The organism is Amycolatopsis sp. NPDC114505 (assembly GCF_055633615.1).
The window spans coordinates 1992836-2104186 of sequence record NZ_JBVKDV010000002.1 but is presented as its reverse complement, the minus strand read 5'-3'; the positions used below and the strand labels follow the sequence as shown (position 1 = coordinate 2104186).

At 72.7% G+C, this 111351-nt stretch carries 105 protein-coding genes (1 of these 105 running past the window's edge); 48 read left to right on the top strand and 57 right to left on the bottom strand.

Features of this window, described 5'->3' with window-relative positions; translation table 11 throughout:
* Positions 1-65: the beginning of a class I SAM-dependent methyltransferase gene (locus ACZ7OU_RS27805; protein WP_470257369.1), read on the bottom strand. 541 nt of this gene lie to the left of the window's left edge; 65 of the gene's 606 nt are visible here — the first part of the coding sequence; the start codon lies at positions 63-65; its stop codon lies off the left edge, out of view.
* 65 nt (positions 66-130) lie between these two features.
* Here ACZ7OU_RS27805 and ACZ7OU_RS27800 point away from each other — a divergent pair, with 65 nt between their 5' ends.
* From ACZ7OU_RS27800 to ACZ7OU_RS27770, 7 genes are all read left to right on the top strand, one after another.
* Positions 131-712 (top strand): helix-turn-helix domain-containing protein, encoded by a 582-nt coding sequence (locus ACZ7OU_RS27800; protein WP_470257368.1) that lies wholly within the window; start codon positions 131-133, stop codon positions 710-712.
* Between the two features lie 90 nt (positions 713-802).
* The gene (locus ACZ7OU_RS27795) at positions 803-1633 is read left to right on the top strand and encodes a DUF4097 family beta strand repeat-containing protein (RefSeq protein ID WP_470257367.1); all 831 of its coding nucleotides are present in this window, start codon (positions 803-805) and stop codon (positions 1631-1633) included.
* Between the two features lie 115 nt (positions 1634-1748).
* The gene (locus ACZ7OU_RS27790) at positions 1749-2654 is read left to right on the top strand and encodes an ABC transporter ATP-binding protein (protein WP_470257366.1); all 906 of its coding nucleotides are present in this window, start codon (positions 1749-1751) and stop codon (positions 2652-2654) included.
* Positions 2651-3412, top strand: a complete 762-nt coding sequence (locus ACZ7OU_RS27785; protein ID WP_470257365.1) for an ABC transporter permease — start codon at positions 2651-2653, stop codon at positions 3410-3412. Before ACZ7OU_RS27790 ends, ACZ7OU_RS27785 begins: the two co-directional genes overlap by 4 nt.
* Positions 3412-4476, top strand: a complete 1065-nt coding sequence (locus ACZ7OU_RS27780) for a streptophobe family protein (RefSeq protein ID WP_470257364.1) — start codon at positions 3412-3414, stop codon at positions 4474-4476. The genes ACZ7OU_RS27785 and ACZ7OU_RS27780 overlap by 1 nt, the downstream gene beginning before the upstream one ends.
* Positions 4446-5156 (top strand): response regulator transcription factor, encoded by a 711-nt coding sequence (locus tag ACZ7OU_RS27775; protein ID WP_470257363.1) that lies wholly within the window; start codon positions 4446-4448, stop codon positions 5154-5156. Before ACZ7OU_RS27780 ends, ACZ7OU_RS27775 begins: the two co-directional genes overlap by 31 nt.
* A complete protein-coding gene (locus tag ACZ7OU_RS27770; protein ID WP_470257362.1) occupies positions 5153-6589 on the top strand; it encodes a sensor histidine kinase in 1437 nt (478 codons plus the stop codon). The genes ACZ7OU_RS27775 and ACZ7OU_RS27770 overlap by 4 nt, the downstream gene beginning before the upstream one ends.
* A gap of 328 nt (positions 6590-6917) precedes the next feature.
* Here ACZ7OU_RS27770 and ACZ7OU_RS27765 read toward each other — a convergent pair whose 3' ends face one another.
* From ACZ7OU_RS27765 to ACZ7OU_RS27755, 3 genes are all read right to left on the bottom strand, one after another.
* On the bottom strand, positions 6918-8825 hold the full coding sequence (locus ACZ7OU_RS27765) for a potassium transporter Kup (protein ID WP_470257361.1): 1908 nt from the start codon (positions 8823-8825) through the stop codon (positions 6918-6920).
* A 105-nt stretch (positions 8826-8930) separates the two neighbouring features.
* Positions 8931-9143 carry a DUF5808 domain-containing protein gene (locus ACZ7OU_RS27760; RefSeq protein WP_470257360.1) on the bottom strand — a complete coding sequence of 71 codons (213 nt, stop codon included), beginning with the start codon at positions 9141-9143 and terminating at the stop codon, positions 8931-8933.
* 39 nt (positions 9144-9182) lie between these two features.
* The gene (locus tag ACZ7OU_RS27755; RefSeq protein ID WP_470257359.1) at positions 9183-9494 is read right to left on the bottom strand and encodes a helix-turn-helix transcriptional regulator; all 312 of its coding nucleotides are present in this window, start codon (positions 9492-9494) and stop codon (positions 9183-9185) included.
* A gap of 185 nt (positions 9495-9679) precedes the next feature.
* Here ACZ7OU_RS27755 and ACZ7OU_RS27750 point away from each other — a divergent pair, with 185 nt between their 5' ends.
* Positions 9680-10612 (top strand): TerC family protein, encoded by a 933-nt coding sequence (locus ACZ7OU_RS27750; RefSeq protein ID WP_470257358.1) that lies wholly within the window; start codon positions 9680-9682, stop codon positions 10610-10612.
* A gap of 256 nt (positions 10613-10868) precedes the next feature.
* On the opposite strand, the gene ACZ7OU_RS27745 is transcribed toward ACZ7OU_RS27750, so the two are convergent.
* On the bottom strand, positions 10869-13001 hold the full coding sequence (locus ACZ7OU_RS27745; protein ID WP_470257357.1) for a N,N-dimethylformamidase beta subunit family domain-containing protein: 2133 nt from the start codon (positions 12999-13001) through the stop codon (positions 10869-10871).
* A gap of 144 nt (positions 13002-13145) precedes the next feature.
* Positions 13146-14597 (bottom strand): aromatic amino acid ammonia-lyase, encoded by a 1452-nt coding sequence (locus ACZ7OU_RS27740; protein ID WP_470257356.1) that lies wholly within the window; start codon positions 14595-14597, stop codon positions 13146-13148.
* A 90-nt stretch (positions 14598-14687) separates the two neighbouring features.
* Between ACZ7OU_RS27740 and ACZ7OU_RS27735 the strand changes: the two genes are divergently transcribed.
* Together ACZ7OU_RS27735 and ACZ7OU_RS27730 are read left to right on the top strand one after the other, a co-directional pair.
* Positions 14688-15512 carry a MurR/RpiR family transcriptional regulator gene (locus ACZ7OU_RS27735; protein ID WP_470257355.1) on the top strand — a complete coding sequence of 275 codons (825 nt, stop codon included), beginning with the start codon at positions 14688-14690 and terminating at the stop codon, positions 15510-15512.
* Positions 15478-16812: an MFS transporter gene (locus tag ACZ7OU_RS27730; protein WP_470257354.1), complete on the top strand. Its 1335-nt coding sequence runs from the start codon at positions 15478-15480 to the stop codon at positions 16810-16812. The genes ACZ7OU_RS27735 and ACZ7OU_RS27730 overlap by 35 nt, the downstream gene beginning before the upstream one ends.
* 38 nt (positions 16813-16850) lie before the next feature.
* Here the strand turns inward: ACZ7OU_RS27730 and ACZ7OU_RS27725 are convergent, their stop codons facing one another.
* Positions 16851-18068, bottom strand: a complete 1218-nt coding sequence (locus ACZ7OU_RS27725) for an oxygenase MpaB family protein (RefSeq protein ID WP_470257353.1) — start codon at positions 18066-18068, stop codon at positions 16851-16853.
* A gap of 129 nt (positions 18069-18197) precedes the next feature.
* Between ACZ7OU_RS27725 and ACZ7OU_RS27720 the strand changes: the two genes are divergently transcribed.
* Both ACZ7OU_RS27720 and ACZ7OU_RS27715 read left to right on the top strand, forming a co-directional pair.
* Positions 18198-18860, top strand: coding sequence for a TetR/AcrR family transcriptional regulator (locus tag ACZ7OU_RS27720; protein ID WP_470257352.1), 663 nt, complete (start codon positions 18198-18200; stop codon positions 18858-18860).
* 28 nt (positions 18861-18888) lie between these two features.
* Positions 18889-19995, top strand: a complete 1107-nt coding sequence (locus tag ACZ7OU_RS27715; RefSeq protein ID WP_470257351.1) for an acyl-CoA dehydrogenase family protein — start codon at positions 18889-18891, stop codon at positions 19993-19995.
* Here ACZ7OU_RS27715 and ACZ7OU_RS27710 read toward each other — a convergent pair.
* The gene (locus tag ACZ7OU_RS27710; RefSeq protein WP_470257350.1) at positions 19992-20459 is read right to left on the bottom strand and encodes a MarR family winged helix-turn-helix transcriptional regulator; all 468 of its coding nucleotides are present in this window, start codon (positions 20457-20459) and stop codon (positions 19992-19994) included. The genes ACZ7OU_RS27715 and ACZ7OU_RS27710 overlap by 4 nt on opposite strands.
* A 67-nt stretch (positions 20460-20526) precedes the next feature.
* Between ACZ7OU_RS27710 and ACZ7OU_RS27705 the strand changes: the two genes are divergently transcribed.
* From ACZ7OU_RS27705 to ACZ7OU_RS27695, 3 genes are read left to right on the top strand one after another with little or no spacing between them, the layout of a single operon-like run.
* A complete protein-coding gene (locus tag ACZ7OU_RS27705; RefSeq protein WP_470257349.1) occupies positions 20527-21564 on the top strand; it encodes an LLM class flavin-dependent oxidoreductase in 1038 nt (345 codons plus the stop codon).
* The gene (locus tag ACZ7OU_RS27700) at positions 21557-22594 is read left to right on the top strand and encodes an LLM class flavin-dependent oxidoreductase (protein ID WP_470257348.1); all 1038 of its coding nucleotides are present in this window, start codon (positions 21557-21559) and stop codon (positions 22592-22594) included. The genes ACZ7OU_RS27705 and ACZ7OU_RS27700 overlap by 8 nt, the downstream gene beginning before the upstream one ends.
* Positions 22591-23229, top strand: a complete 639-nt coding sequence (locus tag ACZ7OU_RS27695) for an NADPH-dependent F420 reductase (protein ID WP_470257347.1) — start codon at positions 22591-22593, stop codon at positions 23227-23229. Before ACZ7OU_RS27700 ends, ACZ7OU_RS27695 begins: the two co-directional genes overlap by 4 nt.
* A 200-nt stretch (positions 23230-23429) precedes the next feature.
* Here the strand turns inward: ACZ7OU_RS27695 and ACZ7OU_RS27690 are convergent, their stop codons facing one another.
* Complete coding sequence (locus ACZ7OU_RS27690) at positions 23430-24791, bottom strand: MFS transporter (RefSeq protein WP_470257346.1); 1362 nt, start codon at positions 24789-24791, stop codon at positions 23430-23432.
* Between the two features lie 93 nt (positions 24792-24884).
* Here ACZ7OU_RS27690 and ACZ7OU_RS27685 point away from each other — a divergent pair, with 93 nt between their 5' ends.
* The 3 genes from ACZ7OU_RS27685 to ACZ7OU_RS27675 all read left to right on the top strand — a co-directional run bounded on the left by ACZ7OU_RS27685 (position 24885) and on the right by ACZ7OU_RS27675 (position 26775).
* Positions 24885-25403: a winged helix-turn-helix transcriptional regulator gene (locus ACZ7OU_RS27685; RefSeq protein ID WP_470257345.1), complete on the top strand. Its 519-nt coding sequence runs from the start codon at positions 24885-24887 to the stop codon at positions 25401-25403.
* Between the two features lie 68 nt (positions 25404-25471).
* A complete protein-coding gene (locus ACZ7OU_RS27680; protein ID WP_470257344.1) occupies positions 25472-26029 on the top strand; it encodes a TetR/AcrR family transcriptional regulator in 558 nt (185 codons plus the stop codon).
* 11 nt (positions 26030-26040) lie between these two features.
* Complete coding sequence (locus ACZ7OU_RS27675) at positions 26041-26775, top strand: cupin domain-containing protein (protein WP_470257343.1); 735 nt, start codon at positions 26041-26043, stop codon at positions 26773-26775.
* Here ACZ7OU_RS27675 and ACZ7OU_RS27670 read toward each other — a convergent pair.
* A complete protein-coding gene (locus ACZ7OU_RS27670; RefSeq protein ID WP_470257342.1) occupies positions 26772-27653 on the bottom strand; it encodes an SDR family oxidoreductase in 882 nt (293 codons plus the stop codon). The genes ACZ7OU_RS27675 and ACZ7OU_RS27670 overlap by 4 nt on opposite strands.
* Positions 27654-27774: 121 nt before the next feature.
* On the opposite strand from ACZ7OU_RS27670, the gene ACZ7OU_RS27665 reads away from it, so the two are divergent.
* Positions 27775-28344, top strand: coding sequence for a TetR/AcrR family transcriptional regulator (locus ACZ7OU_RS27665; RefSeq protein ID WP_470257341.1), 570 nt, complete (start codon positions 27775-27777; stop codon positions 28342-28344).
* Positions 28341-29108 carry an SDR family NAD(P)-dependent oxidoreductase gene (locus tag ACZ7OU_RS27660; RefSeq protein ID WP_470257340.1) on the top strand — a complete coding sequence of 256 codons (768 nt, stop codon included), beginning with the start codon at positions 28341-28343 and terminating at the stop codon, positions 29106-29108. The genes ACZ7OU_RS27665 and ACZ7OU_RS27660 overlap by 4 nt, the downstream gene beginning before the upstream one ends.
* Before the next feature lie 4 nt (positions 29109-29112).
* On the opposite strand, the gene ACZ7OU_RS27655 is transcribed toward ACZ7OU_RS27660, so the two are convergent.
* Positions 29113-29790: a QcrA and Rieske domain-containing protein gene (locus ACZ7OU_RS27655; protein WP_470257339.1), complete on the bottom strand. Its 678-nt coding sequence runs from the start codon at positions 29788-29790 to the stop codon at positions 29113-29115.
* The gene (locus ACZ7OU_RS27650) at positions 29787-30374 is read right to left on the bottom strand and encodes an RNA polymerase sigma factor (RefSeq protein WP_470257338.1); all 588 of its coding nucleotides are present in this window, start codon (positions 30372-30374) and stop codon (positions 29787-29789) included. Before ACZ7OU_RS27650 ends, ACZ7OU_RS27655 begins: the two co-directional genes overlap by 4 nt.
* 115 nt (positions 30375-30489) lie before the next feature.
* Here ACZ7OU_RS27650 and ACZ7OU_RS27645 point away from each other — a divergent pair, with 115 nt between their 5' ends.
* On the top strand, positions 30490-31767 hold the full coding sequence (locus ACZ7OU_RS27645) for a vanadium-dependent haloperoxidase (RefSeq protein ID WP_470257337.1): 1278 nt from the start codon (positions 30490-30492) through the stop codon (positions 31765-31767).
* Between the two features lie 21 nt (positions 31768-31788).
* Here ACZ7OU_RS27645 and ACZ7OU_RS27640 read toward each other — a convergent pair whose 3' ends face one another.
* A complete protein-coding gene (locus ACZ7OU_RS27640; protein WP_470237175.1) occupies positions 31789-32292 on the bottom strand; it encodes a MarR family winged helix-turn-helix transcriptional regulator in 504 nt (167 codons plus the stop codon).
* 62 nt (positions 32293-32354) lie between these two features.
* On the opposite strand from ACZ7OU_RS27640, the gene ACZ7OU_RS27635 reads away from it, so the two are divergent.
* Positions 32355-32780: a DUF6069 family protein gene (locus ACZ7OU_RS27635; RefSeq protein ID WP_470257336.1), complete on the top strand. Its 426-nt coding sequence runs from the start codon at positions 32355-32357 to the stop codon at positions 32778-32780.
* Between the two features lie 10 nt (positions 32781-32790).
* Positions 32791-33357 carry a hypothetical protein gene (locus ACZ7OU_RS27630; protein WP_470257335.1) on the top strand — a complete coding sequence of 189 codons (567 nt, stop codon included), beginning with the start codon at positions 32791-32793 and terminating at the stop codon, positions 33355-33357.
* A gap of 204 nt (positions 33358-33561) precedes the next feature.
* On the opposite strand, the gene ACZ7OU_RS27625 is transcribed toward ACZ7OU_RS27630, so the two are convergent.
* Positions 33562-34602 (bottom strand): amidohydrolase family protein, encoded by a 1041-nt coding sequence (locus ACZ7OU_RS27625; RefSeq protein ID WP_470257334.1) that lies wholly within the window; start codon positions 34600-34602, stop codon positions 33562-33564.
* Complete coding sequence (locus ACZ7OU_RS27620; RefSeq protein WP_470237179.1) at positions 34599-35288, bottom strand: GntR family transcriptional regulator; 690 nt, start codon at positions 35286-35288, stop codon at positions 34599-34601. Before ACZ7OU_RS27620 ends, ACZ7OU_RS27625 begins: the two co-directional genes overlap by 4 nt.
* A gap of 109 nt (positions 35289-35397) precedes the next feature.
* Between ACZ7OU_RS27620 and ACZ7OU_RS27615 the strand changes: the two genes are divergently transcribed.
* The 4 genes from ACZ7OU_RS27615 to ACZ7OU_RS27600 are packed head-to-tail and all read left to right on the top strand — an operon-like array spanning position 35398 to position 38926.
* Positions 35398-36240 (top strand): fumarylacetoacetate hydrolase family protein, encoded by an 843-nt coding sequence (locus ACZ7OU_RS27615; protein ID WP_470257333.1) that lies wholly within the window; start codon positions 35398-35400, stop codon positions 36238-36240.
* Positions 36237-36770 carry a flavin reductase family protein gene (locus tag ACZ7OU_RS27610; protein WP_470237181.1) on the top strand — a complete coding sequence of 178 codons (534 nt, stop codon included), beginning with the start codon at positions 36237-36239 and terminating at the stop codon, positions 36768-36770. The genes ACZ7OU_RS27615 and ACZ7OU_RS27610 overlap by 4 nt, the downstream gene beginning before the upstream one ends.
* 25 nt (positions 36771-36795) lie before the next feature.
* Positions 36796-37989 carry an acyl-CoA dehydrogenase family protein gene (locus ACZ7OU_RS27605; protein WP_470257332.1) on the top strand — a complete coding sequence of 398 codons (1194 nt, stop codon included), beginning with the start codon at positions 36796-36798 and terminating at the stop codon, positions 37987-37989.
* A 16-nt stretch (positions 37990-38005) separates the two neighbouring features.
* On the top strand, positions 38006-38926 hold the full coding sequence (locus ACZ7OU_RS27600; RefSeq protein WP_470257331.1) for a VOC family protein: 921 nt from the start codon (positions 38006-38008) through the stop codon (positions 38924-38926).
* A 97-nt stretch (positions 38927-39023) separates the two neighbouring features.
* Here ACZ7OU_RS27600 and ACZ7OU_RS27595 read toward each other — a convergent pair whose 3' ends face one another.
* A complete protein-coding gene (locus ACZ7OU_RS27595; protein ID WP_470257330.1) occupies positions 39024-40130 on the bottom strand; it encodes an FAD-dependent oxidoreductase in 1107 nt (368 codons plus the stop codon).
* A gap of 69 nt (positions 40131-40199) precedes the next feature.
* On the opposite strand from ACZ7OU_RS27595, the gene ACZ7OU_RS27590 reads away from it, so the two are divergent.
* Positions 40200-40874, top strand: a complete 675-nt coding sequence (locus ACZ7OU_RS27590; protein WP_470257329.1) for a TetR/AcrR family transcriptional regulator — start codon at positions 40200-40202, stop codon at positions 40872-40874.
* 86 nt (positions 40875-40960) lie between these two features.
* Positions 40961-42592 (top strand): CotH kinase family protein, encoded by a 1632-nt coding sequence (locus tag ACZ7OU_RS27585; RefSeq protein ID WP_470257328.1) that lies wholly within the window; start codon positions 40961-40963, stop codon positions 42590-42592.
* Here the strand turns inward: ACZ7OU_RS27585 and ACZ7OU_RS27580 are convergent.
* Together ACZ7OU_RS27580 and ACZ7OU_RS27575 are read right to left on the bottom strand one after the other, a co-directional pair.
* The gene (locus ACZ7OU_RS27580) at positions 42585-43472 is read right to left on the bottom strand and encodes a hypothetical protein (RefSeq protein WP_470257327.1); all 888 of its coding nucleotides are present in this window, start codon (positions 43470-43472) and stop codon (positions 42585-42587) included. The genes ACZ7OU_RS27585 and ACZ7OU_RS27580 overlap by 8 nt on opposite strands.
* Positions 43473-43524: 52 nt before the next feature.
* Positions 43525-44244: a TetR family transcriptional regulator gene (locus ACZ7OU_RS27575; RefSeq protein WP_470257326.1), complete on the bottom strand. Its 720-nt coding sequence runs from the start codon at positions 44242-44244 to the stop codon at positions 43525-43527.
* A gap of 88 nt (positions 44245-44332) precedes the next feature.
* On the opposite strand from ACZ7OU_RS27575, the gene ACZ7OU_RS27570 reads away from it, so the two are divergent.
* The 3 genes from ACZ7OU_RS27570 to ACZ7OU_RS27560 all read left to right on the top strand — a co-directional run bounded on the left by ACZ7OU_RS27570 (position 44333) and on the right by ACZ7OU_RS27560 (position 46656).
* Positions 44333-44800, top strand: coding sequence for a glycogen operon protein GlgX (locus ACZ7OU_RS27570; RefSeq protein ID WP_470237189.1), 468 nt, complete (start codon positions 44333-44335; stop codon positions 44798-44800).
* A 56-nt stretch (positions 44801-44856) separates the two neighbouring features.
* Complete coding sequence (locus tag ACZ7OU_RS27565; protein ID WP_470257325.1) at positions 44857-45804, top strand: GNAT family N-acetyltransferase; 948 nt, start codon at positions 44857-44859, stop codon at positions 45802-45804.
* Between the two features lie 159 nt (positions 45805-45963).
* On the top strand, positions 45964-46656 hold the full coding sequence (locus ACZ7OU_RS27560; protein WP_470257324.1) for a signal peptidase II: 693 nt from the start codon (positions 45964-45966) through the stop codon (positions 46654-46656).
* A 2-nt stretch (positions 46657-46658) separates the two neighbouring features.
* Here the strand turns inward: ACZ7OU_RS27560 and ACZ7OU_RS27555 are convergent, their stop codons facing one another.
* Both ACZ7OU_RS27555 and ACZ7OU_RS27550 read right to left on the bottom strand, forming a co-directional pair.
* Complete coding sequence (locus ACZ7OU_RS27555; RefSeq protein ID WP_470257323.1) at positions 46659-47597, bottom strand: anti-sigma factor RsbA family regulatory protein; 939 nt, start codon at positions 47595-47597, stop codon at positions 46659-46661.
* A gap of 238 nt (positions 47598-47835) precedes the next feature.
* Entirely contained in the window at positions 47836-48429 is a 594-nt protein-coding gene (locus ACZ7OU_RS27550; protein WP_470257322.1) for a TetR/AcrR family transcriptional regulator, read from the bottom strand.
* Between the two features lie 107 nt (positions 48430-48536).
* Between ACZ7OU_RS27550 and ACZ7OU_RS27545 the strand changes: the two genes are divergently transcribed.
* From ACZ7OU_RS27545 to ACZ7OU_RS27535, 3 genes are read left to right on the top strand one after another with little or no spacing between them, the layout of a single operon-like run.
* Positions 48537-49805 carry an alpha/beta fold hydrolase gene (locus tag ACZ7OU_RS27545; RefSeq protein WP_470257321.1) on the top strand — a complete coding sequence of 423 codons (1269 nt, stop codon included), beginning with the start codon at positions 48537-48539 and terminating at the stop codon, positions 49803-49805.
* Between the two features lie 11 nt (positions 49806-49816).
* Positions 49817-51190, top strand: coding sequence for an MDR family MFS transporter (locus ACZ7OU_RS27540; RefSeq protein WP_470257320.1), 1374 nt, complete (start codon positions 49817-49819; stop codon positions 51188-51190).
* Between the two features lie 25 nt (positions 51191-51215).
* The gene (locus ACZ7OU_RS27535; protein WP_470257319.1) at positions 51216-51806 is read left to right on the top strand and encodes a hypothetical protein; all 591 of its coding nucleotides are present in this window, start codon (positions 51216-51218) and stop codon (positions 51804-51806) included.
* On the opposite strand, the gene ACZ7OU_RS27530 is transcribed toward ACZ7OU_RS27535, so the two are convergent.
* From ACZ7OU_RS27530 to ACZ7OU_RS27515, 4 genes are read right to left on the bottom strand one after another with little or no spacing between them, the layout of a single operon-like run.
* Positions 51803-52255, bottom strand: coding sequence for a mycothiol transferase (locus tag ACZ7OU_RS27530; RefSeq protein ID WP_470257318.1), 453 nt, complete (start codon positions 52253-52255; stop codon positions 51803-51805). The two genes, ACZ7OU_RS27535 and ACZ7OU_RS27530, sit on opposite strands and share 4 nt — an antisense overlap.
* A 4-nt stretch (positions 52256-52259) precedes the next feature.
* Positions 52260-52868 (bottom strand): DUF5947 family protein, encoded by a 609-nt coding sequence (locus tag ACZ7OU_RS27525; RefSeq protein WP_470257317.1) that lies wholly within the window; start codon positions 52866-52868, stop codon positions 52260-52262.
* Positions 52865-53323: a NifU family protein gene (locus tag ACZ7OU_RS27520; protein WP_470237199.1), complete on the bottom strand. Its 459-nt coding sequence runs from the start codon at positions 53321-53323 to the stop codon at positions 52865-52867. Before ACZ7OU_RS27520 ends, ACZ7OU_RS27525 begins: the two co-directional genes overlap by 4 nt.
* Complete coding sequence (locus ACZ7OU_RS27515; RefSeq protein WP_470237200.1) at positions 53320-54321, bottom strand: NADH-quinone oxidoreductase subunit B family protein; 1002 nt, start codon at positions 54319-54321, stop codon at positions 53320-53322. The genes ACZ7OU_RS27520 and ACZ7OU_RS27515 overlap by 4 nt, the downstream gene beginning before the upstream one ends.
* Here ACZ7OU_RS27515 and ACZ7OU_RS27510 point away from each other — a divergent pair.
* Positions 54308-55009: a helix-turn-helix domain-containing protein gene (locus ACZ7OU_RS27510; protein WP_470257316.1), complete on the top strand. Its 702-nt coding sequence runs from the start codon at positions 54308-54310 to the stop codon at positions 55007-55009. The genes ACZ7OU_RS27515 and ACZ7OU_RS27510 overlap by 14 nt on opposite strands.
* Before the next feature lie 3 nt (positions 55010-55012).
* Entirely contained in the window at positions 55013-55204 is a 192-nt protein-coding gene (locus ACZ7OU_RS27505) for a transposase (RefSeq protein WP_470257315.1), read from the top strand.
* Positions 55205-55304: 100 nt separating this feature from the next.
* On the opposite strand, the gene ACZ7OU_RS27500 is transcribed toward ACZ7OU_RS27505, so the two are convergent.
* The 5 genes from ACZ7OU_RS27500 to ACZ7OU_RS27480 form a co-directional block, all read right to left on the bottom strand.
* Complete coding sequence (locus tag ACZ7OU_RS27500) at positions 55305-56258, bottom strand: anti-sigma factor RsbA family regulatory protein (protein ID WP_470257314.1); 954 nt, start codon at positions 56256-56258, stop codon at positions 55305-55307.
* 473 nt (positions 56259-56731) lie between these two features.
* Positions 56732-57400, bottom strand: coding sequence for a hypothetical protein (locus ACZ7OU_RS27495; protein ID WP_470257313.1), 669 nt, complete (start codon positions 57398-57400; stop codon positions 56732-56734).
* A gap of 20 nt (positions 57401-57420) precedes the next feature.
* A complete protein-coding gene (locus ACZ7OU_RS27490; protein WP_196425446.1) occupies positions 57421-57786 on the bottom strand; it encodes a hypothetical protein in 366 nt (121 codons plus the stop codon).
* A gap of 33 nt (positions 57787-57819) precedes the next feature.
* On the bottom strand, positions 57820-58335 hold the full coding sequence (locus ACZ7OU_RS27485) for a roadblock/LC7 domain-containing protein (RefSeq protein WP_470237203.1): 516 nt from the start codon (positions 58333-58335) through the stop codon (positions 57820-57822).
* A gap of 211 nt (positions 58336-58546) precedes the next feature.
* Positions 58547-58789, bottom strand: a complete 243-nt coding sequence (locus ACZ7OU_RS27480; protein WP_470257664.1) for a cation:dicarboxylate symporter family transporter — start codon at positions 58787-58789, stop codon at positions 58547-58549.
* 151 nt (positions 58790-58940) lie between these two features.
* On the opposite strand from ACZ7OU_RS27480, the gene ACZ7OU_RS27475 reads away from it, so the two are divergent.
* A complete protein-coding gene (locus ACZ7OU_RS27475) occupies positions 58941-59375 on the top strand; it encodes a hypothetical protein (RefSeq protein WP_470257312.1) in 435 nt (144 codons plus the stop codon).
* Between the two features lie 91 nt (positions 59376-59466).
* On the opposite strand, the gene ACZ7OU_RS27470 is transcribed toward ACZ7OU_RS27475, so the two are convergent.
* The 6 genes from ACZ7OU_RS27470 to ACZ7OU_RS27445 form a co-directional block, all read right to left on the bottom strand.
* On the bottom strand, positions 59467-59943 hold the full coding sequence (locus tag ACZ7OU_RS27470; RefSeq protein WP_470237205.1) for a (2Fe-2S)-binding protein: 477 nt from the start codon (positions 59941-59943) through the stop codon (positions 59467-59469).
* A gap of 10 nt (positions 59944-59953) precedes the next feature.
* Positions 59954-62230 carry a molybdopterin cofactor-binding domain-containing protein gene (locus ACZ7OU_RS27465; RefSeq protein WP_470257311.1) on the bottom strand — a complete coding sequence of 759 codons (2277 nt, stop codon included), beginning with the start codon at positions 62228-62230 and terminating at the stop codon, positions 59954-59956.
* A gap of 203 nt (positions 62231-62433) precedes the next feature.
* Positions 62434-63645, bottom strand: coding sequence for a PucR family transcriptional regulator (locus ACZ7OU_RS27460; RefSeq protein WP_470257310.1), 1212 nt, complete (start codon positions 63643-63645; stop codon positions 62434-62436).
* Positions 63646-63707: 62 nt separating this feature from the next.
* Positions 63708-65513, bottom strand: coding sequence for a rhamnogalacturonan lyase (locus tag ACZ7OU_RS27455; RefSeq protein ID WP_470257309.1), 1806 nt, complete (start codon positions 65511-65513; stop codon positions 63708-63710).
* Positions 65514-65542: 29 nt separating this feature from the next.
* Positions 65543-67696 (bottom strand): cellulase family glycosylhydrolase, encoded by a 2154-nt coding sequence (locus ACZ7OU_RS27450; RefSeq protein ID WP_470257308.1) that lies wholly within the window; start codon positions 67694-67696, stop codon positions 65543-65545.
* A gap of 257 nt (positions 67697-67953) precedes the next feature.
* Positions 67954-69030, bottom strand: a complete 1077-nt coding sequence (locus tag ACZ7OU_RS27445; protein ID WP_470257307.1) for an ArsR/SmtB family transcription factor — start codon at positions 69028-69030, stop codon at positions 67954-67956.
* A gap of 105 nt (positions 69031-69135) precedes the next feature.
* Between ACZ7OU_RS27445 and ACZ7OU_RS27440 the strand changes: the two genes are divergently transcribed.
* The 6 genes from ACZ7OU_RS27440 to ACZ7OU_RS27415 all read left to right on the top strand — a co-directional run bounded on the left by ACZ7OU_RS27440 (position 69136) and on the right by ACZ7OU_RS27415 (position 75315).
* On the top strand, positions 69136-69885 hold the full coding sequence (locus ACZ7OU_RS27440) for an amino acid ABC transporter permease (protein WP_470257306.1): 750 nt from the start codon (positions 69136-69138) through the stop codon (positions 69883-69885).
* Positions 69885-70613 (top strand): amino acid ABC transporter ATP-binding protein, encoded by a 729-nt coding sequence (locus ACZ7OU_RS27435; RefSeq protein WP_470257305.1) that lies wholly within the window; start codon positions 69885-69887, stop codon positions 70611-70613. Before ACZ7OU_RS27440 ends, ACZ7OU_RS27435 begins: the two co-directional genes overlap by 1 nt.
* 21 nt (positions 70614-70634) lie before the next feature.
* A complete protein-coding gene (locus ACZ7OU_RS27430) occupies positions 70635-71456 on the top strand; it encodes an ABC transporter substrate-binding protein (RefSeq protein WP_470257304.1) in 822 nt (273 codons plus the stop codon).
* Positions 71456-73288 (top strand): CocE/NonD family hydrolase, encoded by a 1833-nt coding sequence (locus ACZ7OU_RS27425; RefSeq protein ID WP_470237214.1) that lies wholly within the window; start codon positions 71456-71458, stop codon positions 73286-73288. The genes ACZ7OU_RS27430 and ACZ7OU_RS27425 overlap by 1 nt, the downstream gene beginning before the upstream one ends.
* Before the next feature lie 126 nt (positions 73289-73414).
* Positions 73415-74392 carry an esterase-like activity of phytase family protein gene (locus tag ACZ7OU_RS27420; RefSeq protein WP_470257303.1) on the top strand — a complete coding sequence of 326 codons (978 nt, stop codon included), beginning with the start codon at positions 73415-73417 and terminating at the stop codon, positions 74390-74392.
* 110 nt (positions 74393-74502) lie between these two features.
* A complete protein-coding gene (locus tag ACZ7OU_RS27415; RefSeq protein WP_470237216.1) occupies positions 74503-75315 on the top strand; it encodes a SigB/SigF/SigG family RNA polymerase sigma factor in 813 nt (270 codons plus the stop codon).
* 6 nt (positions 75316-75321) lie between these two features.
* Here the strand turns inward: ACZ7OU_RS27415 and ACZ7OU_RS27410 are convergent, their stop codons facing one another.
* Complete coding sequence (locus ACZ7OU_RS27410) at positions 75322-81669, bottom strand: SDR family NAD(P)-dependent oxidoreductase (protein WP_470257302.1); 6348 nt, start codon at positions 81667-81669, stop codon at positions 75322-75324.
* A 118-nt stretch (positions 81670-81787) separates the two neighbouring features.
* Here ACZ7OU_RS27410 and ACZ7OU_RS27405 point away from each other — a divergent pair, with 118 nt between their 5' ends.
* Together ACZ7OU_RS27405 and ACZ7OU_RS27400 are read left to right on the top strand one after the other, a co-directional pair.
* Positions 81788-85372, top strand: coding sequence for a phage tail protein (locus ACZ7OU_RS27405; protein WP_470257301.1), 3585 nt, complete (start codon positions 81788-81790; stop codon positions 85370-85372).
* Positions 85372-86112, top strand: coding sequence for a hypothetical protein (locus tag ACZ7OU_RS27400; RefSeq protein ID WP_470257300.1), 741 nt, complete (start codon positions 85372-85374; stop codon positions 86110-86112). The genes ACZ7OU_RS27405 and ACZ7OU_RS27400 overlap by 1 nt, the downstream gene beginning before the upstream one ends.
* 10 nt (positions 86113-86122) lie before the next feature.
* On the opposite strand, the gene ACZ7OU_RS27395 is transcribed toward ACZ7OU_RS27400, so the two are convergent.
* From ACZ7OU_RS27395 to ACZ7OU_RS27295, 21 genes are read right to left on the bottom strand one after another with little or no spacing between them, the layout of a single operon-like run.
* A complete protein-coding gene (locus ACZ7OU_RS27395) occupies positions 86123-86419 on the bottom strand; it encodes a hypothetical protein (protein WP_470257299.1) in 297 nt (98 codons plus the stop codon).
* Entirely contained in the window at positions 86412-88478 is a 2067-nt protein-coding gene (locus ACZ7OU_RS27390) for an ATP-binding protein (protein WP_470257298.1), read from the bottom strand. The genes ACZ7OU_RS27395 and ACZ7OU_RS27390 overlap by 8 nt, the downstream gene beginning before the upstream one ends.
* Before the next feature lies 1 nt (position 88479).
* Complete coding sequence (locus tag ACZ7OU_RS27385) at positions 88480-90144, bottom strand: hypothetical protein (RefSeq protein WP_470257297.1); 1665 nt, start codon at positions 90142-90144, stop codon at positions 88480-88482.
* A complete protein-coding gene (locus ACZ7OU_RS27380; protein ID WP_470257296.1) occupies positions 90141-90650 on the bottom strand; it encodes a hypothetical protein in 510 nt (169 codons plus the stop codon). Before ACZ7OU_RS27380 ends, ACZ7OU_RS27385 begins: the two co-directional genes overlap by 4 nt.
* Positions 90651-90652: 2 nt before the next feature.
* Positions 90653-91780, bottom strand: a complete 1128-nt coding sequence (locus ACZ7OU_RS27375; RefSeq protein WP_470237224.1) for a hypothetical protein — start codon at positions 91778-91780, stop codon at positions 90653-90655.
* A complete protein-coding gene (locus tag ACZ7OU_RS27370) occupies positions 91777-93786 on the bottom strand; it encodes a hypothetical protein (RefSeq protein WP_470257295.1) in 2010 nt (669 codons plus the stop codon). The genes ACZ7OU_RS27375 and ACZ7OU_RS27370 overlap by 4 nt, the downstream gene beginning before the upstream one ends.
* The gene (locus ACZ7OU_RS27365; RefSeq protein ID WP_470257294.1) at positions 93783-95003 is read right to left on the bottom strand and encodes a hypothetical protein; all 1221 of its coding nucleotides are present in this window, start codon (positions 95001-95003) and stop codon (positions 93783-93785) included. The genes ACZ7OU_RS27370 and ACZ7OU_RS27365 overlap by 4 nt, the downstream gene beginning before the upstream one ends.
* Before the next feature lie 15 nt (positions 95004-95018).
* Positions 95019-96944, bottom strand: a complete 1926-nt coding sequence (locus ACZ7OU_RS27360) for a phage tail protein (protein WP_470257293.1) — start codon at positions 96942-96944, stop codon at positions 95019-95021.
* The gene (locus ACZ7OU_RS27355; protein WP_470257292.1) at positions 96941-98980 is read right to left on the bottom strand and encodes a putative baseplate assembly protein; all 2040 of its coding nucleotides are present in this window, start codon (positions 98978-98980) and stop codon (positions 96941-96943) included. The genes ACZ7OU_RS27360 and ACZ7OU_RS27355 overlap by 4 nt, the downstream gene beginning before the upstream one ends.
* On the bottom strand, positions 98977-100872 hold the full coding sequence (locus tag ACZ7OU_RS27350; RefSeq protein WP_470257291.1) for a baseplate J/gp47 family protein: 1896 nt from the start codon (positions 100870-100872) through the stop codon (positions 98977-98979). The genes ACZ7OU_RS27355 and ACZ7OU_RS27350 overlap by 4 nt, the downstream gene beginning before the upstream one ends.
* Entirely contained in the window at positions 100869-101273 is a 405-nt protein-coding gene (locus ACZ7OU_RS27345) for a GPW/gp25 family protein (RefSeq protein WP_470257290.1), read from the bottom strand. The genes ACZ7OU_RS27350 and ACZ7OU_RS27345 overlap by 4 nt, the downstream gene beginning before the upstream one ends.
* Positions 101270-101902, bottom strand: a complete 633-nt coding sequence (locus ACZ7OU_RS27340) for a phage baseplate assembly protein V (protein ID WP_470257289.1) — start codon at positions 101900-101902, stop codon at positions 101270-101272. Before ACZ7OU_RS27340 ends, ACZ7OU_RS27345 begins: the two co-directional genes overlap by 4 nt.
* The gene (locus tag ACZ7OU_RS27335; RefSeq protein WP_470237232.1) at positions 101899-103092 is read right to left on the bottom strand and encodes a phage late control D family protein; all 1194 of its coding nucleotides are present in this window, start codon (positions 103090-103092) and stop codon (positions 101899-101901) included. The genes ACZ7OU_RS27340 and ACZ7OU_RS27335 overlap by 4 nt, the downstream gene beginning before the upstream one ends.
* Before the next feature lie 13 nt (positions 103093-103105).
* Positions 103106-103774 (bottom strand): CIS tube protein, encoded by a 669-nt coding sequence (locus tag ACZ7OU_RS27330; RefSeq protein ID WP_470257288.1) that lies wholly within the window; start codon positions 103772-103774, stop codon positions 103106-103108.
* Positions 103771-103959 (bottom strand): putative phage tail protein, encoded by a 189-nt coding sequence (locus tag ACZ7OU_RS27325; RefSeq protein WP_470237234.1) that lies wholly within the window; start codon positions 103957-103959, stop codon positions 103771-103773. The genes ACZ7OU_RS27330 and ACZ7OU_RS27325 overlap by 4 nt, the downstream gene beginning before the upstream one ends.
* Before the next feature lie 25 nt (positions 103960-103984).
* The gene (locus tag ACZ7OU_RS27320; RefSeq protein WP_470257287.1) at positions 103985-104485 is read right to left on the bottom strand and encodes a phage tail protein; all 501 of its coding nucleotides are present in this window, start codon (positions 104483-104485) and stop codon (positions 103985-103987) included.
* Complete coding sequence (locus tag ACZ7OU_RS27315) at positions 104482-105954, bottom strand: phage tail sheath family protein (RefSeq protein ID WP_470257286.1); 1473 nt, start codon at positions 105952-105954, stop codon at positions 104482-104484. The genes ACZ7OU_RS27320 and ACZ7OU_RS27315 overlap by 4 nt, the downstream gene beginning before the upstream one ends.
* Before the next feature lie 10 nt (positions 105955-105964).
* Entirely contained in the window at positions 105965-106423 is a 459-nt protein-coding gene (locus tag ACZ7OU_RS27310) for a phage tail protein (protein WP_470237237.1), read from the bottom strand.
* A gap of 16 nt (positions 106424-106439) precedes the next feature.
* Entirely contained in the window at positions 106440-108728 is a 2289-nt protein-coding gene (locus ACZ7OU_RS27305; RefSeq protein ID WP_470257285.1) for a phage tail sheath family protein, read from the bottom strand.
* A gap of 3 nt (positions 108729-108731) precedes the next feature.
* Positions 108732-109472 carry a carboxypeptidase regulatory-like domain-containing protein gene (locus tag ACZ7OU_RS27300; RefSeq protein WP_470257284.1) on the bottom strand — a complete coding sequence of 247 codons (741 nt, stop codon included), beginning with the start codon at positions 109470-109472 and terminating at the stop codon, positions 108732-108734.
* Positions 109469-110041, bottom strand: a complete 573-nt coding sequence (locus ACZ7OU_RS27295; RefSeq protein WP_470237240.1) for a Pvc16 family protein — start codon at positions 110039-110041, stop codon at positions 109469-109471. Before ACZ7OU_RS27295 ends, ACZ7OU_RS27300 begins: the two co-directional genes overlap by 4 nt.
* Before the next feature lie 209 nt (positions 110042-110250).
* Here ACZ7OU_RS27295 and ACZ7OU_RS27290 point away from each other — a divergent pair, with 209 nt between their 5' ends.
* Complete coding sequence (locus ACZ7OU_RS27290; RefSeq protein ID WP_470257283.1) at positions 110251-110427, top strand: hypothetical protein; 177 nt, start codon at positions 110251-110253, stop codon at positions 110425-110427.
* 111 nt (positions 110428-110538) lie between these two features.
* Positions 110539-111264, top strand: coding sequence for an AfsR/SARP family transcriptional regulator (locus ACZ7OU_RS27285; RefSeq protein ID WP_470257282.1), 726 nt, complete (start codon positions 110539-110541; stop codon positions 111262-111264).
* The last annotated feature ends 87 nt before the right edge of the window (positions 111265-111351 follow it).

Genomic DNA, 111351 nt, shown 5'->3' with positions numbered 1-111351 from the left:
ACGTTCGCGGCGGGATCGGCTCGCGGGGTCGCGTGGTGGGCGTCCCAGAACTCGGTGGTGGTCATGGGCCCACCGTGCCGTGGCCGTGCCGAGGTGGCACGGTTTCTTGCGGTTTCGGCAAGATGGCCGGGTGACCGACGACTTCGAAGACTTCCTGCACGCCGTCGGCCCGCGGCTGCGGGCCCTGCGCCGCGCCCGCGGGCTGACGCTGGCCGAGGTCGCCGGCACCACCGGGGTGTCGGAAAGCACGCTGTCCCGCCTGGAAAGCGGGCAGCGGCGGGCCAGCCTGGAGCTGCTGCTGCCGCTGGCCCGCGCCTACCGCGTCCCGCTCGACGACCTCGTCGGCGCACCGCGCACCGGCGACCCGCGCGTCCACCTCACCCCGCTGCACCGCCACGGCATGACGTTCGTGCCGCTGTCACGGCGGCCGGGCGGCATGCAGGCGTACAAGATGATCATCCCGAGCGGCGAGCCGCTCGAACCGGACCACCAGACCCACGACGGTCACGAGTGGCTCTACGTGCTGCACGGCCGGCTGCGGCTGGTCCTCGGCGAGCACGATCTGGTGCTGCCCACCGGCGAGGCCGCGGAGTTCGACACGACGCTGCCCCACTGGCTCGGCAGTGCCGACGGGAAGGCCGTCGAGCTGCTCATCCTCTTCGGACAGCACGGCGAACGGGCGCACCTGCGTGCCCGCGCCGCCCGTGACTGAGCGGGTGTCCGGCCGGTGTCAGCCCGGTGTCAGGTCACCCCGCGAAGGTGGTCTCAACACCGGAAGCCACCCACCGCAAGGGGAACCACGATGACCGTCTTCACCACGCCCGAGCCGATCACCGCCTGGGTCACCACCGCCGGCGCCCGCGTCCGGATCGCCGCGAGCGAACGTCCGGACACCGTGGTGCGGGTCGAACCCGTCACCGGCGCGAGCGAGTCGGACGTGAAGGTGGCCGAGCAGACCGAAGTCGCCTTCGCCGGCGGCGAGCTCACGGTCAAGACGAACAAGCCGGGCGCCCGGACCGGGTCGGTCGCCATCACGATCGAGCTGCCGGCCGGGTCGGCGCTGGTCCTGGAGACGGCCTGGACCGACGTGCACGCCGACGGCCCGCTCGGTGCCTGCGAGCTGGACGTCGCGTCGGGCCGGCTGGAGCTCGGCCACGTCGGCTCCCTGCGCGGCCGCCTCTCGGCCGGCGACGTCGCGATCGAGCACGTCGCCGGGACCGCCGAACTCGACGGCGGCACGGCCGGCGTCCGGCTCGGCGAGGTCGGCGGACCGCTGCGGTACGTGGGCTCGAGCGGGCAGGTGTGGGTCGGCCACGCCCGCTCCGACGTCGACCTCAGCGGCTCCGGCGGGAGCTTCACGGTCGACCGCGCCGACGGCGGCGTCTTCGCCGAGGCGGCGCGCTGCCCGATCCGGATCGGGCGCCTGACGAGCGGTCCGGCGGACCTCACGAACGCCGCCGGCGGCATCGAGATCGGCATCGCCGCGGGCGCCACCGCGTCGGTGGACGCGGACAGCACGAAGGGAACGGTGCGCAACTCCCTGCCGGAGCACGCGGGCGAGTCCGCGGACCCGGTCAAGGTCCACGCCCGCACCCGCCTCGGCGACATCGTCATCCACCCCGCGGACGCCTGAGCGGGATCGATTTCCGGAGAACGCCGCGGCCGGCACCCCGTCCGGCCGCGGATTTCCCAGGGTTCTCCCAGAACCTCCCAGGAACCGGCCAGGACGGCGGGCCAGGCTCGCCGCCATGACGACCATCGAGATCCGCGGCCTGACCAAGCGATACGGCCCCGACACCGTCGTGGACGACCTGACGTTCACCGTCGAACCCGGGCAGGTCACCGGGTTCCTCGGCCCGAACGGGGCCGGCAAGTCCACGACCATGAAGATGATCCTCGGCCTGGCCGCGCCCACGCGGGGTTCCGTCACCGTCGGCGGCCGCCGTTACCGCGACCTTCCCGTGCCGCTGACCGAGGTCGGCGCCCTGCTCGACGCGGGCGCCGTCCACGGTGGCCGGAAGGCGCAGGACCACCTGCTGGCCCTCGCGGTGAGCAACGGGCTCCCCCGCCGCCGGGTCGGCGAGGTGCTCGCCCGGACCGGGCTGGACAGCGTGGCGGGCAAGCGCGCCGGCGGGTTCTCCCTCGGCATGCGCCAGCGCCTCGGCATCGCGGCGGCGCTGCTCGGCGACCCGCGGGTGCTGATCTTCGACGAGCCGGTCAACGGGCTCGACCCCGAAGGCATCCGGTGGATCCGCGACTTCATGCGCTCGCTGGCCCGCGAGGGCCGCTCCGTGCTGGTGTCCAGCCACCTCATGAGCGAGATGGCGCAGACCGCCGACCACCTGGTCGTCATCGGCCGGGGCCGGCTCGTCGCCGACACCGCGGTGAGCGAGCTCGTCCGCGGCGAAGGCACCGTCCTCGTCCGGACGCCCGATCCTGGCTTCACACGCCTGCTCACCACCGCCGGGGCCACCGTGCGCGAAGGCGCCGAGGCCGCGCTGGTCGTCTCCGGCATGACGAGCACGGACATCGGCAAGCTCGCCGCCTACCACGGGATCCCGCTCGCCGAGCTGACCCCGCAGCGCGTCTCGCTCGAAGACGCCTTCATGGAGCTGACCAAGGACAGCGTCGAGTACGAAGGAGCGAGCGCGTGACTTTCGCCCACTCGGTCCGCGCGGAGTGGATCAAGCTCCGCAGCTTGCGCTCGACCTGGTACACCCTGGCGTGCCTCTTCGCGGTCGGCCTCGGCATCACGGCACTGGCCATGAACGCCGCCGGGAAGACCTACGCCGAGGACCCGCAGGCCTGGGACCCCACCAACCGCAGCCTCACGTCGTACATCGTCGCGCAGCTGATCATCGGGGTGCTGGGCATCCTGGTCGTCACGTCCGAGCACGCGACCGGGCTGATGCAGACGTCGCTGATCGCCACGCCCCGCCGGCACCGGCTGCTGGCGGCCAAGGTGGTGGTGGCCGTCGCCGTCGCCGTGGTGGCGGGCCAGGTGCTGATGTTCGGCGCGTTCGTCCTCGGCCAGACGGTCCTGGCCGCGCAGTCCCTGCCGCACGCGGGGTTCGGCGATCCCGGGGTGCTCTCCGCGGTGACGGGCGGCGGGCTCTACCTCGCGGCGATCGCGTTGCTCGCGGTCGGGCTCGGCACGCTCATGCGGGCCACCGCGGGCGCGCTCGCCACCCTCGTCGGGATCGTCTTCCTGGTGCCCGCCCTCGCCGGCCTCTTCCCGGCGTGGCTGCGCGAGCTCTTCTTCTACTGGCCCACGCTGGGCGCGTCCGCGGTCTTCAAGACGGTCCCCGACCCGGACTTCCCGCATCCCTGGCTGAACCTGGGCGGGATGTGCCTCGGCGTCGCCGCGGTGCTGGCGGCCGCGTTCGTGGTCTTCCGGCGCCGGGACGTCTGATGCGGGAGGTGTCCCGGGGCTTGGTCGCCGCCGTCGCCGCGCTGCTGACCATGGCGGGCGTGGCGGCGGCCGGCCTGGCCCTGCTCGGTGCCGGCCGGTTCACCACGGCGGTCGTCGCGCTGGCCGTCGGCGGCACGGTGGACGTCGAGGCGGTGCCGGCGGGCGGGCTCCCGGTGGCCGTGCACGGCGGCCTGCGGGCGGTTCCGCTCGGCGTTTCCCTCGCGGGCGCGGTGGTCCTGGGGTGGCTGCTGCTGCGCCGCGGCGAGGAGGGCCTGCTCGTCCGCGGTGCCGCGGCGGCGGTGTCCTTTGTGGCCGGTGTGGCCGGAATCGCTTTTCTGACAACGGGAAAGCTGCCGGAAGCCACCGGCGGACTGCGAGGCTGTGTTTCCGCCGGACCCCGGGTTCCGTTGTCCGGCCACCTGGAGGCCGGGTTCGCCGTCGCCGTCGGCCCGGCGGTGCTGGGTGCCGCGGTCTGGGCGCTCGTGGTCGTCGGCGTTTGCCGGCTCATCACGCGGTTTCCCGCTGTCGCGAAGGGTTTTCGCGCGGTCCGGTGGCCGGCGGCCGGGCTCGTGGTGGTGTGCCTGGCCGCCGCCTGGACGTTCGGTGGTGCCGCGGCCGCCGGCGGGGTGCTGCTCGCCCTCCCCCAGCTGGCGACCGGCGCCGCGCTGCTGGGGCTCGGCGTGCCGTGGACGGTGGACCCCACGCTCCCCTGCGTGCCGGCGCCCGGGTACTTCACGCCCGGGCTCTGGGTGTCCGGCGCGCTCCTGCTGGCCTCCGTCCTCGTCCTGGTCCTCCGCCGCGGTCGCCCGCTGCGCCAGGCGGCGGCCGTCAGCGCGGTCGCGGGTGGCGTGGCGGTGGTCATGACACTGCTCTCGCGCGTTTCGGCCGACGTCTCGGTGTCGGCGTTCGGCTTCTCGGTGCCGGTCCTGGACGTGCGGCTCACCGCGAACCCGCTGCTCGCGCTCGCCGCCGGCGCACTCGCCGGGTTCGCCGTCAGCCTGCTCGCCGGCGCGATCTCCGTATCCTCGCGGGCATGGAAAACCTCGCGGGCACGGAACCGATGAGCGCCGAACGGCTGCTGGTGGTCGACGACGAAGCCACCGTCCGCGAGCTGCTCTCCGCCGCGCTCCGGTTCGCCGGGTTCCGGGTGACGTCCGCGGCGACGGCGGGCGAAGCCGTCGCCGCGGCCACCGCGGAGCCGCCCGACCTGGTGCTGCTGGACGTCATGCTGCCGGACATGGACGGCTTCGAGGTGGTACGGCGGCTGCGCGAGCGGCACCAGCCGGTGCCCGTCCTGTTCCTCACCGCGCGGGACGGGCAGGCCGACAAGGTCACCGGCCTCTCGCTGGGCGCCGACGACTACGTCACGAAGCCGTTCGACCTCGCGGAGCTGATCGCGCGGATCCGCGCGATCCTCCGCCGGACCGCGGGGCACCCGGCCGACATGCTGGCGGTCGGCACGCTCACCCTCGACGCCGAAGGCCATCAGGTGACGCGCGCGGGGCGGCCGGTCCGCGTGTCCGCCACCGAGTTCCGGCTGCTGCGCTACCTGATGGAGAACGCCGGCCGGGTGGTGTCCAAGGCGCAGATCCTCGACCGCGTGTGGCGCGACGACTTCGGCGGCGACGCCAGCATCGTCGACACCTACATCTCCTACCTGCGCCGGAAAGTGGACACCGAGGAGCCCAAGCTCATCCACACCGTGCACGGCGTCGGCTACGTGCTGCGGGAGCGCCGGCGGTGAGGCGGCTGTCGCTGCGGGCCCGGCTGCTGCTGCTCACCGCGGGCCTCCTGCTGGCCGGCCTGACCCTCGTCAGCGCGCTGGTTTCCGACCAGCTCGAGCGCTTCCAGCTCGACCGGCTCGACGGCCAGCTGCGCTCGATGACCGAGCTCATCTCGCTCGCGGCGGGGCCGCCGCCGGCCGCGAGCCCCGTCGTGCGGCCGGACCTGATCGACCCCGCGCTCGACCTGTTCGGCACCCCGTACGTCGTCTACCTCGACGCGGGTGGCGGAGTGGCGGGCGGCCTGCACTCCTCGCGGGTGGCCGGCGCGACGCTGCCGCCGCTCGACGCGTTGCGCACGGTCCCCCACGACGGGACGGCCGTCGACCTGGACGCCGCCGACGGGTCGGAACGCTGGCGGGCCGTCGCGCGGCCGGCCGTCCGCTGGGGCGGGACGGTCGTTTCGGCCGCCCCGCTCGCCGGCGCCGACGCCACGATCACCCAGCTGCGCGTGAGCAGCCTGGTCACCGGCGCGGGGTTGCTCGTCGTGCTGACCGCGGCCGGCTGGTTCGCCCTCGGCCGCGGTCTGCGGCCGCTGCGCCGGATCGAGCACACGGCGGCCGCGATCGCCGGCGGCGACCTCACCCGGCGCGTGCCGGTCCTCGCACCGCCCGGCACGGAGATCGGGCACCTGGCGGCGTCGCTCAACACGATGCTCGGGCAGCTGGAGGAGGCCTTCGCCGACCGGGCGGCGTCCGAGGCGCGGATGCGCACGTTCGTCGCGGACGTCAGCCACGAGCTGCGCACGCCGCTGTTCGGCATCAAGGGATCGACGGAGCTCTACCGCATGGGGGCGCTGCCCGGAGCGTCCGATGTGGACGAAGCGATGCACCGCATCGACCGCGAAGCCACCCGGCTCACGGCGCTCACCGAGGACCTCCTGCTGCTCGCCCAGCTCGACGAGGCCCCCGAGGAACAGCTCGACCGCGCCCCGATGGACCTGCGCACCCTGGCCGGCGACGCCCGCCACGACCTCCGGGCGCTGGATCCCTCTCGCGAGGTTTCCCTGACCGGGCCGGGCGGAGTCGGAACACCGGGCCCGGCCCCGGTCGACGCGGACGAAGCCCGGCTGCGCCAGGTGGTCACGAACCTGGTCGGCAACGCGGCGGCGCACACCCCACCGGGCACCCCGGTCCGCATCGGCGTGGGCACGGCGGAGGGCCGCGCGGTGCTCGAGGTGGTCGACGAGGGCCCGGGGATGACGGCCGAGCAGGCGGAGAAGGTGTTCAACCGCTTCTACCGGGCCGACCGATCCCGCACCCGAACGGGCGGCGCGGACGCGGGCCTGGGGCTGTCGATCGCGCGGTCCCTGTCCCGCGCCCACGGCGGCGACGTCGAACTGGAGACGGCCCTCGGCGAAGGCGCCTGCTTCCGGCTGGCGTTGCCATTGCTCTAGACGTCGACGTGGGAGCCCGTGCACGGTCGAGGTCGGCAGACCGAGCCGGCCACCGATCTGGCCAGTGCCGCCAGCGCCGTATCGGCGAGCCCCACGTCGCGGCCGTCCTGGTGGCGACCAGCCCTGCGAGTCGCCGTCGCGACCGGCCGTCACCGATCACCGCTACACGTCGACGTGGGAGCCCATGCACGGTCGAGGTCGGCAGACCGAGCCGGCCACCGATCTGGCCAGTGCCGCCAGCGCCGTATCGGCGAGCCCCACGTCGCAGCGGTCCTGGTCGCGACCAGCCCTGCGAGTCGCCACCAGGACCGGCCGTCGCCGGTCACCGCTACACGTCGACGTGGGAGCCCATGATCACCGTGCGGTCCCGGGGCAGGCCGAAGTACTCCGCCGCGTCCGCTGTGATGTACGACGTCGCGATGAACAGGCGCTTGCGCCAGGCCGCCATCGTCGGCTCGGGGCCGCGCTGGAGCTCGATCTTGGACAGGAAGTACGACGCCTCGTCCAGCCGCAGGCGGCCTTCGGTCTGCGCCGGGTCGAGCAGGGCCAGCGCGCCCGGGACGTCCGGGGTCTCCATGTAGCCGTACCGCGCCGTGACGAACACGATGCCGTCGTGGGCGTGCCCGAGGTCCGCGACGCTCACCCGTTCCTCGGCCGGCATCCGTGGTACCGGCTCGGTCTCCAGCGACAGGATCACGACCTGCTCGTGCCGGACGTGGTTGTGCTCGGCGTTCGCGCGCAGGGCCAGCGGGGCGGTCCGGCCGCCGCGGTTGAGGAACACCGCCGTGCCCGGGACCCGCTGCACCGGGGTTTCGTGCAGTTCCTCGATGAACTCCGGCAGCGGGCCCTCGCGACGTTCGCGCTCGGCCGTGACGATCCGGCGGCCGCGCTGCCACGTCGTCATGATCGTGAACGCCGTGAGGCCGATCAGCAGCGGCAGCCACGCGCCGTGCACGAGCTTGGTCAGGTTGGCCGCGACGAACAGCAGGTCCACGGTCAGCAGGACGGCCGCGCCGGCGCCGAGCAGCCAGCCCGGCGTCCCCCACCGCGTCCGCGCGACGTAGAAGAACAGCAGCGTCGTGATGGTGATCGTGCCGGTCACCGCCATGCCGAACGCGAACGCCAGCGCCGTCGAGCTGCGGAACGCGAAAACCAGCGTCAGCACCGAAACCAGGAGCAGCCAGTTGATCCACGGGACGTAGATCTGGCCCCGCTCGGTCTCCGACGTGTGCGCGATCCGCAGCCGGGGCAGGTACCCGAGCTGGGCGGCCTGCGCGGCGACCGAGTACGCGCCGGTGATGACCGCCTGCGACGCGATCACCGTCGCCGCCGTCGCCAGCACCACCATCGGCAGCCGTCCCCAGCTCGGCACGAGCAGGAAGAACGGGCTGCTGATGTTCGCCGGGTCCTCGAGGATCAGGGCGCCCTGCCCGAGGTAGCTGAGCACGCAGGCGGGCAGCACCAGGAACAGCCAGCCCCGGGTGATCGCGCGCCGGCCGAAGTGACCCATGTCGGCGTACAGCGCTTCGGCGCCGGTCACCGAAAGCACGATCGCCGCCAGCGCGAAGAACGCGATGCCGAAGTGCCCGGCCATGAACCCGATCGCGTACGTCGGCGAGAGCGCCTTCAGGATCTCCGGGTGCCCGGCGATCCCGGCGATCCCGCACGCGCCGACCACCCCGAACCACGCGATCATGACGGGCCCGAACGCCCGCCCGACCGCCGCGGTGCCGCGCCGCTGCACCAGGAACAGCCCGATGATGATCACGGCGGTGATCGGCACGATCCAGGCGTCGAGGTCGTCCGAGACGAGCTTGAGGCCCTCGACCGCGGACAGCACCGAGATCGCCGGGGTGATCATGCTGTCGCCGAAGAACAGGGCGGCGCCGAAGATGCCGAGCCCGGCCAGCACCAGCGCGGTCCGGCGCCCGCTCGGCTCGCGCACGCGCCGCAGCTGGGTGATGAGGGCCATGATGCCGCCCTCGCCGTCGTTGTCGGCGCGCATGGCCAGCAGCACGTAGGTGACGGTCACGATGATCATCACCGACCAGAAGATCAGCGACACCACGCCGAACACGTTGTCCGCGCTCACCGGGACCGGATGCGGGTCGCTGGGGCTGAACACCGTCTGCAGCGTGTAGATCGGGCTGGTGCCGATGTCCCCGAACACGACGCCGAGCGCGCCGATCACCAGGCCCAGGCGGACGGTGTCCGCCGTGGTGGTCTTCCCGTTCACGTGCTCCTCCTCGGCGCCGGGCACGCCGGACCCTACTGGCCCGCTCCGGCCGGACGCCGGTTTTCGCGCCGGGGCGCGGAGGAGTTCACGCGAATTTACGGAATCCTAGCGCCGCTTCGCACGCAGGTAGCGCCGCGGATGGACGACCCAGTAGAAGTTCAGGTCGTACCCCCAGCCGAAGGCCTTCGGGGTCCAGAGCCGCCGGTCGCCGGGGTTCCAGACGCGGGCCCGCAACCGGCCCGCCGTGGGCGGCCGCCAGTCGTACGGGACGCCGGCCGCGTGTCCCTGGGGCTCGAGCGGCTCTTCCGTTCCGGCCATCGTCATCACCTTCCCCGACCAGGGTGTACCCGCGGGTGATCAGCGGTCAACCGGCGGTCGGCCGTTCGCCTGGTGACGCTCCGGGCCCAGGGCCTCGACCAGCTCCGCCACCCGGTGGTGGGCCTCCAGCGGGTGACGCAGGCGGCTTTCCGGGTGGATCGTGTAGTGGTTGCGCCGGCCGACGCGCTCGCGCTCGACGTAGCCGTCCGCGATCAGGTCCGCGAGGATCAGCTGGACGCCACGCTCGGTGATGCCGACGCGCTCGGCGATGTCGTGCAGCTTGTGGTCCGGGTCCTCCGCCAGGCACAGCAGAACGTGCGCGTGGTTGCTCAGGAACGTCCAGCCGGCCATGCGGGCAGCATAGCCGTCCACACTTGACAGACGAAGCACAGTTCGTCATTCTGGAGGAGACGGAGGGGAGTACCCGCCCGGTCCGGCATCGTCAATCCGGCTGCCACTGCGCAGACCCGGTGCCGGCACCACCTTCGGGTGGTCGGGGAGACCTCCGGTTCGCGACCGAACCGGAGGAGTGTGCTGTGACCGTCCCCATCTGGGCCTGGGCCGCCGTGCTGGGCGTCATCCTGCTGATGCTGGCCGTCGACCTCTTCGCCCACCGCAAGGCGCACGTCGTCGGCGTCCGCGAAGCCCTGACCTGGTCGGGTGTGTGGGTCGCGCTGGGTGTCGCGTTCGGCGCCGTCGTGTGGTGGGTCTGGGGCGCGGAGCTCGCGGGCCAGTACTTCGCCGGCTACGTGATCGAGAAGTCCCTGGCCGTCGACAACGTCTTCGTGTTCGCGATCATCTTCGGCTACTTCGCCGTGCCCCGCGAACACCAGCACCGCATCCTGTTCTACGGCGTCATCGGCGCACTGGTCTTCCGGGCGGTGTTCATCGCGGCCGGCTCGGCGCTGCTGGCGAGCTTCGCCTGGATCCTCTACGTGTTCGGCGCTTTCCTTGTCCTGACGGGCATCCGGATGGCGCTGCACCGCTCGGAGACGGTGGACTACGAGCGGAACGTCGTCCTGCGCGCGTTCCGCCGGCTCGTCCCGTCGACGGATGTCCACCACGGCAAGAAGTTCCTCGTCCGCGAGGCGGGCCGCTGGGTGGCGACGCCGCTGCTGGCGGTGCTGGTGCTGATCGAGGTGACCGACGTCGTCTTCGCGGTCGACTCGATCCCGGCGATCTTCGCCGTGACGCAGGAACCGTTCCTGGTGTTCACCTCGAACGCGTTCGCCATCCTCGGCCTGCGCGCCCTGTACTTCCTGCTCGCCGACCTCATGCACCGCTTCGTCTACCTCAAGCTCGGCCTGGCGCTGGTCCTGGTCTGGGTCGGCGCGAAGATGCTGCTGCTGGAGATCTGGAAGATCCCGACAGCGCTTTCGCTGGGCGTGGTCGGCCTGATCCTCGCGACGGCGGTGGTCGCGAGCCTGCTCAAGACCCGCACCGCCGCCGTCGGCCCGCCGCCGACCTAAGGGATGTCTCGTAACACGGTGTCGGGCTGTCTGGTCCAGTGGTTGATCCTGTCGGTGTGGTGCAGGTGATCACAGCGTCGCAGCCCCTCCGGCATCGCCGAGACTCACCGCAAGGTCCGTGCCCGCGTCGAGCACGTCCTGCCCGGATGAAGAACTTCAAGATCCTTCGCGACTACCGCCGCGCCGCCGCCGTCGGCCCGCCGCCGACCTAGCGGGCGGCCGGGGTGGTCCGGCGAGCCGGACCACCCCGCGCCGGTCACGCGCCCGGTGCCGGCCGGGCCACCGCCCGGGCGAAGACGTTCCGCAGCAGCTGCTGCACCGCCGGGTCCACCCGGATCGCGCCGTTGAACGTCAGCGATGACGTGCTGAACACGAAGCCGCCGCCCGGGAGTTCCTTGCAGACCATGGCCGCGCCCGCCCGGTCGGTCGGGTTCGTGCCCTGCGCGATGACCGCGGACGGCGGCACTTCGCCGTCGAAGCCCTGGAGCGTGTCGAACTCCCACGCGCTCGCCGCGCCGTTGCGGCCGTCCGCGCCGAACTCGTCGCCCACCGACAGGCCCGTGCCGGCCAGGAACGGGTGGTCGTGCAGCACCTCGTACGGCGCGAACGTCATCCAGCCCTCGTACTCGAAGTTGACGCCGAGCAGCTGCGACTCCGGCAGGTCGTAGTGGTCGAGGAACAGGTCGCGGCTGCCGTCGGCGGCGCGGAACGTCAGCTTGGTGCCGTCGGTGTTGAACTCGGCCCGCTCGTAGATCTGGTTGCCGCCCATGGCGATGACGCTGCCGCCCGCCGCGATGTAGTTCGCCAGGTTGGTGCGCATGGTCATCGAGAAGTACTCGGGGTGCGCGCCGAGCACGATCGCGCTGTACGACGGGAGCCAGCCGCCGGTGTGCAGGTCGCGGTCGGTGTAGCAGTCGAACCCGATCTGCTCGCCGCTGAGCCACCGCAGCAGTTCCAGGTCGCTCCACAGCTCGTTGTCGTACTGCCCCTTCGGCGCGATCAGCCAGTCGTAGCTGGGCCGCAGGAACGAGATCACGCGCCGGACGCCGGGCTGGCCTTCGGAGTACTGGTCGTGCCCGCCCCAGCCGTTGTAGGCGTGGTAGGTGTTGGTCGGCAGGACCACCGCGATCTTCTGCGCGGGTGCCGCCGGCCGCACCACGAACGGGATGTGCTGGACCCGGCCGAACGGCCCGGTGAACCGGGCCGAGTACACCCCGGACGGCCAGCCGGCGGGGATGGCGACGCCGTAGCGCTCGGCCCAGCCGCACCCGGCCGAGCGGTAGTTCGACGGCAGCGCCTGGATCCCGCCGGTGACGGTCGTCGTGCCGGTGACGGCCGTGGGCGTGTCCCCGCCGGGCACCACGCGCACGAGCTGCGCGGTGACCGAGCCGAACGCCGTCGACAGCGCGATGGACACCCGGCCGCCGGCGGGCACGCTCTGCCGCTGCGCGTACCCCTGCAGGCCGGCGCTGCGCTCGATGGTGAAGCCCTGGCCGACCAGCTGGCCGGTCGAGTTGTTGATCCACTGCGCCCCGCCGTCGATGTCGACGGTCTGGAAGTTGGTCATCCGCAGCTCGATGAGGTCGCCGTCGTCACCCGGCACGGTCGAGTGGTCGATCCGGACGAGGTAGATGGCGCCGTTGGCGACGCCGGTGAACAGGTCCCGGCGGATGAGCTCGAACCAGTCGCTGTCGCCGATCACGATGGGCGACCCGTCGTTCGCCCAGCCCTCGCCGTCGCGGTAGCGGAACCAGGTGAGCGCGCCGGTGCCGCCGACGGCGTAGATGACGTTCCCCGTGTCGGCGAACAGGTAACGCGCGACGTTGAACCCGCCGCCGAGCGCCTCGGGCGTCTCGAAGGTGCCGTTGATCCGCCGCGACCGGTGGAGGACGCCGTCGGCGTCGACGCACCAGATGACCCCGCCCGGGCCGCCGAAGATCCGCGGGTAGGCGTCGAACCCGGTCCCGACGACGACGCCGGTGCCGCCGTTGGCCCAGGAGCCCGCGCCGGTCTCCAGGTCGGTGACGATCCGCTGGTAGTACAGCACGGTCCCGTCTCCGCGAACGCCGTAGAGGACGCCGCCGGTGTCGCCGAGCACCGTGACGAAGTCCTGCCACCCGGAGCCGATCTGCACCCCGAAGCCGCCGCCGGCCCAGTCGAACGCGGCGGTGGACCAGCCCTTGTGCCGGAACCAGTACAGCGCCCCGTCCGCCTGGACGCCGTAGAGGATGCCGTCGCCGCCGCCGACGAACCGGCTCCACCGCTGGTGCGGGTCGGCCGCCGAGACCGCCGCCGCGGCGGCCGCCGGCATTTCGTTCGCCCGTCGGTAGCCTTCGGGCACTTCGGCTTCGCTGATCGGAAGTTCTTCACGACCGGTGATGAATCCCATGCTCACCCCCACGCTTTCGGCGTACGCCCCTCGCGGACGCCTACCTCTCAAGCGCACGAGAGGCCGTGGAGGTTTACACGATCGGGTGACGACTACCCGATAAGCGCAACCGTGGGTGGCGATCTGCGCCGGTAGTCGCAATTGTCAGAGCACGGCGAGGCGGTCCAGCAAGCGCTCGGACTGCTTGATCTCCGCGCTGAGCGGGTGGTCCTCCGGGATGTGCGACAGGCCCCCGTCGGCGAGCCGGAACGCTTCCCGCAGCGGGGTGTCCGGCAGCGGCGCGCCGGACAGCCGCAGCGCGCGCACCGCGCCGAGCAGCTCGCACGCCAGCACCGTCCGGTACGCGGCGGTGGCGGCGACCGTGCTGCGGACGGCGTGCGTGGAGAAGCTCGCGTGGTCCTCCAGTCCGCGGGAGATCACGGCCGTGCCGAGGGTGACCGGCGAGGCCGCGTGCCGCAGCGTGCCCAGCGCGTCGTGCGCGACGTACTCCAGGATCATGATCCCCGAGCTGCCCGCCGGCCCCTCGGCGAGGAACGGCGGCAGCCCGCTCAGGTCGGGCTCCACCAGGTCGCCGAGGCGCGCGGTGGACAGCTCCGCGACGTGGTGCAGGGCCGCGCGCAGCTGGTCGAACGCCAGCGCGACGTACGCGGTGGAGAACTGGCCGTGGTGGTAGGCCTGCTCGGTCTCGACGTCGATCAGCGGGTTCTCCGCGGCGGCGTTGATGTCGATGGCCAGGACGCGTTCGACGGCGGCCGCGGCGTCCAGCGCCGGGCCCTGCACCTGCGGGAACGCGCGCAGCCCGAACGGGTCCTGCAGCCGGCGACCCTCCGGCAGGTCGCCGGCGGCGGTGAGCAGGCGGCGCAGTTCTGCCGCGCACCGGACGGCGCCCGGGTGCGGGCGGGCGGCGTGGACGCGTTCCGAGTACGCCTCGGCCGAGCCGCCGAGCGCGCAGAACGTCAGCGCCGTGACGACGTGGCTCGCGGCGAGCAGCCGGCTCAGGTCGTGCCAGGCGAGCACGGCCTCGCCGAGGGTGGCGGCGTTGCTGGAGATGAACGCGAGCGCGTCGCCCGGGCTGATCGCGACCGGGTCGAGGTCGCCCGCCGCCCACGGCAGCTCCCCCGCCAGGGTCAGGGCGATCTCCGCGAGCTGGGCGAGGTCGCCGGTGCCGATGGCGCCGCGCGAGTGGACGTGCGGGAGCGCGCCGACGCGCAACGCCGTCTGCAGCACCTCCAGCAGCCGCGGGTGCACCCCGCTGCCGCCGGCGGCGAGCTGGTTGAGGCGAATGGCCATCACCGCGCGCACGGCGTCGTCGGGCAGCGGCTCGCCGGTCCCGCCCGCGTGGCTGCGCAGCAGGCGCAGGCCGTGGTGGTCGGCCGACTCCGGGTCGACGACGGTGTGCCGGTTGGCGCCGACCCCGGTCGTGCGGCCGTACACCGCGCGCTTGGCGCCCAGCTCCACGGCCAGCTGGTAGCCCGCCTCCGCCCGCTTCACCGCGTCGGCGCCGAGCTCCGTCGACGCGCTGCGCCGGGCCACGCGCACCACGTCGGCGCACCGGAGGCCGGTCCCGCTGATCTCGATGCGGTTGGTGTCGGTCATCGCCACCTTCCCTAACAAGCGCTCTTGACAAGTTTTCATTCATTCCTAAGGTGACATGAAACTACTCATTCACACAAGGACGGAGGCCCGGTGTCCCGGTCGCTGCACGAGCTGCTCACCGCCCACCGGCTGACCCCGGCGCAGCGGCGCATCGCCAGCTACCTCGCCGACCACGCGGCCGAGGCCGTGGCGCTCACCAGCGCCGAGCTCGCCGAGTACGCGCAGGTCAGCCAGCCGTCGGTCACCCGGTTCGTCGCGTTGCTCGGTTTCGACGGCTATGCCGGGTTCCGCCGCTACCTGCGCGAAGCCGCGGCCGAGCCCGAGCCGGAGTGCGGTGGCAACAAGTTCCAGGACGCCATCGACGCCGATCTCCGCAACCTCGGCGCGTTGCGGGCGCAGCTGGCCGACGACACCCGGCTGCGGACGCTCGCGGCGGGGCTCATGGAGTCCGTCCCGCTCGTGGTGACGGGCTACCGCGTCTCGTCGGCGCAGGCAGCCTCCTTCGCTTACCTGGCCACGAAGATCCACCCGGACGTCCGGCTGCTGACCGACTCCGGCAGCGTCTTCGGCGACTCCCTGCGCCACGCCCACCGGTGCGGCGCCCGGACGCTGGTCCTGGTCGCGCTCCCCCGCTACCCGCGGGAAAGCGCCGCCGCGCTCGAGCAGGCCCGCGCGCTGGGCCTGCGCACCCTGCTGATCACGGACCGGCCCGTCACGGCGCTCACCCCCCTCGCCGACGACGTGCTGAGCGCGGGTGTCGCGTCGGAGTTCGTGTTCGACTCCCACGCCGCGGTCGTCTCGCTGACCGTGGCGCTGGTCGAGGCGATGGCCGACGCGGCCGGCGCCACGGCCCGGCAACGACTGGAAGGCTTCGAAGACTATGCCGCAGAGCACGACCTCTTCCTCCCCGAGTGAAGCGGTCACGGCCTTTGACGACGTCCCCCTCAACCGGTTCCACCTGCGCATCACGGCGCTGACGTTCTGCGCCAACTACTCCGACGGCTACGAGCTGGGCATCATCAGCATCGCCCTGCCGGTGATCGCCTCCTCGCTCGGTTTCGGCGCGGTGTGGGAAGGACTGCTCGGCGCGTCGGCGCTGATCGGGATCTTCCTCGGCAGCGTGCTCGTCGGCTGGGCGGCGGACAAGATCGGCCGCCAGCGACTGTACACAGTGGACTTCCTGCTGATCGCCGTCGCGTCGGCCGCGGAGTTCTTCGTCCAGGATCCCGTGCAGCTGTTCATCCTGCGGCTTTTGATCGGGATAGGCATCGGCGCCGACTACGCGCTGGGGCCGACGCTCGTCGCGGAGTTCGTCCCCCGCAAGTACCGCGGCGGGCTGCTGGCTTCCCTGACGGTGCTGTGGACCGTGGGTTACGTCGCGGCGTTCTTCCTGGGCAACTACCTGGTCTCCCTGGGCGGCGACTCGTGGCGCTGGCTGCTCGCGACGAGCTGCGTCCCGGCGATCGCCGTGGTGCTGCTGCGCATCGGCGTCCCGGAGTCGCCGCGCTGGCTGCTCACGCAGGGCCGGCTCGACCAGGCCCGCGCGGTGGTGCGCCGGCTGCGCGGCGACGAAGCCGCGTTCGAGCGGCTGGTGGCCACCCACCGCCCGGAGCGGCGGGCGCGCTACCGCGAGCTGTTCGGCAAGCGGTACCGGCGCGCCACGGCGTTCGGCGCGATCTTCTACAACGCGCAGGTGATCCCGTACTTCGCGATCTACACGTTCCTGCCGCTGGTGCTGCTCAAGATCGGCATCGGCGAGGAGGACACGACCAGCGACGGGGTCCTGAACCTGTTCCTGCTGCTGGGCAGCTTCGGCGGCCTGTGGCTGGTGGCGAAGATGACCCGCCGCGGCCTGACGATCTGGTCGTTCGTGGTGCTGATCGCGACGATGGCCCCGATGGCGCTCTGGCCGGACGCCCCGACGGCGCTGCTGTTCCCGCTGTTCCTGGTCTTCACGTTCACCATGTCGGCGGCGGTCAACCTCGACCAGGTGTACCCGCCGGAGCTGTTCCCCACGGACCTGCGCAGTTCGGGCGTGGGGCTGCTGAACGGGTTGAGCCGCGTGGGCTCGGCGATCGGCACGTTCCTGCTCCCGCTGGCACTGGACGGGATCGGCTTCTCCCCGACGATGCTGATCCTGACGCTGGTCCTCGTCGTGGGGCTCGTGGTGTCGGTGAAGTGGGCCCCGGAGACGAAGAACTCCATGCTGGACTGACGAACCCGGGGCCGCCCGGAAGCGGCGGCCCCGGGCGGTCAGGACGGGCGGTTCGCGTCGGGGATCTCGATGCTGATCGGGTTCCCCTCGGACAGGAACAGCAGCGTCGCCTGGCGGATGATCTCGTCGAACGTCCAGTACGCCGCCGGGGCCAGCGGGAACGGGAGCAGGCCCTCGCGGACCGCGATGAACGGGCCCCACGCCACCTCGAGCAGCGGGTCCCAGACCGGTTCGCGGGGGATGTGCAGCCAGTTCGCGATCTGGTCGCCGAGCATGAACCGCGTGAACGCACCGAGGACGTGCGTGCTCAGCACGCCACCATCCACAGTGGACCCGAGGTTGAGCAGGATGTCGGCCAGGGCGATGCCCTCGTCGGTCGGCGCCAGCACCGGGGTCAGGATCTGCTCGGCCTGGGTGTTCGCTTCGGTCCACGACGCCGGGATGTACTCGTCCATGATGCCGAGCATGTGCGCGGTCAGCTGCCAGGAGTGCAGGAACCCCTCGGACTCCGCGCGCGGGATCGGCACCTCCCACGAGGTCAGCTTCCCCATCACGGTCGTCGGCAGGCTGTGCCACGTGACGAGCATGTCGCGCTGGCTGATCGGCACCGTCTGGTCGGCGGTGCCCGTCCACTGCGGTGACTGCGGCAGCAGGTGGCGCACCGCGGCGTGCACGAGCCGGGTCTTCACGCACGTCACGATCATCTCGCCGTCGGGGGCGAAGGCGTTGCGCGTCATGATGTCGTAGCCGAGCTTGGCGGTCTTGGTGATGCGGTCCTTCATGGCCGCGCCGCCCTTGGAGTAGTACACCGCGCGCGCCTCGTGCGGGATGACCGTGCTGATCATCCCGCTCGCCAGGCCGTACAGGATGCCGAGGTAGAGCCCCCGCTTCTCGGTGAACGCGAACGACTTGGCGAGCTTGCCCGAGTCGGCCCAGGACGGCAGCTGCCGCGCCCGCTCGACGAAGTCCCGGACGTCGGCGGGCAGGCCTTCGGGCAGCGCCTGGCCGTTCTTCTTCCACGTCCGCAGCAGCGCGTTCACCGCCGGCACGTCCCCGCGGTCGATGACCGACGCGAGCAGCGCGTCGGCCTCCGGGTCCCACACCCACCGGGGATCCGCGCCCGCCCCGGTCCGGGCGACCGACGCCGCCGCCGGCCACGTCCACAACGCCGGCGACGCCACGGTCACCGCGCCCAGCACTCCCAGCGTCCCGCCGCGTTTCAACGCGAGCCGCCGGCTGACTTCGTCCTTGGCCATCGCTTCTCCTCCGGAGCCGAGATCAACAGTGATGCTCGAACATTCAGGTACAGTGATACGCGACTTGCCTCCTTGTATCAGAGCATGATGTGCTGACCCCTGCAAGCCCCCGAGTGGAAGGATCAGGAGGTGGTTGTGGACCAGCCGTTCATCGGTGCCCCGGGCGCGGAGTCACTGCTGGAGCGCGCCTACATCGACGCCGTCGAACAGGTCGATGACACCGACGACATCCGCGTTCGCGTGCTCGACGCGGCCTACGAGCAGTTCTGCCGGATGGGCATCCAGCGGTCCACGATGGAGGACGTCGCCAAGCGCGCCGGGCTCTCCCGCATCACCGTCTACCGGCGGTTCGCGACGAAGGACACGCTCGTCGAGCACGTCGTGCGCCGCGAGTACCGCCGCTACTTCGACCGGTTCCTCGTCGAGATCAAGCAGGCCGAGACGGTCGCCGACCGGGTCGTGCTCGGCTTCGTGAGCTCCCTGCGCGCCATCCGGGGCAACCCGCTGATCGGCGGGCTGATGGCCGCGGAACCGGGCCTGCTCGCGTCGTCGATGATCACCGACGACGGGCGCACGCTGGCCACCGTGCGGGCGTTCGTCGCCGGCCAGCTCCGGCAGGAGCAGCACGCGGGGAACGTGCGCGCCGAGCTGGACGCCGACGTCGTCGCCGAGCTGATGGTCCGGATGTCCGGCTCCTTCCTCGCCATCCCCAGCCACGTCATCGACCTCGACGACGAGGAGCAGCTGGCCGCGCTGGCCCGCCGCTACCTCGTCCCCATGCTCGAAGCCTGAGCTCGTACCCCTACCGCCGGGAGCACTCGTGAGCCTTTCCACCGAGCAACGCGACTTCGTCGCCGCCGTCGACGACTTCTGCCGCCGGGAGGTGGGCGAACGGACCACCCCGCACGACGACGCGCTGTACCGGAAGATGGCCGAGCCCGGCTGGCTCGGCGTCGCCGTCCCGCGGGAGTACGGCGGGGCCGGCCAGGGGATGCTGGACCTGGTGCTGTTCCTGGAGACGACGGCCTACCACCAGGCACCGATCGGCGGGTTCGCCACGTCGGTGATCACGGCGGCGTCGTACGAGAAGTTCGCCTCGGAGGACCGCAAGCGCGCGGTGCTCGGCGACTTCCTCCGCGGCGAGGTGCTGGCCGTCTCGATGTCCGAGCCCGGCGCGGGCTCCGACGTCGGAGCGCTGGCGTGCAAGGCGGCTCGCCAGGACGGCCGCTGGGTGATCGACGGGCAGAAGACGTGGTGCTCCAACGCGCACCTCGCCCGGCACATCCTGCTGGTCGCGCGCACGTCCGCCGACGGCGGCAAGCACGACGGTCTGACGATGTTCTCGGTGCCGGCCGGCGTCGAGGGCCTGGCGGTGCACGGCATCGACACGATGGGCGGGCGCGAGGTGAACGACCTCTACTTCACCGGCTGCGCCCTGCCGGCGGACGCGGTGGTCGGCGAGGTCGGCCAGGGCTGGCGGCAGCTGATGGCGGGGCTCAACCTCGAGCGGATGATCCTGGCGGCCCTGATGCTCGGCACGGCCCGCCGCGCGTTCGACGACACGGTGTCCTACGTCCGCGAGCGCCGGCAGTTCGGCCGTCCGGTGGGCTCGTTCCAGGCCCTGCGGCACCGGATCGCCGACCACGCGACCGAGCTGGAGTGCACCCGCCTGCTGGTGCACGACGTCGCCCGCAAGATCGACGCTTCGGGCGGGAAACCGTTGCCGCGGGAGGCATCCATGGCGAAGCTCAAGGCAACGGAGTTCGCGAAGGCCATGGCACTCGACGGAATGCAGATGATGGGCGGCTACGGCTACGCGACCGAGTACGGCATGGAACGCCTCCTCCGGTCGACGGTGGTGTCGACTGTGTACGGCGGCACGAGCGAAATCCAGCGCGACATCATCGGCAAGACGTACGGCCTCTAGCCGAGCCTGGCCCGCAGCGCCGCCGCGATCTCGCCCGCCTCGGTGAGCTGTGCCGGGGTCAGCGCGTCCACGAACAGCTCGCGGACCGCCGTCAGGTGCGGGACCGTCGCCGCGCGGAACGCCGCCGCACCTTCCTCCGTCAGCACCACCTCGGCGCCGCGGTTGTCCGTTCGGCACTCCTCGCGGCGGATCAGGCCGCGCTTCTCCATCCGGCCGAGGTGGTGGGACAGGCGGCTGCGCTCCCAGCCGATGTCGTCGGCCAGCTGTGACGATCGCAGCCTCTGCCCGTCCGCCTCGCTGAGCGCCAGCAGCACCGCGTAGTCCCCCGGCGAAAGCGCGCACTCCGCCTGCAGCCGCGCGCCCAGTTCGGCGCGCAGGGCTTCCGCCGTCTCGATGAACCCGCGCCAGACGCGCAGCTCTTCCGTGGTCGGCAGCACGCGCCGGCGTCGTGTCGTCTCCGTCACTCTGCCTCCTAGTTGACACGTCAATCATATCGAGCGGATGATTGACGTGTCAATCAAAGGAGTCACGGTGTTCGAACTGGGACTGAACTCGTTCGGCGAGGTCGCCACGGACGGCGGCCGCGCGCTGAGCGACGCGGAGACCGTCCGGTTGCTCGTCGAGGAGGCGCGGCTGGCCGAGTCGGCGGGCCTGGACGTCTTCAGCGTCGGCGAGCACTACCGCGAGGGGCACAACGACAGCGCGACGCCCGTCCTGCTGGCGGCGATCGCGACGGCGACCGAGCGCATCCAGCTCGGCACGTCCGTGACCGTCCTCAGCACGAACGACCCCGTGCGGCTCTACCAGGAGTTCTCGACCCTGGACGCGGTCTCGGACGGACGTGCCCAGCTGGTCCTCGGCCGGGCCTCGGCGACGGAGTCGTTCCCGCTGTTCGGCTACGACCTCGCCGACTACGAGCGGCTCTTCGAAGAGAAGCTCGACCTGTTCGTGCGGCTGCAGCGCGAGGACAGCGTCACCTGGTCCGGCGACGTAAGGGCACCACTCACGAACCAGACGCTGCACCCGCGGATGCGCCCGGGCGGGATCCCCACCTGGATCGGCGTCGGCGGCAGCCCGGACTCCGTCGTGCGCGCCGCCCGCTACGGCCTTCCGCTCATGCTGGCGATCATCGGCGGACGGCCGCAGCGGTTCGCCGGCCACGTCGAGCTGTACCACCGCGCGCTCGAACAGTTCGGGCAGTCGCCGCAGCCGGTCGGCCAGCACTCGCTCGGCCTGGTCGCCGACACCGACGAAGAAGCCGTCGAGACGTGGTGGCAGTACTGGCAGCCGGTCGTCGCGCGGATCTCCGCCGAACGCGGCTTCTACCCGCCGGACCGGGACCGGTATCTGTCCGAAGTGGACACCGGCGCCCTGTTCGTGGGCTCCCCCGAGACCGTCGCCCGCAAGATCGCGACCGTGGCGCGGGACCTGCGCCTGAGCCGCTTCGACCTCAAGTACGACATCATGCACCTGCCGCGGGACGCTCGCGCCCGGACGATCGAGCTGCTCGGCCGTGAGGTCGCGCCGCGGGTGCGCGAACTGCTCGCGAAGGAGCCTTCCCGTGCCTGACCTCCAGTTCGGCCTCGACACGTTCGGCGACGTCCCCGAGGACGACGCCGGCCGGCCGCTGTCCCACGCCGCCGCCATCCGGCAGGTCGTCGACGAAGCCGTCCTCGCCGACGAGATCGGGGTGGACGTGATCGCCCTCGGCGAGCACCACCGCCCCGAGTACTCCATCTCCACGCCCGAAACCGTGCTGGCCGGCATCGCCACCCGCACCTCGCGGATCCGGCTGTCCTCCGGCGTCACGGTGCTGAGCTCCGACGACCCCGTCCGCGTGTTCCAGCGCTTCGCGACGGTCGACGCCCTCTCGGACGGGCGCGCCGAGGTCATCCTCGGCCGGGGTTCGTTCACCGAGTCGTTCCCGCTGTTCGGCTACGACCTGAGCGACTACGACGCACTCTTCGAGGAGAAGCTCGACCTGTTCGTGCGGCTGCTCGACGAGAAACCCGTGACCTGGCAGGGAAAGCACCGGCCGGCGCTGGCGGACGCCGACGTCTACCCCAAGACCGACGCCGGCCGGCTGTCCACGTGGGTCGGCGTCGGCGGCTCGCCCCAGTCGGTCATCCGGACCGCCCACCACGGCCTCTCGCTCATGCTGGCGATCATCGGCGGGGCGCCGGGGCGGTTCGCGCCCTACCTCGACCTGTACCGCCGGGCCGCCGCGCAGTTCGGCACCACCGCCCACCCGGTCGGCATGCACTCCCCCGGGTTCGTCGCCGACACCGACGAGGAGGCCCGCGAGGTGTTCTGGCCGCGCTACCGCGTGATCCGCGACCGGATCGGCGCGCTGCGGGGCTGGGCACCGATCCGGCGCGAAGAGTACGACCACGAGATCGAGCACGGCTCCCTGTACATCGGTTCCCCCGAGACCGTCGCGCGCAAGATCGCCGGCGCGGTCGCGGAGCTGGGCGTCGGCCGGTTCGACCTGATCTACAGCTCCGGATCGCAACCGGCGAGCGCCCGCCTGCGCGCGGTCGAGCTGTACGGCACCCGGGTGATCCCGATGGTGCGCGACCTGCTGACGGAGGCGAAATGATCATCGGCATCCTCGGCGCGGGCAAGGTCGGCACCGTCTTGGCGCGGCTCGCGCTCGCCGCCGGGCACGACGTGCTCGTCGCGGGCTCGGGCGCGCCGGAGAAGATCGCGCTCACGATTGACGTCCTCACGCCCGGCGCGGTCGCGACGACCGCGCCGGAGGCGGCGGCGAAAGCGGACGTCGTCATCCTCGCGCTGCCACTGGGCAAGTACCGCACGCTCCCGGCCGGTGCGCTGGCCGGGAAGCTGGTCGTCGACGCGATGAACTACTGGTGGGAGGTCGACGGCGTCCGCGACGACCTGCGCGTGTCGACCAGCGTGACCGTTCAGTCCTTTTTGGACGGAGCGAGGGTGGTGAAGGCGTTCAACCACATGGGGTACCACGACCTCGAGGAGGAGGCCCGCCCCGCGGGGACGCCGGGCCGGAAGGCGATCGCGATCGCCGGTGACGACCCGGCCGACGTGACACGGGTGGCGGACCTGGTCGACGCGCTGGGCTTCGACCCGCTGGTCGCCGGTTCCCTGGCCGACGGGGTGCGGCTCGAGCCCGGCGCCGAAGCCTTCGGGGCGAACGTCAGCGCCGATGAGCTGCGCGTCATGCTCGACCGGTTCCCCGCTTCGGCCGCCGCTTCGTAGGAAAGTCGCGTTCGCGTGGCCGGTCGGTCCCGGGTGCCGAGCGCGGCCCGCAGGTGCTGCTCGGTCTGCGCTCCCACCAGCCGGCATCGACCGCACGCCGCGGCGGCCTCCAGGTTCGGGCCGCGGTAGGTGCGGTGGTCGGCGATGGTGCAGCGGGCCACTCCGCTGAGCACCGAAGCCGGTCCGGCTGCCGAGGCGCATCAGGCCACGACCACGGCCCGCTTCGCCCGGACGGTCAGCGCCGCGATCGCCGCGGCGCCGACCAGGGACACCGCGATGCCCACGAGGACCGCGGTGTTCCAGCCCGCGGTCAACGCGGCCGGGGTCGCGTGGACGGCCAGCACGCTGACCACCGTGACGCCGAGCGCGGCGCCGACGTAGCGGCTGGTGTTGTTGATGCCGCTGCCCATCCCGGCCCGCTGCGGCGGCACGCTCGCCACCGCTTCGCGCCCCAGCGACGCGTTCACGATGCCCGTGCCGAAGCCCGCCACCGCCAGGCCCGGCAGGAGGAATGCCGGCCCCGAGCCCGGGGTGACGAACGCGAGCGGGACGAGTCCCCCGGCCACCACGACCAGGCCGGCGCTCATCCGCGCGCCGCCGGACAGGGTGACCGGGAGCCGGCGTGTCAGCAGCGCCGAGGCCACGCTCGTCGCCGACCAGGCCAGCACCACCAGCGCCGCTGTCAGGGGACGCAGCGCGAGACCGTTTTCGAGCATCGTGCAGAGGAACGCCATCAGCGCGGTGACGCCGGCGCCGGCCACGAACGCGCCCGCCGTCGCCGACACCAGTGCCGGGCGGCGGAAGAGCGTCAGGTCGAGCATGCCGCCGCCGGAGGAGTTCTGGTGGGCGAAGAACGCGGCGAGCAGCACGACCGCCGCCGCGATCAAGGCCAGCTCGAGGGGACTCGTCCAGCCCTGCCTGCCTTCGGTCAACGCGGCCAGCAGCGCCGCGAGGCCGCCGCCCAGCAGCAGCGCGCCGGGCAGGTCGACCGTCCGGGCCCGCCCCGAGACGGACTCTTCCAGCAGGACCCGCCCGAGCACGGCCACCCCGAGCGACAGCGCCGTGATCACGACGTAGAGCACGCGCCAGTCGTGGTCGAGGGCCGCGCCGGCCAGCGGGCCGATCGCGATGCCCGCGCCGACGCAGGCGCCCCACAGGCCGCTCGCGCGGGCGCGGCCGGCGGGGTCCGGGAACGCGGGCCCGAGCACCGCGAGGCCGCACGCGATCAGCGCGGCACCGCCGAGGCCTTCGACGACCCGGCCGGCGATGAACGTCAGCGGCCCGGGCGCGACCGCGCACAGCACGGACCCGACGGCCGTCACGACGGCCCCGGCGACGAAGACGCGCCGCCGGCCGAAGTCGTCGCCGATCGCGCCGGCCGGCAGCAGCGCGACGGCCAGCCCGAGGCTCATCGAGCTGAGGATCCACGACGTCGCGACCGCGCCGGCCCCGAGGCCGCCGGCCACGGCCGGGACGATCGAGAGCGGCGCGGTGAAGACGAAGAGAGCGAGCAGGGTCGCGCCGCCGGAGGCGACGAGGACGGCACCGGGACGGCTGGCCATGCGGACTCCCATTGATTCGGTCACCGAACTCTTTCGCCGAGAGGCTAGCACGGTTGGTTCGATGAACGAACTCTTTTGTGGCAGACTGGTCGCATGGCACTCCCCCGCGAGTACACCAACCAGGCCTGCTCGATGGTCCGCGCCCTGGAGGTCGTCGGAGAACGCTGGACGCTGCTGATCGTCCGCGACGCCGTCTTCGGCGTCCGCCGCTTCAGCGACTTCGCCGAGCACCTGGGCATCCCGCGCGCGGTCCTGACCGAACGACTGGAGTTCCTCATCACCGAAGGCGTGCTGGAGCGCGTGCCGGGACCCGGCAAGCGCAGCGAGTACGAGCTGACGGCGAAGGGGCGGGGGCTCTGGCCTGCCGTCCGCGCCCTGTCGGCGTGGGGCGACGAGCACTACGCGCCGGGCGGCCGGCGACGGGTGTACGTCCACGCGGGCTGCGAGGGCGAAGTGGCGCAGTCGGGCGCCTGCCTGCGGTGTGGCGACGAGGTGCCGCTCGCCGAGACGGTGATGACGCCGGGCCCGGGACTGACCCCGCCGTCGCCGGAAGACGGCCAGGTCAGCGCGATCCTCGCGCACCCGCGGCGCCTTCTCCAGCCCGTGCACTGAGCCTTGGTCGCCCCTCAACGTGGACGGCGCTCTGGATTCTGTACCTACTAGTATGTACAGTCCTCGGCGTGGACACCAGGAAGCAGCTCATCGACAGCACCCGCGAGCTGTTGTGGGAGCGCGGTTACGTGGGCACCAGCCCCAAGGCCATCCAGCAGCACGCCGGCGCCGGGCAAGGCAGCATGTACCACCACTTCTCCGGCAAGCGGGAGCTCGCCCTGGAAGCCGTGCGGCGCAGCGCGGACGAGCTGCTGGCGGCCGCCGAGGCGCAGCTGCGCACGCCCGGGACCGCCGTCGAGCGGATCACCGCGTACCTGCGTCGTGAGCGCGAAGTGCTCAGGGGCTGCCCCATCGGCCGGCTCACGCAGGACCCCGAGATCGTCGCCGACCCGGAGCTGCGCGCGCCGGTCGACGCGACGTTGACGCGCCTGCGGGCCCGCCTCGCCGAGGTTCTCGACGAGGGCCGGGCCGCGGGCGAGCTGCCCGCCGGCCTGGACACCGCGGCCCTGGCCGCGACCGTCGTCGCCGTCCTGCAGGGCGGCTACGTGCTGGCTCGCGCCGCGGCCGCGCCCGAACCGTTCGACCAAGCCGTTTCCGGCGTCCTCGCCCTGCTCACCGCCCTCTGAGGAGTCCTTTCGTGCACGTCCTCCCCGTTCCCCTGGTCAGCGCTCCCGCGCCCGCCGACGTGATCTCCGGCAGTGCGTGGGTCACGTCGCTCGCCGTCCCCGAAGGTCCGTCGCGGACCCGGGTCGACCGCGTGCAGTTCGCGCCCGGCGCCCGCACGCGCTGGCACCGGCACCCGCTCGGCCAGGTCCTGGTCGTCACCGACGGCACCGGGTACGTGCAACGCCGAGGCGGCCCGGCCCAGCTCCTCCGGCCCGGCGAGACGGTCCGCGTGGCCGCCGGCGAATGGCACTGGCACGGCGCGACCGACACGTCGTCGATGACGCACCTGGCGATCGAGGAGATCCCCGAGGACGGTGCCGCGACGGAGTTCGGCGACGCGGTGGCCGGCGTCGAGGTCACGGCCGCCGCCGAACCGCCCGTGACCCGGACTTTGGTGCTGGAGCAACAGCTTCCGGCACCCCGCATGGTCGACCACGTCGAGATCCGCCGCATCACGATCGCCCCCGGCCACGGCTCGGGTTTGCACGTCCACAACGGACCGGTGTTCGGCAGCATCGAGGCCGGCTCGGCGGTGTACGAGATCGAGGGCGAGCCCGCGTCGGTGCTGCGGCCCGGAGATGTCTTCTACGAGCCGGAAGCCACGCGGATCGCGCGGTTCGACGCGCAGGAGAACGGTGTCACCTTCATCGCCCACTTCCCAGCGGGGCCAGGCGAAACCCCGCGCCTCGACCCGCTGGACAGTTAGGCCGCGGCGAAGTAGTCGCCGGTTTCCAGGTCTTCAAGCAGCCCCTGGTGCGTGGGAGCCCAGCCGAGCAGTCGCCGGGTGTCCACACCGGAAACCGGCCCGTCGAAGCCGTACACCCGCGCCATGAACGGGCTCGGGAAGTGCGTCGCGGCCTCCTCCGGCGACATCGAGGCCGCCGGAACGTCGAGCTTGCGGGCGATCGTCTCCGCGATGGCTCTGAACGGCACGTTTTCGGCGACCCCGTGCAGCACGCTCCCGGCGGGCGCCCCCTCCAGAGCCAGGCGGAACAGGATCGCCGCGTCCCGGCGGTGGACCGCGGGCCAGCGGTTGCCGCCGTCACCGACGTACGCCGACACGCCGGTCTCGCGCGCGGTGGCGATGAGCATCGGGATGAAGCCGTGGTCGCGCGGGCCGTGGACGGTCGGCGCGAGCCGGACCACGGTGCCGCCGAACCCCCGGCACGCCTGCTCGCCCGGGATGCGGAAGCCGGCGATGCCGTGGGCGTCGGGCTCGTCCCGCTCGGTGGCCTCCCGGCCGCCGGGCAGGACCAGCGTGCCCGACGTGCTGACGAACGGCTTGCCCGCCGCCACCCGGCCGAGTGCCTCGATCGCGGCCGTGTCGCGCCGCGTCAGGTCGTCCGGATCGGCGAAGTCGCCGCCGAAGGCCATGTGCAGGACGCCGTCGGCGGCTTCGGCTCCCCGGCGCAGGCCGTCGAGGTCTTCCAGGGAACCGCGGAATGCGCTGGCGCCCAACGACTCCAGCCGGGTGGCGGCGGCCTCCGAGCGGGCGAGGCCGGTGACGGTGTGGCCCGCCGCGAGGAGCTCGGCGACGACGGTGGGTCCGGTCTGGCCGGAACCCCCGGTGACGAAGACGTGCACAACGCTCTCCTTAACGCCAGTGAATGGCACTACTTAGCGCCAGTCGCTGACAGTACGCGTAGTGCCAGACACTGGCGCAACGTGACGCCAGTCACTGGCGGAATGCGGTAGCCTCGGCCCCGTGCCACGAAGCGGAGCGGAAGCGCGCCGCCGTCTCCAGCAGGCGGCGCTCGAGCTGTACGGGGAACGCGGGTTCGACCGGACCACCACGGCGGAGATCGCCGCGCGGGCCGGCGTCAACGAACGCACGTACTTCCGGCACTTCCCGGACAAGCGCGAGGTGCTCTTCGACGGCGAAGCCGACCTGCGCGACACGATGACCCAGGCGGTCGCCGAAGCGCCCGACGGCCTGACGCCGTTCGAGATCCTGCTGCGCGCGTTCCGGAAGGCCGCGCGGATCCTCGAAGCCAACCGCCCGTTCTCCGAGCCGCGGCTGGCGATCATCGCCGCGACCCCGGCGCTGCGCGAACGCGAACTGGCCAAGCACGCGTCCCTCACCGACGCCCTGGCGGCGGCCCTGCGCGAGCGAGGCGTCCAGAGCGGGCCGGCCGCCCTGGCCGCGCAGACCGGCTGGGCCACCTTCCACCACGCGGCCCAGGCCTGGATCGACGACCCGTCGCGGACCCTGGACGTCCATCTCTCGCAAGCCTTCGACGACCTGCGGGCCCTGTCGACCGGAGGCGAACGATGACCGAGCGGCAAGGCGTCCTGATCACCGGCGGCTCTCGCGGCATCGGCCGGGCCACCGCCGTGGCCTTCGCGGCGCGCGGCTACCGCGTGGCGGTCCACTACGCGACCCGGCGCGACGACGCCGAGACCACCCTTGAGCAACTGCACGGGTCCGGGCACACCAGCATCCCCGGCGACCTCGGTGACCCCGCCGCCGCGCGCAAGGTCGTCGACGAAGCCGTGGCGACGCTCGGCCGCGTCGACGTCCTGGTCAACAACGCCGCCCAGGCCCCGACCGAGCGGAACCGGCACGCCGTCGCCGAGGTCGGCTACGACCAGTGGGTCGAGGCGTGGCGGCGCACGTTCGACGTCAACCTCTTCGGCGCCGCGAACGTCACGTGGGCGGTGGCCCGGCACCTGATCGAGCGGGGCCGCCCGGGCAGCGTCGTCAACGTCGGCTCGCGCGGCGCGTTCCGCGGCGAACCCGAGCACCCGGCCTACGGCGCGAGCAAGGCGGCGCTGCACGCCTTCGGTCAGTCGATGGCGCTCGCACTGGCACCGCACGGGATTTCCGTGACGTCGGTGGCGCCCGGGTTCGTCGCCACCGAACGCCAGGAGTCCAAGCTCGCCGGCCCGGACGGCGACGCGCTGCGGGACCAGAGCCCGTTCGGCCGGGCGGGCACGGCCGAAGAGGTCGCCGCGGCGATCGTCCACCTCGCCTCCCCGGAGGCGGCGTGGAGCTCCGGCGCGATCCTCGACGTCAACGGCGCCTCGTACCTGCGCTGACCGGTCACGCTCCTTCCGACGGGACGAGTACTTCGACCACTCCCCCGGCTTCGCGCACCACCAGGTGCGGCAGCGGCGGTGGGGTCACCGGCAGCTGGTGCGTCAGGACCGCGCCGTCGACCGCGAACGACGTCCGGTGGCACGGGCAGTTCAGCCGCCGCGCCGGGGCGTCCAGGTTCAGCCGGCAGCCGAGGTGCGTGCAGGTCGCCGAAACCGCGCGGACCTCGCCGTCCGTGCGCTGGACGAACCCCGCCACCGCGCCGAAGTCGAACGGCAGCACCCGGCCTTCGGGCAGGTCGCGCGCGGCGACGACGGCCCGCCACTCGCCGTTCTCGGGCCGCAGCGTCTCTTCCGCGGGCGCCGCCGCCGGCTCGGCGCCCGAGGTCACCAGGTACTCGACGCCCGCGCCCGCCGCGGCCGCCACCGCCGCGGCCGAGGAGACCTGGATGAACCGGCGGCGGTTGCCGCCCCGCCCGGGCGCCGGCTCCCCGAGCTCCTCGACGAGCCGCCGGTGCAACCCGGCGACGAACTCCTCGCCCGCCGCCCCGGCTCCCGGCCGCGCGGCACGCAGCAGCACCGCCGTCCGCAGCTCGGCCTCGTCCCCGGGGCCGGCCTCGAACGGGCGCGGCCGCCGCCGGCGCAGGAGGTCCTTGACATACCGGCGGACGCCTCGAGTGGTCACGTCTCCATCCCTTCCGCCAGCTGCGCCGCCTGCCGCAACGCGCGGTGCTGCAGCACTTTCGCGTTGCCGACGGTGATGCCGAGCTCCGCCGCCGCTTCCTTGAGCGAGCACGCCTGCAGGAACCGCAGCCGCAGGATGCGGCCGTACCGCTCGGGCAGCCGCCCGAGGATCGCCTCGGCCCGGGCGGGCGTCCGCGGGTCGATCACGTCGGCTTCGAACGCCGCGATGTCGCGCTCCTCGTCCAGGGTCGTGATCTCCCGGCCGAGCGTGCGCCGCCAGTGCCCGGCCAGCACCGTCCGCGCGGTGGCCAGCAGGTACGCCCGGACCTCGCCGATGCTCGCCGAGACGCGCAGCGGCCGCAGCGCCGTCAGGAAGACCTCGGTGGTGAGGTCCTCCGCGTCGGGCCGGTTGCCCACCTTCGAGAACATCAGGCGGTACAGGCGGTCGACGTTGTCGCGGTAGACCGCCTCCCAGTCCGGGTAGACGTCCGCGCCGACCACGTGCAGCCGCGCGGGCGGCGGTGCGCCCCCGGCCGTCTCGTCCCCCTCGGCGCGTCTGCGCCGGAACCTCTGTGCCACCGGCACCGCCCGCCTTCTCCCCCGCCGATTCTTGCCGCCACCCGAGGGATAAGCGACCGGGTTACGCGTAACCGGCGGTCGTATCGGCAGGCGGAGCATCCGATCACCCCAGGGGAGAGAAATGACCACATCGATGTCGCGCCGGCAGCTGCTCGTCACCGGCGGGGCGGCCGCCGCCGTGCTCGCGACCACCGGCCTGCCGACGCCGGCCACCGCCGCGCCGGCGGCCCCGGTCCGGCCGGGAGGTGCGGACGTCGTCCTCGCCTGGAACCGCGAGCTGCTGGCCACCGTCCGCACGGCGGGCCTGCAGCCCGCGACCGTCCACCCGACCCGCGCCTTCGCCCTGCTGCACGCGGCGATCCACGACGCCGTCGTCGCGACGGCCGGGGCCGGGCGGCCCTACCTGTTCACCGTCGACGTCCCGGGCGCGGCCGCCCCGGAAGCGGCGGCGGCGCAAGCGGCCCACGACGTCCTGGCCGCGCTGTACCCCACCCGCGCCGCCGACTTCGGGAGCTTGCTGGCCGGGCAGCTCGCCGCGGTCCACCCGGCGGGCCGAACCGCCGGGGTGCGGGCCGGGCACCTGGTCGCCCGGCTACTGCTCGGCCTGCGCGCGAACGACGGCTCGGCCGCGGTCCCGCCGGTGCTGCCGCCGGGGACGGCACCCGGGCAGTACCGGCCGGCGCCGCCCGCGTTCGCGCCCGCCGCGTTCACCCACTGGGCCGCGGTGACGCCGTTCGTGCTCGACCGGGCGGACCGGTTCCGGCCCACGCCCTACCCGCCGCTGGCGAGCGCCCGCTACGCGAAGGCGTTGCGCGAAGTCGCGACGGCCGGGCGTGACACCAGCACCACCCGCACCGCCGACGGCACGGTGCAGGCGCGGTTCTGGGCCGCACCGATCTGGAACTACTGGAACGAGATCGCCCAGTCGGTCGTCGGCGGATCCCGGAGCAACGTCCTGGTCGCGGCCCGCGTGTTCGCACGGCTGAACCTGGCCTTCGCCGACGCGGTGATCGCGTTCTACGAAGCCAAGTACCACTACCGGATCTGGCGCCCGATCACCGCGATCCGGCTCGCCGGCGAAGACGGCAACCCGGCGACGGACGGCGTCCCGGACTGGTCGAGCCTCGCCACCACCCCGGCGGATCCGGCGTACCCGGGCGCGCACAGCGTGATCTCGCAGGCCGGTGCCCTGGTGCTGCGGCAGGAGTACGGGCCGCGGTGGGCGCTGACGGTGACGTCCGAAGTGCTGCCGGGTGTCGTCCGGCGGTTCGCGACGTTCCAGGACGTCGCCGACGAGGCGGGCCTGAGCCGCATCGTCGCCGGCGTCCACACCCGGCTCGACCACGAAGCCGGGCGGCAGCTCGGCGGCGACGTCGCCGCGTTCGTCCTGCGGTCGTAAGAGCCGGCGCGGGGACGCCGGTCAGGCTTTCGGCCGCTTGAGGACCTCGGTGGGCAGCCCGAGGTTCTCGACGATCCGCTCGACGGCGTCCCCGAGCCGCGCGAAGTCGTCGCCCAGCGGGTCGACCACCAGGCGCCGCACGTTCGCCACGTGCGCGGGCGACGCGGCCGCCAGGTGCTCGCGGCCGGCGTCGGTCAGGGTCGCGATCGTGAACCGGCGGCCCTGGCCGGTGCACACCTCCCGCGTCACCCACCCGCGATCCTCCAGCCGGGCCACCGCGTGCGAAATCCGCGGCAGCGACCCGTTGGCCATCTCCGCGATCTCGCTCATCCGCAGGCATTCCCCCGGCACGACGGACAGGCGCGCCAGGATCATGTAGCCCAGCAGCGTGAGGTCGGCGTCGCGCAGCAGCTGGCTTTCCAGCGCTCCCGGCAGGGTCAGCAGCACCTTGGCCAGGTTGATCCACACCCGCCGCTCTTCCTTGCCGAGCCGGTCGAACGGCTCCTCCGGTCCGGTTTCGTCCACGCTTGACTTTAACACGCAACCCAACCTATCTTTGGGTTTAACACGCAACCCAAGGAGGAGCGATGACCACCACCGCCACCCGGACGCCCGCCACGGCCCTTCGCCTGGGGGTCGCCGTCGTGGCGGCCGCCGCCGTCAACACCGCCATCGCGCTGACGGCGTCCTCGCTCGACGACGGCGGGATCGGCATGGGCCTCAACGCCGCCTCCTACCTGCCGGCGACCGTGCTCGGACTGCTCCTCGGCACCGCCGGCTGGATCCTGATCGCCCGCCGGGCCCCGAAGGCGCTGCGCGTCGTCGTCCCCGCGGTCCTCGTCCTGACCTGGGTGCCAGACCTGCTGATCCTGAACGCCGGGGCCACCGCCGCGAACGTCGTCGGGCTGATGCTCATGCACCTGGTGGTGACGACGGCGGTCGTCCTCGCGCTGCGCCCGACCCTGCGCGAGCCGGCCGCGGCGGCGACGACGTCGGGGCAGGTCGCCCGGTAACGTCTCCGGGATGGACTGGGAACCGACCAGACGATCACTGCACGGCGTCGCGGAGCTGCTCTTGGCGGGCCCGCAGCACCGCGCGACCGAGCGCATCGAACTCCAGATCGTCGACGGCGGTTTCGCGACCGTCGCCGGGCCCGCGGTGCGCGTCGACGGTGCGGACCTCGTGACGGACTCCGCCCGCGTGACTTTGGCCGGGCGGACCTACGACGACGTCGCGGCGGAAGCCGGGCTCGACGCGGGCGAGCCGGCGGGCGTCTACTCCGGCGGCCCCGGGGTCCGTCCCGACGAGACGATCACCTTCGCCGCGGACGCGCTGAAGTCGTTGCTCGCGGCCTACGCCGACGGGGACCGGGCGCTGCGCGAGTTCGCCCCCGGCGTCACGCCGGTGCTGTGGCCCGAGCACTTCGACGTCGCGATCGTCCTCGACGAGGTCAACTACGGCGTCTCCCCCGGCGACGGCTACCTGGGCGAGCCCTACGCGTACGTCGGCCCGTTCGAGGCGCGGGAGGCGAGTTCTGGAACGCGCCGTTCGGGGCGGCCCGCCCGTTGCGCGACCTCGCCGGCGAGGTGACGGCGTTCTTCCGCGCCGGCCGCGACCTGCTCTGAGCCGGCCGGCCGCAGTTGCGAGTGGTGAGCTCCCGCCAGGTGGCGTCGATGCTCGCCAGCGGGGTGTCGACCGCGGCCGGCGGCGTTCGGCCACCAGCGGCAGCACTGCCCCGCCGTGGGTGAACCGCCCGAGCGCGATCGCCTCGGCGTGCGGCGGCGACCAGCCCGCTCACGCGACCACTTCCCCGGCGGCCCAGACGCGGCGGATCGCGGTGGTCGCCGTGATGTCCCGGGTCGGGTCGCCGTCGACGAGCAGCAGGTCCGCCCGCAGGCCTTCGCGCACGGCGCCGCGGTCGGGGAAGCCGAAGTACCGGGCGGGCAGGTCGGTCGCCGCCCGCAACGCGTCCACTTCGGACAGTCCCGCCTCGACCAGCAGCGCGAGTTCCCGGTGCAGGCTCGCGCCGTGGACGACCGGGAAGGGCAGCATCGGTGCGGAGAACGCGTCGGTGCCCGCGAGGATCGGCACGCCGGCCGCGTGCAGCGCAGTGACCGAGTCCCGGCTGAACGCGTAGCCGTCCGCGCCGAGCTTGGTGGTGAGCGCGTCCATCATCGTCAGGGTGGGCACCGCGATCTGGCCCCGCGCGGCCATTTCCGACGCGGTTCCGGCATCGAGGACGCCGTCGCGCGGGACGTGGGTGATCACGTCCGCCCCGGCCCGCACGGCGCGCCGGTAGGCGTCGACCGACGACGCGTGCGCGACCGTGAGCTTGCCGTGCGCCTGGCCCTCGGCGACGACGGCGTCGATCGTGGCCTGGTCGAGCAGGTCCCCTTCGATGACGACCTTGACGTAGTCGGACCCTTCGGCCACGCGCCGCGCGACGAACTCCGCGGCCTGGCCGGGCGCGGTGAGGATCGCTTCCGACGGCATCCCGGGCATCTTCGCGTGGTTCCCGCCGGGACCGATGGCGGGCAGGCCGGCGCTGTGGACGTCGGGTACCTGACCGCGGAAGGAGTCGACGCGCTCGCGGGGCCAGCACGCCATGTCCAGCGCGGTGGTGACGCCGTGCGCGGCGAGGGCACTGAGGTCGTCCGGGGTGAGCAGGTGGACGTGGGCGTCGAAGAGTCCCGGCAGCAGGGTGGCGCCCGCGCAGTCGACCTCGTCGGTGGCGCCGGAGCCGCCGATCAGCGGGCCGTCGACGACGACCGTGACGGGTTCGGTCAGGCCGGTTCCGTCGAAGACGCGGACGCCGGTCAGGGCCGTCGTGGTCATGACGCGGGCTCGGCGCTGAAGCTGGTCTCCATCACGATCTCCTTGGTGCGGTTGACGTGCGCCTCGAACCGGGCGACGGCCAGGTCGGCGTCGTGTGCCAGCGCGGCGTCCACCAGGCCCTGGTGCTCGCCCGCGACGTCGCGGTGCCGCTCCTCGCCGCCGGGGCCCGACCAGGCGCGGTAGAGCTCGGCCGCGTCGGAGAGCCGGGTGCAGATGTCGAGCAGCACGGCGTTGCCGCACGCCTTGATCAGCGTGTGGTGGAACTCCAGGTGCGCGCGGGCCCACTCTTCGTTCCGCCGCATCGGGGGCCCGGGCAGGATCATCGTCTGCCCGGCGAGCCGGTGGTGCGCGGCCAGCACCTCCGACTCCCACGTGACGCCGCCGCGCAGGACCGACAGCCGCAGCGCCGAACCCTCGTTGATCGCGCGCGCCTCGGTGAGGTCCGTCAGCGCCTGCATCGACAGCGGCGTGACCCGGAACCCGCGGTTGCGGTCCACCCGCACGAGGTCCTTGGCCGCCAGCAGTCCCAATGCCTCGCGCACGACACTGAGGCTGACCTCGAACTCCGCGCTCAGCTCGGCCGGCTTGACGCGCTCGCCCGGAGCCAGCTCTCCGTTGAGGATCGCCAGGCGCAGCCGGTGGTACACCGACACGGCCAGGCTCTCGCCACCCGCTCTCTTCGCCATGCCGAGACGATAACACACTCTGTTCGCAAGAATCGATTCTTGTCTTGACAGTCGTATATCGCGGGCAGAGTATGAGTGGCCACCGGTACTTCGACCGAAAGGCCTTTCGATGCGGATCGCCAACCTCGCCGGCCGGCTCGTCCTCCTGACCGGAGACGGTGCCATCGACGTCGAGCGCGCCAGCGGGCAGCGCTTCTCCGCCGACCCCCACGCGGTGTACGCCCGCTGGGACGAGTTCACCGCCTGGGCGGCCGACCTCCCGGCGACGACTCCGGACCGGTTCGCCGAGACCGACCTCCGGGCGCCCTCCCCCACCCCGGGCCAGGTCTTCGGGATCGGGCTGAACTACCGCGACCACGCCGCCGAGTCCGGGCTCGGCCTGCCGGACTCCCCCGCCGTGTTCACGAAGTTCCCGAGCTGCCTGACCGGGCCGTCCGGCGAGATCGCGCTCACGGGGTCCACAGTGGACTGGGAGGTCGAGCTGGTCGCCGTCATCGGCCGGGAAGCCCGCAACGTCGCCCCCGAACGCGGCTGGGACCACGTCGCCGGGCTGACGGTCGGCCAGGACCTCTCCGACCGGACGGTGCAGCTGGCCGGGCCGGCCCCGCAGTTCAGCCTGGGCAAGTCCGCGCCGGGTTTCGGGCCCACCGGGCCGTGGCTGGTCACGCCGGGCGAGCTCGCCGAGCGCGACAACCTGGAGCTGAGCTGCACGGTCAACGGCGAGTCCGTGCAGAAGGGCCGTACCAGCGACCTCATCTTCTCGGTGCCGGAAATCGTCGCGCGGCTCTCGGCGATCCTGCCGCTGCGGCCCGGCGACGTGATCTTCACGGGCACCCCGGCCGGCGTCGGCATGGCCCGGAACCCGCAGCGGTTCCTGGCCGCCGGCGACGAGCTCGTCACCACGATCGAGGGCATCGGCACGATGCGCCACCGGTTCACGGACCCGTCGTGACCACTGTGGACGGACCCCGGTTCCGCGCGGTGATGGCCGCGGTCTGCGCGCCGGTCACGGTCGTCACCACCAGCGACGCCGCCGGCCGCCCGCACGGCGCGACGGTCAGCTCGTTCACCTCGCTCTCGCTCGACCCGCCGCTGGTGAGCGTCGCCTTCGACCGGCGATCGGCGCTGCTGGCCGAGGTCCTCGGCGCGGGCCGGTTCGGGGTGAACCTGCTCGGCCAGGGCCAGGACGACCTCGCCGTCCGGTTCGCCACCCGCGGCGCCGACCGGTTCGGCGGCGACACGGCGTGGTTCGCCGACGCCCGCCTGCCCCGGCTGCGCGACGCCGCCGGCTGGGTGGCGTGCGAGCTGGACCGCGTCGTCGAGGCCGGCGACCACCTTCTGCTGTTCGGCCTGGTCACCGGCCTGGGCCGCGCGGATCTGCCGCCGCTCGTGTACGCCCACCGCACGTTCGGCACCCACTCCCGCTTCGCCGAGCGGCCGCGTCCGCTCATCACCGACCAGATCGCCGCCTGCGCCCGCTGACCCGCCCGGAAAGGACACCGCCGTCATGACCCTCGCGACCGAACAGCCCGCGCCCACCCTCGAGCAGCTCCTCACCCGCATCGCCGAAATCCGGCCCCTGCTGGAAAAGAACGCCGCCCGGGGCGAGGCCGACCGGCGGGTCGTCGAGGAGAGCATCACCGCGCTGACCGACGCCGGCGCGTTCAAGATCGCCCAGCCGCGCCGCTACGGCGGGTACGGACTCCCCGTCCGCGCGATGCTCGACGTCTCGTCCGCGGTCGCCGAAGCCGACGGCGGCACCGCCTGGGTCGTCGCGCTGAGCAACGTCTGCGCCTGGCTCGCCGGGCTCTTCAGCGTCCAGGCCCAGGACGACGTCTGGGGCGCGAACCCCGACGCGAAGGTGTCCGGCGTGCTCGCCCCGACCGCCGAGACGACCAAAGTGGACGGTGGCTGGCGTGTGACCGGGCGCTGGTACTACAACTCCGGTTCGTGGCACGCCGACTGGGCGGGCCTGGGCCTCCCGCTGACCGACGAGCGCGGCGAGGTCGTCGACCAGGGCATGGCGCTGCTCCCCCGCACCGACCTCGGCTTCGAGGACACCTGGTTCGTCGCCGGGATGCGCTCGTCCGGCTCCAACTGCCTGATCGCCGACGACGTCTTCGTGCCCGAGCACCGGGTGATGTCCGTGCCCCCGGCCATCGGCGGGCAGTACGCGAACGGCGAGCCCGCGGAAGACGTCTTCCGCGCCGCGCTCGTCCCGGTGCTGACGCTGGTGCTGGCCGGGCCGCAGCTGGGCCTCGGTCGCCGGGCGCTGGAGCTGGTCAAGGAGAAGGCCGCCCGCAAGCCGATCTCGTACACGACCTACGCGACGCAGGCGGACTCCGTCGCCTTCCAGCTCCAGCTCGCCGAAGCGGCGATGCGGATCGACACCGCCCACCTGCACGCCTACCGCGCGGCCGACGACATCGACGCGGCGTCGGCGGGCCCGTACCCCGGCGTCGAAACCCGGGCCCGGACCCGCGCCGACACCGGCTGGGCCGTCGAGAACATCACCCGCGCGATCGACATCCTGCTCTCGGCGCACGGCGCGGGCAGCTTCGCCGACGTCAACCCCCTGCAGCGGATCTGGCGCGACTCCGCGGTGGCCGCCCGGCACGCGATCGTGCTGCCCGCGGTCAACTACGAGCTCTACGGCAAGGCGCTGCTCGGACGCGAAGACCAGATCACCCCGCTCATCTGACCCGGAGGGACCTGTCATGAGCCTGCACCGCCTCACCAAGATCGCCATCGGCGTCCCGGACGTCGACGAGACCGCCAAGTACTACACGGAGTTCGGCCTCACGCCGACCGCGTCGGGGTTCGCCACCGCCGACGGCGGCGAGCAGCTCGAGCTCCGGCGGACCCCGCAGCGCCGGCTGCTCACCCTCGGCATCGGCGCCGACGACCCGGACGACCTCGGCCGCATCACCGCGTCCCTGGCCCGCCTCGACGTCGAGAGCCGCATCGACGGCGACGCGCTGCACACCAAGGACCCGGCCACCGGGCTGGACGTCGTCGTGTCGGTGGCCCCGCGCCTCCGCCAGGAACCCCCGGAACCCGCGGTCTACAACCAGCCCGGCGCGGTGCGGCGGGCGAACACCCGCGCGCCCGGCATCGAGCGCGAGTCCGCGGTGCGCCCGCGCAAGCTCGGGCACGTCGTGTTCGGCTCGACCGACCAGGCCGCGACCCAGCGGTTCTTCACCGAGGGCCTCGGGTTCAAGGTCAGCGACGAAGCGCCGGGCCTGGCCGCGTTCATGCGCTGCTCGACCGACCACCACAACGTGCTGGTGCAGCAGGCACCGGTCAGCTTCCTGCACCACACGTCCTGGGAGGTCGACGACGTCGACGAGGTCGGCCGCGGCGCCACCGCGATGCTCGAGGGCCACCCGGAGCGCCACACCTGGGGCCTGGGCCGGCACCACATCGGCTCGAACTTCTTCTGGTACCTGCGCGACCCGGCCGGCAACTTCTCCGAGTACTACTCCGACATCGACTGCATCCTCGAGGACCAGCTCTGGGAACCCCGCGTCGTCGCCGGTGAGAAGAGCCTGTACGCGTGGGGCCCGCCGCCCCCGCCGTCGTTCCTGGCGCCGGAGGACCTGGCGGACCTCATGACCGACGCCCACGACGGCGCCTGAGCGAGCGGGACTCCCGGACGCGCCCGGCGACGTCGCCGACCTTCGGCGAGCCCGCGGAGCCGGTCGCGCGGCCGCCCGCCCGCCGCGGTGAGCGCGTTCATTCACCCCGGAACATGGCGAGCAGGCCGCGGGGTGTGTCCTCGCCGAAGAGGAGCTCGTGGAGCTCGTTCCCGTCGGCGGCCGCCTCGGCGCTGCGGGTGAACATGGCCCGCTCGAACCCGGCGAGGGCGGCCTCGACGTCGTCGTGCGTGGCGAGGGCCCGGCCGAGCTCGGCGCCGTCGAGCATGGCCAGGTTCGCGCCTTCGCCGTTCGGGGCCGCGAGGTGGGCGGCGTCCCCGACGAGCGTCACGCCCGGCACCCGGTCCCACCGGTGCTCGACCGGCAGGGTGTGCAGCGGGCGCAGGACCGGCGGGGTGTCGCCGTCGGTGATCAACGCGGTGAGCTCGGGGGCCCAGCCCTCGAACTCCCGCGCGGTCCGCTCGGTCGCGGCGGCCGCGTCGGTGAAGTCGCCGAACCAGTCCACCGGCTCGGTCAGCGCGACGTAGGTGTGCAGGGTGCCGCCCTTCTCGCGGTGGGCCTGGATCCCCTTGCCCGGGGCGAGCGCGAGCATGGCCCCGCCGCCGACCGCCTTCGCGGCGGCCGGGTGCCGGGTGTCGCCGTCGTACAGGAAGGTCTCGACGTACGAGCGGCCGATGTACTCGGGCGTGGCGTCGGAGAGCAGCGGCCGGACCTTCGACCACGCGCCGTCCGCGCCGACCAGCAGGGTCGTGGCGACCGTGGTGCCACCGGCGAAGGTCACCTCGTGGCGGCCCTCGCCCACCGCGCGGACGCCGGTGACCTTGTGTCCCCAGTGGACGGTGCCGTCCGGGAGCGAGTCGAGCAGGAGCTGCCGCAGCTCCCCGCGGGGCACTTCGGGACGGCCGCCGGTGCCGTCGTCGGGCTCGTCGTAGCGGACCGTGCCGTCGCGGTCGAGGATCCGGGTGGCCTGGTGCCCCTCCAGGACGAGCCCGCGGAACTCGTCCGTCAGGCCGGCCGCTTCGAGGGCGGCCTGGCCGGTGCGGACGTGGATGTCAAGCAGTCCGCCCTGCTTGCGGGCCGCCGGCGACGCTTCGGCCTCGTAAACCGTGACCGGGATGCCGTGGACGTGCAGGACGCGGGCGAGGACGAGACCGCCGAGCCCGGCGCCGATGATCGTGACGTTCATGATGTCTCCTTCGAGGTATGGAATGTCATTCCATATTGGAACACCGTTCCAGACATGTCAAGATGAGGCATGGCACCCCGCACCCGTCGCCGCACCGAAGCACTCTCCCGGGACCGGATCGTCGAGACGGCGGTCGAGCTGCTCGACGCGAGCGGCGAGGCCGGGCTGACGTTCCGGACGCTGACCGAACGCCTCGCCACCGGGGCGGGGGCGATCTACTGGCACGTGGCGAACAAGGGCGAGCTGCTCGACGCCGCCACCGACGGCGTGCTGGCCACCGCGCTGTCGGCCGGCCCCGCCGGCTCGCCGGCGGAGAAGATCCGCGCGGTCGCGCTCGGGCTGTTCGACGCGATCGAGCACCACCCCTGGCTGGCCACCCAGCTGGCCTTGCAGCTCTCCCGCGGGTCGGTGACCCCGCGGATCTTCGAGACCGTCGGCCGCCAGGTCCAGGCGCTGGGCGTCCCCGAAGGCCACCGGCTGACGACGACGTCGGCGCTGGTCAGCTACATCCTCGGCGCGGCGGGCCAGAACGCGACGAACGCACGGAGCGTCGTCGCCCCCACGAACCGCACCGAGTTCCTCGACGCGGTCTCGGACGCCTGGGAGGCGCTGGACCCGGAGGAGTACCCGTTCACCCGGGCCGTCGCGGCCGAACTGCGCGGGCACGACGACCGCGAGCAGTTCCTCGCCGGCGTGGACCTCGTCCTCGCCGGCATCACGGCCGTCCACCTGCGAACGGGGTGACCTCTCCACGAAAACGGGATCCGGCGCGTAATTAATCGCTGAATTTCCGTCGCAGAATCTGGGATATTCCGCCGTACACTGACCGGATGGGCGATCAGGAGCAGCGAGCACTCGATTCCCTCTACGAGATCGACAATGTGCTCACGATCGATGTCGTGATGCCACCGGCCGACTGGGACGCGGTGCGCACCGAACAGCCGGCCGGCGGCGTGTGCAACTTCGACTGGACCGGCGGCAGCCGTTACACGTGGCGGAAAGCGACGTCGGTCGAGATATCCGGGAGCAAGTTCCCCGCCAAGACCTCCTTTCCCGACGTGGGGATCAAGAAGAAGTCCTTCTGCGGTTCGATCGACAGTGCCAAACCGTGCCTGCACCTCGACTTCGGGAAGTTCCTCGACGCCAACAAGGCGCCGGTCCGGCAGCTGATCGGGTCGCGCTACCTGACGCTCAACAACTCGGTCCAGGACTCCTCCTTCGTCCGGCAGCTGCTCGGCTACCGGCTCTTCGAGCTCGCCGGGCTCCCCCATTCCCGCGGCAACTTCGCCCGGGTGCTCGTGAACGGCACCCCGATCGGCCAAGACGCCGGCGGCGTCACCGGCCCCGGTGTTTTCGTGAACGTCGAACCGATCATGGCGCCCTACCTCGAACGCAATTTCGGAAACACGAAGGGGAACCTCTACGAGCTCGAGCACCAGGACGACTTCGTCGACAAGAGGTTCGACCTCATCGGCGTGGAATCGCTGTCGAAGTTCGAGGACAAGGCCGACCTGCGGCTCGCCATCGACCACATCGCCGCGCACGGACTCGCGGGCGCGAGCGAGGTGTTCGACCTCGACCAGTTCGTCGACCTCTACGCGATGGAGTTCTTCCTCAAGCACTGGGACGGCTACTCCCGCAACACCAACAACACCTACGCCTACAACGACGTCGACGCCGTCGCCACGCCCGGCGTCGGCGACGTCCGGTTCAAGCTCATCCCGTGGGGCCTCGACCAGACCCTGCAGCCCGCCCGGCACTTCCGGCTCGACACCGCCGGGCTGCTCGCCCAGCTGGTGCGCGACGACCCGGACCGCCAGGCACAGCTGGTCGACCGGATCCGCGAGTACCGCGAGAGCGTGTTCGGCTACCAGACGCAGGAGACGGTGCTCAAGCCCCTGCTCGAGCGGACGGCGACACTGCTGACGGGGCTCGGCGTGCCCGACGTGCCCGCGCAGGTCACCACGGTCCGCAAGCAGCTCCGGCTCGCCACGTCCGCCGGCCACCTCCGCGGCGGCCTGCCCGGTGCCGACGGGGCTTACGTCCGCGAGGACGTCACCAACGAGTGCCTGCACGACGACGGCGCGGAAGCCGTTCCGGGGAGTCCGGGGAGCTTCGAAGTCGTCCACCGGCCCCGCCCGGCCGCCGTCGACGACGCGGATCTGTGGTGCTTCGACGCGCTGGGTACCGGGCAGTCGCTCACCGGCAAGGCCTCCGGGCGGTTCCTGCACGCGAGCACGGCGAAACTGCTCAGCACGCGCGCGGCCGACGATGCGGACCACGCCGAGGAGTTCACGGTCACCCCGGTCGACCCCCGGGACGACGAATTCACCTTCAGCGGCTATTTCACGCTGTCGAGCGTCCGGACCGGGGCGAGCGCGGTTTTCGGCTCCGATCCCACGGCGGGGGGACGGCCGCGGGTCCACCAGGACTCGATGGGGTCGAAGCTGTACTTCACCTGAGCCGGAGGACCGCGTAGCCGCCGTTGTCGTCGACGATGAGGATCTTCCGTTCGCCGCCGAGGGAGAACGTCGTGACGCCTTCCGGCTTCGCACTGCGGTGGAAGGTGACGTCGAGCAGTTCGACGGGGTCGCCGCCGCGCTGCCACGTGCCGAGCCGGAACGGTGCGTCGCCGTCGCTGGCCGACCGGCCGAGCAGGAGCAGGAGACCGCCGGTCCGCTCGTCGCAGGAGACGTCGCGGATGCCTTGTGCCGCAGGCGATCCGGGCAGCTCGGCGGTCAGCAGGGCGGGCGCTCCGAGCGACGCGGTCGTCCACTTACCACCGGCCTCGAACGGGACCCGCACCAGCGTGACGCGGCCGGGGACGGCCGGTCCCCGCAGGCCGAACAGCAGCGCGCCCGCGCGGGCGTCCCAGGCGAGGCCCTCGACGTTCAGGCCACCCGCGTCCGGCTCCACGCGACCGGCGGCGGCGAGGGTGGGCACGTGCGCGAGCAGCCAGTCGCGGAACCCCGGCATCGGTTCGGCGGGCAGGTCGCCGTCCGGGCGGTACCGGACGCGCACCAGGCCGTCGTTGACGCGCCGGCCGTTCTTCGCGACCGACAGCGAGGAAGAGACGATGAGGTAGATCTCGCCGTCGAGGTCGGCCCGGGTGAGGCCTTCGGGGTCACCCAGCCCGTCCGCTCCGGCCAGCCGGCGCCGGTGGATCCGGTCCACGGTCTCCCCGTCGGCGTCGAACGTCATGTCGAACAAGGCACCGGGGTCTTTGTTGTCGACGAAGGTGAACTGCCGGGAACCCGTCCGCACCACGCCCGAGGCGTTGAACGGGACCTCGCCGTTCCGCTCGGGGAACGGCGTCGGCTTGACGTTCGTCCGCTTCGCCACCGGTCGAGTGTAGACCGCGTGCGGACGGTGTGGCACTCAGTGCCAGGGCTGATCAGCCGCGCAGGACCTCGCCGACGCGGGCGACGACCTCGTGCAGCGGCGTCGCCGTGGTCAGCACCGCGACCACCGTGGCCGGCTCGCCGCCCGGGGCCCGGAACGCGTCGACGACCAGCGCGAACGCCTCGGCCGCGGTGGCCTTGATGTCGCCGGTGCCGCCGGTGCGCAGCCAGCGCCGCAGGACGTGGTTGTTGGCGGCCGCGATCGCCGCCGCGGCGACGGCCGCGCGCAGGCTCGCGGCCTCGTCGCCCCGCTCCTCGTAGCGCGCCTGCAGGTAGCGCGCGAGCACGCGCTGGTAGCGGTCGACGGTCGCGACCTCCTTGTCCCGCAACGAAGGAACCGTGCGGGTCAGGGCGAACCGCTTGAGCGACACGTCGAGGTCGGCGGCGTAGGAGTCGAGCACCAGGCCGACCGCGGCGCACGCGACCTCGACCGGGTCGCGCGCCGGGTCGGCGGCGGCGAAGGCCTCTTCCATCTCCGCGACGATCTCGTCGTGGTTGGCGAAGAGGACGTCGTCCTTGGCGTCGAAGTACCGGAAGAACGTGCGGCGCCCGACGCCCGCGGCGGCCGCGATGTCGTCCACCGTGGTGGCCTCGTAACCGTCGGCCGCGAACAGGTCCACGGCCGCGGAGGCGAGGGCGCGGCGCAGCTGCCGCCGGCCTGCGGGAGTCGCCCCGACCCGGGTGGCCGGCGCGCGGCGCGGCGAATCCGTCATGGCCGGACGGTAGCAGTCTCCCTTGCTAGCGGCACTGAGTGCCGTTAGGCTGGCGGTCACCCACTCACCCCGCGGAAAGGCGTCGACGATGTCGCTCGACCAGCAGGTGCCGACGAGCACCGTCCCGCCCGGCGACCCGGCGGGCGACCGCGTCGACGCCTACTACGGCCGCCTGTTCGGCTGGCCGGTGAAATGGCGTGGCGTCCACCCGTTCCTGGCGCTGGAGAACGGGATCTGCGCGGTGACGCTGCCCAAGCTCAGCGCCGGCCCGGTCCTGACCCGGCTGGCGGCGACGGGCTGCCAGGGTCCGGCCCTGCACCTCCCCACCCAGCACGGCCCCCGCGTGGCCCTCCTCGCCGAGACCGACGGACTGATCCCCCCACGCTCGGCGCTGCCCCGGACCGTCGAGGTGCTCGCGTGGGGCACGCTGCTGCCCCTGCCGGTCGGCGCCCGGCGCGTGGACGTCGCGACGGAGTGGCTCGCGGCGCCGGACCCGCGGCAGCGGTGGCTGCCGAGCCTGACCGCGGTCCTCGCGGGCATCCCCGAGCGCCGGTAGCGGCCCGGCGGAAAACGGTTCGACGGCTTCGACGGGCCCTGACACAGTGGCCGACCATGGCCACCGTCGAACTGCTGACCGCGTCGGACGTCGAGCTCATGCAGGGCCTGGCGCAGCGGATCACCGCCACCCGCCCGGATCTGGTGAACAGCGACGCGTCCTACGGCGAGCTGGCCTGGAACTGGGGCCGGGGCCACGCCGCCGAGGGCGCGAGCTGGCCGCGCCGGCTGTGGCACTCCGGCGGCGAGCTGGTGGCCTGGGGCTGGGCGCAGCTGCCGCGCCGGGTGCGGCGCACCGACGGCACGGTCAAGGACGTCGCCGGCGCGTACCTGGCGTACCAGGTCCACCCCGAGCACGCCGAGCTGGTGGATGACGTGATCACCTGGTTCGACGCCACGGCGGGCGAGATCGAGCGCACCGTGCTGCCGGGCGCGGCCGACGAGTTCGGGCTGACACGCTGGGCGGCGCACGGCTACCGGACCGACCCGGCCGCCCTCGGCGACACCGGGTCCTGGTCGCAGCTCAACGAACGGGACCTCGCGGACCTGGAAGAACCCGTGCTGCCGCCGGGATTCCGGTTCCGCACCGCGGACGAAGCCGGGCCGACGGCCGTGGTCCAGGCCCACGTCGACGCGTGGGTTTCGACGTCGTACACGATCGAGGGCTACGCGGGGGTCCGGCGGACACCGGCGTACCGCGGCGATCTGCACGTGCTGGTGGAGGCCCCGGACGGGACGATGGCGGCTTCGGCGATCCTGTGGCTCGACGAGGTGAACGAGACCGTCGAGTTCGAGCCGGTCGGGACGCACCCCGGCTACCGGCGGCTCGGGCTGGGCCGGGCGATGATGCTGCACGGCATGCACCGGGCGCGAGCGGCGGGCGCGCGGCACGCGACGGTCGCCTGCCTCGGCGCGCCCGGCCACCCCAAGGCCCGCGGGCTGTACTTCGGGGTCGGCTTCCGGGAGCTCTCCCGGGACGTGCCACTGATCAAGACCGCCGGCTGAGCGGCCTCCCCAAGTCCACAATGGACACTGCTTCCTCCGCTCCCGGAGTTTGACGGCGCCGCCGGTGGGGTATTCCCCAACCCCGCGATTCCACGCAGCCCCGTCGCCGCCCATCCGGGCCACGGCCCGTGGTCGCCAGGCCCGGGCTGTGAGGAAGCGATGACGCATGACAGCACCGCCGGAACGCCCCGGCTCGAAGCGGTCGGTCTCGGCGCGAAGGTCTCCCGGCCGCCGTGGACGGCGTTCGCCCTGGTCCTGGTCGTCGTCGCGGACCAGGTGACCAAGGCGTGGGCCTGGCGCGAAGTACCCCGGGCGCGCATCAACTTCGGCGGCAACCCGCTGGTCGGGCCGGTCGTCGGCGCCTGGTACGCCGGCCCGGTGACGGGGGCGGTGCTCGACCTCGCCGGCAGCGCGCTGCTGACCGCCGCCGTGCTGCTCCTCCTGCGCCGCCGGCACCCGGTGCTGCTGCGGGCGCCGGCCGCGCTCGCGATCGGCGGCTGGACCAGCAACCTGCTCGACCGCCTCGGCCTGCACCACCTCACCGCGCCGGGCAGCGTCCGCGGCGCCATCGACTTCGTCCCGCTCGGCAAGTACAGCTTCAACGTCGCGGACTTCTTCATCATCGGGGCGACCCTGGTGTTCGCGCTCGCCCAGGGCCATCGGTGGGCCACCGCAAGGCTTTCCCACACCACCGCCGACATTCCCCGCGCCCGGTCCCGGCTGCGCACCCCGGCGCGCATCGTGACGGCCACCGGCGCCGCGGTGCTCGTCGCCGCCGTGACGCTCGGGGCCACCACCTACGGCGGGGCGACGCACCCGCCGCGTCCGCACCGGACGTCCACGATCCGGTGAGCTCAGCCGGCGGTGAGCCGGGCGGTGAACCCGGTGTCGTCGCGGTGCAGCGTCACCTGGCTGCAGATCTGGTGCGCGATCCACAGGCCGCGGCCGCCGATGTGACGGTCGGCCGGGAGCAGGCCGGCGAACGGGTCGCCGGGACCCTCGCCGGTGTCGTGCACGGTCACGACCACGTGCTCGGCGTCCGCCCAGACCCGCATCGTGACCGGCGGGCGGCCGTGGCGGACGGCGTTGTCGACGATCTCGCTGACCGCCAGGACGAGGTCGTCGATCTCGGCGGCGGGCAGGTCGGTCTTGGCGACGTCCAGCACCGCCCGCCGGGCCGCCGACGGCAGCGGGTCGGTGAGCTCCACGAGCGGGGCGGTGTGCTGGATCGGGTGCGGCGTCATCGGCCGCGGATCGGCCAGGAAGGCCAGCGGGTCGACGAAACCGGCGTTGCCGTGGCGGCGATCGCCGGCCGTGGCGACGAACGGGTGCGTGCGGGCGACGTCGTCGAGCACGTGCGGCGGCGTGGTCCGCGTGTCGTAGGCGCAGATGCTGCGCAGCGGGAACTCGTCGTAGGCGTGGTTGACCGCGGCTTCGTAGCGGGCCCACCAGTCCCACGACGTGTCGATCGCGACGCGCGGGAGCTCGCCGAGCACGCGGATCCCGGCGGCGCCCTCGGCGACGTACCCGGCCAGCAGCTCGCGGTAGGACCTGATCGCGGCGGCGGGACGCGCGTAGACGTCGCCGATCGTCAGGTACCGCACCGCCGCCGACGGGGAAAGCGCCCCGCGCACCAGCTCGGTCCGCTCCGGTCCCAGGGACACCAGGGTCGGCTCGCCCGCGGCCAGGCCGGCTTCGAGGAACGGGACGGCGACGGCGAGCAGCTCGGCGTCGGAGCCGTAGCGGGCGGCGGCGTGGTCGTGGCCCCGGACGGTCGTCGGGTCGGCGGTCATGACCCGCGCTCGCCGGTCAGGGGGCAGGCCGGCGAAACCCGCCTGTCCCACTGTGTCGGCATCTGCACGCTCCGAGAGTACGCCGCCTCCCCGGCGGGCCGAGTGCTCCGCTCCCCGCGCGGCAGCACGACCTCGTGCCGCCGCAGGTCGAGGGCCGCCGCGCCGACCGGGAGGCTCTCCGCGCCCTCCAGGTCACGGCGGCCGAGCGCCCTCAGCCGGGCCAGCAGCCGAGGGCTGCTCAGGTTCGGCCGGCGCCGACGGCGGCCCGCGTGAGCGTGCTCGCCGTCCGGACGATGCTCTCCACCGCCTCCGCGGCGGGCAGTCCGTGGAGATCGGTGAGCCCGAACAGCGCCTCGGCGCTCATGACGACCGCGAGGTCGCGCTTCAGCTGAGCCAACGCCGGCCCGGCGAGCCCGCCCAGCTCGGCCGGCGGGGCGAGCGCCGCCTCGATGAGGCCGAAGCGCAGGCCGGGCCGGGCGGCCGTGTCGGCGGGGCGGGTGATCGTCGCCGCGATCATGGCGCGGACCGTGTTTTCGTGGCTCAGGACGTGGCGCAGCAGGTGGTCCGTCGCGGCGGCGACGCGGGCGACGGGATCCGCGCGGTCCGCGAGCGGCGCGAGCGCCTCGGCCGGGTCGAACAGCGTCCCCGCGACGGCTTCCCGCAGCAGGCTCGCCAGGTCCGGGAAGTAGCGGTAGGCGGTCGCCTCGGACACCTCGGCCGCCTTGGCGACCTCGGGCATCGTCACCGTGCGGCCGTCCCGGACGAGCTGGGTCGCGGCGGCCAGGATCGCGTTGCGCGTCCGCCGCTTCTGGTTGACCCGTCCGCCGTCCATCGTCGCCGCCTTTCCGCTGAGCCGGCTCTCATCATAAGAGTCCACTTGCACGAAAGCCAGATGAGGGTTTACCTTCTTCGTGATAGTTCACTCTCATGAGGAGCGCAATGACACGCATCGCGATCGTCGGGCCCGAAGACGGCGAGATCACGCTGACGGGCCCGATCCGGCTGCGGATCCTGGAGGACGGCAGCACCACCGGCCACCGGCTGGGCCTCGGTGAGATCGTCGTCGCCCCGCACACGCCCGGCCCGCCGCAGCATCGGCACGCCCAGCACGACGAAGGCTTCTACGTCGTGCGCGGCACGGTCCGCTTCACCGTGGGCGAAGAGACCCACGACGCCCCCGCCGGAAGCCTCGTCATGGTGCCGCCGGGCGCGCCGCACACCTTCGCGAACCCGGGCGACGAGCCCGCGGTCATCCTCAACACGTTCACCCCGGACCTGTACGTCCAGTACTTCCGCGACCTGCGCGCGTTCGCCGAAGCAGCCGGCCGGCCCGCGCAGGGCGACGAAATCACCGAGATCATGGCCCGCTACCACACGGAACCGGCGACGACCTACGCGAGCGAAACGCCGGTGACCACCGACGTCCGGCTCGACGACGACGTGGTCGTCCGGGTCGAGGAGCGCGGCGCCGGGCGGCCGGTCCTGCTGCTGCACGGCGGCGCGGGCCCCGCGTCGGTGGCCGGCCTGGCCGCCGTCCTCGCGGCGCGCGGCACCCGGGTGCTCACCCCCGTCATCCCCGGCTTCGACGGCACGCCGGCCGCCGGCGGCGTCAGCGACGTCGCCGGACTGGCCCGCACCTTCCGTCGGCTGCTCGGCGAACTCGGGCTGACCGACGTCCTCGTAGCGGGCAACTCGGTCGGCGGGTGGATCGCGGCGCGGATGGGCGTCGACGAACAAGCCGCCCGTGACGCCGGGGAGACGTCCCGCGTCGACCGGCTCGTGCTGCTGGACGCCGTCGGGATCACCGTGGACGGGCACCCCGTCACCGACCTCTCGACGATCCCGCCGGACAAGCTCGCCGACTTCGTCTTCCACTCCCCCGACCGCTTCCGGCTGGACCCGGCGCTGCTCCCGCCCGAGCGCCTCGCCGCGATGCGGGGCAACGCCGCCGCCCTGAACGGCTACGCCGGCGACCCCTACATGCACGACCCGGCCCTGCGGACGCGGCTCGAATCGGTGCGGTTGCCGGTGCGGGTCGTCTGGGGCGAGAGCGACGGGATCGCCGACCTGTCCTACGGACGCGCCTACGCGGCCGCTTTCGCCGGCGAGAACGACGAAGGCGCCGAGTTCACGGTCGTGCGCGAAGCCGGGCACCAACCGCAGCTCGAACAGCCGGACCGCGTCGCCGAACTGATCCTCGGCGTCTGAGGGGATCCGTCATGGTCGTCTCCCCGCCACTGGCTTCGGTGCCGATGAGCCCGGCGCGGCTGCGCGCGGCGTTCGCCGTCCTGCTGCTCGGCATGTTGCTCGCGATGCTCGACACCACCGTCGTCGGCACCGCGATGCCCACGATCGTCGGGCAGCTCGGCGGCCTCGACCGGCTTTCGTGGATCGTCACCGCCTACACCCTGACGACGGCCGCCTCCACCCCGATCTGGGGCAAGCTCGGAGATCTCTACGGCCGCAAACGCGTGCACCTCAGCGCGATCGCGCTCTTCACCGTCGCCTCGGTGGCGTGCGGGTTCGCCCAGGACATGACGCAGCTGATCGCGTTCCGCGCGGTCCAGGGCCTGGGCGGCGGCGGGCTGGCCGTCGGCGCGCTGTCCCTGATCGGCGTCCTCGTCCCGCCCCGCGAACGCGGCCGCTACCAAGGCCTGACGGCGAGCGTCATGGCCGCCGGGCAGATCGGCGGCCCGCTCTTCGGCGGCCTGGTGACGAGCTTGCTGGGCTGGCGCTGGACCTTCTACCTCAACCTCCCGCTCGGCGTGGCGGTGTTCGCGGCCACCGCGGTCGTCCTCCTCGTACCGCCGGCACCGCGGCGGCGGGTGCACCTGGACGTCGCGGGCGCATTGCTGCTCACGACCGCCGTGACCGGCCTGCTCCTGCTCACCACCGGCACGGGCCCGCTGGTGGTCCTGCTGCCGATCACCATCGGGGCGTTCGGGGCGTTCGTCGCGGTGGAACGGCGGAGCCGCGAACCGGTGCTGCCGCTGAGCTTGTTCGCCCGGCGCGAGATCCGGCTGACGACCGTGGTGATCTTCGTCGTGGGCGTGGTCAGCTTCGGCACGATCACGTTCGTCCCGCTGTTCCAGCAGACCGTGCAGGGCGCGTCGGCGTCCGGCTCGGGAACGCTGCTGCTGCCGATGACGCTGGCCGTCGTCGTCGCGTCCCAGGTGGCCGGGCGGGTGAGCAGCCGGACCGGCCGGTACCGGCTCTTCCCGATCATCGGCGCGACGGCGATGGCGGCGGGGTGCGCGGTGCTCGCCACCGGCCACGCCACCACCCCGGTCTGGCTCACCAGCGGCGCGCTCGTGCTCGTCGGCACCGGGCTCGGCCTGAGCACGCAGCTGATGACCCTGATCGCCCAGAACACGGTGCCGGTCGAGGAGATCGGCGTGGCGACGGCGAACACGACCATGTTCCGCACGATCGGCGGCGCGGTCGGCACGTCGGCGTTCGGCGCGCTGCTGGCCACCGGCCCGCTGGTGACCGGGATGTCCCACGTCTTCACCGTCGCGGCGCTCGCCGCCGCGGTGGCGGCTGTCGCGGCGTGGCGCATCGACGAGGTCCCGCTTCGCTCCGGCCCTCCGTGAACCGTTTCCGCGCTAGATTGGCGAAATGGGGAGATCCGGGGCCGCCTTCGCGGTCTTCATCGCACTTGCCTGCACCGCTTGCTCGATCCCGGCGCCGCTGCCGTCCGCGCCGTCGTCGGCCGGCCGGCCGGCGACGGCGGTGCCCACCACCGAACCGGCCGTGCCGTTCACGCCGGCGGCCTCGCCCCCGAAGGTCACGGCGGCCTGCCCGTTCCTGGGCACGCGCGAGCTGCAGCGGATCCTCGAGACGAGTGAGGACATCATCACGACCGAGGAGCCGCCGGACCCGGCCTTCGCCCCCGGCACGCAGTTCCAGTGCCGCTACGAGGGCAAGTACGTGTCGCCGTGGTTGCTCGACCTGTGGATCATCGCCTCGGGCGGGGCCCTCCGCCCGGCCGAGGCGATCGAGAGCTTCGAGAAGGACTGCGCCGGCCCGGTGACGGCGGTGCCCGGGATCGGCGACGGCGCGTTCTTCTGCGACGTGGGCGACGACCGGCAACTGGTGGTGACCGGCAAGCGGAGCCAGGACCAGAACCGGATCATGTACCTCCAGGTGCGCAAGCACCGCGACGAGGTCTACACCCTCCTGGCGAAGGTCATCACCGGCCGGCTCTAGCCCAGGACGTCGCGGGTCAGCTCGAGGTGGCCGTGGTGCTGCGCCAGCTCTTCGTAAACGTGCTGCAGCGCACCACCTTGCGTGCGCCCCGCCGGGGTGCCCGCGTACTTCACGGGCGCGGGACCGCGCAACGGCGCGGCCGGCTCGGCCACCGCGAGGTCGGCGCGCAGCCGCTCCTTGGCGGCGGCGACCCGCTCGAGCAACGCCTTCACCGGGCCGGACGCGGTGAACTCCGCCTCCCGGTCACGCTCCACCGCGCGGCCGGCGACCAGCGAGCCGGCCCAGAACTCGAGCACGCCGAGGCAGTGCGTGACGATCGCGTAGGGCGTGTTCGCCCCGGGCAGGGGCGGACGCCGGTTGGCCCGCTCGTCGCCCAGCTCCGCCAGGATCGCCGCCATCCCGTCCAGGGCCCGGCCGGCGAACCACAGGTAGTCCTCGTCGCTGATCACGCGGTCAGGTTAGCGGCCTCGCCCGGAAAGCGATCTCCGCGAACAGCTCGCCGACGCGAGCGCGCATCTCCGGACCGCCGTCGCCGCCCGTCCAGAACCGGCGGACCGCGCCGATGAGGCGGTAGCACGCGTCGATCGGGACGAGGAAGCACTCCGTGAGCCGTTCCGTCCCGCGGAACACGATCGCCTCGACCTCCGGCTCCGCCGCCGCCAGCAGCGGGTGGCCCGCGGTGAGGTCCGCCCAGAGCTCCGGCGGCAGGACGGTCTCCGTGGCACCGGCCGGGCCGGGATGGAACGCCGTGACGCGCGTGCCGCGGCGCAGGACGAACGCGAACCCGGCCGGGGCACCGAGCCGGCGCCAGTCGAGGCAGGCGACCGGGTGCCCGGGGTCCCACAGGTAGCGCTCCGGCACCGCGCGGTAGCGGGTCTCCTCGCTCGCGCACCGGGTGAACAGCAGGAAGCACGCGCGGCAGGAGCACAGCAGGCCGCGGCGGCCGGTGTCGACGACGTGGCCGTGGCGGGCGGCCACCGGCGTCCCGCACAGCTCGCACCGTTCCGGCCGCACCGCCCGCGGCGCCCGCACGGCCGGGAACGATCCACTGTGGACGCTCATGACGCCCGTCCCGCCGGCGGTCCCACGCCGATCTCGTACAGGGCCGTGACGAACTCGACGCCGGCGACCTCCGGCGCGGCGTCCCGGACGGCCGCCTCCACCGTCGCCCGGGGCACGGACGAGCATCCGCCGCCGAGCCAGACGCGCACGACCCCGTCGTGCAGGCCGAGATATCCGACGTCGCCCCCGAGCCGGTCCAGGGCCCGCCGGACCCGGGCGGCCGCGTCGAGGGGGTGCAGGTCGTGCAGCACCAGCAGGTCCGTGACGACGTCGTCGGCGGCGATCGGGCCGAGCAGCGCCGGGGCGTTCTCGCGCAGGATCTCGACGACCCGGGTCAGGCCGTCGCCGTACAGGTCCGTCAGCTGCCGGACGAGCTCCTCGGCCGGCCGCCGGTGCGGCCCGGCGAGCAGGGCACCCAGAAGTGTCCCGAGGCGGGCCCGGACAGCGGGTGTCACCGGTCCCCCGCCATCCGGATCTCCCGCAGGATGCGGATCGCCGACCCGGCCACGCTGGTCGTCGCCGTCGGGACACCGGCGTCGGCCGGGTCCTCCATGAACGGCATGAACTTGTCGGGGAACCCGGGCATGGTGCAGCCGATGCAGATGCCGCCGACGTTCGGGCAGCCGCCGACGCCGTTGATCCAGCCCCGCTTCGGCACGTTGCACTTGACCACCTGTCCCCAGCACCCCAGCTTCACCAGGCAGCGCGGGGAGTCGTGCCGGTCGGCGAACTCGTCCTGTTCGTAGTACCCGGCGCGGTCGCAGCCTTCGTGGACGGTATTCCCGAACAGCCACTTCGGCCGCAGCGCTTCGTCGACGTCGATCTCCGGCGCGCTCCCGGACACCTGGAACAGCAGGTGCAGGATGGTCTCGGAGAGGTTGTCCGGCTGGACCGGGCAGCCGGGGACGCACACGATCGGCAGCCCGGCCCACGACCGCCAGTCCCGGCCGAGGTACTCGGGCACGCCCATCGCGCCGGTGGGGTTGCCCGCCATGGCGTGCACTCCCCCGTAGCTGGCGCAGGTGCCGACGGCCAGGACCGCCATCGCCCGGGGTGCGAGCCGGTCGAGCCATTCGCTCGCCGTCACGGGCTGGCCGGTTTCGGGATCGGTGCCGAACCCGCTCCAGTAGCCTTCGGCCTTGTTCGTCTCGTCGGCGATCGATCCTTCGACGATCAGGATGAACGGGTCGAGTTCGCCGCGGGCCGCGCGGTGCCACCATTCGATGAAGCTGTCCCGGCCGCCGTCGGGCCCGCTCTGGAAATCGAGGAACGGCCAGTGCATCTCGATCTCCGGCAGACCGGGAAGGCCGCCGAGAACGATCTCTTCGATACTGGGCTGGGTGGCCGCGGTGAGCGCCACCGATTCGCCGTCGCAGCTCAGCCCGCCATTCATCCACAGAATATGGACCGCCGGCGGTGGATTTCCGGAACCGGCCTCCGTGGCGCTGACCATCGTTGACCCCTTCGCCGCGCGCGCGAGAAGCCGTTACCGTAGTCCCGTCGGACAGGGGCGGCAAGGGTGCCGGACACTCCTGATCGAGCGGCGGGGACAAAACCGGGCGTCCGCGCTTCGCGTTTCGACGACTACACTGAAGACGTCGTCGGAAGGGACTTTGATCGAAATGGAATCGGCCGGCCGGTCGCAGGGTGAGTCGATCGAGGTGGTGCCGGTCGAAATCGTCACGAAGATCTTTCCGGCCCGCCCGTCCGCGGTTCCGCGAATCCGGGAATTCGTCCAGCGGTGCCTCGGGGACGCGCCGCTCGCCGACGCGGAAGACCGCGAAATCGGCAACACGATCCTCCGGGCCCTGCTGACCGCCGCCGGACCGTCGGGGGTGCTGGAGGTCTCCTGCCGGAAATACCCCGGGCGCGTCGAGTTCGACGTGCTCCCGTCCCACGACCGGCCGGCCGGTCCGGCCGCCCCGCCGCCGGAGCCGGCCGCCAGCTTCGCCGAGTGGCTGGCCGAGGCGCTGCACCGCCGCGGGATCACCAAGGAGACCGCCGCCGAGCAGCTGGACGTGTCCGCCAAGACGCTGACCCGCTGGCTCGGCGGGCAGACCGAGCCCCGGCTGCGCGACCTGCGCCGCATCGAAGACCGGTTCGGCGACGTGCGGCTGCGGCGCGGGACAGAAGTGTCTTAGGGCGTGTCCGGCTCGCGGCGCTCCGGTCGGATTGCGGACGTGGTCGGTCGCCGGCGGTGGCGGGAACACCGCCAAGTCATCAACGCGATCTTGGGGAAGCTGCGCACCGGCGCTCCGTGGCGTGACCTGCCGACCGCTACGGACCGTGGAACCGCGCATGGACGGCTGCGGCTGTGGACCAAAGACGGCACCTGAGCCAAGATCCTCGACCGGGTGATCGTCAAAGACGCCGCCGTCGGCGACCTCGAGTGGATCAACTTACAGGACAGCGCCTGGACGCTTCCGGCTCGCGGCGCTAGGGCCCGGCGGGCATCGCCAGCTCGATGGTGCAGCCCGCGGCGTCGGAGCTGACGTCGAGCCATTCGCAGATCCGGTCGGTCATCCACAGGCCGGTGCCGGCGGGGCGGAGGCCGTAGAACGCCGGGCCGTCGACCGGCCGGTCGCTGTGCAGCGTGCACACCACCCGGCCGGCCGCCGGCCGCACCCAGACGGCCGCCCGGTCGATGCCGTGCTCGAGCAGGTAGGCGATCGCTTCGCCGACGGCCACGCCGAACAACGTCGCCGTGTCCTCGGAACCCAGCAGAGCGCTCGCCCGGTCCAGCACGTGCCGCCGGACGGCGACCAGATCGCCCTCGAAGCGGAAGAGATCGGCGGACGTCACCGCCGGCGCCGGGACACCGCATCCGCCGGCCTCCTCGGGCGCGGTGAACTCGGCGGACGGCCGGACTTCCTGACCCACGACGCATTCGGGGTGGGTGCGCCGGGCGTGCTCGACCGCGCCGGCGTCGTGGATCCGGGTGTCGTACGGGCAGATCATCCAGATGCGGGTGCTCACCAGGGTCACGTTGAACTCCGCTTCGGCCCGCCGCCACGCCGCCTCGTCAAGGGGGTTGCCCGCCCGCGTGGGCTCGGCGAGGACGCGGACCGCGCCGGTCGGCGCCGTGGACCGGTGCCGCCGCCAGTAGCGGTGCAGGGCGTCGGCCAGCTTCTCCGGCCGGCGGCCGATGTAGGCCGACTCGGCGAAGGCGATCCGGTCGGCGTCGGCGCCCACCACGGCTTCCAGCAGCTCCAGGTTGGCCGCGGTCGTGGTCACCAGCACCGGTTCGCCCCGGCGCAACCCGTCCTGCGCGAACGGGACGGCCATCGCGAGGAACTCGGCGTCGCTGCCGTAGAGGCACCCCTGGTGCCGGAAACCGGCTTCCGGCGCACCTTCCGGCGCGGATCCGGCGGCCGGAGTCGTCCTGTGCACGAAGCCTCCTGAGCCGTCGCCGATCGTTCGTCACGAAGATCGTGTTTTCTCCCGGAATTTTCCCGCAGACGGCCGGAAGCGTACTCGACGGCGCCCGATCCGGCTATTACTCGGCGAATTGATTGCACCCGTTCGGAGCAATTGCCCCGTGCGACCCACCGGCGGTCGGGGGATCCGCGCTCCGAACCCGAACTCGCGGCGACGCCGCAGGTTGACGGCCAGTTGTGTCTCACCGGGACCGGTGGCGGACACTACTGTCCACGGGCACTCCGGAAATGAACCGGAAACCATTGCGTCCAGGTGTTCGAAGGACAATTCCTGGCTGATCCGCCGGGTAAATGGGCGCGAGAGAATAAGCCACAGCGGCGGCGGCACAGCGGAATTCGACGGTACGGCTCCGCGTCGGTCGGCGGAAAGTGTCTTTCGGCCCTACCGCGGCGAGTGCGCGAGGGCGGCGGAAGGCGCCGGCCCGGTCAGGACGAGACTTCCATCTCCAGTCCCATGATCCGGACGGTGCGCCGGCGGCGGAGCCAGCCGCGGGCGGGCGCGCCGTCCGGGAGCTCGTCGAGGATCGCCTTGCGCTGCGCGGAAGTCGTCGAGCGCCAGCGCATCGCGAGCACCGGCCGGACCGGTGCGATGAACGGGCGCACCCGCTCGTGCGCCCCGGACAGCCGGAGCTCGTAGTCGCGGTCCGGCCGGTACGCGAGGTCCAGGTCGATCAGCGGCTCGGCGCCGCCGGCGCGGTGGTGGCTCCGCGAAAGCACGCGGGCCAGCTCGTCCAGCGCCACCTTCAGGGTGCAGGGCATCTGATCCTGCCAGCGGCCGAGGCGCGGGGCGTTCACCGCCGCCGCCGTGACGTCGGCCGCGAGCACGACCAGGGCCCGGACCGGCGTCCCGGCGAGCTCGACGCGGATCCGCCTGCCGTCCGCGTCGACGGAGAAGCGGAGCACCCGGTCGGCCACGACAGCACCCGACCGCAGCCGCACCCACTCCTCGACGGCGTCGGGCGAAGGGCAGGACGACACGAAGGTGAACGCCAGCTCGTCGCCGGCGAGGTTCATGGCCACCGGGAACAACGAACCGAGGTCGCGCATCAACGCCGTGCCGATGACGAGTGCGGCGCGGGAGCCGCCTCCGGTCATCGCCCTCTCCTCCTCCGGAGCTACACCTGCAGGTCGGCTTCGATGCGTTTGAGGTAGTGGCGGGCCAGCGCGAGGTTCGCCCGCTCCCGGTCCAGCACCAGGTACAGGAACAGCGAGTTGCGCGAGGTGTTGATCAGCCGGATCAGGTGGTACTGCCGGTGCAGCGTGATCAGGATGTCCTCGATGCTGTCGTTGAGCGCGAGCGAGGACATCACCCGCAGCTTCGCCCGCACGACCTCGGTGTTGCCGGCCGCGGCGACCTCCAGGTCGAGCCACTCACCACCGCCGCTGGTGCCGAGCGACATCCCGCTCTCGTAGTCGACCAGTGCGACGCCGACGGCGCCGGCGATGGACATGGCTTCCTTGAGCGCGGTGTCGATGTTCATCATCATGCTCTTTCCTTCCGTTGAACTGCCTTGCTACGCGGCCAGGATCGTGCCGATCCGCTCGATGACCGGCCGGGACTCGAAGAGGAGACGCCCGACGTTCAGGCCCTTGTCGCCCAGGACGACCATCAGCGCCAGCCGGCCCACGGCGTAGACGGCCATGTAGCCGTCGCTGCCGAACACGACGGTCTGGCTGAGCGTGCCCTTCCCGGTCATCTCGGCGGCCTGGCGCGCGATCCCGAGATCGGCAGCGGCGAGCGCGGAGATCTTCGCCGGATCGAGGTAATCGTCCGCGTCGGCGATGATCGGAATGCCGTCGACCGCGGCGAGCACCGTGCCGGTCACCCCCGCTACGCTTTCCCGGAGGTTTCGCAGCTCAGCGGCCAGTGCGTCGAAGTCCAATTCTCTTCTTTCTTTCGGAATCACCGGTCGGCCCGTGATTCCGGTCGAAGTCATGAGCAATCCGGCGGTCGAAAAGATGATCAGCCGTTCGGGTTGCCCTGCCGCGGGGGACCCTACAGCCATCATCACTGCGCGCCAGATGGTCACCCCTCGCCTTTACACGATCGGGTGAAGCACGCCGGTTGGTGTAACCAAAAATAATTCACCAGCGAGACCGGCGTCCATTGATCACACCGAAGAAGGCACCCGTGTTCCGAATTTTCGGCACCGCGCCTGAAATGCGCTTATGCCGTCAGAAGTGTCCGATCACGGTTGTATCTCTGCGTAGCCGGTAGTTCACTTTGGACCATTCGCCGCGTCAAGCCGCCTGGTAGCCGGCGTCCAGTTCCGCGTGCAGGCGTTCGCGGTCGATGGCCTTCTCCCATTTGCCCACCACGAGCGCGATGCTGCTGACCGGGATCGTGTGGGTCGCGGTGAGGGTCAGCGCGAGGACCGCGATCGCGGAACCGGAAACCCCGGCGCCGCCCTTCGAGGTCAGCAGCACCAGCAGCAGGCCCAGTTGCGCCTGCCAGCCGAGGTCCGTGCCGGTGGCCTGGGCCAGGAAATCGGCTCAAAGGCCGCAATGGGCCGAAAAGGCTCGCGACCGATCTCGGCCTCGGCCGAAAGGATGAGTCCGCCGGTACCTTCGGCCGAGGTGGCCCCCGCCCCCGCTCCCCTAGCTTGATCGGGAAGCCGGAGCGAGGGAGAGGCACATGGCACTCAAGACCAGGCGCATCGGGGTCATCGCCGTCGCGGCCGGGGCCGCCGTCGTCGCGATCGGGGCGACCGTCATGGCCACCGCCGCCGATCCCGTCGCGCCGGAGGTCGTCAGTGCGGCGCCGGCCGAGGCCGGGCACGAAAACGAAGGCAAGTACGCCGCCGGGGACTACGTGCTGAACGTGCACGAGCTGAACGACGACGGTGAGGGCATGGGCACCACCATCGGCCCGCACACCGTGTACTACTCGAAGACCTTGCACGGCACCGCGACGTGGACACCGACCGTAGTCAAGTTCTCCGTCGGCCGGGACAGCGACGCGGCGACCGTCTTCGCCTACCCCGTTCCCGGGCCCGGGAAAGCCGTCGACTGCGTCGCGTCCGGTACCGAGGCCGCGCCGCTCGTCCGGTGCGAGACCAAAGGTCAGTAGCCGACCGTGAAGTGCCGATCACTCGCCCGGCAAGCGTGATTGGAGGGTCGACACGGCGGCAGGTGCCGTGTCGACCCTCCAATCACGGGCGTCACATGTTCGCCGCGCCTGCCTTCACCGCCTCGCGGATCCGGGCGTACGTGCCGCAGCGGCAGATGTTGCGGATCTCGTCCAGGTCGGCGTCGGTGATGTCGCGGCCCGCCGCCTGGGCCTGGCGGACCTTGGCCACCGCCGCCATGATCTGGCCCGGCTGGCAGTAGCCGCACTGGGCGACGTCGCGGTCGAGCCAGGCCTGCTGCATCGGGTGGAGGTCCTTGCCCACCGTCGCGGGCAGGCCCTCGATCGTCGTGATCTCGTCGGTTTCCTTGATGTCGGCCACCCGGACCGAGCACGGGTTGAACGCCTTGCCGTTGATGTGGCTGGTGCACGCCTTGCAGACGTCGAGCCCGCAGCCGTACTTCGGGCCGGTGATGCCCAGCAGGTCGCGCAGGACCCACAGCAGCCGGAGGTCGTCGTCGGCGTCGACGGTGACCACGCGGCCGTTGACCTTGAACGTTTGGTTCGGCACAGCGGGGCTCCTAGTAGGCGTGGTCGAGGCCGTCGGTGGGCGACGGCGGTGTGGACGGCTGCAGCGGCAACGGCTCGAAGCTCAGCGTGCCGTGGTTGATCGGGAACGACGTCGGCATCTTGCCGACCGCCCGCGCGTAGGCGCAGGCCACGGCGGCGAACGACGGCGCTACCGCGAGCTCGCCCGCGCCACTGGGGCTGGACGAGGTGTTCGGCATGACGACGACCTGCGTCTCGGGCGGGGTGTTCCACTCGCGGGTGTAGAAGTAGTTGTCCCAGCTGCCTTCCAGCGGGATCCCGTCCTTGATGTGGATGCTGGAGGTGAGGCACATCGCGATGCCGTCGTTGAGGCCGCCGATCATCTGCGCCTCGAGGCCGCGCGGGTTGATCGCGAAGCCCGGGTCGACGACGACGAGCGCCTTCGTCACCCGCGGACCCGTGACGCCGTCACGGATCGGGCGGTTGACCGTCGCCGGCCGGCAGTCGATCTCCACCAGCACCGCGACCGCGCCGCGGTACTCCGCGTGCAGCGCGATCCCCTGCGCCACACCCGCGGGCAGCGAACGGCCCCAGTTGCCGACCTGGACGGCCTTGTCGAGCACCGCGCGCAGCCGGTCGTCCTTGAGGAACTCGCGGCGGAACGCGACCGGGTCCTTGCCGAACTTCTTCGCCAGCTGGTCGACGACGAGCTCTTCGGCGGTGACCACGTTGGGCGAGTAGATGTTGCGCATGCTGCCGGTGTTGAACTTCAGCGGGATCTCGTTGAGCAGCTGGGTCGTGACGCCGAAGTTGTACGGCGACGACTGGCTCAGCAGGAAGATCGACTCGGCGAAGCTGAGGTTGCCGGCGATCGGGAGCTTCGCGGCGGTCGCGGTGATCATCTCGCCCAGCCCGTGGCTGAACTCCGTCTGCACGCTCGTGTGCCGCTGTTCGAAGCTGATCACGTTGCCGAGCAGGTAGGTCGCCCGCACGCGCGACACGCACATCGGGTGGATGCGGCCCTGGCGGAAGTCGTCGGTGCGCGACCACATCAGCTTGACCGGCTTGCCCATCTTCTGCGACGCCTCCGCCGCCTCGGCGGCCGCGTCGTGGAAGAGGTGCCGGCCGAACGAGCCGCCGCCCTGGGTGACGTGCACCTTCACCGCGTCCTGCGGCATCCCCAGCAGCTTGGCGATCTCCTCCTGGGCGACGATCGGCACCTTCAGGCACGACCAGATCTCCGCGCGGTCCGCGCGGACGTCGGCGATCGCCGCGCCGGTCTCCAGCGGGCTGTTGCTGGCGGCGGCGAAGGTGAACTCCGCGTCGAGGTACTGGTCGAGCAGGCCGGGGACGGCCATCGGCAGCTGCGCGGCCTTGAGCTTCTTGAGCACGGTCGCGTCGGACTCGCCGTCGACCGTGCCCGCGCCCCAGGTCACCTTCAGCGCCCGGATCGCGTCGATGCACTGGCCGAACGTGCGGCCGCGCACCGCGACGCCGTGGGAGAGCGCGACGACGTCGGTGATCCCGGACATCGCCTTGACCTCGGCCGCGTTGAGGATCGCGCGCGGGGTGCCGTTGATCGTGGGCGGCCGGGCGACCATGGTCGGCAGCGCGTTCGGCACGTCCAGGTCGAGGGTGAACTGCTTGGTGCCGGTGACCGCGGCGTGGGCGTCGAGGCGGTTCTGCGGCGTGCCGAGCACCTTGAACTGCGACCGCGGCTTCAACGTCGCCGCGACGCTGATCGTCGTGGCGGAGGCGGCGGCCTTCGCGAGCGAGCCGTAACTGGCGGTGCGGCCGGAACCGCGCACGACCCCGTCGGACGTCGTCAGCTGCGACGCGGGCACGCCCCACTTCGCGGCGGCCGCGGCGATCAGCCGCTGCCGGGCGATCGCCGAGGCGGTCCGGACCGGCGTGTAGATGCTGCGCATCGAGTTGGAGCCGCCGGTCAGCTGGTTCATCAGCAGCTCGGGCCGGGCGTCGGCGAGCGTGACGTCGATCTTGTCCAGCGGGAGGTCGAGCTCCTCGGCGATCATCATCGCGACGGCGGTGGTCATGCCCTGGCCGACCTCGGCGCGCGGCACGGCGAACGCGGCCCGGCCGTCGGCGCCGATCTGCACGCTGATCAGGCCGGACGTCGGCAGCGCGGCGAGGTTCTGCAGGTCGCCGAGGTCGAAGATGTCCTCGGGCTGGGGCAGGGACGGGATCGCGGCGTCGGCCTTGCTCGGCGCCAGTTCCGCGCCCCCGACCTGCGCGGCGACGGCGAGCGTCGGCGCGGCGAGCACGAAACCGAGGAAGCGGCGGCGGGCCATGGAGCGTGGCTCGGACCCGGGTGGTGGGACGGAAGGGTCGTGTTCGGGCATGAGCGGCTGGGACCTCTCGAACGACGGTGTGGGAGAAGCGCGGGCCTGAGCACCGCCGGCCGGAGTGTTACACACATCACGCCGCCGAATGAAGCATCTGAGTGCCTACATTTGGCCTAGTGTCGTTGTGCAAAGTGCACAGCGGGTACCGATCACGGCACGCGCGGTGGCGGGAGGAAGGGCAGCGCACGGACGACCAGGGCGAGCTCCAGGGCCAGGTCACCGCCGGTCAGCGACCGGCCGGTCAGCTCTTCGATCCGGTGGATCCGGTTGAGCACGGTGTTGCGGTGGCAGTGCAGCGCCTGCGCCGAGCGCGTCGCCGAACCGCCGGTGCGCACCCACGTCGCCAGGGTCTCCAGCAGCGGGCCGCGTTCCGCCGTCCGCAGGTCCAGCAGGCCGCCCAGCCAGTTCTGCTGCAGCGACTCGGTCAGCTCGGGCGAGCTGAGCAGCAGCGCTTCGGGCAGCCGTTCGGCCAGGCAGACGACGTCGACGCGGCCCGGCGGCACCGTCCGCATCGCGAGCACCGCCTGGCGGTAGGCCGTGTGCACGGCGGCCAGCCCGTCGACGACCAGGGACACGCCGGCCGGCACGGTCAGCACGGACCCGATCGCCGCCACGGCGTCGGCCACCTCGCGGCCCGGCAGCGAGACCAGGCCGACGAGCACGTCCGCGCGCGACTGCCAGGCGGACGCCGACCGGAGGTCCTCCAGCGCGGAGCCGAGCGGCTCGGCGAAGGCGGCGTCGCCGGGCCCGGCGGCCGCGACGACGACGTAGGGCCCCGAGATCGGCAGGCGCAGCGCCCGGCCCGCCTCGTAGGCGAACCCGGCGTCGGCCGCCCGGCCCTGCAGCAGCCCTTCCCAGAGCGACGCGCGCCGCTGCTCGTCCGCGCGGACGAAGCTGCGCTCCGCCACGTGGTAGGCCAGCGCCACCTGGGCCGAGGTGGCGTCGACGACCTCCCACACGCGGGTCGCGAGGTCGAGCATCGCCTCGTTGTTGACGTATCCGGTCGCCCTGGCCTTCTCGGTCAGCGCCTGCCAGACCAGCCGCCCGCCGATCCGGAACGAGCGCAGCACGTCGTCGAGCGGCAGCTGCTGCTCGGCCCGGCGCCGGCCGGTCGCCTTCGCCGCGTCGTAGAGGTCCTCGCCGGTGCCGGCGCCCCGGCCGATCAGCTGCAGGACCCGGCGGAGGTTGTCGTGGCAGGAGCGCCACAGGTCGTCGTCGGGCACGACGTCGACCGTCCGGTAGCCGGGGTTCTGCTCGACGATGACGGCGACCAGGGCGCCGGTGAGCTCGTCGAGCTCGTCCAGCACCCTGGCCGCGAGCGACCACGCGGTGTCCCGGGCGTCCGCCCGTGCCTCGCCCATCCGCACCACCACTGTCACGCTCTCGCCGGCGGATCAGCCTACGTCGCCACCCCGGTTCCCGCTCACCTCGCCAGCGCAAAACTCGGGTGCGGCGGCTGGTTGTACGCGGTGTTCTGCCACGCCACGGCCTCCCGGTACTGCCGATCCTGCATCAGCGAGACGTGCGAGATGCTCGTCGCGTCCGTGGTCGAGTAGATCCGCAGCGCGCGGTTGTCCGACGTCGGCCACACGACCTCCTCGCGCCAGTCGCCGAACAGGTCCGCCTGCAGCGACGGCGTGTTCTTGGTGCCGTTGTTCGCGTGCACACCGGACGCGGTCAGCAAGCGCGTGTCGGCGCTGGTGCCGTACTTGTCGATGTGGGTGCCGTCGAGCAGCTCGCGCTGGGCGTCACCGTCCCACCAGATGACGAAGTTCGTCGAGGACGGCTTGCGCCCGATGTTCTGCCCGCTCGTGTTCAGCAGGCCGGACACCGCGGACGACCAGGACTCGGCGCCGGGGCCGCCCGCGTAGATGTCGTCCGACACGCCGCGTCCGTTGTCGCAGGAGCACGACGCGTTCTGCCAGATGATCTGCCCGGTCTTGGCGTCGGCCATCCAGGCGGCCGGCTTCGAGGTGTCTTCGTCCACTTTGAACTCTTCCAGCCCGGCCCGGCTCGGGATGAGGTCGCCGACGTGCATGGCGTCGCCGTGGCCGAACCGGGTGTTCCACAGTGGACTGCCGTTGTCGTCGACGGCCATGGCACCGAAGACGATCTCGTCGCGGCCGTCGCCGTCCGCGTCGGCGATGGCCAGCTGGTGATCGCCCTGGCCCGTGTACTGCGACCCGGCCGAGTTCGAGTCGAACTTCCACCGCTCGGTCAGTGCGCCGCCCCGGAAGTCCCAGGCCGCGATGACGGTCCGGGTGTAGTAGCCGCGGGACATGACCAGGCTCGGGTGCGAGCCGTCCAGGTACGCGGTGCCGGCCAGGAAGCGGTCCACGCGGTTGCCGTAGCTGTCGCCCCACGACGACACGGTGCCGCGCGGCGGGTCGTAGTTCACGGTGGACATCGCGGCCCCGCTCTGGCCGTTGAACATCGTCAGGTACTCGGGCCCGGACAGGACGTACCCGCTCGAGTTGCGGTAGTCGGCGCTGGAGCTGCCGATGACCTGGCCGGTGCCGGAGCGCGTGCCGTCGGCGGTCTTCATGGCGACCTCGGCCCGGCCGTCGCCGTCGTAGTCGAAGACCTGGAACTGCGTGTAGTGCGCGCCGGCGCGGATGTTGCGGCCGAGGTCGATCCGCCAGAGGCGGGTGCCGTCCAGCCGGTAGGCGTCGACGTAGACGTCACCCGTGTAGCCGGACTGCGAATTGTCCTTGGCGTTGCTGGGATCCCATTTCAGCACGATTTCGTACTGGCCGTCGCCGTCCAGGTCGCCGACGCTCGCGTCGTTCGCGGCGTAGGTGTAGCTCTCCCCGGACGGCGTCGTGCCGCCCGGCGGGATCTGGATCGGCACGTCCCGGGTGCTCGCCGCGGCCGCGCTGTCCAGGGTCAGCGACTTCTCCGCGGCGAAGGCCGACATCCGTTCGACTCCGCCGACGACGGCCCGGACGGTGTAGTTCGCCCCGGCGGGAGCGCCCGCGTCGAGGAAGCCGGTCGGGCCGCCGGCGGGTGTCTGCGTCACCCTCGTGCCGTCGCGGTAGACGGCGAACTCCACGCCCGCGGGGTCGTCGGCGAGCAACCGCCAGCCGACCCGGTTTCCGGCCGCGGTGTGGACGCTGACCACCCCGCGGTTCAGCTTGTCGAACGTCGGCGCGGTCTCCCCCGCCGCGACGCCCGGCAGCAACGCGGCCACCAGGACGCCCACGAGCAGGCTGCGACTCAACGTGAACATGCTCTTCTCCTTGTCTACAATGGACGGATTCAGCCGGTCGTGCAGGTGCTGCCGTTGAGGGTGAACGAGGCCGGTGCCGGGTTGGACCCGGTGAACGTGCCGTTGAAGCCGATGCCGGTCGACGCGTTCGGGGCCAGCGTGCCGTTCCAGGACAGGTTGGTGGCGGTGACCGCGCCGCCGTTCTGCGTGAAGGTCGCGCCCCAGCCGGGCAGGGTCACGCGCTGGCCGTCGGCGTAGGTGAAGGCCAGCGTCCAGCCGGTGAGCGTGCCCGTGCCGGTGTTGGTGATGGTCACGGAGGCGGTGAACCCGCTGCCCCCGCCCCAGGCCGGCGCGGAATAGCCGATCTTGCAGGTCCCCGAGCCGCCTGCGGTGGTCGTCGCGGTCGCCGCCGCGGAGTTCGCCGAAACGTTCCCCGCCGCGTCACGGGCCCGCACCTGGTACCGGTAGGTCGTCGAGGCGGTCAGGCCGGTGTCGGTGAACGTGGTCGTCCCGGTCGTGCCGACCTGGGCGAACGTGCCGCTGCCGGTCGCGCGGAGGACGTCGTAGCCGGTGACGCCGACGTTGTCGGTCGAGGCACTCCAGCTCAGCGTGGCGCCGGTCGACGTCACGGCCGACGCGGACGGCGTGCCCGGCGTCGTCGGGGCCACGGTGTCCGCGGTGCCGCCGCCGTAGATGGTGGCTTCCTTCGAGGTCTGCCGGACGCCGTTCGTGCCGGTGAGAAAGCGCTCTCCCCACGCCGTCAGGCTGGCCGGGTTGAAGTTGTTGACCAGGTCGAGGTAGGCGACGTCACTGCTGTTGCCGCTCCACGACCAGCCGAGGTAGCCGAGGCCGCGGGCCTGCGCCTGGGCCATGATCGTGTCCTCGTCGGGGTTGCCGTCGGTGTGCATGTTCCCGAACTCCCCCACCACCAGCGGCAGGCCGGCGGTGCGGAAGGCGTCGAAGTACCCGGTGATCTCGGCGGCGGTGTCGTAGACGCCGTACATGTGGATGGAGAACACCGTGTTGTGCCGCGGATCGGCGTTCTCCACCGAGGCGGCGTTGTCGCGCATGATGTTCTGCCAGTCCTGGCCCCACATCGGCGCGTCGGCCATCAGCAGGTGCTCCAGGCCGGCGCCGCGCAGCCGGGTGATCGCGTTGCTCGTCGCGCTCGCCCAGGTCGCGCTCACCTGCTGGTTGTTGCCGAACGGCTCGTTGCCGAGGTTGATCACGACGTAGTGCTCCTGGCCCTTCAGGGCACTGGCGACGCTGATCCAGTAGCTCGCGGCCTGGTCCAGGCTCGCGGCCGCGCCCTCCTCGCCGTATCCGGTGGTGTCGTGCGCTTCGAGCACGCAGATCAGGCGGGACTGCTTGCACAGCGAGACGACGTTCGCGACCTCGGCCGCCGACGTCGGGCCCCACCGCTGGCCGCTGCCGAGCACCACGCGCACGGTGTTGGCGCCGAAGGACTTGATGTCCGCGAACGCGCCGGTCTGAGTGGGATACCAGGCATAGGGGTGGTTCACGCCGCGCATGACGAACGCGGCGCCGTTCGCTTCGACGACCTGGGTGCCGCTGACGTGCAGGCCGGCCGCCGCCGTGGCGCCGGGCAGCGCCGCGACCAGGGCCGGGTACCAGCGGCTTTCCATCTTCTGGATGCCGGTGGTGCTGTTCGGGTGGACGCCGTCGGTGGTGTCGGCCGCGGTGTCGAAGCCGGTCCACTGGTCGGCGACGGTGATCGGCGACGCGGCAGTGCTGTGCGCCTGGGCCCAGGCGGGGATGGCACTGTTCAGGTCGACGACCCGCTGGGCGCAGGCGGAGCAGGTGGCCGGGTTCATCGGGATGATCTTCGCGACGACGAGCTTCGTCGCCGGGTTGCTCGCCCGCATCTGGCCGAGCAGGGTCGTGTAGGCGTCGAGGATCGTGCTCGCGGAGACGTTGCTCCAGACGTCGTTGGTGCCCAGGTGCATCAGGACGATGTCCGGCCGGGTGGCGGAAAGCCAGCCGGGCAGCTGGTTGTCCCGGACGATGCCGGTGGCGAGGAACCCGCCGTGGCCCTCGTTCTCACCGTCGTAGGTGAAGCCACAGCCCTGGGCGGGGAGCGTCCCGACGAAGTCGACGTCGGTGTGGCCGGTGTCCTGCAGGTGCTTCCACAGCAGGGCGCGCCAGCACCCGGGCGAGCCGGTGATGGAGTCACCGAGGGCCATGATCCGGGTGGGGGCCGCTGCGGTAGCCGTAGCTGGGACGGGGGCTTGGACGACAACGCAGGCGGCGAAGAGCAAGCCGACGACGAGCGCCCGGAGAAAACGCCGGGTCATACCGATCCTCCTGGAGGAAGTCGACAGGGACAGTCGGCCTGGGAGCGCTCCCAGCACGGGAGTGTAACGGCTCGGTCACCCGCGCGAAAGTATCGGCGGATTCGACCACGTCGTCGAACGCGGTCGGTCCACAGTGGACGACAGCGTCAGCGCATGATCGTGGTGAGCACGTCGACCCCGAGCTGCATCAGCCGCTGGAGGTCGAGGCGGTGCTGGATCATCCGGCCGTCGCGGCGGGAGATCAGCAGGCCCGCTTCGCGCAGGCGGCCCAGGTGGCGGGAGACCTGCGGCAGCGTCATCCCGGTGCGGGCGGCCAGGTCGGACGTCGTGATCGGCTCGTTGACCAGGTGGCGGCACAGCGAAAGCCGGGCCGGGTCGGCGAGGATCGCCAGGCGCAAGCGGACCTGGGCGAGGGTGTCGCGGGCGCCGTCGCCCTCGACCGGGAAATGCACCACCACCGGGAAACCCGGGTCGACCTTGACGATCAGGTGCGGCCGGGCGTGCACCGACGGCACCAGCAGGCAGCGGCGGCCGCGCAGGTCGGCGTGCAGCGACTGGAGCTTGTCGAACACCACCGACGGCGGGTCCTGCCGCGCCGCCGCGTTCGGGCTGAGCGAGGCCAGCGCCTCGGCGACCGGCAGTGCGCTGACCCGCGCCCGCACGGTCGCGCACTCGCTCTCCAGCCGGTGCGCGACGCGCGCCCACTCGTCGGCGAAGAACTCCTCGGCGCAGGCGCGCAGGACGTCCAGCAGGTCCGCGCGGAACGCCTCCGGGTCGCCGACGAGGTGCCGGGCCAGCTCGCCGCGGCCGAACGACCGCCGCTCGCACGCCGCGACGTAGGCCTCGCGCGCCGCCGCGTCGCCCAGCAGGTCGCCGATCTCCACGAAGCCACCGTGGATCGCCTCGGCCGCGGTCGCGGCGAAGCTGGCGATCGGCATTTGCGAGAGCCGGCCCAGCTCCTCCTCGAACGTCCGTCCCAGCGGCAGCTCGAACGGCAGCAGCAGCCGGCAGCGGCGGCGCGCCCACAGCGGCGCGTAGGTCTTCAGCCGGCCGTGCAGCCCGGCCGAGGTGTCCGCCCGGACCCGGGTGAGCCACGGCCGCACCTCGAAGTGGTGCTCCGGTTCGGCGATCGAATGCAGGCACGCGAGCAGCTCGGCCAGCGGCGAGACCCCGGCGACGAGATCGGCCGCCCGGGCCCCGTGAACCGACAGCACCACCGGCATGCGTGCAGCTTAGGCCCCATGGTTACCGCGGTCGCGGTAAGCGTCGGCGGCAGCGCGGGGAAACGGACCTAGCCTTCCGGGATCCGCGACACGAGAGGCCAGGTCATGCCCGACTTCCTGCGCACCTTCTTCGACCTCCACGAGATCCTGGGCGTCCTGCCCGCGCTGCTGACCGAAGGGCTGCGCAACACCCTGCTGATCGCCGCGCTGGCGATCGTCTTCGGCGTCGTCGCCGGGGTGCTGCTGGCGATGCTGCTGCTGTCCCGGCGGCGGTTGCTCCGGCTGCCCGCCCGGATCTACGTCGACGTCTTCCGGGGGCTGCCGGCGATCGTCACCGTCAGCCTGGTCGGCGTCGGCCTCCCCGCGGCCGGGCTTCGGCCCTTCGGGCGCGAACCGCTCGGGTACGCCGTGCTCGCCATCGCGCTGATCTCCGCCGCCTACTCGGCCGAGATCTTCCGCTCCGGCATCCAGGCCGTCCCCGCCGGGCAGTTGCACGCCGCGCGCAGCCTCGGCATGCCCTACCTCACGGCGATGCGGGTGGTCGTCGTCCCGCAGGGCGTGCGCAACGTCCTGCCCGCGCTGGCCGGCCAGTTCATCATCGACATCAAGGAGAGCGCACTGGTGTACCTGCTCGGACTCGGCTTCGGCCAGCGGGAGCTCTACTTCATCGCCCAGGAACGACAGGCGGCGACGTACAACTCGTCGGCGCTGGTCGCCGCGGGCCTCTGCTACCTGCTGCTGACCATCCCGCTCACCTACGCGGTGAACAAGCTCGACAAGCGCATGCGCGAAGGCCGCCGCTTCCCCGCCGGGCCGGCGCCGGTCGTGCCCGTTCCCGCGAAGGCGGCCGTCTGATGACCGCGGTGTCCGTGCGCGGCCTGCACAAGAGCTACGGCCCGATCGAAGTGCTCCGAGACGTCGACCTGGACGTGGCCGCGGGCGAAACCGTCTGCGTGATCGGGCGGTCCGGCTCCGGCAAGTCGACCCTGCTCAAGTGCCTCAACCTGCTGGAGGAGCCGACCGCCGGAGAGATCCGGATCGGCGGCACGGCGATCACCGGCGCCGGGGTGGACGTCGACGCCGTCCGCGCCCGCGTCGGCATGGTCTTCCAGCACTTCAACCTGTTCCCGCACCTGAGCGTGCTCAAGAACGTCACCGCCGCGCTGCGGACCGTCCGGCGTCTCGGCAAGGACGCCGCCGACGCCGCGGCCATGACCCAGCTGGAGCGGCTCGGCCTCGCGCACCTGGCCCACCAGCGGCCCGGCCGCCTTTCCGGCGGGCAGCAGCAACGCGTCGCGATCGCCCGCGCGCTCGCCATGGAACCCGAGGTGATGCTGTTCGACGAGGCGACCTCCGCGCTCGACCCCGAGCTGGTCAAGGACGTCCTCGACGTGATGCGCACCCTCGCGGGCTCCGGCATGACCATGCTCGCCGTGACCCACGAAATCGGCTTCGCCCGCGAGGTAGCCGATCGCGTGGTGTTCATGGACGACGGCCGCGTCGCCGAAGCCGGTCCCGCCCGCGCCACCCTCGACGACCCGGAAACCCCGCGGCTGCGCGACTTCCTCGCCCGCGTCCTCTGACCGTCCGGAAAGGACAATCACATGTTCCGCATCGCTGTCGCCGCGTTCGCCGGCGCCCTCGTGCTCGCCGGCTGTAGCGGCACCTCGTCCGCCGACGACCCGTACGGCCTGCTCGAGCCGGGCACGATCCGCGCCGCCACACAGACCAGCCAGCCGCCGTTCGCCTACGGTGACCCGACGGGCAAGCCGGTCGGGTTCATCATCGACGTCACCGACGAGGCCGCGAAACGGCTCGGGCTGAAGGTGGACTACAAGTCGACATCCGTGACGTCGTCGCTGGCCGGGCTGACCAGCCACCAGTACGACCTGGCCGCCGCGGGGCTGGGCGTCACCGACGAACGCCAGAAGAACGTCTCCTTCACCAAGCCCCTGTTCTGGAGCACGACGGCGGTGCTCACCACCGCGAGCTCGACCGCCGCGAAGCTCACGGACTTCGCTGGGCGGAAGGTCGGCGCGGTCACCGGGTCGACGCAGGAACCGTTCGTGCCGGCCAAGATGCCGGGCGCGGTCCCGATCGGCTTCCCCAACGCCAACGCCGCGGTGAGCCAGCTGCTCAACGGCGCCCTCGACGCGTTCGTCGTCGGCGGACCGGACGCCGAGCAGTTCCTCAAGCAGTACCCCGCGCTGCGGCGGGCGGCCTCGGCCCCGGTCGAGCATCCGACGTCGATGGCCGTGCCCAAGGACCACGGCGCCCTGCTGACCGCGCTCGACCAGCAGATCGGCGCGATGGTCGCCGACGGCACCTACGCGCGGCTCTACCGCAAGTACTTCACCACCACGCCGCTGCCCCAGCTCGTCGCCGCCTGGCCCGCGCTCGGCGCGCAGTTCGCGGGCGGGCTCTGATGGGCGGGTGGGAACGGCTGGCGCTGCCCGGGGACGAGCCCTGCTGGCGGCTCGTGCTCGACGTGCCCGCGCGCGACGGCGTCGTCCTGGTCGCCGACCTCTACGCCGACCGGCCCGATCCCCCGCCCGGGCCGGTGCTGCTCGAGCGCACGCCGTACGGCCGACGGCTCGTGCGTCCCTCCGACGGCCCCCTCGGCCCCGAGGTGGCCACGCGGCGGTTCGTCACGGGCGGCTACCTGGTCGTGCGCCAGGACTGCCGCGGCCGCGGCGATTCCGGGGGCACGTTCACCAAGTACCTCAACGAAGCCGAGGACGGCTACGACACCGTCGAGTGGATCGCCGCGCAGGACTGGTGCGACGGCCGGGTCGCGACGATGGGCGTCTCCTACTCGGCCCACGCGCAGGCCGCGCTGGCGTCACTGGGCGCGCCGCACCTGGCGGCCATGTTCCTCGACTCCGGTGGCTTCGCCAGCGCCTACGAAGCCGGGACCCGGATGGGCGGCGCGTTCGAGCTGAAGCAGGTGACCTGGGCATTCCACCGCGCCCGCACCAGCGCGGAGGTGCTCGCCGACCCGGTGCTGCGGGCCACTTTGGACTCCGAGGACCTGCGGGCGTGGTTCACCCGGATGCCGTGGCGGCGCGGCGCGTCGCCGTTGCGGTTCGTCCCGGCCTACGAGGACTACCTGCTGGAGCAGTGGGAGCACGGGGTGTTCGACGAGTACTGGCGGCAGCCCGGCATCTTCGCGCGCGGGTTCTACGACCGGTTCCCGGACGTGCCGAGCCTGCACATCTCCAGCTGGTACGACCCCTACATCCGCACCGCCACCGAGAACTTCCGCGAGCTGGGCCGCAAGAAGCACAGCCCCGCCTACCTCGTGCTCGGGCCGTGGACCCACGGCGCCCGCAGCGAGCGGCACGCCGGCGACGTCGACTTCGGGCCCGAGGCGCCGCTCGACGGGAACCTCGACGACGACTACGTGACGATGCGGCTGCGCTGGTTCGACGCGCACCTCGCCGCGTCCGGCGAAACCCCGCCGCCGGTGCGGTACTTCCTGATGGGCGGCGGTTCCGGGCGCCGGACGCCCGAGGGACGCCTCGACCACGGCGGCCGGTGGCGCACGGCCACCGCGTGGCCGCCGGAGACCGCCGAGGACCAGGTGTTCCACCTCGGTGCCGACGGCAGTCTCGCGCGCACGCCGCCATCGGCTCCCGCGTACCTCGACTACGACTTCGACCCGGCCGACCCGGTGCCCACCCTCGGCGGCCAGGTCACCTCCGGCGAGCCGGTGATGAGCGGCGGCGCGTTCCACCAGTGCCCCGACGAACGCTTCTTCGGCGCGGCCGAACCGTTCCTGCCGCTGGACAGCCGGCCGGACGTGCTGGTGTTCCAGACGCCGCCGCTGACGCGGGACGTCGCGGTCGCCGGGCCGGTCACCGTCCGGCTGGCGGTGTCGTCCACAGCGGCCGACACGGACTTCACGGTGAAGCTGATCGACGTCCACCCGCCCAGCGCGGACTATCCGCAGGGGTTCGCGATGAACCTCACCGACGGGATCCTCCGGTGCCGCTACCGGGACTCCTTCGCCGAACCGGCGCCGATGGTGCCCGGCGAGGTCTACGACATCACGGTCGAAGCTCCCGACACGGCGAACCTGTTCCGGGCCGGGCACCGCATCCGGCTCGATGTCAGCTCCAGCAACTTCCCCCGGTTCGACGTCAACACGAACACCGGTGCCCGGGAAGTCGGCGACCGCCGGAAGGTCGTCGCGACCAACCGGGTGCACGTCGACGGGCGGTCGTGGCTGACTTTGGCGGTGCTGCCGGAAGACTGAGGGGTGGCCCGAACGGCCCAGTCCGATGGGAGGACGCGCGCGTTGCCCGTGGCCGGGCGGCTGGGTACAGTCGCCTGCGTCAAGATCATTTCTCGACGACGCCGCACCGGCCCTCAGGAGCACGACGTGCGTATCCCCCCTCGGTTCGCCGCATCCGCGATCCTCGTTTCGGCGCTGCTCACCGCGTCTCCCGGCAGCGCGCAGGCCGCGACGGCGAAGTGGCCCGGCGATCCGGCCGTCACGGTCGCCGACGCCGCCGGCTACTTCGGCGAGAACCTCAGCGGGCTCTCGTTCGCGAGCGCCGACGAGCTGTGGGCGGTCAAGAACGGCCCCGGCACCCTCTACCGGCTCACCCGCACCGGCACCACCTGGGCGCCGGCGAGCGGCTGGCCGTCCGGGAAGAAGCTGCACTACCGTGACGGCAGCGGTGACCCGGACGCGGAAGGCGTGGTGGCCACGCCCGACGGCGTCTTCGCCGCGACCGAGCGGGACAACGACGAGGACGGCAGCCTGCTGAAGGTGCTGCGGTTCGACACCGGTGCGTCGTCGGCGTCACTCAGCGCGGTCGCGGAGTGGGACCTCACGGGCGACCTGCCGTCGGTCGACGACAACGGCGGCTTCGAGGGCATCACCTGGGTCCCGGACTCGTTCCTGACCGCCGGCGGCTTCCGCGACGACCACACGAAGGCGGCGTACGACCCGGCGACCTACGCCGGCCACGGCACCGGCCTCTACTTCGTCGGCCTCGAGGACGAGGGCAAGATCTACGCCTACGCGCTCGACCAGGCGGGCGGCGGGTTCACCCGGGTGGCGACCATCGCGTCCGGGTTCCCGAAGGTCATGGAGCTGGAGTTCGACCCGGCGACGGGCAGCCTCTGGTCGGTCTGCGACGACACCTGCGACGGCAAGACGGCGACGCTGAAGATCACCGGCGGCAAGTTCACCGTCTCGGCGACGTACGCGCGGCCGTCGAAGATGCCGAACTACAACAACGAGGGGTTCGCGATCTCGCCGCAGTGTTCCGCCGCGCGCAAGACGGTGGTGTGGTCGGACGACGCGAACGACGGCAACCACGCCCTGCGGACCGGGACGCTGCCCTGCTGAGGAAAACGCACTTAGCCTCCCGCTTACCTTTGTTACTCCGAGTGCACTAATACCCGCCTTCCTGATCACCGGTTCGTGTGATTCAGGACGGCTTTGGGTATGTGGGCACCATGGTTGTCAGAGCACCGGAACGTCCCACCGCGACGCTCGTCGTGTCCCCACCACGGCGGGCCAACCAGTTCGCCCACTGCGTTCCGTTGTTCCACGAGCACAGCGGGCTGCCGGCCGAGGACCCCCGGCGATCCGACCTGCGCGACCGGCTGATCACCGAGCACCTCGAGCTCGCCGAGAACATCGCCAAGCGCTTCGGCGGCCGCGGCGAGTCCTTCGACGACCTCGTGCAGGTCGCGCGGACCGGCCTGATCCACGCCGTCGACCGCTACGACCCGGCCAAGGGCCGCGACTTCCTGTCCTTCGCCGTACCGACGATCATGGGCGAGGTCCGCCGTCACTTCCGCGACAGCGCGTGGTCGATGCGCGTGCCCCGGGGGCTCAAGGAGCTGCAGCAGAACCTCGCCCGGGCGACCGGCGAGCTGGCCCACGACCTGGGCCGCTCCCCCACCCCAAGCGAGCTCGCGGCCCACCTCGACATCGACGTCGAGACGGTCCGCGAAGGTCTGCTCGCGGCGGAGGCGTACAAGCCGGCGTCCCTCGACGCGCCCGCCCGCGGCGGCGACAACGTCACGGTCGCCGACCAGCTGGCCGACGAGGAGACCCCGTACAGCAAGGCCGACGACCACCTGACGTTGCAGGCCGCGATGGCCGGCCTGCCGCCCCGGGAGCGCGCGATCATCGAGATGCGGTTCGTCGAGGAGCTGACGCAGAGCCAGATCGCCGAGCGGGTGGGCGTCTCCCAGATGCAGATCTCCCGGCTGCTGACCAAAACGCTGGAACAGCTGCGCCACCGCATCGTCGCCGACTAGGGCCCTTCAGCTCGTCTGCTCCTTCAGGTAGGCGGCCAGCTCGGCCACGGTCGGCTGGTCGAAGACCACCGTGGCCGGCAGGTCGATTCCCGACAGCCCGGCCAGCCGGGTGCGCAGCTCGATCACCGTCAACGAGTCGAAGCCCAGCTCCAGGAACGGCCGGTCGTCGGCGATCACCGAAGCGTCCGGGTGGCCCAGGACCGCCGCGACCTCCGTGCGGACCAGCTCGCGCAGCTCGGGCTCCGTCGGGTTCGACGGCCACGTGGGACGCGGTGCCGCGGCACGTGAACCGCCGGTCGGCGGGGCCATCGACGCGCTCGGGTCGAAGCGGACCGGGACCAGCACCGGTTCGGCCGAGCCGAGTGCCGCGTCGAACAGCGCCAGGCCCTGCTCCGCCGTGAGCCCCGCGACGCCGGACGCGTGGATCCGGCGGCGGGCCGCGGCCGAGATCCGGTCGCCGAGGCCCGTGCCCAGCTCCCACAGCCCCCACGCCAGCGACAACGCGGGCAGCCCCTCGGCCCGGCGCCGGTGCGCCAGCGCGTCCAGCACCCGGTTCGCGGCCGCGTAGTTGGCCTGCCCCGCCTTGCCGAACACCCCGGCGATCGACGAGAACAGGACGAACGCCGTCAGCGGCAGGTGCCGGGTCACCTCGTCGAGCACCAGCGCCGCGTCCACCTTCGGGCGCAGCACGGTGTCCAGGCGCTCCGGCGTCTGCGCGGCCAGGACACCGTCGTCCACCACCGCCGCGCTGTGCACGACGGCCGTCAGCGGCGGGTCGCAGCTCTCGACCAGCCGCGTCAGAACAGCCCGGTCCGCGACGTCGGCGGCGACGATCCGCACCCTCGAACCCAGCTCCGCCCGCAACTCCGCGGCGCCGGGAGCCGACGGCCCGCTCCGGCTCACCAGCAGCAGGTGCCGGACGTCGTACGCGGCCACCAGGTGCCGGGCCAGCGCCCGGCCGAGCGCGCCCGTCCCGCCGGTGACCAGCACCGTCCCTTCCGGACCGAACGGCCGGCCCTCGGACGGCGCGGCCCGCGCGATCCGCAGCACGTGCGGCACCCCGTCGCGGACGGCGATCTGCGGCTCCGCGCTGCCGCCGACGAGGCCGGCGACCCGCTCCACCGGGAAGCCGGGCTCCAGGTCGACCAAGGTGATCCGGCCCGGGTACTCCGCCGCCGCGGCGCACCCGAAGCCCCAGACCGCCGCCGCGGCGAGGTCCGGGACCGGCCCGGTCGCGTTCCGCGTCACGAGGACCAGCCGGTCGCCGCGCTCCTGCCAGTCGTGCAGGACGGCGAGTGCCCGGCCGGTCGCCGTCCGGACGTCGCCGGGCCCGATTTCCACCACCCGCACCGGTTCCGCAGTCGCCACCGGCGGCGGCAGGGTCATCGGAATCCACTGTGGACGGTAGAGCATCGTGTCCCGGGCCGCCATCGGCCGCGTCGTCAGGGACTCGACGCGGGCGACCGGCTGCCCGCCGTCGTCGAACAGGTCGACCCGGACGGCGCCGGCGCCGAGGCGGACGCCGTGCACCCGGGCCCGCCGGGCTCCGGGCGCGTGGACCTCGACGCCGCTCCAGAGGAACGGCACCCTCGGCTCGGCCGCCGGCCCCTCGGCGAGCGCCGTCGCGTGCACGGCCGCGTCCAGCAGGACGGGGTGCAGCGCGAAGCGCCCGCCGACATCCGGCGCCAGCTCCACCTCGGCGAAGAACTCCTCCTCACGCGTCCACAACCGTTGTACGGCTTGGAAAACAGGACCGTAGGAGTGGGCGCGGTAGGCCTCGGCGACGTCGGCTTCCACAGCGTCCGGCGGCGGCCATGCCCCGGTCCAGCCGGCCGGAACGGGCCTACGCGGACGCACCCGTCCCGACGCGTGCTTCTGCCAGCGCTCGTCCGCCGGACGCCGCGCGTAGACGTCCACGCGCGGCCCGTCCACGACGACCTGGACGTGGACGTCCTGGCCGCCGTCGAGCCGCAGCGGCGCTTCGATCGTCAACTCCTCGACCGCCGTCCCGCCGGCGTGCAGGGCCAGTTCGACGAACGCCGTCCCCGGCGCCAGGACCACTCCCCCGACTACGTGGTCGGCGAGCCACCGGTGCCGGCGGACGCCGAGCGAGCCGCCGTGCACGACCCGCGGCGAGTCGGGCGCGACCAGCGCCGGACCGAGGATCGCGTGGTCCCCGCCGGTTGGCTCCGGCACGGGCGACTGTGCGTCGAGCCAGTACCGGGTGCGCTTGAACGGGTACGTGGGCAAGGCCGTGATCCGCGCGCCGCTGCCGGCGAACACCGCGCGCCAGTCGACGGAGACGCCGGCGGTGTGCACGGCGCCGGCCGCCGTCAGCACTCCGCGGCCCGACATCGTCCCCGGCTGGGTGCCGGCCGCGTGCCGGCTGAGCACGGGCGCCGGCCCGATTTCGAGGCCGACGACCGGGCCGGGGGCGGCGATCGTGGCCACGGCGTCCGCGAACCGCACGGCCGAGCGGGCGTGCCGCCGCCAGTGACCGGGCTCGATCTCGTCGACGAGCTGCCCGGTCAGGCACGACACCAGCGGCAGGACCGGCCGGTGGTGCTTCAGCCCGGTGGCGACGTCGTGGAACTCGTCGAGCACCGGCTCCAGCAGCGGCGAATGGAAAGCGTGGCTGACGCGCAGCCGAGTCCCGCCGCCGAAGCGCGCGGCCAGGGCCGTCGTCGCGGTGTCCTCACCGGAGAGGACGAGCGAGCGCGGGCCGTTGACCGCGGCGATCGCGACCCCGTCGCCCACCAGCGGCGCCACCTCGGCTTCGGTGGCTTCCACGGCGATCATCACCCCGCCGCCGGGCAGCGAGGCCATGAGCCGGCCACGGGCGGCCACCAGCGTCGCCGCGTCCGGCAGGGACAGCACCCCGGCGACGTGCGCGGCGGCGATCTCGCCGACCGAATGCCCGGCCAGCACGTCCGGCCGCAGCCCCCAGGACTCGAACAGCCGGTACTGGGCGACCTCGAAGGCGAACAGCGCGGCCTGGGCGTGATCCGTGCGGTCCAGCGCCTCGCCGCCGGTGAACGCGATGTCGCGCACCGGGCCGCCCAGCGCCTCGCACGCTTCGTCGAAGGCGTCGGCGAACACCGGGAACAGGTCGGAAAGCTCCCGTCCCATGCCGGCGCGTTGCGCACCCTGCCCGCTGAACAGGAGGGCCAGCCGGATCCCGCCGCGCACGGTCCGGCCGGGCACACGGCCCTCGGCGACGGCCCGCAGGGCTTCGGGATTCCCGGCGGGCACCAGCACGCGGTGCGCGAGCGGCGTCCGGCGGGCGAGCGTGTAGGCGACGTCGATGGTGTCCGGAGCCCCGGCCAGGCCGGCCGCGACCTGCCGCAGCGCGTCGTCGTCGGCCGCGCTGAGCAGCCACGGCACCGCCGGAAACGCCTGCGGCGCTTCGGTTTCCGGTGCCGGTGCCTCTTCGAGGAGCACGTGCGCGTTGGTGCCGCCGATCCCGAAGGCGGACACCCCGGCCCGGCGGACCCGGCTCGCGCGCGGCCACGGCCGCGCCTCGGACAGCAGCGCCACCCCGCCGCCGGCCCAGTCGACGTGCGGGCTCGGCTCGTCGGCGTACAGCGACGGCGGCAGCTGCTCGTGCCGCAAGGCCTCGACCATCTTGATCACGCCGGCGACCCCGGCCGCGGCCTGCGTGTGGCCGATGTTCGACTTCACCGAGCCGAGCCACAGCGGGTCGCCGCCCCGGCCGTACGCCGCGATCACCGCTTCCGCCTCGATCGGGTCGCCCAGGGACGTGCCGGTCCCGTGCCCCTCGACGGCGTCGACGTCGGCGGCGGCCAGTCCGGCGTCCGCGAGGGCCGACGCGATCAGGGCCTGCTGCGCACGCCCGTTCGGCGCGGTCAGCCCGTTCGACGCGCCGTCGGCGTTCACCGCCGTCCCGCGCAGGAGCGCCAGGACCGGGTGCCCGTGCCGGCGCGCGTCGGACAGCCGTTCCAGCAGGAGCGCGCCGGCGCCCTCGGACCAGGCCGTGCCGTCCGCTCCGGCGGCGTAGGACCGGCACCGCCCGTCCGGGGACAGGCCGCGCTGGCGGCTGAAGGCCAGGAAGGTCCGCGGGGTCGCCATCACCGTCGCCCCGCCGGCGACCGCGAGCGAGCATTCGCCCGCGCGCAGCGCTTTCGCCGCGAGGTGCAGGGCGACCAGCGACGACGAACAGGCCGTGTCGACGGTGAGCGCCGGGCCGGTCAGCCCGAAGGTGTAGGAGATCCGGCCCGAGGCCACCGCGTGCGAGGAGCCGATGCCCAGCCACGCTTCGAGCTCGTGGGGGGTGGTGAACCGGCTCGCGTAGTCCTCGTTCATCACGCCGGCGAACACGCCGGTGTCGCTGCCGCGCAGCGTCGCGACGTCGATGCCGGCCCGCTCGAACGCCTCCCACGTCGTCTCCAGCAGCAGCCGCTGCTGGGGGTCGGTGGCCAGGGCCTCCCGGGGCGAGATGCCGAAGATACCCGCGTCGAAGTCGCCCGCGCCGTCGAGGAACCCGCCGCGGCGCGTCACCGACCGGCCGATCGCGTCGGGGTCCGGGTCGTACAGCTCGTCGGGGTCCCAGCCGCGGTCGGCCGGGAACTCGCCGGTCGCGTCGACCTGGTCCGCGACGAGCCGCCAGAGGTCTTCCGGCGAGCGCACGCCGCCGGGGAACCGGCAGGCCATCGCCACGATGGCGATCGGTTCGGCGGCGGGTGCCGGCCGCGCCGGCGCGCGTGTCGTCGAGTCACCCGATACGAGCCGGGCGAGCTCCGCGATGACCTCGCCGGGCGTCGGGAAGTCGTAGATCAGCGAGTGCGGCACGGGCACGCCGGTGAGCGCGGTGACGCGGTGCCGGAACTGGACGCCGGCGAGCGAAGACAGGCCGAGGTCGGTGAAGGGCCGGTCGCGCCAGCCGTCGCCGCCGTCGTGGCCGCACAGCGCGACCAGCTCGGCGCGGACGATCGCGGCCAGGTCCAGGGGTTTCGGCGCGCTGGACAGGGCAGTGCGGCGCGGTTTGCCCGACGGCGTCCGCGGGATCTCGTCGACCTCGATGTAGGCGACCGGCACCTTGTACAGCGAGAGCCGGCTCAGGCACAGCCGCCGCAGCGCTTCGGGGTCGAAGCCGTCCGGCCCGGGGACCACGAACGCGATCGGCACCGCCCCGACGACGTCGTCGGGGCGGCCGGCCACGAGGACGTCCCGGACCGACTCCTCGAGCACCGCCTCGATCTCGGTCGGGTGGACGTTCTGGCCGCCGCAGACGATGACGTCGTCGATCCGGCCGTCGAGCACGAGCCTGCCGTCTTCGAGGCGGCCCGCGTCGCCGGTGGGGTACCAGCCGTCGCGCAGCGGCGACGCCTGCCCGTGGTAGCCGAGCATCAGCCCCGGGCCGCGGACGAGCACCTCGCCCGCGTCGATCCGGATCTCGACGCCGGCCATCGGGGTCAACCCGGTTATGCCGGGCGTCTCCACGGCGATCTTGCCGCCGGTTTCGGTGCTCCCGTAACCGTTGAGCACCTCGGTGCCGAACAGGTCGCGCGCCGCGGCGCGGGTCGCCGGCGTGCACTGCGCGCCCGACGTCAAGCACAGCCTGGGTGCGCCGAGCGGGCCGTCGTGTTCCTGGCGGAGCCGCAGGTAGGTGGCCGGGACGCCGGCCAGCACGCAGCCGGCGTGGGCGGCGAGCAGGTCCGGGGACAGGCCGTCGGCGAGCCGGGTGTGGGCCCCGATCGCGATATTGGCGACGAAGGCCAGCGACAGCGCGTAGGCGTGGTGCGTCGGCAGTGGCCACAGGAGCGTGTCGTCCGCGGTGAGCCCGAACATCGGGACGTAACACGCGGCGGTCGACCACAGCATCGCGCGCTGCGAAAGCAGGACGCCTTTCGGACGGCCCGTGGTGCCGGAGGTGTAGAGCAGCCAGGCCGGTTCGTCGAGCGTGAGATCGTCTCGCGGCTGTGGTGCCGTTCGTTTCGGCGGGTCCTCGACGAAGAGGACCCGCAGGCCCCGGCTCTCGCCGAGCCGGCGCGCCATTTCCGCGTGGCGTGCCTCGGTGATGAGCAGGGTCGCGCCGGAGTCGTCGGCGATGTGGGCGAGCTCGGCTTCGGTCGCCCTGGTGCTGACCGGGACGCCGACGGCGGCGGCGCGCAGCACGGCCAGGAGGTACTCGGCGAACTCGACCCGGCTGCCGACGTGGACGAGCACCCGATCGCCCCGCGCGACGTCGAGCCCGGCGGCGTACTCGGCGCTGCGGGCGGCGAGCTGTCCGTAGGTGATGGTCCGCGCGCCGTCGGAGTAGGCCGGCCGATCACCGGGCTGGGCGGACAACGCGGCGGTGAGCGGCCGGACGAGCCCGGCCCGGAGATCTTCCACTGCTCCGGGTATACCGCAGGTTCCGCCTCGATGGCCACGAGGGACGTTTCGGCGACGCCCCGGTGACGGCCGGCTGCGACGCTGTCCGGGGTTCCCGTAGCGGGAGGAGAGCCGTCCCATGCCGCCGCCACCGAGGGCTCACGCGACGCTCCCCGCGCTGACGGTGGCCCCGGCGCCCGCCGCGGTGAAGGAGCGCCCGCCGCCGCGGAAACCCCCGCCGCTGCCGGCGTCGAACGCGGCGGCGCTGGCGGCGTTGCGGGCGGGTGACAAGAAGCCGCTCGCGGACCCGTCGCGCAAGGAGTCGCAGGACAGCGTCGGGAACGGCGCGGTGGCGGCGGGGCTGGCCCGGAGTCCGGGCGCGGACCCGAAGTTCGCGGTGCTGAAGAAGGACATCGCGCACAAGAAGCAGACGGTCGCGAAGTCCCATCCGCCGGCGAACAAGGAAGCGACGTCCGCGCAGGGCGCCTCGGTGCCGCCCAAGGACGACGAGATCGCGCAGGGCAAGACGGCCAACGCCGAGAAGATGAACGAGGCCAAGCCGAAGGACTTCGACAAGGAAGCGTTCGTCAAGGCCGTCGAGAAGGCCATCGCCGAGAAAGCCCCGAAGAACCTCGAAGAGGCCGATGACTTCGCCGGCTCCGGCAAGCCGGCCGAGATCAAGGCCGAGGTGCAGGGCAAGGTCGGCGAGGGCAAGACGGACTCGGCCGAGCAGATCGCCGACACGACCGCGGCACCCCCGGACACCTCGGCCGCCGAGGTCAAGCAGGTCGTGCCGATGACGGCCGACCGGCCGCCCGGCACCCCGGGCACGCCCGACCCGGCGAAGGCGGCGCCGGACAAGCTGCCGCCGTCGGCCACCGACCTGTCGGCCGGCCCGGCGAGCGTCGACAAGGAGATGGCCGACAACCAGGTCACCGAAAAGCAGCTGTCGACGGACCCGGCGTTCAGCCCGGCGCTGAAGGACAAGAAGACCGCGGAGCGGCATTCCGAGGCGACACCGCCGGAGCTCCGCAAGAACGAGTCGCAGCAGCTGCGCCAGACCACGGCGCAGGCCAAGCACTTCGGCGCCACCGCTATGGGCGCGATCGCCACCCGCCGGGTGCGCACCGGCCGGCTGGTCGACGGCGGCAAGGAGACGACGAAGACCGGCGACCAGGACAAGCGCGCCCAGGTGACGGCCCTTCTGCAGAAGGTCTTCGACACGATGAAGACCGACGTCGAAGGCATTCTCACCGGCCTGGACAAGCTCGTCGACGTCCAGTTCACCGCGGGCGAGCAGGTGGCCCGCGACGAGTTCACGGCCGAACACCGGCGCAAGATGGACGACTACAAGTCGCGCCGCTACGGCGGCCCGTGGGGCCTGGTCAAATGGGGCCACGACAAGCTGTTCGGCCTGCCGGAGGAAGCGAACCAGATCTTCGTCGAGGCCCGCGACCACTACGTCAAGCGCATGCGCGGCGTCATTTCCGACGTCGCGGACACGATCGGCCGCGAGCTGACGAGGGCGAAGCAGCGCATCGCCACGGGCCGCACGGAGCTGCAGAAAGCGGTCGACAGCCTCCCGAAGGACCTCAAAGCTCTGGGCACCCGGGCGGCGGCCGGTTTCGCCGACAAGTTCGACGATCTGACCCAGTCGGTCGACGACAAGAGCACGGAGCTGGTCGACACCCTGGCCACGAAGTACACGGACGCCGTCAAGTCGGTCGACGCCGAGATCGCCGTGGAGAAGGAGAAGAACCGGGGGCTCGTCGACAAGGCTCTGGACGCGGTCAAGGGCGTCATCAAGACGATCCTCGAGCTGAAGGACATGCTGCTGGGGGTGCTCGCGAAGGCCGCGCAGGCGGTGATGGGCATCCTGAAGGACCCGATCGGCTTCCTGGGCAACCTGGTGTCGGCGGTCGGCGGCGGGTTGAAGCAGTTCAAGAACAACGCGTCGACGCATTTGCAGCAGGGCGTGTTGTCGTGGCTGCTGGGCACCGCGGCGACGGCGGGGATCGAGCTGCCGACGAGCTTCGACGTCGCGAGCATCCTGGTGCTGATCGCGAGCCTGATCGGCCTGTCGTGGGCCAACCTCCGCGCCCGGCTGGCCCGCAAGCTCCCGAAGGAGGCCATGACGGCGATCGAGACGGGCGAGCACGCGCTGCCGATCGTCCTGGAGGTCCGCAAACGCGGCATCCGCGCCCTGTGGGACGACCTCAAGACCCGCGTCGGCGACCTGAAGAAGAACCTGATCGACAACCTGGTGTCGTACCTGCTGCCGACGATCATCCTGGCGGGGATCACGTGGATCATCTCGCTGTTCAATCCCGCGTCGGCGTTCATCCGCGCGTGCAAGATGATCATCGACATCATCAAGTTCATCGTCACCAACGGGAAGCAGATCATCGAGTTCGTCAACACGGTGCTGGACGCGGTGATCGCGATCGCCAAGGGCGGGGCCGGCGGAGTGGCCGGGCTCGTGGAGAAGGCTCTGGCGCGGTCGATTCCGGTGCTGATCGGGGCTTTGGCCGCGCTTCTGGGAGTCGGCGGGATCGCGGGGAAGGTCAAGGAGGTCTTCCAGAAGCTGGCCCGGCCGGTGACCAAGGCAGTCGACTGGGTGATCGACAAGATCGTCGGGCTGGCCAAGAAGGTCTGGGCCAAGATCAAGGCCTTGGCGAAGAAGCGGAAGCGCCCGGCCGCTCGCCGGCCCGGGGACCCACGCCAGGACAAGCACCCCGGGACCGACCAGGGTGCGCTCGATGCCGCGCTCCGCGACGCGCACGACCTGGTCCGCACCGGCATGCCGGCCGACGAGATCGAAAAACGCCTCCCGCCGATCCGGCGCCGGCACCGGCTGACCGCACTCAAGCTCGTCGTGGAACGGCGCGAGGGCGACCACAACGTCGTCCACTTCGCCGCGACGATCAACCCGTCCAAGGAGAGCCGGGCGGAGAACTCGCCGCTGAGCCGGAAGAAGGCACAGGCCGACTACGGGGTCCTCATCAAGAACGGCCGGAAGTTCCAGCGTTTCGCCGACGCGAACAACCTGATCATCGAAGTCCGGCCCACCAACTCGGACTCGATCCGCCACCTCATGCGCGGCGCCTGGTACAAACCGGTGGACATCAAGGCGAAGACGATCCAGCGGTCGGACACGTACCTGGGCATCGAACCGGAGAAGAAGGGCCTGGTCGGGTTCTTCGTCAACGCCGTGCCGCAACCGAAACGGCGGAACCTCGAGAGGGCCGACGTCGAGGCGGGCCGGAGGCGCTATCGCATGCGGGTCGACGAACGTCAGGAGTACGGTGCCAAGATGAAGAAGCTGGCCCGGAAACCCTTGGGCCCCGGCCGGTTCGAAGTGCTCGGCTACGTCGTCCACGGCTACGACAAGAACAAGGCCCGGCACCCCATCGCCGGTGACCACGACCTGTACGACATCCGCCGCCCGGACGGGACCGAGATCCCGATCGACGAGTACGAACTGCTGGTCCTCGACATGCAGGCGGGCAAGTTCGGCGTGATGCACGGCGCGGTCGTGCGGTGGGACCCCGACGACCCGCACGAAAAGGAGATGCGCGACAAGCTCGTGCGGCAGCACCAACGCGGCGGCGACGAAGGTCTCGTGCGGTTCGCGCCGGGCCAGCCGATGCGGTTCGTCGTGGCGGAGACCCCGCAGTGGACGGACCGGCGGCCCTGGCACCCGCCGGCGGGGAGGCCGGACTAGTGGACGCCCCCGCCGAACGGGCCCGGCTGCTGGTCCGGAGCGCCCGGCTCGCCGGCCAGGATTCGCCGGACATCACCCAGGTCCAGGAAGTCAACCGCCGGTACCGGGCCCTGCTGCCCGAGGTGACGGTCGCGCGGTCGCCTGCCACCGGCGAGGCGGTGCGCTGGCCGATCGACGTGTTCGGCCTCGACGGCCCGTTCTGGGACCACGAGACCCCGATCCGCCGCCCGTCGTCGTCGCGGCCGCCGGACTGGCTGGCCATGACGGGCGCGATGAGGCTCGCCGATCCGGTGGAGCACCCGGCGTTCGCCGTGGTTCCGGGCCCGGACGTGCCGTTCGTGGTCCCGCGGATACTGGACGCCCCGGACGTGCGGGCGGTGCTCGCCGAGGTGCCGGTCGGCGCGCACACCGGGTGGACGATCAGCTACTTCGGGCCGAAGCCGGAAGGGGTCCGGCTGGTGAACCTGTGGGGCACCAACAAGTACCCGGTCTACCGCGAGGGCGGCCAGGGCGGCTGGGACTGGGAGATACCCCGGGTCGCCGAGTACGACTTCGACCTCACGCCGTGGCTCCGCTCCGGCAAGCTGCGGTGGCTGGCGCCGGGCGACGAGTCGGCCACTGCGCGAGAGGGCCTGTCCGACTGTCCCTTCGTGGACCTGCCCGGCCGCCGCCGGATCACGGTCATCAGGAACGGCCTGGTCCAGCACCTGGCTTCGTTCGCCGGCCACGGCGCGGGGTGACGACCCGACGTCAGGAGCCGGGGCAGGCTTCCTTGTGCGGGACCGCCATCGGCACCACCCGGATGGCCGCCCCCGCGATCGCCGCGTTCCCCACCCGGTCCTGCCCCGCCGCGAACGTCGAAGCCAGATGCGAAGGCACCGTTTTCGACGAACCGTCCATCGCCGTCTTCGCCGACTGAGCGTTCCCGACCACCGCCGGCACCAGCACCAGCTTCTTCTTCCCCTTGTCCGCGGCCGAAGCGACACTCAGCTCCTGCGCCGTCACCGGCACCGCGGGCTTGGTCTGCGGAGGCATCAACTCAGGCATGCGCACTCCCGTTTTCGGTCAGAAGCCCAGCATACCGGCCCAGCTCGGCCGGGCGGAACAACCGCGCCTCGCGCTGGAACTGCCGCGATACTCCCCGCACCACGTGCCGCATGCCGATCGACGACGACACGCTGTCGGCCGCCGACAACGCCGCCGTGCGGGCGGCCGACGCGATGCCCGCTCCCGTCATGTCCAAGCGGCACAACACGTCCACGTCGACGTCCGGCGACAACGGCGCCTCGGGCGGGAACGCCAGCTCCCACAACCGGCGACGCTCGGCGAGACCCGGCCGCGGGAAGTGGACCACGAAGTGGAACCGCCGGGTGAACGCCGGGTCGATGTTCTCCTTCAGGTTGCTCGTCAAGATGATCAGGCCATTGCTCGCTTCCAAGCGCTGCAACAGATACCCCACCTCGAGGTTCGCGTAGCGGTCGGTTCCCTGCTTGACCTCCCCGCGCTTGCCGAACAGCGCGTCCGCCTCGTCGAACAGCAGGACCGCGTGGCTGTCCTCCGCCTGCCTGAACACCTCCTCCATGTTCTTCTCCGTCTCCCCCACCCACTTCGACACCACCTGCGCCAGATCCACCTTCAGCAGCTCCAGGCCGAGCATCCCGGTGACGACCTCCGCCGACATCGTCTTGCCCGTGCCCGGCTCGCCGGTGAACAGCGCCTTCACCCCGCCGGTCGAGGCGCGGGCGAAACCCCAGGACTCCGCGATGCGGGGCCACGCGCGGAACGCCGACGCGATCTCGGCCACCTGGCTCATCTGGGCCTCCGGCAGCACCAGGTCGTCCGCCGTGCGGCGCGGGGTGATCGACTGCACGACGCCGCTGGTACGGCCTCGCGTCACCGTGGCGATCGCCGGCTCCACGTGATCGGTGACCGGGTGGCCGTCGCCGGACAGGCGCGCGCCCGCGTCGGCCACCGCGGCCACCGCGCGGAGCTCGCCGCCGCTCATGCGGTAGCGGGCCGCCAGGTCCGTCAGCACCTCCGGATCCAGCACCGGGAACGCCGACGACCACATCTCCCGGCGCTCCGGGAAGTCCGGCGCCGGGATCGTCAGCTCCGCGTACGTGCGGGTCGCCAGCAGTTCGGGCGGGCGCCACGGGTTCGTGCCGGTCAGGCACAGCGGCACGCCCGATCTCACCAGCGCCTCGTCGAAGTCGCGGTCCGCCGGCAGCCACAGGATCGCCTTCAGCGCCGCGGCGATCCGCAGGTCCCGCGCCACGTCGGCGGTCACGCGCCGCAGGGGCCGGCCGGCCGCCGCCGCCAACGCCCGCGCCGCGTCCGCTTGGCTGTCGGGCGGGCACCCCCACAGGCCGACCACGTCGACGTCGCCCGCGGCCAGCGCGCGGCCGAGGGTGCCCAGCCGCGCCGACTCCAGGTACGGGGACGCCACCTGCCGCACCGGGCACGTCACCTCGCCGGGGTCGTGGCCGAGGATCCCGACGTCGCCACCCCAGCCCATCAGGTACTCGAACACGCCGCCGCCCAGTGCCAGTTCCCGGGCCGGCTCGCTCGGCGCCTCGCCGTACGCGCGCAGCAGGCCGTAGCGGCGCAACCGGCCCGCGGAGCCCAGCGCCCGGCGCACCGCCAGACGGTCCGCCGGCGTCTCCGCGACCACGGTGACCAGCAGCTCCACGCACGGCGCCCGCCGGTTCAGGTTGTCCACCACGTACGCGTAGACGCGCTCGTAGCCCGGGTCCAGCTCCGGCGCGGCCACCAGCAGCAGCGCGTCCTGCTCCACCCGGGTCAGGCCGTAGCGGGTCGCGAGGGCGTCCAGCGGCAGCGTCACCCCGCGGGCCGCGGCCAGGCGCCGGAGGTGCTGCTCGGACTCCGGGTCCGGGCGCGGCGCGGACGGCGGCTCGGTCATCGCCTCGGTGAAGGCGTCCACGCGGTCGAGCAGCGCGTCGACCTGCTCGTCCGTCACGCAGAACGGCGTCAGGTCCGGGCGCGTCAGCACCGCCGCGGCCGCCGACTGGCGGGCGACGGCGGCCCGCAGCGCCTGGTGCAGCTCCGCCAGGCGCACCCGGAGGTGCTCGACCGCCAGTCCGCTCATCTCAGCCACCGGAGAAGGTCAGGGTCCGGCCGGCCAGCCAGACCACGTTCGGCACGTCGGTGAGACCGCCGCCGCGCCACAGGTCGGTGTGCCGGCGGCCCAGGGGGATCTTGACGCGCACCGCGTCGCGGGTGAACCGCACGGTGGCCTCCAGGTCGGCGAACCGCGTCAGCGCCAGCACCGGTGTCTCCCCGCCCCACAGCTGCCAGGCGATCATGCCCAGCGACAGGGACGCCGCAAGCGCGACGCTGTGGTCCAGGGCGTGGTCCCCGGCCAGGGGCACCGACCGGCGGCCGGCGAACAACGTCCGCGCGAGGTCGTCCAGGCGCTCGGCGGGCAGCTCCGCCGCCAGCCGGGGTTCCACCCCGCCGGTCGTCCACAGTGGAGTCCTCGACCGCAGCCGGGAAAGGGGGTCGTCGCGCAGCGGGCGCGCGTCGGTGAGGAACCGGACGCCGGCCGCCGCCAGCTCCCGCAGGCACGTCGGCGGGAGCGGGCTGTCGCGGACCAGGACGGGTGGCCGTCCGCACGCTTCCCAGTGCGGCAGCAGTTCGTCCACTGTGGACGTCCACGCGATCGGGAACAGGCCCTGCGCGTCCACCAGCAGCAGGCCGTCGTCGACCCCTGTGACCAGCAGCGGAACGGCGGGATCGTGGCCACGGCACAGGGACAGCGCCAGCACGCCGTCCAGCACCGGCAGCGCGGGACCGACCCGCCGGGCGAACGCGGTCAGGTCCGGCGTCTCCGTCAGGCCCGCGAACGTCGCGGCCGTCGTGTCGTCCTCGGGGGTTCGCCGCCAGCCCCGTTCCGGCGCGCCCAGGACCTGGTACGCCAGCGCGGCGGCGAACAGCGGGGCGTCGCCGAGCAGGTCCACACCGGACAGTGCCGGGCCGATCGCGTCCAGGTAGCCGGTCCGCGCCAGGGGGCCCGCCAGGAGGAACGGCAGCACCGAGCCGACCCTCGTCTCCCCCGCCGGCCTCGGGACGGCGGCCCGTTTCCCGCCCAGAGGCGCGGTCGTCCGCTCTCCGGCTTCCGGCGAACCCAGCAGCCCGAGAAGCTCCGCGCGTGTCGTGGGTGGCGTCGGGAGAGCCAGCCGGCGAGCCAGCTCCGCCGCCAGCCCGGCGACCGGTCCCGCAGAGATCACCGGTTCGCCGTCGAACTCGGCGAGCAGTGCGGCCAGGTACGTCCGCACTGCTTCCTCGGGGAGCAGGGCGAGCAACGCGGCCAGCTCGTCCCGGGCGGCGAGCTCCTCGAACAGTGCGGCCGCCGTCGGGGCCGGTGCGTCCGCGGCGAAAGACGGCAGCTCGAGGGGAGTGTCCGTTGTAGACACTTCAGCCGACGACTCGGCGGTCACCGGCACCGGTGCCGGGACCAGGCCGGGCAGCGGGTTCTCTCCCGCCGTCCGCTCGAGGACGAGGCTCGCCGGCACCAGACCGCCTCCCCCGCGCGCGGCCAGCCGGACGGACAGCCGCACCGGCTCGGTGATCTCCAGGTCCGGCCCCTCGCCCGTGACGTACTCGCCGAACTCGGCCGCCAGCAGGTCCGGCAGCGCGTCGAGCACCCGCTGGACGAGACCCCGGGGGTCGGGCCCCCAGCTCCACCCCCCGCGCCGGACCACGCGCACCGCGCAGCGGTGCACGACGATCTCGCCGGCGGTGGAGGCACTCACGGCTTCTCGACCTCTTCCAGCCGGCCGGCCCAGCCCGCCACCAGCAGCAGCACGGCGTGCGGGCCCGCGCTCACCGTGACCGGCAGCGACACGTGGTCGGTGTCCTTCGTGATGGTCCCGGTGACCGGCAGCGTGTCCTGGCCTTCGGCGACCAGCGCGAACACGGCGGTGTCCTGGGCCGGGTTCGCCGGCAGCTTGACCAGCAGCCCGGCGGCGTCGAGCCTCGGCGCGTCGGGCAGCTCGGCCAGTTTCGCGAGCGCGGGCTTGGGCGGCTGATCCTTCGGCCGGACGACGCCGTACGCCAGCGGGTCGACGAACACCTCCGGCTGGTCGTCCGCGTCGTGCACGGCCAGTTCCCGCCCCGCCAGCGACAGGGTCGCCGGGCCCAGGCGGACCGGCAGCGCGGCACCGACCAGCGCGTCCGCCGCCGGCACCGGGATGTCGATCGCCTTGACCGCGCCCACCAGGACTCCGGTGCTCGACTCGTACACCGCGAAAACGCCCACCCTCAGCCACCCCCACTCGTCGCCGCGACCGTTGCCAGTACCAGGAAGTCGACCGCGCCCGGCAGTTCGGTGACCGCCGGACCCGCGCCGGGGTCGTAGAACCGCAGCCGGCACCGGACCCGCCGGTCACCGTCCACAGTGGTCTCGGCCGGGACGGTGAGCCCCGAGTCGGACGGCGGCACCCGCGGGGTCACGTAGACGTGCAGCGACACGCGGCCGTCGGCGACCTCCTCCGGCGTCACCCCGGCGGGCAGCGGCAGCACCATGCCGTCCGTCGCGCTGCCGGACGTCGCCAGCACGCTGCCCGCGGAGATCCGGCCGGAGAAGCTCCCGGCGATGGTCAGGTTCCCGTTGGCCTCCACCGTCAGCAGCGGGTCGACGTCGCCGGTTCCCTTGTACAGCCCGTAGACCAGCGTCGGAGTGTCCGATCCGGACAGTACGAGCGCGGGCTTGCCCTCGGCGGCCGCGGGCTGGGTCCGCAGGGACAGCGAGCCGGACCGGGCCGACACGGTGTCCGCGCGCACCCCGACGAACCGCGGGCCGACCTCCCTGGCTTCGGTGACCGCCGCCGTGAAGTGACCGGCGGTCCACCGGACGAAGCCCAGCAGCACCAGCCACGGGACGGGCGGGGCGGCCGGGGCGGCGTTCACCGCGGGCGGCCGCTGATCGGCCACCAGCCGCTCATCGCCGAGCCGCCGGAAGAGGATCTGGTAGGACTCCTCGATGCGGGTGGGCCCGGCGGAGCCGGCGCACGACGTGGGACCGGTGGCCTGCTGGGCCCGGTCCGCGGCGGTGAGGAACACCGGGTACGGCTCGGGCGTCGGCCCGTCGGCGCCGTTGACGGCCTCGAAGTCCGCCTCCGACAGCACGACCGGCGCCGGCACCACGATCTCCCGGCCGGTCCCGTCGACCGCGAGCCCGGCCTGCACGCTCACCTCGACGAAGCGGGCACCCGTCACCGGGTCGGTCCGGTTCTCGGTCGTCAGGGCGAGCCCGTCGGCGATGCCCCACTCGTGCGACAGGCGCGCGTGCCGGACGGCCGCCGCACGGGCGTAGGCGACGGTCGCCGCCAGGTCCGCGGCGGCGAGCACCTGCCCTTCGCGGAACTCCGGGCGCAGCGGACCGGTCACGACGACTCACCCGACCGCGGCTTGCGGGCGGTCCCGCCGCTCCGGCCCGGCGACGACCGGGTGCGCCGCGGCGGCGGCTTCGGCTTCACCGTCTCCTCCTGCGCTTCCTCCGGCTCGGGTTCCGGTTCGGCGGCGGGGGCGCTCTCCAGTTCCGACAGCCGGTCGGACAGCCGGTCCGGCAGTTCCTCCCGGACCTGGGAGACCTGCTCCCGCGCGGTGTCCAGCTGTCCCCGCAGCGCCTCGACGGTCGCGATCAGGTCGCTCACCTGCCCCCGCAGCGCGTTCATCTCCTGCAGGCTGTCGGTGACCTCGGCCGGCACCGTGTACACCTGCTCGCGCACGGGCTTGGGCACGGTCTCCCCCGGCGCCGGCGTCACCAGGAGGTCCCACATGTGCTCCAGCGGGCCCCGCTGCCGCCACTGCTCGAGCAGCTTCGGCACGTAAGCCCGCGGGACGGGTCCGGACACCGGCACGCCCGGCGGCTCGTATACCGGCGTCGGCTGACAGCACACCTGCTCGGCGAGGTGCCGCAGCTGGTAGAGCTTCGGCAGCCATTCGCCGTACGCCGAGCCGCCTGGCAGCACCTGCTCCCGGGTCGCCGAGCACACCCGCACGACGTCGCAGCCGTCCAGCTCCAGGTGCGCGAGCAGCACGTCCTCGTCGGTGCAGTCCACACACGGCGGGTTCAGCGTCGAGCAGGCCGCGTCGGTGACGAACCGGCGCACGTACGTCGTGAGCTTCCCGGCGGCGTTCGCGAGCAGCCCCAGGTCGGCGATCGTCAGGCGCTGCGCGGAGTCCGGCTCCGGGATCGGCAGCGGCTGCGGGATCGCGACCTTGCGGACGTCGTCGTGCAGCAGGCAGTCGGCGACGCCGGACACCCGGTCCAGCCGGCCGAGCAGCCACTCGCGGATCCGCACGAGATCGGCCCGGAACTCCGCTTCCAGCACGTTGTCCAGCGGAGTCCCCTGGGCCAGCAGCCGGACCTCGATGGGGGCGCTCGGATCGGGTTTCACGATCCGGCTCGCGGTCTCGGCGACGACGGCCAGCGCGACCGCCCGGTGGGCCGGGTCCGGCCACACGTCCTCGGCCTTCGTCCGGCCCAGCAGGTCGCACGCCGTGCCGAGGGCTTGCCGGGCGGTGTCGATCTCCCCCAGGTTGTGCTCGGTCCGGAGCTTCTCCTGGCCCGCGGCGTCGTAGGTGTCGTACCGGGCGATGGCACTCGCCAGCGCCCGCACGGACTCGGTCCACTGCCGGGCCAGCGGCGGCTGCGGGACGCCCTCGATGTCCCGCAACACCAGCAGGTTGTCGGCGTACCGGACGGCGTCGGCCTCGTCGAACCCGAACGTCCGGGTGGACGCCGTCCCGGCGACCGACATGGCGTCCACGTAGTGCCCGAGACGACGGCTCAGCAAGCGGACGTGCTCGTAGGCGTCCTTGTCGCCGATCTGCGCCAGGAGCTTGGTCGCCGGGTTGTACCGGTGGTCGTCGGCGGTGTCGCACTTGACGACGAACCGGAAGCCCTCCCGGACCCGCGAGGGCACGCAGCCCGGCGCCGGGCACGGCTCCTCGGTCGCGAACGGCGCGACCGGGTCGGCCATGGTCTCCTCGTACCGCACGAAGAGCCCGTAGTGCCGCTGGTCGTCGTCGCACGGGTCGCCGCACGCGACGCCCGGCGAGGACACCCGCAGCTCCCGGACGAGCGCCTGTACGTCCACCTTTTCTTTGCAGGACAACACGATGTCGTTGCCGCAGCAGTCGAGGGCGTGCCCCGGGTGGACGGACACCGTCCCGCCGGCGCACGAGTCGCACGTGACCTCGAGCCCGCACACGACCCCCGGGCCGGACACCATCCGGTTGTGCAGCCGGTCCTTCCCGGCCACGTAGTCGGTCAGCAGGCCGAGGTCGTCCTCGGTGAGCAGCTGGCCGGCGTAGAACCGCGGCCGGACGAACGCGGCGGGGAAGGCGGGCGCCCCACCGCACCCGCACCCGCAGTCAGGCTTGCTCATGAACGCTCCTCGGTGACGAAGAACCAGCTCTCGAAGACGTCCCCGCCCGCGCCGGTGCCCGACGTCCACGGCCCGATGCCCGAGGGCGGCACGAGGCAGCCGGTCGGGTCGGGCTCCGGCTTCGGGTCGTGGCCGTGACCCGACTCGGTCTCGGTTTCGGCGCCGGACTCCGTCTCGGCATCGGCCGTCACCTGGCCGGTGAAGGGCACGCGGCCGCCGACGTTGGTGCCGTCGACCGGGCGGCAGCAGTGGTCGAGGATGAACGCCGCGCGGACCGTGATCAGCACGCGGTCGCCGTCCTGCAGCGTCTCGCGGGTCGTCTGCCGGTAGCGGAAACGGTCGGTGAACTCGCCGTCCTTGTCGGTGGGTTCCTCGAACCTCCCGCCCATGTACCAGGTGTCGGCGTTGCGGCCGGCGCCGCCCTCGATCACCTGGATCTCCACGACGCCCCGGCGCAGGCTGTCGACGCGGACGCCGTCGGAGAACTCGACGACCAGGCCGCCCGAGTTCTTCTGCGTGCCGAGCAGCTCCTTGGCCTCGTTCACGGTGTAGGTGTGGCCGTGACGCCAGTTGACGCCGGTGATCACCGTCGGCACGCGGCGGCCGAAGAAGCGGCGGACATCCAGGTGGATCTGGTCTTCGCGGACCGGCTCGCCGAAGTCGACGTCGTCGATCCGGGCCAGCCACAGGACTTTGTGCTCGCACGGGGTGCAGCAGGTCTCGCAGCGCTCGTCCTTCGGCGGCGTCTTGGTGGTGACCCGGACGCAGTAGCTCTCTTCGGTGTAGCCGAAGTCGCAGTCCGAGGTGTCGGCGCAGGCTGAGTTGAACACGGTCCGCGTCGGCTCGACCGCGCGTTCGGTGTACTCGACGCCGACCCACACCGTCCCGCCGGTGCGTTCGTCCTCGTGCAGTGCTTCCCACAGGTCGATCGAGCAGCTGCCCGGCACGACCACCTCGTTGCCGTCGCAGTCGACGCCGAGCCCGCTGGTGATGCGCACCTTGGCCTGGTGTTCGTGCTTCTCCTTGTCGTCCGCCGTCGGGGCGGGTTCCACGAACAGCCCGCACACCACGCCGTAGCCGAGCAGGCAGCGCATCCGCAGCTTCAGCTTCTCGCGGAAGTACTCCTGCTCGCGCTGGAAGTCGCGCGCGGTGAGCAGCCTGCCGTGGAAGTACCGCAGCCGGCGGAAGGGCTGTTCCTCTGTCGTTGCCTCGGTCATCTCTCTTCTGTCCTCTCAAGACACTCGCGTGTGGACCCCGACCGCGGACACCACGCCGACGGTCACGCCTCGACGTGCGCCGCGGGGCCCGGGTCTCAGTACTCCGTCGTGGTTCAGGCGCACGGTTCCCACCACGGGCGGCGGCAGCGGGACGAACGCGGTGTCCACGCCGACCGCCGACCACGTGCCGACGACGAACCCCGCCCCGCCGGCGCGCACCGATCCCCTCGTGTGCGCGGGCGCCTGCCGGGCCATCAGGCGCCGCACCGCGTCCTCGTCCGCGGCGCCGGAGGGCAGCAGGACCCGGAACCGGTGGGCGTGCTCGGTGAGGGGATCGGTGTCCGGGTCGCCGAACGCCCGCAGCGGCGTCGCGCCCAGCGTCGAGGTGCCGAGCCGCAGCCGCGACGACGAGCGGCCGAACAGCCGCACCGAGCCCAGACCACGAGCGGTCGCCGGGGCCGGCGACGTCACAGTCGCGCGCACCTGGGCCCAGTGGCGGTCACCGGCCAGTTCGTCGATGACCGGCTCGACCCCGAAGACGATCTCGATCGCCTCCTTCAGCGCGCCCGGGGTGCCGCGCCGCCGGTACAGCCGGGGCGCGGCGGCGATCAGCTTCCGGCGCGTGCCGGCGTCCCAGCCGGCTTCGAACGACAGGCCGAGCAGCCCGGCCAGCCACGGCAGCGCGGCGTCCGGCACGCCGGCCGGGTCGAGCAGCGCGGGGTAGCGCTCGATGACCCGGTCGATCTCGGCGACGCTCGCGTCGAACAGCGACAGGAACCGCTCGGTGAAGTCGTCCGCGGCGGGGTCCTGCCGGAACGCGGCGGGCAGGAGGTCCGCGCTGGTGGAGCGGGGGAAGTCGAGCCGGATCCGGTGCAGCACCGGGGTCGCGGCGGAGTCTCCCGACAGGCGGGCGCGCAGGGTGAGGTGACGCCCGGGCGGCTGGTCGACGAGGAAGTCGGTGACGCCGGCGGGCGCGGTCTGCCAGTCGCTCCCGGCGAACCGGTCGTCCTCGGACACCACGACCGACACCGACACCGCCGTGCCCGCCGGCACGTCCGCCTCGACCCGCACCCGGTGCCAGCGGCAGCGCGAGATGCCGCTGTCGATCAGGTGCGTGGTGAACTCGCCGTGCGTCACGTACCGGCCGGCCTCGGGCGCCGGTTCCTCGCGCGGCTGCCCTTCCCAGTCGTAGCAGGAGGTGACGTCGCCGTCCGGCCCCTTCTCCCGCAGGCAGAAGCCGTCGTCGCCGGCGCTGACGAGGCTGCTCGGCGGCAGCGCGGCCGCCAGCTCGTCCACAGTGGACTCGCAGTGGTCCCGGTAGATCCGGAACCGGCCGTTCTTCTCGGTGAGCAGCCAGATCGTCCGGCCGGGTCCGGTGCGGATCCCGACGATATGGCCCCGGACACTGGTCCGGATGACCTCGCACAGCCTCCCGTCGGCGCCGTACCGCCAAAGCCGGTCGCTGCCGGCGCGGGCCACGAGCACCTGCTCGTCCGGCCCGAGCGCGACGACGGTGGCGTCGCGGTGGCGGATCACCGCGGCCAGGTGGTCGCCCTCGTTGCGCCAGACGAAGACGCGGCCGGAGTCGGCGACGGCGATCCGGTGCCCGCGCGCGGCCACGGCGACCGGTTCGTTCAGCAGCCGGGGGTCGCAGCGGCGGGGCCAGACCGGCAGCCAGCCGCCGGCGCAGGTGTCCCGGCGCAGCACCCGGTCCCCGGCGAGCAGGTACCAGCCGCACGGACGGCAGCCCGGCGCCAGGCGCGGGTCGGGGAACCACGGCAGCAGCTGCGCGCGCGTCGGGCCTTCCGGGGACGCACCCTCGTAGGCCAGCCGCACGCCGGCTTCGTCGGTGAACCCGACGACGTCGGTCACCGCGGCTTCGTCCCACCCGACGACGTCGTCGAGGAGCCGGAAGGTGACGGTGGTCGGCGCGCAGGTCATGACTCCTCCACCGGGATCAGCAAGGGGCGTTCCGGCCAGACGAGGTCGTCCGGCGGGATCGCGTGGTCGGTGCACGGCGGCAGGCGCAGCCCGTCGGCGGTGAGCGAGAGCCCGGACACGGCGAGGACGCCGTCCACGGCCAGGAGCCGGCGCACGAGCGCGGTGTGCCGCACCGCGCCGCCGAAGGGCCAGCCGCCGCCGTTTTCGCCGCCGCGCAGCGGGTCCAGGTAGGTGGTCACCGCGTCGGCCGCGCGCGCGAGAACCGCGGCCCGGTCCTGGTCGGCGTCGAGCACGACCCTGGCCTCGACCGCGATCCGCCGGAACGCGACCGGGCCGGTGACCACCGTGACCCCGGCCGGTGCCACCTCGCGGCTCAGGAAGCCGGCCACCGCACGCAGGGTGGCGGCCGTCGGCACGGGCGGCTCGGTGCCGCCTTCGTCGATCGGCGGCACCACGAGCACGCCGACGACACCCGGGATGGGCGCGCCCGGGAAGTCCGGGTGCAGGCCCGGCACGCCGTTCGCGCGGGCGATCGACGCACCCGGCGCGCGCAGGGCCAGCAGGCCGTAGTCGGCCGGGGCGACGGCGCGGCCGCGGGAGCGCAGCTCCCCCACCCCGCGCCGCACCACGTCCGCGTCCGGCTCGGCGTCGGCACCGCCGGTGGCGGGGAACGGGTTGTTCACGCCGGTCACGAACGGCCGCGCGGTGACGACGCCGTTGACCGCGCCGGCCGCCACGGCACCCGTCCGGCCGCCGCCGACCCGGTACCGGACGGCCCGGACGTTGCGGAAGCCCGGCGGCACGGGCGCGCCGGTGACGCCGTCGCCGAACGTGACCACGCCGGTGTCGTAGTCGACCGCGAACACCCGGTCGTCCGGACCGTACGCGGCGAGGCTCGGGACCTCCTGCCACCGCGACGCGCTGTCCTCGGTCGTCCCGAAGAGGTCGACGCCGGGGTCGTCGTCGACCTCGATCACGACGCTGCCGGCCAGGATCGGGACCTGGCTCAGCCGCAGCTGCCGCCGCTCGGACGGCGTCGCGGGATCCTGGATCGGTTCCAGAGGCTCGTCGAAGATCGTGTGGGCGGCGGTCGCGGCGACCGTGTTCAGCCGCAGGCCCGAGACGAGCGGCGGAGCGACGGCGAAGAGGCCGTGCGCGATCTGCAGCCGCAGCCACCGCAGCGCGGGCCCGGGCCGGGCGGTCGGCGGCCGGCCGGGTGCCCAGGTGCGCGGCAGCCGCAGCTCGATCGTGCCGCTCGCACGCAGCCCCTGGGTCTCGTCGCGGGTGACTTCGGCGGGGACGAACCGGCCGCCGTCCAGGACGTCCCAGCGCAGCAACGGCTGGGGCTCCAGCGGCAGCGGGGTGAGCCCGCCGGCGGCCGCGGGCGTCGGCGGCGCGGCCGCGATCACGAAGCCCAGCGACAGTGAGGGGAACGGGCTCGCGGTGCCGTCGAGACCCAGCCACAACGCGTTGCCCGGCTGCGGCTCGGCGCCGAACGGCGCGAAGGGTCGGCCGGGCCCGTTCGGCCCGAGCGGGACCGGCTCGAGCGCGCCGCCGCGCTGGACCGCGAGCACGCCCAGGGTGGCCGGGGTGGCGTAGAGGTCCTGGTCGGTCTCGTAGAGGACCTGGTCGCCGCCGGCGCCGGACGCGGCGGCCTGGAACCCGGCGGGGACGAGCACCGACGCGCCGTCCGGCGGGGCCACGGTGAACTCCAGCAGCGCGGCGGCCGCGGTCGCCGGCCGGCGGCGCACCCCGGCGGTGTTCAGGTGCTCGGCGAGGACCTTCTCCGGCAGGCGGTCGACCCGGGCCAGCACGGGCTCGGCCTGGGTGCCGAACAGCCGCACGAGGGCGACGCCGGCGTCCTGGCGGTCGGGGTTGGTCCAGTCCGGGGTGTAGCCGGGAACGCGATCGCGCACGGCGGCCCGGACCGCTTCCCGCGTCGCGTCGACGAGCTCGGGCTGCACCCCGGACGGCCCGGAGCCGGGCACGATGCGGGCTTCTTCGGTGGCGTCGCGCGCCCACCAGACGTCGGTCACAGCAAGCCCTCCCCCGGCTCGACGGCGGGCACGACCCGCGTGCGGACCTCGCGGACCGCCGGCAGGTCGCCGGCGCGCAGGGGCACGTCGTCGCAGGTCTCCGCCGGTTCCGCGCCGTCGACGCCGATCGCGACGGCGGTGACGTCCGCCAGGTCGCCGAGCGCCTGCTGCGCGGCCCGCAGCAGCGCCGAAGGCCGCAGTGCTTCGCCGAACGGCCAGCCCGTTTCGTCGTCCCCGCCGGTCAGGGGGTCGAGGAAGCGGCGCAGCGCATCACCGACCACAGTGGACACATTCGCCCGGTCGGCCGGCGTGCCGGACAGGTCGGCCCGCAGCCGGACGTCCCGGTACGCCGGGGCCCGCACGAACACCTCGGCCGTCAGCAACCGGGCTTCCGCCAGCCGGCCGGCGACCGCGCACAGCAGGCCCGGATCCGGCTCGGGCGCGACGGACTCACCCGGTGGCACCGACGGGACGACGTGGACCGTCACCGCGCCGGGCACCCGCGCGCACGGGAAGCCCGGGTGCTCGCCGACCGCGGCGTAGGCCCGGCCGACCGCCACCCCCGGCGTCGTCACGGCCAGGGTGACGAAGTCCTCGGCGGTGACGGCCCTGGTCACCTCGCCGAGCGCACCCGCGGCCCGGTCACGTGCCTGCGCCACCGTTTCCGGGTCCTCACCGCCTTCGGCCTGGACCAGGTTCGCGGCGCGCACCGGCGCCTCGGCCGTGACGGGCAGCCAGTTGCCGGTGAGCCCGCCGTTGCCGTCGCGCCCGCCGCCGATCGTGTACTCGACCCGCACGTCGCCGGCCGGGCGCGGGATCCGGCCGGTGAGCCCGTCGCCGAACACCAGCGCGCCGTCGCGGCGGTCCAGCAGGAAGATCCGGTCCCGCGAGGCGCCGAAAGCGAAGTCCACCACCGGTTCCCACTGCTCGCCGGCCAGCCGCAGGCACGCGGTGAGCAGGCGGTCGGCGGCGTCCGGCAGCACGAGCCGCTGGCCGGGCAGCTTCAGCCAGTCCTCGACCTGATCCGCGAAGCCGGTCTCCGTGCGGCACTCGCGGTGGCGGGCACCCGAGACGTTGACCGCCAGCCGCAGCAGCCGCGGCGGCGACGCGTAGGTCGCGGCCGGGGTCGACACCAGCAGCCCCCGGTGCGCCGTGGACCAGCCGGCCGGGGGCCGCAGGCGCACCACCCCGGACCGCCGCAGCCCGCCGGTGCCGTCCTCGACCTCTTCGAACGCCCCGGAAGCGTCGCCGCCGGGCCGGAACCACGACCACGTCACGGCGGCGGGTGGCGCCACGCCGGACACGGCGAGCGGCGACCAGGACGGCGGCACCGCCGAGTCGAGCTCGACCAGCAAGGACAGCCAGCCGGACGGGGAGTGGGCCCCGGCGAGCGGCACCGTGAAGCGGGCCGACGCGGCCGAGCCGTCGGCGGCCAGCAGCGGAACCCCGCGGCGGGCGAGCAGGTCGGCGGTGCGGTCGCGGTCGGTGAAGACCGTCACGTCGCCCTCGACCGGGAACGCGGTCACCTCGTCGTCGAGGGTGAACCGGATGGCCGCGGCCGGGTCGCGGGCGAAGACGGTCCCGGCGGGCACCACGACCGGCTCCGGCGATTCGGTCGTCACCGCGAGGACGGTCGCCGCCGGCTGCGCGGATCGCGGCGGTTCGAGGCCCAGCAGCTTCAGGATCGCGACGACGAGCTCGTCCGGGGCCTGGTCGAGCCAGTAGAGCCGCTGCTCCAGCAGGTACGCGAACAGCTCCAGCAGCGTGACGCCGGGGTCGACCGGCGCGTGCAGCGTCCAGGTGCCGCCCGACTCGGCCGGGATGCGGCGGGTGACGGCCGCCATCAGGTCGGCCCACGTCAGGTCGTCGAGCTTCGGCACGGGCAGCGTCATGGCGTCGTTCCCGTCAGGCCGAGGTAGAACGGGAACACCAGGTTGGCCTTGGTGTTGGTGCGCCGGATCCGGTACTCGATCGAGACCGTGACGCGGGATTCGTCGGCCGGGTCGGCCTCGGCGAGGACGTCGGCGAGCTCCACCCTCGGCTCGAAGTCGCGCACCGCGTCGCTGATCGACCGTTCCAGTTCGCGCAGGTTCTGCACGCTGCCGGGCGCGAACACCGACTCGCTCACCTTCGTGCCGAGGTCCGGGCGCATCACGCGTTCGCCCGTCGCGGTGAGCAGCAGCGCGCGCAGGCAGTGCTCGATGCTCGTCTCGCCGACGGCGTAGGCGAGCCGGCCCGCCTCGTCGGGCAGGATCGGGAACCGCCAGCCGGTGCCGAGGAAGGGTTCGGTCACGTCGCCTTCACCTTCTTCGCGAGCACGGACGGCGGCAGGGGCGTCGCGGGACCGGTGGCGCCGCCCGGCGCGGGGTGGGTGTGCTGGACGAACGCCTGCAGCAGCGCGTTGCCGAGCACGACCGGCTCGGTCGAGCTGCCGCCGAGGTCGATGGCATCCGACTTGACGGTCACCTTCGCCGCCTCGAGGGTGATCTCCCCGCTGTCCTTCAGCACCACCTTCGCGCCCGAAGCGGTGCTGATGGTGATCTCCTTCTCCTTGTCGTCGAAGAGGATCCGGTGCCCGGCCTTGGTGCGGATGATCTTCTGGTCGCGGCCGTCCTTGTGCGCGGCAGGCGGTTTCTTCTTGCCGTTGTAGAGACCGCCGAGCACGTAGGGCTGGCGCATGTCGCCCTGGAAGAACGCGACCAGCACCTCGTCGCCCACCTCGGGCACGAACACCGAGCCGTAGCCGGCGCCCGCGTACAGCTGGCCGACCCGGATCCAGGGACTGATCGACGCGCCGCCGTCCAGCCAGTAGTACTTGACCCTGACCCGGCCCTCGTCGTCCCCGTCGTTCTGCACGACCTCCGCGGGCGCGACGCCGTAGAAGCGCTGGTCGCTCGCCATCGCGCGGGGCATCGCCGTCATTTCTTGTCCCCCTGGAAGATCTTCCGGCCGGTGAACGTCGTGAAGAAGCCGCTCGAGTTGAGCGCGTGCTCGACGCGTTTGACGAAGTAGGTGCCGGAGAACCGCTTGCCGAGGCCGAAGATCTCCAGGTTGTCCCCCGGCCGCAGCTCCGGCAGCCCGGCCACCCGGCCGGTCGCGGTGATGAACTCGTAGGCCCGCTCCCGCAGCAGCGCGATCGCCAGCTCCTTGGCCTCCTCCTGGCTGAGCACCGGAGCGTCGACGATCACCTCTTGCCGGCCGCCCGCCCCGCTTTCGGCCGCCTCCGGCCCGCTCTGCCCGTCGGCCGAGTTCTGCCCGCCGGGCAGGTCCTTCGCGGTCGCGACGTACTCGATCGGCTGCGCCTTGACCGGGTCCCAGCCGTGCACGGTGAGCTTGCTGACCTGGTTCGAGACGGTCATGGTCGGGGTGAAGTCGAGGAGGTTGGGCACCAGGCCCGCCGGCTGCCCGCTGGGCCCGGTGGCCAGGCCCGGTGCGTAGGCGAGGCGGAACAGCCGGATCGGGCGGCTGTCGCGGCCGTCGGTGGGCTTGACGAAGTAGAGCGTCTGCTCGCCCGTCCGCGGGTCCGGCAGGATGTAGCAGTCGAAGTCGATCCGCTTGGCCCGCTCCATCAGGAACTGCGCGTCGGACTGGTTCTTCTGCACCACGAGGTCGTGCCTCGGGCCCTCGTGGGTCGTGACGAACGCCAGCTTGTTGCGCCGCGCGATCTGCTCGGCGATCTCCCAGTCGGTCTTCCCGACGAAGTTCTTGTCCTCTTCCTTGGTGGGCTTGCGGTCCTTGAGCGCGAGCATGCCGTCGACGCAGGTGATCGAGACGGTCGGCGACGCGCCGTCGGGGAACTTCGGGGCGAGCGAGCTGATCGTCCCGGTCCCCACGGTCAGCAGCTTGTCCGCGTAGCCGAGCCGGACGGAGACGCGCGTGCCGATCTGCAGCTTCTCCGAGTCGCTGTGCTTGAACTTCAGCGTGACGTCGTCCCAGTTGTTGAGCTCGAGGTCGAAGCCGGACATCTCGTCGAGGTCGCGGTGCACCTTGACGTCGAGGATGTCGTTCTTGGTCGTCGGGTCGGCCTGGAGACCGTCGACGACGACCTCGAACCCGGGCGCGTAGCGGTCCGGGTCGGCGATCTCGGGCCGGGTGCCCGCGGGCGCGGTCATCGCACGCCTCCTCTCACGGCAGCCGGGGCACGGTCAGCACCAGCCCCGGCTTCAGGTCGCGGGGATCGGAGATCCCGTTGGCACGCGCCAGTTCCCGCCACGCGTCCGGGCGCCGGTAAACGGCGGCGGAGATGCGGTCCCACGTGTCGCCGCGGCGCACGACGTAGCTCTTCTCCACCGTCGGCGACGACCGCGGCGGGTCGTTGGCCTGCTCCTTCGCCGGCCGGTACTCTTTCAGCGTGAGGTCGAGCTGGGCCCGCAGCGGGACGCCGTTCTTGGCGAACAGCACGTAGTTGACGTCCAGCTTCTCCAGCACGCCCCGGAACACCGTCCTGTCCCAGACGAACTTGACGATCGGCGGCGCGTGCAGGGTCTCCTGCGGCCGCATCAGCTTGCGGATGTTGTCCACATAGGACTTCCGGACGTCGTCCAGCGTGTCGGACGTGTCCACCAGCGCCTGGACCGACAGCGACTCGCTGCCGCCCCGGATGTACTGGATGGGCGGGGTTTCGAGACCGGGGATGGTGATCTCGGCGAAGGTGTTGCTCTTGCTCAGCTTGTACTCGGTCGGGTTGAACTTCAGCGGGATCCGCTTCGGCACGTTCTGCGGGTTCTCCGGCTGCTCGATCTCCAGGTGCGCGTCGGCGCCCTGGCTCACCAGCGAAAACGGGGTGACGCTCACCGGCCGCCTCCCGTGGTGCCGAGCTTGCGGTCGTTGTCGCTGCGCTCGGCCCGCGCGCACTCTTCCTCGTACAGCCGTGCCCACGCCTGGATGTGTTTGTTGAACAGGCGGGCGAACAGCGCCCCGTCGTCGCCTTCCACCTGGAAGCGCACCTCGAGGTTGTGGATGATCAGGTTCTTGGGCACGCTGTGTCTCCTCAAAGCGGCTCTCCTAGAGGACGGCCGTCAGGCCCTCGTGGGCGATTTCCAGTGACTCGATCGCGACCGCGTTCTGCTCGGCGTGCAGGTCCGGGCCGGTCCACTTGGCGGCCAGCCCGCCGTGGAAGATCCACGACTTCGCGGGCAGGCCGGCTTCGTCGAGCATGATCACGGCGCCGTCGCGGCGGGCGCCCAGCGAGTCGTGCAGGCCGGTGTCGTACCAGGACCACAGGAGCCGGTCGCGGACGACGCCGCGCTTGAGGGTGATCGGGTTCCACGAGTGGCGCAGCGGCAGCCGGTGCACCGAGTCGTTGCGGCCGCCCTCGGCGTAGGTCACCACCTCCAGCTGCGCCCCCATCCCGGTGACCTCCTGGAACGCGCCCGCCGCCACCGCCGGCAGCAGCAGGGCCTGCGCCGGCGGCAGGTACACGTCCGCCGGCGCGAGCGTCACGAGGAAGCGGAACTTGGTCAGCGGCTCGTTCAGCGCGAGCAGCTGCTCGACCGGTGTCGTCACTGCTCGATCACCTCCAGGCCGCGGTCCTGGCCGAGCACGAGCCGCAGCGCGATGAACTCCATGGGCACGGCCGGCGCGACGCCGATCTCGCACACGACCTGGCCGGGGTCCTGCTCCGGCGGGTTGTTGGTCTCGTCGCAGACCACGCGGAACGCGTCCTCCGGCCGGCTGCCGGCGAGCGCGCCGGTGCGGAACGCCTCCAGCAGCACCGAGGTGATCGCGCGGACCAGCGACAGCCGCAGCTCCGGCGAGTTCACCTCGAACACCAGCGGCGCGGCGGCCCGCCGGATGGCCCGCACCAGCAGGTGCAGCAGCCGGCGGTGCGCCACGTAGCAGCGGCGCGGGTCACCCGAGAGCGTCCGCCCGCCCCACACGACGAGACCGCGGCCCCGCATGCAGCGCACCAGGTTTACGTTCGCTTCGAACAGCCGGGCCTGCTGCGCCTCCGGGTACTCGACGTCGAGGTCGACGGCGTCCAGCAGCGTGGCGTTCGCCGGGGTTTCGGCGGCGCCCCGCTCGGTGTCGAGCCGCGCGACCAGCCCGGCGACGTGCCCGGACGCCGGGACGGTCCGCAGGCCGGGCCCGGCGAGCGAGGGCGCCCGCAGCGGCGGGTGGTACACCGCCGCCGCGGCGAGCAGCGCCTCGTCGCCGAAGTCCGCCAGCGCGCCGACCCAGGCAAGCACGTCGTCCACTGTGGACACCGAGGGCGGCACGTCCAGCAGCACCAGGCGGTCCAGCAGCGGGGCCACCGCGGCGAGCAGGGTCAGCACCAGGTCCGTGTGGCCGGTCCCGGCCAGGTCGGCGCCGAGGTCCGGCAGGGCCACCAGCGCCGGCTCGGGCAGTTCGGCCTGCGTCACCACCGCGGCCGCGTAGTCGTCGCGGCCCGGCGGACCGTCCGTGCCGCCGTCGAGCGTCAGGTCCCACGACCGCGAGATCGGCCCGTCCGGCGGGATCGGGTCCGCGGTGCCCACCGGGACGACCCGGATGAGGTGCGACGCGGTGAGCCGGTCGACGACCTCGCCGGGCGCCATGCCGGCGAAGATCTCCGCCGGCTCGCCGGGCACCAGCACCCGCACGGTGACCGTCGGCGGGCCCGCGACGCTGCTCGCCCGGTACCGCACGGTGACCCGGCCGCCGTTCGCCCACGCGCCGGGACTCGCGGCCACCACGCGGAAGCCGTCCGTCCACAGTGAACTCGCGGGCTCGGCCGGCCCGGAGACCCGCAGCACCCATGCCGTCCGGCCCTGGTTCTCGAAGAACCCGCGCAGCGCGTACGGCGTCGCCGAGGTGCCGTCGGGCGGGCCGAACGCGCCCACGACGTCGTTCCAGCTCTCGACGCGCACGGGCCGGCCGACGGGGCCGCGCCGGGTGCGGCCGAGGAACACGGCCACGTCCGTGCGCAGCGGCTCGTCCGCCGGGGCCGCACGCTCGAAGGTCAGGGAAACGCCGGGTAGCGCCGCGCTGGTCATCTCTGCTCTCTCACGCGTCGATCAGGAGGCTCTCGACGGCCAGGACGAGCGTCTCCATGGCGATCTCGTTCTTGGTCGCGTTGAACGACGGTCCGGTGTACTTGGTCGGCCAGGCCCGGTCGAAGTTCCAGCGCATGACCTCCTGGCGGTTCTCGTCGAGCATGACGATCGAGCCCGCGGTGCGTCGCACGCGGCCGTCGAGCGCCTCCTTCACCCAGTTCCAGAAGCCGACGTGGCCGGTGACCCCGCGCTTGAACGTCAGCGCGCTCGGGAACTTCTTGAGGCCGGTGAGCTTGCGGACCGTGATGTCCTCGCTGCCGTTGCGGTGCTCGATCACCGGGATCTCGACGTCCATCCCGCTGACCTCGGTGAAGGATCCGCTCACCGCGACCCCGTCGTCGCTGACGTTGGTCACGATGACCAGGAAGTTGTACGCGGCGTACGGATCGTCGCGCGTCACAGGTGGCATGGTCGTTGCCTTTCAGTCAGACGAGCTGGGGCTCGCGGGTCTTCTGCTGGATCCGGAAGATCACGAACTCCGCCGGGAACACGGGCGCCACCCCGATGACGCAGATGAGCCTGCCGTTGGCGATGTCGTCGTCGGTCATCGTGGTGCGGTCGCAGTGGACGAAGAACGCCTCGTCCGCCGTCGTGCCGGCGAGCGCGCCGCTGCGCCAGACCGTGGTCAGGAAGTTCGTGACGGTCTGCCGCACCAGCGCCCACAGCGGCTCGTCGTTCGGCTCGAACACGACCCACTGGGTGCCCTCGTCGATCGACTCCTCGAGGAACAGGAAGAGCCGGCGCACGTTGACGTACTTCCACGAGGTGTCCGACGAAAGCGTGCGCGCGCCCCACACCCGCTGGCCGAGGCCGGGGAAGAACCGCAACGCGTTGATCCCGCGGGGGTTGAGGACGTCCTGGTGCCGCTTGGTGACGTCCTGGGCGATGCCGTCGGTCAGCCGGATGCCGCGGATGACCGCGTTGGCCGGCGCCTTGTGCACGCCGCGCTCGGTGTCGGTGCGGGCGTAGATCCCGATGACGTGCCCGGACGGCGGCGCCTCGACGAACTGGTTCGTCGAAGGGTCGTTGACGACCAGCCACGGGTAGTACAGCGCCGCGTACTTGGTGTCGAACGGCTCCCGGAACGTCTGGATCCCCTCGATGTCGAGGCCGTCCTGCGGGTCGAGGACGGCGAACCGGTCCTTGAGCTGCTCGCAGTGGGTCACGAGCGCCGACTCGACCGTGCCGGCCCAGACGCCGGGCACCGCGCAGATCGCGACCTCGTCGATGTCCTCCAGCGCCACGATGCCGGTGCGCTTGCCGCTCCCGCCGTCCGTGCCGACGAAGTCCGCGACCGTGAGGCCCCCGAAGGCGTCGTCGCCGTCGTCGGCGAGGCTGAGCCACGAGCCGGCTGCGGGCGCGGGGAAGGCCGTGGGATCGGCGACGAGGTCGTCGAGGGCGGTCGCCCGCACCAGCCGGGACCGGCTCGCCAGCGCACCCACCACGGTCCCCGGGGCCTCGCCGGTCAGGCGCAGGTTGCGGAACGTCTCGGTCGCCGAGCCGCCGCCGGGGTCGGCGAACCGGGTTTCCACGGTGGCCTCGACGAGGGCGAGCCGGTCGTTCTCGAGGATCTCCTCCGGCAGGGCGGCGCCGGCCGTGAAGGGTTCGAGCTCGACGATCTCCCCGGTCACCGAGCGCACGCGCAGGGCGGTGAGCGCGGTGCCGGTGTCGAGCTGGGTGACCGCGCCCTCGTACAGCCGGTTCGCGCCGCCGATCCGCAGGGTCAGCGGGGCGTCCGGATCGGCGTCGGCGGCGCGGGCCGACCGCACCACGCGCACGGCGAGGCCGGGTCGCCACAGTGCGTGCCGGGTGCCCTCGGCCAGGGTCAGCTCCACGTGGTCGTCCGTGGTGGCCACCCCGACCACCGGGAACCGCCGCGGGCCGATCAGGACCCGGAACGGCGGGGTGAGCGCGTCCAGCCCGGCCGCCGCGTCCACCCGGAGCGTCGCACTGTCCACCGGGGACTCCTCGGCGACCTGGGTCGTGATCAGCGCGCCCTGGTCCGGCGCGGGCAGCACCGGGAGGGTGGCGCTCGCCGACGGCTGGATCCGCACCTGGACCGTCCGGCCCCAGGAGCCGGGGCTCGACGCGGCGAACCGCAGGGTCTCGGCCTCGGGGCGGTCCCCGACCTGGACGTAGTCCCCGCGCGCCACCTTCACCGGCTCGGTCGGTCCCGCGTCGAGCTGGACCCGGCCGGTGGTCGTGCTGTACCCGGTGATCGTCGCGGCCCCGATCGCGGCACCGGTGTCACCGCGGAAGAACCCGATCGGGTCCGTGCCGGTGAACCCGATCAGGTGCGTGAGGGCCACCGTGGTGGCGCCGGCCGCGGCGTCCTGCGCGATCAGGCTGACCCGGCCCCGGCGGAGCGTGCCGGACGCGGCCTCCGCGGTGGCGCTCGCGACCCGCTTGACGTAGAGGCGCTGGCCGCCGTTGTCGAAGAAACCCTTGACCGCCAGCGGGAACAGCCACCAGCGGCCGCCCTCGCCCGGGTTGTTCGCCCAGGCGTCGCGGATCGCCGGGTCCGGCTCCGGCAGGAAGCCGCCGAAGGTGGTCTGGTACTCCAGGAAGTTCGTGACCAGCTTCGGCTTCCCGTCGGTCGGGCCGCGCTGGGTGACCCCGACCATGCCCGCCGTGCTGGTGCTCACCCCCGCGATCGGCCGCGGCCCCGCGTCGACCTCCTCGACGTAGACGCCGGGGCTCAGGTACTCGGGCATGGTTCAGCTCCTTCTCTGCTGCGAGACGATTTCGATGACGTGCCGGCGGTCCCGTTCGGTCGGCAGCCGGACGTCCAGCGCCCCGGTCCGTCCCGGCCGCTCGGTGGCCGTGAGGTGGAAGATCTGCACGGGCGGCGGCCCGATGACCGGCTCGCCCTCCCAGCGCAACGCCAGCCGGAAGGCGCCGTCGGGGTTGGTGAGGGTCCGCTCCTGCCACGCGACCCCGTCCCGGACGGTGGTGCCACGGGCCTCGACCAGCGCGTTCGCCACCGGCGCCCGGGTGGCCGCGTCGACGACGACGCCGTACACGGTGCGGATGCCGGGCCCGTACGGGAACGCGACGCCCGGCAGCAGCCGGACCAGTCTCGGCTCGCTGCCGACGGCGGGCGGGCTCGTGTCGTCGTAGGGGTAGGCGGTGAACTCGACCCCGGCCAGGCCTGCGTCGAAGTCCGTGCCGTCCGCCGGGTACAGCGGCGCGAGCCCGATGGCCGAGAAGCGGACGCGGAACCGCTCCGGCTCCCCGCCCGGCGGCCGGCGGCGGCCGAGCTCCGGGTACGCGATCGCGGCGCTCGGCGTGCGGATCGCCGTCGTCTCCTGCGGCACCCAGACGCCTCCGTCCGGGTCGAAGCGGTCCAGCTCCGTGGCGACGTCGGCGGCCCGCACGCGCTGGGCGAACTCGTCGAACGGCACGAACCAGGCCGGGCTGTGCAGGACGGAGGTCTCGACGGGGTAGTAGCGGGTCATGGGAGCGGCGCCCCGCTGATCGTGCGGCTGCGCACGAGCCGGAGTTCGGCGACGTCGAGGGAGTCGAGGTTGACGACCCGCACCTCGTAGTTGAGCGACAGCCGGTACGGCTTCTGGATCGCGTACCAGATCCACGACTTCTGGTCGAGCGTCAACGGCGTCAGCGTGAACTGCAGGGCCTCGGTCGTGCCCGCCAGGCTGCCCGTCAGCTCCTCGCCGGACCAGATCGCGTCGTCGTAGAAGACCTGCAACGCGCGGCCGATCATCTGGTGCTGGGTCTCCTGGTTGCCGCCCCACGGGGTGATCAGGTAGCGCAGCAGCAGCGCCATCGGCGGTTTGCGGCTCGTGGGCGGCGCCGGCGGGAGCGACCGGACCGGCGGCCGGTTGCGCGAGGTCGGGTCTTCCGCGATCTCGTACAGGAAGACCGTCAGCGTCGCCTGGCTCGGCCGGTCCTCGAGGTCGCTCAGCATCGCCCGCGGCGGGTCGTTCGGATCGAGTCCGCGCAGCGCCTCGGTGAGCCGGTCCACGATGATCGTCGAAACGTCGGCGACGACGCCGAAATCGCCCATGCCAGTCCTCCCCTGTGGCACGCCGGGAAGTGGCTCCGACCTGCCGGGGCGCAGCATCGCAGGGGTGGCGTGGCGGGGCCGCGATCAGCGCGTCGCGCGAGCGTCACGGCGGCGTTCCGGGAGCGCGCGTTGACGTGCCCGCGACGCGACGGTGACACATCGGCGCGCATCCTGCGGTGGTGGAGCCATCCGAGGAGCGTTCCGGCAGCATGGTTCTCCGTGCGTGGCTGGAAGGCGGCGAGCCCGACGCGCTCCGGGTCCGCATCCTCTCCACGATCGGTACCGACGAGGCCAGGCCACTCGCCGTGACGTCCCCGGAAGAGGTGCTCGCGGCCGTCCGGAACTGGCTGGACGAGCTCGGATCAGGCCCGATGACGTTTTCGTGACGCCCTGTTGACGCCACCCGGACGATAATTCCGGTAACGTTTCGCACCGGGGTCGCGAATTGTTCAAGGGTGGGTCGATCCGAACGGTGCCGGGCATAGGTTGGGGAGCCGATGCGCACTGAAGAAACGCAGCTGGTGACACTGCGGCTGCTCAAGGGATTCACGCTGCTCGTGGACGACGACCGGGTGGCGCTCTCGGCCGGCGCGCAGCGGCTGCTCGCCTTCCTCGCGCTGCAGGACCGGCCACGGACCCGGACCTACGTGGCGAGAACCCTGTGGCCGGAGGCGACCACGCCGCGCGCCAACGCGAACCTGCGCTCGTCGCTGTGGCGCGCGTCGCGCACCGGGCACCGGGTCATCGACGCGTCGGTGCAGGAGATGGCGCTGGCGGGCAACATCACCGTCGACATCCACGACGCGGTCGCCCGCGCGCACCGCCTGCTCGACCGTTCCTGCGGCTGCGACGACATCCTGGACCGGCAGACCCGCGACGACCTGTCGGCCGACCTGCTGCCCGAGTGGTCGGACAACGAGTGGGTGCTGCTCGAACAGGAGCAGTACCACCAGCTGCGGCTGTATGCGTTGGAGGCCATGGCGAAGCGGCTCACCACGGCCGGCCGCCACGGCGAGGCGGTGGCCGCCGGGCTGGCCGCGGTGCGGGCCGAGCCGCTGCGGGAGAGCGCGCACCGGGTCCTCATCGACGCGCACCTCGCGGCCGGGAACCGGGCGGCGGCGCAGCACCAGTACGAGCAGTGCCGGCACACGCTGCTCGACGAACTGGGACTCGAGCCGTCCGACTCCCTTCGCCGGCTCCTGCCGCACATCGCCGCGCAGTAGCCGGCGAATTCACCGGCGAATTGCGGTCGTGATCATTACCGAAATAGCGGCGGGCCGGGAAATCACGGATCAATCGCGGCCGGTCGC

Bases quoted from the DNA above. Each gene is read 5' to 3' on its own strand.
- ACZ7OU_RS27590 (WP_470257329.1), top strand. From the start codon at position 40,200: ATGGCACCCCGCACCCGTCGCCGCACCGAAGCACTCTCCCGGGACCGG.
- ACZ7OU_RS27780 (WP_470257364.1), top strand. From the start codon at position 3,412: ATGCGGGAGGTGTCCCGGGGCTTGGTCGCCGCCGTCGCCGCGCTGCTG.
- ACZ7OU_RS27635 (WP_470257336.1), top strand. From the start codon at position 32,355: ATGACCACCACCGCCACCCGGACGCCCGCCACGGCCCTTCGCCTGGGG.
- ACZ7OU_RS27745 (WP_470257357.1), bottom strand. From the start codon at position 13,001: ATGGGATTCATCACCGGTCGTGAAGAACTTCCGATCAGCGAAGCCGAA.
- ACZ7OU_RS27430 (WP_470257304.1), top strand. From the start codon at position 70,635: ATGTTCCGCATCGCTGTCGCCGCGTTCGCCGGCGCCCTCGTGCTCGCC.
- ACZ7OU_RS27605 (WP_470257332.1), top strand. From the start codon at position 36,796: ATGACCCTCGCGACCGAACAGCCCGCGCCCACCCTCGAGCAGCTCCTC.
- ACZ7OU_RS27440 (WP_470257306.1), top strand. From the start codon at position 69,136: ATGCCCGACTTCCTGCGCACCTTCTTCGACCTCCACGAGATCCTGGGC.
- ACZ7OU_RS27630 (WP_470257335.1), top strand. From the start codon at position 32,791: ATGGACTGGGAACCGACCAGACGATCACTGCACGGCGTCGCGGAGCTG.
- ACZ7OU_RS27620 (WP_470237179.1), bottom strand. From the start codon at position 35,288: ATGGCGAAGAGAGCGGGTGGCGAGAGCCTGGCCGTGTCGGTGTACCAC.
- ACZ7OU_RS27450 (WP_470257308.1), bottom strand. From the start codon at position 67,696: ATGGCCCTCGGTGACTCCATCACCGGCTCGCCCGGGTGCTGGCGCGCC.
- ACZ7OU_RS27315 (WP_470257286.1), bottom strand. From the start codon at position 105,954: ATGACCAGCGCGGCGCTACCCGGCGTTTCCCTGACCTTCGAGCGTGCG.
- ACZ7OU_RS27595 (WP_470257330.1), bottom strand. From the start codon at position 40,130: ATGAACGTCACGATCATCGGCGCCGGGCTCGGCGGTCTCGTCCTCGCC.
- ACZ7OU_RS27335 (WP_470237232.1), bottom strand. From the start codon at position 103,092: ATGACCGCGCCCGCGGGCACCCGGCCCGAGATCGCCGACCCGGACCGC.
- ACZ7OU_RS27625 (WP_470257334.1), bottom strand. From the start codon at position 34,602: ATGACCACGACGGCCCTGACCGGCGTCCGCGTCTTCGACGGAACCGGC.
- ACZ7OU_RS27645 (WP_470257337.1), top strand. From the start codon at position 30,490: ATGACCACATCGATGTCGCGCCGGCAGCTGCTCGTCACCGGCGGGGCG.
- ACZ7OU_RS27285 (WP_470257282.1), top strand. From the start codon at position 110,539: ATGCGCACTGAAGAAACGCAGCTGGTGACACTGCGGCTGCTCAAGGGA.
- ACZ7OU_RS27475 (WP_470257312.1), top strand. From the start codon at position 58,941: ATGGCACTCAAGACCAGGCGCATCGGGGTCATCGCCGTCGCGGCCGGG.
- ACZ7OU_RS27600 (WP_470257331.1), top strand. From the start codon at position 38,006: ATGAGCCTGCACCGCCTCACCAAGATCGCCATCGGCGTCCCGGACGTC.
- ACZ7OU_RS27790 (WP_470257366.1), top strand. From the start codon at position 1,749: ATGACGACCATCGAGATCCGCGGCCTGACCAAGCGATACGGCCCCGAC.
- ACZ7OU_RS27695 (WP_470257347.1), top strand. From the start codon at position 22,591: ATGATCATCGGCATCCTCGGCGCGGGCAAGGTCGGCACCGTCTTGGCG.
- ACZ7OU_RS27575 (WP_470257326.1), bottom strand. From the start codon at position 44,244: ATGACGGATTCGCCGCGCCGCGCGCCGGCCACCCGGGTCGGGGCGACT.
- ACZ7OU_RS27395 (WP_470257299.1), bottom strand. From the start codon at position 86,419: ATGCCTGAGTTGATGCCTCCGCAGACCAAGCCCGCGGTGCCGGTGACG.
- ACZ7OU_RS27390 (WP_470257298.1), bottom strand. From the start codon at position 88,478: ATGAGCGGACTGGCGGTCGAGCACCTCCGGGTGCGCCTGGCGGAGCTG.
- ACZ7OU_RS27435 (WP_470257305.1), top strand. From the start codon at position 69,885: ATGACCGCGGTGTCCGTGCGCGGCCTGCACAAGAGCTACGGCCCGATC.
- ACZ7OU_RS27725 (WP_470257353.1), bottom strand. From the start codon at position 18,068: ATGGCCAAGGACGAAGTCAGCCGGCGGCTCGCGTTGAAACGCGGCGGG.
- ACZ7OU_RS27535 (WP_470257319.1), top strand. From the start codon at position 51,216: ATGGGGAGATCCGGGGCCGCCTTCGCGGTCTTCATCGCACTTGCCTGC.
- ACZ7OU_RS27310 (WP_470237237.1), bottom strand. From the start codon at position 106,423: ATGCCACCTGTGACGCGCGACGATCCGTACGCCGCGTACAACTTCCTG.
- ACZ7OU_RS27495 (WP_470257313.1), bottom strand. From the start codon at position 57,400: ATGACCGGAGGCGGCTCCCGCGCCGCACTCGTCATCGGCACGGCGTTG.
- ACZ7OU_RS27300 (WP_470257284.1), bottom strand. From the start codon at position 109,472: ATGACCCGCTACTACCCCGTCGAGACCTCCGTCCTGCACAGCCCGGCC.
- ACZ7OU_RS27775 (WP_470257363.1), top strand. From the start codon at position 4,446: ATGGAAAACCTCGCGGGCACGGAACCGATGAGCGCCGAACGGCTGCTG.
- ACZ7OU_RS27415 (WP_470237216.1), top strand. From the start codon at position 74,503: ATGGTTGTCAGAGCACCGGAACGTCCCACCGCGACGCTCGTCGTGTCC.
- ACZ7OU_RS27540 (WP_470257320.1), top strand. From the start codon at position 49,817: ATGGTCGTCTCCCCGCCACTGGCTTCGGTGCCGATGAGCCCGGCGCGG.
- ACZ7OU_RS27550 (WP_470257322.1), bottom strand. From the start codon at position 48,429: ATGGACGGCGGACGGGTCAACCAGAAGCGGCGGACGCGCAACGCGATC.
- ACZ7OU_RS27565 (WP_470257325.1), top strand. From the start codon at position 44,857: ATGGCCACCGTCGAACTGCTGACCGCGTCGGACGTCGAGCTCATGCAG.
- ACZ7OU_RS27465 (WP_470257311.1), bottom strand. From the start codon at position 62,230: ATGGCCCGCCGCCGCTTCCTCGGTTTCGTGCTCGCCGCGCCGACGCTC.
- ACZ7OU_RS27305 (WP_470257285.1), bottom strand. From the start codon at position 108,728: ATGCCCGAGTACCTGAGCCCCGGCGTCTACGTCGAGGAGGTCGACGCG.
- ACZ7OU_RS27615 (WP_470257333.1), top strand. From the start codon at position 35,398: ATGCGGATCGCCAACCTCGCCGGCCGGCTCGTCCTCCTGACCGGAGAC.
- ACZ7OU_RS27340 (WP_470257289.1), bottom strand. From the start codon at position 101,902: ATGACGGCGATGCCCCGCGCGATGGCGAGCGACCAGCGCTTCTACGGC.
- ACZ7OU_RS27730 (WP_470257354.1), top strand. From the start codon at position 15,478: ATGCCGCAGAGCACGACCTCTTCCTCCCCGAGTGAAGCGGTCACGGCC.
- ACZ7OU_RS27740 (WP_470257356.1), bottom strand. From the start codon at position 14,597: ATGACCGACACCAACCGCATCGAGATCAGCGGGACCGGCCTCCGGTGC.
- ACZ7OU_RS27360 (WP_470257293.1), bottom strand. From the start codon at position 96,944: ATGACCTGCGCGCCGACCACCGTCACCTTCCGGCTCCTCGACGACGTC.
- ACZ7OU_RS27295 (WP_470237240.1), bottom strand. From the start codon at position 110,041: ATGGGCGATTTCGGCGTCGTCGCCGACGTTTCGACGATCATCGTGGAC.
- ACZ7OU_RS27545 (WP_470257321.1), top strand. From the start codon at position 48,537: ATGACACGCATCGCGATCGTCGGGCCCGAAGACGGCGAGATCACGCTG.
- ACZ7OU_RS27760 (WP_470257360.1), bottom strand. From the start codon at position 9,143: ATGGCCGGAACGGAAGAGCCGCTCGAGCCCCAGGGACACGCGGCCGGC.
- ACZ7OU_RS27755 (WP_470257359.1), bottom strand. From the start codon at position 9,494: ATGGCCGGCTGGACGTTCCTGAGCAACCACGCGCACGTTCTGCTGTGC.
- ACZ7OU_RS27445 (WP_470257307.1), bottom strand. From the start codon at position 69,030: ATGCCGGTGGTGCTGTCGGTTCACGGGGCCCGGGCGGCCGATCTCGTC.
- ACZ7OU_RS27425 (WP_470237214.1), top strand. From the start codon at position 71,456: ATGGGCGGGTGGGAACGGCTGGCGCTGCCCGGGGACGAGCCCTGCTGG.
- ACZ7OU_RS27350 (WP_470257291.1), bottom strand. From the start codon at position 100,872: ATGACGCTGCCCGTGCCGAAGCTCGACGACCTGACGTGGGCCGACCTG.
- ACZ7OU_RS27515 (WP_470237200.1), bottom strand. From the start codon at position 54,321: ATGGTCAGCGCCACGGAGGCCGGTTCCGGAAATCCACCGCCGGCGGTC.
- ACZ7OU_RS27365 (WP_470257294.1), bottom strand. From the start codon at position 95,003: ATGACCGAGGCAACGACAGAGGAACAGCCCTTCCGCCGGCTGCGGTAC.
- ACZ7OU_RS27570 (WP_470237189.1), top strand. From the start codon at position 44,333: ATGTCGCTCGACCAGCAGGTGCCGACGAGCACCGTCCCGCCCGGCGAC.
- ACZ7OU_RS27490 (WP_196425446.1), bottom strand. From the start codon at position 57,786: ATGAACATCGACACCGCGCTCAAGGAAGCCATGTCCATCGCCGGCGCC.
- ACZ7OU_RS27405 (WP_470257301.1), top strand. From the start codon at position 81,788: ATGCCGCCGCCACCGAGGGCTCACGCGACGCTCCCCGCGCTGACGGTG.
- ACZ7OU_RS27560 (WP_470257324.1), top strand. From the start codon at position 45,964: ATGACGCATGACAGCACCGCCGGAACGCCCCGGCTCGAAGCGGTCGGT.
- ACZ7OU_RS27290 (WP_470257283.1), top strand. From the start codon at position 110,251: ATGGTTCTCCGTGCGTGGCTGGAAGGCGGCGAGCCCGACGCGCTCCGG.
- ACZ7OU_RS27555 (WP_470257323.1), bottom strand. From the start codon at position 47,597: ATGACCGCCGACCCGACGACCGTCCGGGGCCACGACCACGCCGCCGCC.
- ACZ7OU_RS27660 (WP_470257340.1), top strand. From the start codon at position 28,341: ATGACCGAGCGGCAAGGCGTCCTGATCACCGGCGGCTCTCGCGGCATC.
- ACZ7OU_RS27455 (WP_470257309.1), bottom strand. From the start codon at position 65,513: ATGTTCACGTTGAGTCGCAGCCTGCTCGTGGGCGTCCTGGTGGCCGCG.
- ACZ7OU_RS27370 (WP_470257295.1), bottom strand. From the start codon at position 93,786: ATGAGCAAGCCTGACTGCGGGTGCGGGTGCGGTGGGGCGCCCGCCTTC.
- ACZ7OU_RS27685 (WP_470257345.1), top strand. From the start codon at position 24,885: ATGGCACTCCCCCGCGAGTACACCAACCAGGCCTGCTCGATGGTCCGC.
- ACZ7OU_RS27460 (WP_470257310.1), bottom strand. From the start codon at position 63,645: ATGGGCGAGGCACGGGCGGACGCCCGGGACACCGCGTGGTCGCTCGCG.
- ACZ7OU_RS27525 (WP_470257317.1), bottom strand. From the start codon at position 52,868: ATGAGCGTCCACAGTGGATCGTTCCCGGCCGTGCGGGCGCCGCGGGCG.
- ACZ7OU_RS27585 (WP_470257328.1), top strand. From the start codon at position 40,961: ATGGGCGATCAGGAGCAGCGAGCACTCGATTCCCTCTACGAGATCGAC.
- ACZ7OU_RS27690 (WP_470257346.1), bottom strand. From the start codon at position 24,791: ATGGCCAGCCGTCCCGGTGCCGTCCTCGTCGCCTCCGGCGGCGCGACC.
- ACZ7OU_RS27795 (WP_470257367.1), top strand. From the start codon at position 803: ATGACCGTCTTCACCACGCCCGAGCCGATCACCGCCTGGGTCACCACC.